Here is a 110,560-nt window from a genome sequence, read left to right on the forward strand (position 1 = left end):
AATCGCGGGAGGAATCATGAAGAGCATTGCATGGGGCACCTTGGCCCTGCTGGCCGTCCCGACCCTGGCCGGAGCCGGAGCGCTCGACCGCACGGGCCAACCCGTGAGCATCCTGTTCGCCGAGGGCACCTATGCCGAGCTGAGCTTCGGCTGGACCGACCCGGACGTGCAGGGAGCAGTGGTGGGCCTGAGCTCGGGCGACGTTGCGCCGGGCTATGCGCAGGCGGCGCTGTCCTTCAAGACCGACCTCGGCCCGCGCTTGTCGGCGGCGCTGATCCTCGAGGCGCCGTTCGGCGCGGACGTGGATTACGACGAGACCGATCCGGGTTATCCGATCGCGGGGTCCTCGGCCAAGATCGACACCTCGGGGATCACCGCGATCGGGCGCTACCGGATCAACGACGCCTTCAGCGTCCATGCCGGGCTGCGGCGGGTCACGGTGTCCCCCGATCTGTCCGCCAGCGTGACGATCCCTGGCTCGGGCGGGATCATCGGCTCCTACGACGGCGACTTCGAGAGCGATTCGGACACGGGGTATGTCGTGGGCGCGGCCTACGAGCGGCCGCAGATCGGGTTGCGCGTGGCGCTCACCTATTCGAGCGAGACCTCCTTCTCCAACGAGACCGCCTATCGCGTCGTCAACCTGCCGGGTCCCGCCGAGGCCGAGGGACTCTCGACGGACTACACCCTGCCGCAGTCGGTGAACCTCGACGTGCAGACCGGCATCGCGGCGAACACGCTGCTGTTCGGCTCGATCCGCTGGGCCGACTGGTCCGAGACCGAGGTCGTGGTGCCCGGTCCCTACCCGTCGAACCCGGTGGTCAGCTACGAAGAGGACATCGTGACCTACACGCTGGGAATCGGACGGCGGATCTCGGACCGGCTGTCGGGCTCGGCCTCGGTGATCTACGAGCCCGAGACGGGGAGCGACTTCGACCCGGCGGTCGCGGGAAGCGGCGTGTCGAACCTCGCGCCGACGACGGGGCAGCTCGGGCTGCAACTGGCGGCGAGCTATGCCGTGACCGAGAGGATCGAGGTCGGGGGCGGCATCCGCTACACCCGGCTGGGCGACACCACGACGCGCGGCATCGGTGCGGAGTTCGAGGACAACGACGCGCTGTCGCTGGGCCTGCGGGTGGGCGTCCGCTTCTGAGGCGCGGGGTCCGGGCTTGCGCCGCCCGCCGCTTTGCGGTGATTGGGCGGCGCGAGCGGCTGAAGGGGACCCCCGCGCGATGATCTTCAAGACGGCGGAAGACTGGCTGAACGCGCCGGAGCGGCATGTGGTCCTGTTCGGGATGTCGGGGCTGGGCAAGACCCATGTCGCCAAGGCTCTGCGCGAGGCGGGCGGGTGGTTCCACTATTCCATCGACTACCGCATCGGCACCCGCCACATGGGCGAGCTCATCGCCGACAACGCCAAGCGCGAGGCGATGAAGGTCCCCTTCCTGCGCGAGCTGCTGCTCAGCGATTCGATCTACATCGGTTCGAACATCACCTTCGATAACCTCGACCCGGTCTCGACCTACCTGGGCAAGCCGGGCGACCCGGCCAAGGGCGGCCTGCCCTTCGCGGAATACCAGCGCCGGCAGGACGAGTTCCGCGAGGCCGAGGTCGCGGCGCTCCTGGACACCGGGCGCTTCATCGAGCGGGCGCGGGCGCTGTATGGCTACCCGAATTTCGTCTGCGACACAGGCGGGTCGATCTGCGAATGGGTGAACCCCGACGATCCCCGCGACCCGGTGCTGACGGCGCTGGCCGCGCGCTGCCTGATGATCTGGATCGAGGGGACCGAGGCCCACACGGCCGAGCTGGTGCGCCGCTTCGACAAGGCGCCCAAGCCCATGGCCTACCGGCCGGACTTCCTGCTGCGGATGTGGGGCGACTACCTGGCGCAGCGAGGGGTGGCCGAGGACGAGGTGGACCCCGACGACTTCATCCGCTTCACCTACGCCAAGGCGCTGGCGCACCGGCAGCCGCTCTATGCGGCGATGGCCCGGAATTGGGGCGTTCGCGTCCGGGCCGAGGACATGGCCCGCGTCAACGGCGAGGCCGCGTTCGTGGAGGTGGTGGCGGAGGCGCTGCGGGAGCGAATGCGCGGCGCGGCATAGCCGACCTGCCAGGGGCGCGCCTTGCGCCCCGGCCTGCCTTCGCCTAAATCCCCGGCCTTCCCGAGGTTTCCGCCATGCCGATCAAGCTGCCCGCCGACCTGCCCGCCTTCGACATCCTGACCCGCGAAGGAGTCATGGTCATGTCCGATACGCGCGCGGCCCGGCAGGACATCCGGCCGCTGCGGATCGGCCTCCTGAACCTCATGCCTCGCAAGATCCAGACCGAGACGCAGTTCGCGCGACTCGTCGCCTCCACGCCATTGCAGATCGAGCTGTCGCTCATCCGCATGACCGAGCACGAGACCAAGAACACCGCCGCCGAGCACATGGCGCAATTCTACCGCCCCTTCGCCGAGGTGGCGGAGTCCGGCGAGAAGATCGATGGCCTGATCGTGACCGGCGCGCCCATCGAGCACCTGCCCTTCGAGGAGGTGACCTACTGGGACGAGCTGCGCCGGGTCTTCGACTGGACTCAGGGGCACGTCCATTCCACCTTCGGCGTCTGCTGGGGCGGCATGGCCATGGCCTACCACTTCCACGGGGTTCAGAAGCACCCCTTGGAGGAGAAGGCCTTCGGGCTCTTCAAGCATCGCGCCCTTGCCCCGGCCTCGCCCTTCCTTCGCGGCTTCTCGGACGAGTTCGTGGTCCCCGTGAGCCGCTGGACCGAGATGCGACGCGAGGAGACCGAGGCGGCGGGCCTCCGGACGCTCCTGCACTCCGATGAGGTCGGGCCGTGCCTCGTGGAGGACGGGGGCCGGCGCGCGCTCTACATCTTCAACCATCTTGAATACGACAGCGACACGCTCAAGCAGGAATACGACCGCGACGTGGCGGCGGGGGCGCGCATCCTGCTGCCGCGCGACTACTTCCCCGAGGACGACCCGAAGAAGGCGCCGCCGAACCGCTGGCGGAGCCACGCGCATCTTCTCTACGGCAACTGGATCAACGAGATCTACCAGACCACGCCCTACGATCTCGCCGCCATCGGGACGGCCGAGTCGGCATGATCGGCTGGGCCGCCCTCGGCCTCGCGCTGGGCGGCCTCGCCATGACGGAGATCCGCGCGGCCCGGCGCGAGCGGGCGGCGCTCGCGGCCTTCCCGCCCGACGGGCGCATCCTGGAGGTCGGAGGACGGCGCGTCCATGCGGTGACGCGGGGGGTCGGACCGGACGTAGTGCTGCTCCACGGCGCGTCGGGGAACACGCGCGACATGACCTTCGGCCTCGTCGGCCAGCTCGCCGGGCGCTACCGCGTCACTGCCTTCGACCGCCCCGGCCTCGGCCACACCGGCCGCGTCCGCGACGGGCTCGATGGCCCATTCCGCAAGGACTGCGAGAGCCCCGCCGAGCAGGCGGCGCTCCTGCGCGACGCCGCCCGGCTCCTTGGGATCGAGCGACCGATCGTGCTGGGCCACTCGCTGGGCGGCGCGGTGGCGCTGGCCTGGGCGCTGGACGACCCCAGGGGAACGGCGGCCGTCGTGGACGTGTCCGGCGTGACGATGCCCTGGCCCGAGCCGCTCGACCTTCTTTACCGCCTGAACGGCCGGCTGGTGGGCGGGGCCGCGCTGCCGCCCCTCATGGCCGCCTATGCAGGCGACGGCCTCCTGCGCCGCGCCTTGGCGGCGATATTCGAGCCCGACCCGGTGCCGCCCGGCTATGCCGAGCACATCGGCCTTCCCCTCGTGCTCCGCCGCGCCTCTCTCCGCGCCAACGCCCGCCAGATCGGCACCCTGCGCCGCCACGTCGCCGAAATGTCCCGTCGTCACGGGGAGCTGCGGCTCCCCCTGGAGATCGTCCACGGCGAAGCCGACATCATCGTGCCGCCCGGCATTCATTCCCTGCCGCTGTCGCGGATCGTCCCCGACGCGAACTTGGTGATGCTGCCCGGCACCGGCCACATGGCCCATCACGCCCATCCCGAGGCGGTGGTCGCCGCCGTGGACCGCGCCCATGTCCGCGCGACCTCGGGTGGTTGAACCCGCCTGCCCCGCCTCCATAGTATGTCGGAGGAGGATGCGACCATGGACCTGCCGCTCGACGGGGCGATCTCCCGATACTACCGCGAGGAGGCCCCGCCCGACGTGCGCCGCCTCCTCGACTCGGCGGACAAGGACGACATCGCCAACCCGCGCTTTCCCTATCCCGAGCAGATGAAACGCCACGCCTACGAGGAGGAGATGGCCCGCCTCCAGGCCGAGCTCGTGCGCTTCCAGGCCTGGGTCAAGGACGCCCGCGCCCGCGTCCTCGTCGTTTTCGAGGGCCGCGACGCCGCCGGCAAGGGTGGCTCGATCAAGGCCTTCAGCGAGAACCTGAACCCGCGCGGCGCCCGCGTCGTGGCGCTGGCCAAGCCGACCGAGATCGAGGCGGGCCAGTGGTACTTCCAGCGCTACATCGCCGAGCTGCCCACGGCGGGGGAGATCGTGCTGTTCGACCGGTCCTGGTACAACCGGGGGATCGTGGAGCACGTCTTCGGCTTCTGCACCCCCGAGGAGCGGACCCACTGGTTCGAGCAGGTCGGCCCTTTCGAGGATATGCTGGTCAACGAGGGCATCCATCTCTTCAAATTCTGGCTGAACGTCGGGCGGGCCACTCAACTCGAGCGCTTCCTTGACCGCGAGCGCGACCCCCTGAAACAGTGGAAGCTGTCCTGGATCGACGCCGAGGGGCTGGCGAAGTGGGACGACTACTCGGCCGCCATCGCCGAGACGCTGATCCGCACCCATTCCGCCCGCGCGCCCTGGCGGGTCCTGCGCGCCGACGACAAGCGGCGGACGCGGCTGAACCTCATCCGCTCGGTGCTGACGCCCATCGACTACGCCCACAAGGACGCCCGCGCCATCGGCGCGCTCGACCCCAAGATCGTCGGCGGCCCCGAGGTCGTGACCGTCGGTGGGGGCGCGTGACCGTGCTGAAGCGCGGCTACCACCATGGCAACCTTCGCGAGGCACTGGTGGAGGCCTGCCTGCGGCTCATCGCCGAGAAGGGACCGACCGGCTTCACGCTGTCCGAGGCGGCGCGGGTGGCGGGCGTGACCCCGGCCGCCGTCTACCGCCACTTCGAAGGGCGCGAGGACCTGATCGCCGAGGCGGCGCGGCAGGGCTATGAGATGTTCGCGGACCTGCTGGAGCACGCCTGGGGCAAGGGACAGCCCTCGGCGCTTGCCTCCTTCGAGGCGACGGGACGGGCCTACCTCGCCTTCGCGCGAAAGTTTCCGGGGCATTACGTGGCGATGTTCGAGTCGGGCATCAACGTCCAGCGCACGCCCGAGCTGATGATGGCGGCCCGCCGCTCGCGCGAGATCATGGAGCGGGCGGCGCGGGACCTCAGCGAGCACATCCCGCCCGAGAAGCGCCCGCCGCCCGCGATGTTCTGGGCGCATATCTGGGCGCTGTCGCACGGTGTCGTGGAACTCTTCGCGCGGGGGACGCCCGGCACCCGCAGCCCGTTCCCGCCCGAGGACCTGCTGGAGACGGGGATCGGCGTCTATCTGCGCGGCCTGGGGCTCATCCCACCGGACGAGTGACGGCGCGCGGGAGCCTGTCCCGCGCGCCCCGGAACGCTTACTGGCTTGCCGTGCCGCCGCTCATGTCGATGCCGAGACCTTCCGCCCGCGCCTGGTCGATCTGGCAGACCGCGAGGGCGAGCATCGGGTCGCCGCCCGCAGCCGAGGTGTCGGCGGCGGTCGGCTGCGCATTCTCGATAGTGCCGGTCATGTCCGAGCCCGAGGCATCGGCCGTGGCCATGTCCGTGGACCCTGCCGCGCCTGCCGCGTCCGAGGCAGCCGCCGCGCCGGCATCTGCGGTGGAAGTCGCGCCGGTGTCGGCTGCCATGCCGGACATGTCGCTACCGGCGGCTCCCGCGTCGGCGGAGGCCATGTCACCGGACGCGCCGGTGTCCGCCGCCATTCCCGAAGTGTCGCTGCCCGTCGCCGTCCCGGCGTCGGCGGCGGCCATGTCTCCGGCCTGCCCCATCTCGTCCGCCATGCCGGCGCTGCCCGCCGCCGCGCCAGCGGTGCCCGCGTCCGCCGTCGCCCCGCCGGTCGCGCCGGTGGTGTCCATCGCGCCACCCGTGGCCGCCGCCGCCGCGTTGTTCATGGCGCCCACGGCCCCCGCGACCGGCGAGCCTTCGGCGCTGGCCGAGTCGGTGCCCGTGCCGGAAGCCATGTCGGTCGCGCCCGCCATCTCGCTGTCGGCCATGCCGGCGTCACCGGTCGCCTCCGCCGAGGCTGTCTCGTTGCCCAGGCCATGGACCACGGCCGGGTCCATGCCGCTCTCCGCCAGCTTGGCCGAGGCCACCTGCTGGACGGTCGCCTCGTCCATGGAGCAGGCCTCGGCGGCTTGGGCGGCCGAGACCTGGACGGCCATGCCGTCCACGTCGAGGTAGACGTTCTGGAGGTTCTGGTCCGTGCCGCTCTCCTGCGCCACCAATGCGGTCGAGGAAAGCAGGAGAGCCGCCGTCGAGGCAGTCAGGTGCAGGAATTTCATGTCATCTCCTCCGGGTTGGCGGGGCGGATCGTCGTCCGCGCCTTGCGCCAGGCCGCCCGCGGGACGCGGGGACCCACTTTCGAAGAACCTCGGTCGGGGAAAAACGTTCCGCAGCGGAGGGCCGCTCCGGCAAATCGCCGCGACGCCCCTGTCAGCGGCTCAGCACCACCAGCGACCTTTCGTCCCAGACGACCTGCGTCGGCGTGCCGACGTCCAGCACCGGCTGACCGATCAGGTTCTTCATGGAGATGGTGAGCGGACGCTCGATCCCGGGCACGCGCACGTCGTAGTAGGTCATGTCGCCGTAGTAGACGACCTCGTCCACCACCCCGTCGGCGAGGCGGCGGCTCGTGGTCTCGCCCGGGAAGAGAAGGCCCAGCGTCTCGGGCCGCACTCCCACGGTGGTCGCCCCCGGCACGACGCCGCCCGGCGCCTGCTCGGCCTCCACCGCACCGCGCCCCAGGCCCGCCACGTCCACGATGATGCGGTTGCCCTCCATCGCGACCTGTCCGGGCAGGAGGTTCATCTTCCCGATGAACTCGGCCACCCGGCGCGAGGTCGGGCGACGGTAGAGCGTCTCGGGATCGGCCATCTGCTCGATGTCGCCCTCGAACATCACGGCGATGCGGTCGGACATGATGAGCGCCTCCTCCTGATCGTGCGTGACCAGGATGAAGGTAATGCCGACATTGCGCTGCAGCTTGATGAGCTCCACCTGCATCGTCTCGCGCATCTTCTTGTCGAGAGCCGAGAGGGGCTCGTCCAGCAGCAGCACCTTGGGCTTGAGGATCAGCGCGCGGGCCAAGGCCACCCGCTGCCGCTGCCCGCCCGAGAGTGCGTGCGCGGCCCGGCCCCCGTAGCCGCCCAGGCCCACCATCTCCAGCGCCTCGGCGACCGCGCGGGCCTTCTGGTCGCGCGACATCGACTCGCGCCGCAACCCGAAGCCCACGTTCTGCGCCACCGAGAGGTGCGGGAAGATGGCGTAGCTCTGGAAGACCATGTTGGTCGGACGATGGTTGGCGGGCACTGCCGCCATGTCGCGCCCGTCGATGGCGAGAATTCCCGAGGACAGCCCCTCGAACCCGGCGATGGTCCGCAGGAGCGTGGTCTTGCCGCAGCCCGAGGGGCCCAGGAGTGAGAAGAACTCCCCTTGCCGGATCTCCAGGTCGATGCCGCGCAACGCGTGGTAGTCGCCGTAATACTTGTGCACGCCCCGAAGCTGGATCAGCGGGGCCTTCGAGGGGGTGATCACAGGAATCCTCCGCTGTCCTTGAGGCCGGCGCGGGCCACGCCGCGGCGCCGGAAGTATTCGGCGATGACGAGGAGAAGGACCGAAATCGTCACGAGGATGGTCCCCAGCGCCATGATGAGCGGCAGCGCGTCCACGAAGCGCGTCAGCCCGTAGATGTAGACCGGCATCGTCGGATTCGCCCCCGTCAGGAACTGCGCGATCACGAAGTCGTCGAGCGAGATGATGAAGCAGATCAGCAGCGACGAGACGATCCCCGGCAACACCAGTGGCAGGATCACCAGCCGGAAGGCACCCCAGCGCGTTTCCCCGAGATCCATCGCCGCTTCCTCGAAGGAGGGGTCGAGGTTCTGGAAGGCGCCGTTCAGGATGGCGATGGAGAAGGGGATGCAGATCACCGTGTGCGCCGCGATGACCGTCCAGTTCGACAGGTTGAGGTCAAGAACCTGCCGCACGACGATGAGGAGCGCCACCGCGATCACGATCTCGGGCAGCACCAGCGGCAGCATGACGAAGCCCAGCGCGCCCCGCTTCCCGGGGAAGTTCGGCAGGGTTCCTGCCCGCGCCGCGCAGACGCCCAGCGTCGTCGCCAGCAGAGCCGTCACCGTCGCGATGACCAGCGAGTTCCGCAGCGCGTCATGGAGCGCCTGCGTCGTCCAGAGCTGCTCGAACCAGCGGGTCGAGAATCCCGAGAGCGGGAAGGCGATGATCGCCGCGTCGTTGAAGGCGAAGAGCGGCAGCAGCAGGATCGGTGCATAAAGGAACGCGAGATAGATCACCGCGTAGGCGCGGAGGCCCCAGTGCTTCCTCATGCCCGCCCCCGCAGCCAGCGGCGATTCAGCAGGATGAACACGAGGCTCACGATCCCCACGGCCAGCATGGTGATGATCGACAGCGCAGCCCCCAGCGGCCAGTTGTTGAGCTGGAGGAACTGCGTCTGGATGATGTTCGACATGAGCCGCCCGCCCGAGCCCAGCATCAGCTCGGGCGTCACGTAGTCGCCGATGGTGGGGATGAAGACGATCAGCACCGCGCCGACGATGCCGGGCACCGACAGCGGCAGCGTCACCCGCAGGAAGGTTGTCAGCCGGTTCTCGCCCAGGTCCTGCGACGCTTCCAGCAGGCTGCGGTCGATCTTCTCCAGCGCCACGTAGATCGGCAGGATCGCGAAGACCGCGTAGGCATGGGACAGCGTGACGATGACCGAGCTGAGGTTGTAGAGCAGGACCTCCAACGGCTCCTGGATGATCCCTAGCGATTGCAGGCCGGTGTTCACCACGCCGTTGAAGCCCAGGATCACCTTCCACAGGAACACGCGGATCAGGTAGCTGGTCCAGAACGGGATGGTGATGAGGAAGAGCCAGAGCGACTTGCGTTCGGGCGCGGCGACGAAGGACACGAAGTAGGCGATGGGATAGGCCAGCGCCACCGTGATGAGCGTGACCGTCGCCGACACGAACAGCGACAAGGGCAGCACGCCCCAGCGATTCGCGTTGCCCCAGATGTAGATCGGGCCCGTGAAGATCTCGCGGTAGTTGGCCAGGGTGAAGGTCCGTTCGAGGGTCAGCCCGCTCTGGGTCCAGAACGAGATGACGACGATGGCGACGAGGGGGAAGGCGAGCAGCAGGAGGGCGTAGATCAGCGGAGGCGCGACCAGCGCGGCCGCGCGCGCGCCCGGTGACGAGTCGAGAAGTCCCATCTTGTCCGGCCGTCCCCCGTCGCGGTGTCCCCGGGATGTTCACCGAGTGGCGGGGAAGGTCAAGGCTGCTGTCCGGCGCGACGCCCCGTCCCGGACACCGCGCCGCGAAAAAGAGCGGCGTCGGGATCGCCCCAACGGCCCATTGGGGCGTCGCTCACTCGAAGTGCTTCGCGAAGGCGGTTCCCGGCAGCGCCTTGGCGCCGAGATGGATCGCGCCGAAGCGGGTCAGGTGCAGCCGGTCGGGCGTGAGGAGCCGTCCCTCCTCGTCGGTGATCGGGATGAGCCCTTCCGGCGCGATCGCCGCCAGGAGCGAGATGTAGTGACCGGGCGGGATGGCCTGGGCCATCCACGCCTCGCGCGCCAGGGCGTCCGCCGGCACGTCGTTGAGCCGGTTCCCCCTCGCCTCCGGGCCGAGCCGGGCGATCCAGTTGAGGTTGTAGCCGAAGTTCTTGGTGCCGACGTAGAAGAGCGCCTTCCCGTCCCGATCCGTCCGCGCGAGGTCCTTGGCCACGCAGTCCCCGGTGGCCTTGCCCGAGCCGAGCACGATCACCTCGGCGGCCTCGTAAAGGCGGCGGAACACGGGGTCGGAGGACCGATCGAGGCAATCGTAGCGGTCGTCCCTGTAGACGATCTCGACCGCATCCAGCGGCAGGGTCTCCCGCGTGGCGTTGACGAAGTCCCGGGCGAAGCTGTCGCCCAGCACCAGGATGTTCACCCGTTCGGGCTGCGCGAAGGCGTCGGCCTTCAGATCGAAAACCCGCTCGTTGTAGGAGATGTGGAGATCGGCCGACACGGCCCGCCCGTCGGAGTAGAGCCTTCCCGGGAACCCGCGCGTGGCGTTCGCGGCCATCCCGGCCCCGACCAGCAGGACCGCCGCTGCCGCGGCGCAGCCGACGAACCACCCCGTCGAAACCCGGGCAGGGTCGCGGAACGGCCGCTCCACCCAGCGCCAGCTCAGCACGGCGAGCGCGAGCGTGAGGAGGACCGCGCCCGCAAGCGCGACCGGGGCCGGCTCGCGGGCGGCATGGACGCGGAGCAGGGCCAGCACGGGCTGGTGCCAGAGATAGGCGCTGTAGCTGACAAGGCCGAGGCCCACGAGCGGCGCGCGGGACAGGAGCCACCCCGCCCCGGCCTCCGCGCGCGCGAAGGCGAGGATCAGCGCCGCCCCTGCCGTCGGGACCAGCGTCCAGCCGCTCGGCGTCGGAAAGGTCGGGTCGAAGCCCAGGATCGCCGCCGCGACCAACCCCAGCCCCAGTGCCGCGAGGAGGTCGCGCGTCCGTCCCGGCACCTCGCGCCGAGGCACCCCCAACGCGACCAAGGCCCCGAGCAGCAACTCCCAGGCGCGGGTGGGGAGGAGATAGAAGACGCCGGCTGCCATCCGGTCCGACAGGGTCGCGCCCTGCGCGGCCACCGCCAGCGCCAAACTCGCGAGCGCCAGGAGGCCCAGGACCGCCCGGATCCGCCCCGGCCCCCGAGGCCAGAGCAGGGCCAAGAGCGGTGGGAACAGGATGTAGAACTGCTCCTCGACGCCCAGGCTCCAGGTATGGAGCAGCGCCTTGAACTCGGCCGCGAGCGACCAGTAACCCGAGGTCAGCGTCAGGAGCACGTTGTTCGAGAACAGCACCGTCGCCACGACCGATTGCCCGAAATTCTCGAGGTCGTCCGGCAGCATCCAGAGCCAGGCGAAGGGCAGGCAGCTCAGGATCACGGCGAACAGCGCCGGCAGGATTCGCCGGGCGCGGCGCTCGTAGAAGCGGCGCAGGTTCCAGGTTCCCTGCCCGATCTCTCCCGCGATGATCGAGGCGATCAGGAACCCGCTGATGACGAAGAAGACATCGACGCCCGCATGGCCGCCCGGAACGGCGGCGACACCCGCGTGGTGCAGGATCACAGGGACGACCGCGACCGCGCGCAGGCCGTCGATCTCTGGTCTGTAGGTCAGCATCGCATCCGGCACCGGGAAGGCGGGACGTGGCGGCCTGCCGCCTTGTCGACGCGGCCGAGCGGCCCTCACCCGCAGAAGAAAGGGCGCGACCCGCAGGCCGCGCCCCTGGATTCCAATGGACTTGGACGGCCCGGGATCAACGCTTGGAGAACTGGAAGCTCCGGCGCGCCTTGGCCTTGCCGTACTTCTTCCGCTCGACCACGCGGGCGTCGCGGGTCAGGAACCCGGCCGCCTTGAGCGAGGGGCGCAGCGCGGGGTCGTAGAGTTGGAGCGCCTTGGACACGCCATGCTTGACCGCGCCGGCCTGGCCCGACAGGCCGCCGCCGGTGACGGTCGCCATCACGTCGAACTGGTCGGTGACGCCGGCGACCGAGAAGGGCTGGCGCAGGATCATCTGCAGCACGGGGCGGGCAAAATAGACTGCCATCTCCTTGCCGTTGACGACCACCTTGCCGGTGCCCGGCTTGATCCAGACGCGGGCGATGGCGTTCTTGCGCTTGCCGGTGGCATAGGCGCGGCCCAAGGCGTCGCGCACGGGCTCGCGAGGGGCCGGGGCGGGCGCGACCTCGACGGGCGCGGCGACGCCGGCGGCGGAGAGCTGGTCGAAGGACCTGATCTGATCGGCCATGGTTACGCGGTCCTCGTGTTCTTCTTGTTCATGGACTTGACGTCCAGGACTTCGGGCTGCTGGGCGTTCATGCCGTGCTCGATGCCGGCGAAGACCCGCAGATGCGAGAGCTGCTGGCGCGACAGGCGGTTGCGGGGCAGCATCCGGCGGATCGCGTTCTCGACCACGCGCTCGGGGTGGTTGCCATCAAGGATCTGGGCCTTGGTGCGGGACTTGATGCCGCCCGGGTGGCCGGTGTGCCAGTAGAAGCGCTCGTTCCGCTTGTCGCCGGTCAGCTGGACCTTCTCGGCGTTGATGATGATGACGTTGTCGCCCATGTCCATGTGCGGCGTGAACGTCGGCTTGTGCTTGCCACGGAGGCGCATCGCGACGATCGAGGCGAGGCGGCCCAGAACGACGCCTTCGGCGTCGATCAGGATCCACTTCTTCTCGATGTCCGCGGGGGTCGCGGTGAAGGTTTTCATCGGGGTGTCCCAGGATTGAAGGGCGGGGAGGACCCCGCGTCGGAATGGGGGGTTTATACGCATCCCGCTGCCCACGTCAACACGCGCCAGGAACTTAGTTTCCTTACCTATCAGAGCCTTACAGTATTAGGTATCAGGATACCCCATCCGGTGGGATCGAGTAGGTGAAGTTCGCCCGTGCCACCGCCGCCACGTCGCCGTCGCTGCGGAACCGCGCGTCCACGACGGCCAGCGTCCGGCCCAGCTTCAGGACCTCGGCGCGGCAGAGCAGGTCGCGCCCGGCCTCGGGCCTGCGGAGGAAGTCGATGCCGGCGTTGGTCGTCACCGTGAGCCGCCGGGGCCCGATCCGCGACAGGATCGCGCAATAGGCCGCCACGTCCCCCAGCAGGAAGATCGAGGGGCCACCGACCGTGCCGCCCGGCCGCAGGTGCCTCTCCGAGACGCGCAGCCGCAGGGTGATCCCCGCCTCGTCCAGCGCCTCGACCGCGAGCTCCCCGGCGACCTGGGGAAACTCACGCGCGAGGAAGTCGTGCAGGGCCGATCCGTCCATGTGCGGCATGACGCTCAGAGCCCGTAGAGTGCGCCGAACTTCGCTTCGAGATAGCCGAGGAGCGGCTCCTCCGACGGCTCGCCGCCGATGGCGTGGACGACGGTCTCGCGCGGCTCGCGCAGGCCGCCATGGCGCTGGAGCCGTTCGCGCAGCCAATCCACCGCCGCGCCGGCATCGCCCCGCGCCAGTCGCGCGTCGAGGCCGGGCACCGCCTCGCGCAGCGCCCGGTGCAGGCAGCCGGCATAGACGTTGCCGAGCGTGTAGGTCGGGAAGTAGCCGAACAGGCCGGCCGACCAGTGCACGTCCTGCAGCATCCCGTTCGAGGGCCGGTCCACCGCATAGCCGAAATCCGCGAGGAACCGGTCGTTCCATGCCGCCTCCAGATCCTCCGCCATCAGGTCGCCGCGCATGAGGGCCTGCTCCAGGTCGAAGCGAAGCAGCACGTGGAGGTTGTATTGCACCTCGTCGGCCTCGGTGCGGATGAAGCCCTCGTGGACCCGGTTCGCGGCCCGGTAGAAGGTCTCCTCGTCGGCGATGCCGAAGTCGCCGAACAGGTCGCGCATCCGCCCGAAGAGCCAGTGGCAGAAGGCCTGGGACCGGCCGAGCTGGTTCTCGTAGATGCGGCTCTGGCTTTCGTGGACGCCCATGGAGGCGCCCTGCCCCAGCGGCGTGAGCGCGTGGATCGGATCGATCCCCTGCTCGTAGGTGGCGTGGCCGACCTCGTGGATGGTCGAATACAGGCAGTTGAACGGGTCCTCGGGGTTCGTGCGCGTCGTGATCCGCACGTCCGATCCCGACCCGGAGGAGAAGGGATGGACCGCCCTGTCGATCCGCCCGCGCGCGAGGTCGTAGCCGAAGGCCAGGGCGCATTCGCGGGACAGGGCGAGCTGCTTCTCCTCGTCGAACAGGCCGTCCAGCTTCGGGCCTTTCGGCGCCTCGCGGATGGCGTCGCGCAGGGCCACGAGGCGCGGCCGGAGCGCGCCGAACATCGCCGACAGCTCGGCGGACGATGTTCCGGGCTCGTAGTCGTGAAGCAGCGCGTCGTAGGGGTCGCCGCCCTGCGCGACGGCTTGCCCCTCCTCGCGCTTGAGGCTCACGACCTCGCGCAGGGTCGGCAGGAAGGCCGCGACGTCCTCCGCCTTGCGGGCCTCGGCCCAGATTCCCTGCGCGCGCGAGGTCTCCCGCGCCAGCGCGGCGGCAAGCCGCCCCGGCACGCGGGCGTTGCGTTCATAGCTGCGACGGATGTGGCGGAGGTTGGCGCCGGCCACCTCATCCGGCGCCTCGGCCGCCGCCAGCCACTCGCCCAGGCGCGGATCGGTGCGGCGTGCGTGGAGCACGCCCTCCAGCGCCGCCATCTCGTCGGCCCGCTGCTCGGCCGCGCCCGGCGGCATCACCGTTTCCTGGTCCCAGCCGAGCCGTCCCATCACCTGGCCCAGCGCCTCGGTCTCGCGCTGGAAAACCATCAGGTCGTCGTAGGCGGTCATGGCAGGCTCCTTCGGTCGAGGGTCAGCCGCGGATCGTCGCGGCGACCGGATGGCGGGCGAGGAAGCGGCCCCGGATCGCCAGCGTCCAGAGCAGGATCGCCATCGCCTGGTGCGTGATCGCGACATGGAGCTGCGCCATCGAGAGCACCGCCCAGACGCCCAGCGCCACCTGCGCCGCCATGGCGAGCAGGACGAAGTGGAACGCCCGCCGGGTGCTCGCATGGGGCGAGCGGCGCGCGCGGAGCCAGACGATCACCGCGAGGATCGCGAACAGGTAGCCGGTCGTCCGGTGGATGAACTGCACGAGCCCCGGGTTCTCGAAGAAGTTGCGCCAGACCGGGCTCAGGTCCAGCGGCCCCGGCGGCAGGACCCCGCCCGCCATGTCCGGCCATGTCGGATAGGCCCGCCCCGCGTCGATCCCCGCCACCAGCGCGCCCAGCACGATCTGGATAAACAGAAGGTGTACCAGCCCCGTCGCCATCGAGAAGAGCCGCCCCTCGCCCTGCCGCCGCGCCGTCATCAGCTCGGTCTCGCGCCGCGACAGCAGCAGCGCATGCCAGACGATCAGCCCCAGGATCACGAAGGCGAGGCCCAGGTGGACGGCCAGCCGGTAGGACGCGACCGAGGTCATGCCGTCCTGCAACCCCGAATGCACCATCCACCAGCCCACGACGCCTTGGAGACCGATCAGCGCGCCCAGCGCCAGGAGCCGCGGCACCCAGCCCGACGCCAGCCGCCGCGCCACCCAGAAGCCCAGGAAGCCGGCGATGAACACCGCCCCGATCACCCGCCCCAGCAGGCGGTGCGCCCATTCCCACCAGTAGATGACCTGGAACTCCGCCAACGTCATGCCCCGGTTCATCAGCTCGTATTGCGGGCTCTGGCGGTAGAGGTCGAACTCCGCCTGCCAGTCGGCCGCGTTCAGCGGCGGGACCGTCCCGGTGACGAGGTTCCACTCGGTGATCGACAGCCCGGAATCGGTCAGCCGGGTCAGCCCGCCCACGACGATCATCACCACCACCAGCCCGAACAGCGCCAGCAGCCAGAGCCGCACCCACCGGCGGGCGTCGGGCCGCCCCCGGTCGATGACGCCCGCCACCGGGACGGGGCGCTCCGTCGTGGTCACGTCCTCGAAGATCGCGCGCGGCTTGGTCGCCATTTCGGTCCCCCTTGGGTCGGCGCGGGTCTAGACCCCGGGGCGCCGCCCTTCAAGGCCGGGCCCCCGCGCGCCGGCGCACAGATAGGCGTCACTCCGGCCGATGCCGCGCCCAGCGGACCATCTGTCGCAGCACGCCATGCAGCGTCTGCACGTCCTGCACCGTCAGCGGCATCCGGCTCCACAGGTTCCGCAGGCTCATCTTCATGCTCTCGGCCTTGTGGCCGGGGAAGAAGAACCCCGCCTCCTCCAGCCGCTCCTCGTAGTGCCGCGCGAGGTGGTCCACCTCCAGCGCGCTCGCCCGCTCCGTGCCCGCCATCTCCTCGCGCACGGGCGGCGCGGCGTGGGTTGCGCGCCGCCACTCATAGCCGACCAGGAGGACGCACTGCGCGAGGTTGAGCGACGGGAACTCCGGGTTCACGTCCACGCTGACGATGGCGTTCGCCCGCGCCACGTCGGCGTTCTCCAGCCCCGCCCGCTCGGGCCCGAACAGCACGGCGACCCGCTCGCCCTCCGCGATCCGCCGCACCATGTCGCGCGCGGCCTCCTCGGGCGAGAACACGGTCTTGGTCAGGTCGCGCGGCCGCGCGGTGGTCGCGTAGACGAAGGTGCAGTCCCCCACCGCCCCCGCGAGGTCCGCGTGGACCTGCGCCCCGTCCAGCACCCGCCCAGCCCCCGACGCCATGGCGACGGCGCGCGGGTTGGGCCAGCCGTCGCGCGGATCGACCAGCCGCATCCGGCTCAGGCCGAAGTTCCACATGGCGCGGGCGGCGGCGCCCACGTTCTCGCCCATCTGCGGGCGCACGAGGACGAAGGCGGGTTCGAGGGGTCCTTGCATGGCCCGCCCTTTAGGCGCGCGCCGCCCCGGGGGCAAGCCGGCCGAGCCCGCTTGCAAACCCCTGCCCGGCCGCTAGAAGCCCAGGGACCCGCCCGAGAGGACCGCCATGACCGACGCCCGCGACCGGCCGCAGATCACCCTCGTCACGCCGCCCGAGCTGGAGCTGTCCGGCTTCCCGGACGCCCTGGCCCGCTGCCTCGACGCCGCGCCGGTGGCCTGCCTGCGCCTCGCCCTCTCGACCCGCGACGACGATCGCATCGGCCGCGCCGCCGACGCCCTGCGCGAGGTGGCGCACGCCCGCGACATCCCCCTCGTCATCGAGAGCCATGTCCTCCTCGTGCCCCGCCTCGGCCTGGACGGCGTGCACCTCACGGACGCCGCCCGCTCGGTCCGCAAGGTCCGCAAGGACCTGGGCGACGAGGCCATCGTCGGCGCCTTCTGCGGCGCCTCGCGCCATGACGGCATGACCGCCGGGGAGCTGGGCGCCGACTACGTGAGCTTCGGCCCGGTCGGCGCGACCCCCTTGGGCGACGGCCGCCGGGCCGAGCGCGAGCTCTTCGAATGGTGGTCCGAGATGATCGAGGTGCCGGTGATCGCCGAGGGCGCGCTGGACGAGGACCTCGTGCGGAGCCTCGCGCCCGTCACCGACTTCTTCGCCTTCGGGGCCGAAGTCTGGGCCGCCGAGGACCCTGCCGCCCGGCTCGCGGCGCTCGCCGCCGCGATGGGCTAGAGCGCCGCCCGCACGGCGCGTTCCGCCGCCAGCGCCAGGGCCTTGCGGTCCCGCCCCCCGGAGGGGATCGGCGGGTGGTAGGTCACGCGGACCCGCCCGCCGCGCGGCGCGGCCAGCACCGCCAGCCCGTGCGGCCCGAACTCCATGTCGCCATACCAGGCCAGGAAAGGCGCGTCCCGCCCCGGCGGCGCCCCATAGGCGAGCGTCACCGGCTGCACGGCCACCCCAGGCGGCAGGCGCTCCGCGCGGAGGGCCTCGAACAGCGCCGGCCTGAACGGCAGCACCGTGCCGTTGTCGGTCGAGGTGCCCTCCGGGAACAGCGCCAGCCTTTGGCCGAGCCGGAGCCGCTCCGCCACGGCCTCGGCCTGCGCCCCGGCCTCCGCGCGCGCGTCGCGCCGGACGAAGAGCGTCCCCGTCGCGCGCGCCAGCCCTCCGATCCCCGGCCAGCCCGCCACCTCGGCCTTCGACACGAAGACCAGCGGCTGGCCCGCGTTCAGCACGAGGATGTCGAGCCACGACGAATGGTTCGCGGCCAGGAGGCCGGGGCCGGTCGCCGGGACGCCCACCCGCTCCGCCCGCAGGCCGAGCAGCCGCAGCGCCCCCCGGCAGACCAGGACCGTCACCCAGGGCGACACCGGCCGGCGCGGCCCGCGAATCGCCGCCTCGACCACCCGGATCGCCAGCATCGTCAGCAGGCCCATGACCAGCAGCAGGACCAGCGGCAGGCCCCGCGCCACCGCCCGCGCCCAGCCGCCCGGCCCCGGCGGGGGCACCTCGGCGTCCGGCCGCCCCCGCCAGACGAGGCTCACGCCGGCGCGCGTCCGTAGGTCGCCCGTGCCCGCGGCGCGAGCCGCGTGGCATCGAGCACCATGCAAACGTCGATGCAGCGGAAGGCCCGGTCGAGGAAGGCCCCTTCGGCGACCCCGGCCCCCAGTCGCAGGTAGGCCTTGACCAGCGGCGGGATGGCGAGCACCGCCTCGCGCCGGTCGAAGGCGCCCGCCGGCGGAAGCTCCAGGTCCAGCGGAGCCCTCGACCTCGGGCGCAGCTCGGCGGGGGCCGGATGCTCTCCCTCCAGGAAGGCCAGCGCCGGCGCGAGCGGGGCCGGATCGGTCCCGGGGAAGGAGGCGAGCCCGAACAGGACATCGGCGCCCTCCTCGGCCACGACGCCGGCGAGGCCCTGCCACAGATGGTGCAGCGCCGCGCCGCCCCGGTAGTCGGGATGCAGGCAGGTGCGCCCGACCTCGATCGGCCGCCGCCCCGACCCGAGGAGCGGCGCCAGGTCGAACTCCGCCTCGGACGCGAAGCCGCCCGCCGCCGCCGCCCCGGCGCGGGTCAGGACGCGGGTCGTCCCGGCCAGCCTGCCCCCGCGCATGGCATCGACGAGCAGCAGGTGGATGGCGTGAGGGTCGTGCCGGTCGGCCTCGATCCGCCGCGCCGGGTCGGTCAGCCCGCCCCCCGAGCCGCCCAGCTCCTCGACGAAGACCTCGTGGCGCAGCCGCTGCGCCGCGGCCACGTCCGGGCCGCCCGTGGCGAGGCGCAGGGCAAAGCGGGGCGTGGGTCCTGACATGGCCGGGTGCGTGGCGTCCCCTGGGGTCACCCCAGGTTCATAGGTCCGCGTTAACGCTTTTACAACCAAACTGGGGCATGATGGAGGAAAGGGCCTAGTCGGGATTCGGCCCAAGGGAAACGAGGTTGAGGGGAATGCGAGTGCCATCGATGACGATCTTGCCCGTCTCCGGGAAGTTGACGGTGATCCGTTGACCGATCACGGACTGGACCTGCCCCGTGCCCCAGTCGGGGTGGTCGGGATGCGAGACGAGCATCCCGGGCGACAGGATGGAGTTGAGGTCGGACATCGGGGGCCTCGGACCGAAGACGCGCGCCACGGCACGCCGGAACCCAGGGTGCGCCCGACGAGGGGCGAAGTCCACAGCCCCTTCGACGGGGTCGAGCCCGACGGCGAAGCCGGCCTTGCCGCCACGCTGGCCTCGCGCATCTGCCACGACCTCGCCAGTCCCCTCGGCGCCATCGCCAACGGCCTCGAGCTGCTGGCCCTGGCCGGCGTGGAGCCCTCGCCCGAGCTGGACCTCCTCTCGCAGAGCGTCGAGAGCGGCAGCGCCCGGCTTCGGTTCTTCCGCATCGCCTACGGCGCGGCCGGGACCAGGTCGGTCGGACGATCCGAGGTGGCGCGGACCCTGGCCTCCCTGTCCAAGGGGTCTCGGATCGCCCTGGAATGGGAGGTGGCCGGCGACCACCCCCGGCAGGAGGTCAAGGCCGTCTTCCTGCTGATCCAGTGCCTGGAGGCCGCCCTGCCCTCCGGCGGGTGCATCTGCGTCAGCCGGTCGGCCGACGGCTGGACGCTCACTGCCGAGGGCAGCCGCATCCGCTTCGACGCCTCGATCTGGGATACGCTCGGACCGTGTCGCGCGGATCCGCCATCCGGCTCGGCCCAAGTGCAGTTCGGCCTGCTGGCGCACGCCCTGACCAAGCTCGGACGGCGGCTCGACGTGGCCCTCTCGGAAGGCCGCATCCTGGCCCGCTTCTGACGAGTCCACGATCGGCACGGCCGTTCGATCCGGCGAGGAGCGAGTGGATGACAGGTCGCGACGATCCCCAGGCGGTCGCCCAGGCCTTCGACTTCGCCGTGAAGGCCCATGACGGCCAGACCCGCGGCCCTACTTCTGACGAATCCTGCACATCTGGCGCGTCTGATGGCGCGCACCCGCAGGTCGATGCGACGACCCTGATCGCGGCGCTCTGGCACGACGTCATCGGGACGGCCACGCGCAATCTCGCAGGGATCGGCGAGAGGATCGGGACCGCCGTCGCCAGCATCGCGGCCGAACAGGCCGACGACGGGGAACGTCCTGCGCGCGAAGAGCCCGGGTGGAGGGTCGCCAGCCGGCGCCGCTGCTCTTGCTGCAGCAACGAAGGTTCAAGCTCGCTGACTAGGCATCCAATCTCGCCTTGATCACCGAGATGCCGCCTCGATGAGGCGGGCACTGGCGGTCGAGCCGGCGCCAGCTCGACGGTGCCGGCCTTAGCGAGAAGGTTCGTGAAGCCGGCCAAGTGCTCAAGTCGGACTCCGACGAGGAAGTCCGATAGGCACGGGAGGCGCTGGGGCATTGTTCATTGCGGCCACCCCAAGCGCTCGGGGGAGCTTGAGATCCGAAGGCACACGAGACGGCGTCCTTGTCTGATCGCTCCTCGGTCGAAGCGGACAGGTGAGCCGGGGCGCGTCCCGGACTCAGACAGCCTTAACATCATGTGCCCAACGAAGAACGACGGACAGATCTCTGATCGTAAATGATGATCCAGGCGGCTTACGGTCGGATCGTGCCATCTCCGGTCACGAGATACTTGAAGCTCGTGAGCTGCTCGGCCCCGACCGGACCGCGCGCGTGGAGCTTGCCTGTGGCGATGCCGATCTCGGCGCCCATGCCGAACTCGCCGCCGTCGGCGAATTGGGTCGAGGCGTTCCGCATCAGGATGGCGCTGTCGAGCTCGCGGAAGAACCGGTCCGCCGTCGCATCGTTCTCGGTCAGGATCGACTCGGTGTGGCCGGAGCCATGGCGGCGGATGTGACCGATGGCCTCGTCCACGCCGTCCACCAGCCTGGCGGCGATGATCTTGTCCAGGAACTCGCGCCCGAAGTCGTCGGGGGCAGCGCGGACAGTGCCGGGGATCTTGAGCAGCTCGCCCTCGGTCCGCACCTCGACGCCGGCCCTGATCAGGTCCTCGATCAGCACGGGGCCGTGCTGGGTGTAGAAGCGCCAGTCGATCAGCAGGCATTCGGCCGCGCCGCAGATGCCGGTGCGGCGGGTCTTGGCGTTCAGCACGACGCGGCGGGCCTTGTCGAGGTCGGCGTCGCGGTCGGCGTAGACGTGGCAGATGCCTTCGAGATGAGCAAAGACCGGCACCCGCGCCTCGGCCTGCACGAGGCCGACGAGGCCCTTGCCGCCACGGGGCACGATCACGTCGATGTGCCGGACGGCCCCGAGCATCGCCGAGACCATCGCCCGGTCGCGGGTGGGGACGAGCTGGATGCAGCCCTCGGGCAGGCCCGCCTGACGGAGGCCCTGGACGAGGCAGGCGTGGATCGCGGCGGAGGAATGGAGGCTCTCGGAGCCGCCGCGCAGGATCACGGCGTTGCCGGACTGGAGACAGAGCGCGCCGGCGTCGGCGGTGACGTTGGGGCGGCTCTCGTAGACGACGCCGATGACGCCCAAGGGGGTCGCCACGCGCTGGATGTGCAGGCCCGAGGGCACGTCCCATTCTGCCAGCACCCGGCCCACCGGGTCGCGCTGCGCCGCGATGGCTCGCAGGCCGTCGGCCATGGCGCGGACGCGGCGGGTATCGAGGACCAGGCGGTCGATCATCGCAGGCGAGAGGCCACGCGCCTCGGCGAAGGCGAGGTCCTCGCAGTTGGCGTCGAGGATCGCCTGCGTGCTGGCTTCGAGGGCTTCGGCGGCCGAGACCAAGGCGGCGTGCTTGCGCTCGCTGCTCGCGGTGGCGAGAACCCCTGCCGCGGCGCGGGCGCGGGCGCCCATGTCGTCCATGAGGGCGGGAATATCCGTGTGGTCGAGCATCAGAGCACCATGTCGTCGCGATGGATGAGCGTCGCGCGTCCCTTGTAGCCGAGGACGGACTCGATGTCCGCGCTCTTGCGGCCCGTGAGCGCGCGCGCTTCCTCGGCGGTGTAGCGGGTCAGGCCGAGGCCGAGGCGGGCCCCCTCGGGCGAGAGGATCGCCACCGGGTCGCCCCGGCCGAAGCGGCCCTGCACGGCCACGATGCCGGCGGGGAGGAGGCTCTTGCCTTCGGTCAGCGCGCGGGCGGCGCCGGCATCGACGCGCAGCTCGCCCTTGGGCTTCATGGCCGCGATCCAGCGCTTGCGGGCGGCCTGGGGGTCGGTCTGGGCGAGGAACCACGTCGCGTTCGCGCCGTTCTCCAGCGCCGTCAGCGGGTTGGGGGTCGATCCTAGCGTGATCGCCATGGCGCAGCCGGCGTCGGTGGCGACGCGGGCAGCCAGGAGCTTGGTGACCATGCCGCCCTTGGAGAGGCCGGAGACGCCCTCGCCGGCCATGGCCTCGATCTCGGGCGTCAGGCGCTCGACCACCTCGAACCGGCGGGCGGCGGGATCGACATGGGGGTTGCCGGAGTAGAAGCCGTCCACGTCCGACAGGAGCACCAGCGAGTCGGCCCCGACCGTCACCGCCACCTGCGCGGCGAGGCGGTCGTTGTCGCCGTAGCGGATCTCGTCGGTGGCCACGGTGTCGTTCTCGTTGACGATGGGGACGACGCCGAGCGAGAGCAGCGTCTCCAGGGTGGCGCGGGAGTTGAGGTAGCGCCGGCGGTCGGCGGAATCCTCCAGCGTGACAAGCACTTGCCCGGCGATGATGCCGTGGGGCGCGAGGACTTCCTCGTAGGCGCGGGCAAGGCGGATCTGGCCCACGGCGGCGGCGGCCTGGGACTGCTCGAGCGCGAGGTCGCCCCCCGGCAGGCCGAGGACGCCGCGCCCGAGCGCGATGGAGCCGGAGGAGACGAGGATGACCTGCGTGCCGCGCGCGCGCAGGCGGGCCACGTCCTGCGCGAGGCTGCGGAGCCAATCGGCCCGCAGGCCGGTGGCGCGGTCCACGAGAAGCGCGGAGCCGATCTTGACGACGAGGCGACGGGCGCCCGCCAGGGTCGGGGTCAGGGCCGCCACGGCTTGACCTCCTCGGCCTCGGTCTTTTCGGCGGCCCGGGCCTCCTCGATGATGGCGCGCAGCGCGCGCAGGACCTCGGTCACGCCTTCCCTGGTGGCGCCGGACATCAGCATGACCGGGCCTTCGGCCACCTCCTCCAGGGAGGCGCGCCTTTCCTCGCGCTCCTCGTCGTCGAGGGCGTCGATCTTGTTCAGGACGGTGATGCGCGGCTTGTCCGCGAGGTCGCCGCCATACTGCTCCAGCTCGTTGATGATCGTCTCGCAGTCGGCGGCCACGTCCTCGCTGGTCCCGTCGATCAGGTGGAGGAGGACGCGCGAGCGTTCCACGTGGCCAAGGAACTGGTCGCCCAGGCCCCGCCCCTCGGAGGCGCCCTCGATCAGGCCGGGGATGTCGGCCACCACGAACTCCGCGCCGTCGATGCCGACGACGCCGAGGTTGGGGACCAGCGTCGTGAAGGGATAGTCGGCGATCTTGGGCCGGGCGTTGGAGGTGGCGGCGAGGAAGGTGCTCTTGCCGGCGTTGGGCATCCCGAGGAGCCCCGCGTCGGCGATGAGCTTGAGGCGCAGCCAAACCGTGCGCTCGACTCCGGGCTGGCCGGGGTTGGCGCGGGCGGGGGCGCGGTTCGTGGAGGAGGCGAAGCGCATGTTGCCCCAGCCGCCGTTGCCGCCCTGGGCGAGGACGATTTTCTGGCCGGGTTCCGTCAGGTCGGCGATGACGGTTTCCTCGTCCTCGTCGATGATCTCGGTGCCGACGGGGACGCGGAGGATGATGTCGTCGCCGCCCGCGCCGGTGCGCTGGCTGCCCTGCCCGCCCTTGCCGTTCTGCGCGAAGAAGTGCTGCTGATACCGGAAGTCGATCAGGGTGTTCAGCCCTTCCACCGCCTCGGCGATCACGTCGCCGCCCTTGCCGCCGTCGCCGCCGTCGGGGCCGCCGAACTCCACGAACTTCTCGCGCCGGAACGAGACGGAGCCGTTCCCGCCGGAGCCGGAGCGCAGGTAGACCTTGGCGAGATCGAGGAACTTCATGGGTCGGGACCTTTCTTCAAGGGGCAGGGCATAGCGGATGGGCGGGTCCCGCTCAAGCGCGGGCGTCGTGGCTTTGAGAGGGAGAATCGCACGAAAGGATGAACGGAGTCCGACAGCAACGAACGCTCGGGCGCGATCCGCGCAACGCCCCCTTTCGTCCCTCCGAATCACGGGAACGGCCGAGGCCCCCGCGCGTTCCGGGCACATGGGGCGCACGCGCGGATCATCGCGGGGACTTGTCTGGGCCGGGGTGCTGGGCTTTGCCCTGAGCGGCTTCTTCGACGGCATCCTGCTGCACCAGATCCTGCAATGGCATCACCTCCTGAGCCTCGTGCCCGGGGTGGACCTGCGGGAGCAGGTGCTGTGGGACGGGCTGTTCCACGCGTTGATGTATGTCCTTGCGGCGCTGGCGCTGGCGGGGCTGTGGCGGGCGGGACGCGCGGGGGCGATGCCGCTGGGGGCGCGGCTCGGGGGGGCGCTGCTGCTGGGCTTCGGGGGATGGCACCTCGTGGATGCGGTGCTGTCGCATTGGATGCTGGGCATCCATCGCATCCGGGTCGAATCGGAGGTGCCGCTGGCCTGGGACCTGCTGTGGCTCGGGGCCTTCGGGCTGGCGCCGATGGCGCTGGGCTGGGCGCTGCTGCGCCGGGGCGGCGGGCGGCCGGGGCGCGGCGGGGCGGCGCTGGCGGCGCTGGGGCTGCTCGCAGTGGGCCTGGGCGGCTGGGGGCTGCGGCCGGGCGACGGGCCCTACACGGTCGCGGTCTTCGGGCCGGGCCTTGCGCCGGGCCGGATCGCGGCGGACCTGGAGGCGCTGGGGGCGACGGTGGTCTGGGCCGGGCCGGAGATGGACGTGGTGGTGCTGGACCTGCCCGCCGACCGGCGCTGGGCGCTTTATGGGCGGGGCGCGTGGCTGGTGGGCGGCGCAGGGCTGCCCGTCGGGTGCGTCGGCTGGAGCCGGGCCTGACGCGCGGCGCGGGTGAGGCGCATCCAGCGGGAGGGCACGTCCTCGCCCCGGGCGAGGCAAAAGCGGGGCTCGATGCCCTCGGGGGCGAAGCCGAGGCGGAGGAGGAGCCGCTCGCTTCGTTCGTTGCCGTCGAAGACATGGGCGATCACGTCCGGGGCCCCCGGGTCGGCGAAGTGGTGGACGAGGAGCGCGGCCACGGCCTCGGAGGCGAGGCGGCGGCCCCAGGCGGGGCGGGCGAGCCAATAGCCCAGCTCGGCCCCCAGGCCGATCAGGCCGAGGAGCCGGGCGGGGTCGTCGCGCCGGGCGACGGCGCGGACGGCCTCGCCCTGCCCCTCCAGATCGCCGCCGGGGCGGGCGCGGTCGAGGAAGTCGGCCGCGTCCCCGGCGGTGTAGGGCGACGGGACGCGGGCCAGCCACCTGGCCACGTCCCAGTCGTTCAGGCCGTCCACCAGCGCCGGCCCGTCCGTGGGCGCGACGCCGCGCAGCACGAGCCGCGCGGTCAGGAGCGGGATCACGGCTTGAGCGTCAGCGCGTAGGTCCAGGTCGGCACGATCAGGCCGCGCGCCACCGAGAAGGATTCGGCGTCGCCCAGGAACTCGAAGCCGTTGTTGGTCAGCACGCGGGCCGAGTTGGGGCTGTCCTGGAACACCTCGGCGAAGAGGGTCTGGTCCCGGTGGGGGTTGGCGGCGACGAGGGCGGCGACCGCCTCGCTCGCAAGCCCGGTGTTCCAGAAGGGCGGCGCGATCCAGAAGCTCACCTCGCCCTGCCGGCGGTCCATGCGGGCGAGATGGACGAGGCCCAGCACCTCGCCCAAGCCCCCGGCGGTGCCGTCGAGGACCCAGACATCCTCGCCCCGCGCGGGGCTGGCGGCGCGGGCGACCATGGCCTCGGCGGCGCCGGGGGGGAAGGGATGCGGGATCGAGCGGGTGTTGCAGGCCACCCGCCGGTCGCCGGCGTAATGGGCGATGAGGCCGGCGTCGGACCTGCGGGGCGGGCGCAGGACGAAGCGGTCGGCCGGGATGACGGGCTGCGACGCGGCGGCGTCGGGCGTGGTCGGCGCGATGGTTTCGAGCATCATGGGTGTCCTCCCCGACACCAAGGACGCGGGATCTCGGGCCATGCTATCCGCGACAAGCTGCGGAATGATGAACGCGTTGGGGGATGAGCGGGCCCCCTGCCCCCGTCCTTCGGTCGAGGGTTCGCAAAAAGGACGAAGGGGAACCGGCTGGCCCGCCGGTCCCCCCATGGATCCTGGCCTGGGGCCTTCGCCTATTCGGCGGCCTGGGCAACCGGGGCGACGGACACGAAGGTCCGGCCCTTGAGGCCCTTGCGGAAGGCCACCTGGCCCTCGGCGGTGGCGAAGATCGTGTGGTCGGTCCCCATGCCGACGCCGGTGCCGGGCCAGATCTTGGTCCCGCGCTGGCGCACGATGATGTTGCCGGGGATCACGGCCTCGCCGCCGTACTTCTTGACGCCGAGGCGGCGGCCGGCGCTGTCGCGCCCGTTGCGGGAGGACCCGCCAGCTTTCTTGTGTGCCATGGATCGGTCTCCTTAGGCTTGCTCGGCCGAGTCGTCGGCCCGGGTGGCGGCGAAGGCGGCGGCGGCCACGGCCGCGACGCCCACGGCGGCGGCGCCCACGAGCGCCGCGGTCCTGCCCCGGCGGGCCTTGGGCTGCGGGGCGGGAACGGGCGCGTCGGCGGGACGGGTCGAGGCGCCGAGGGCGGCCTTGACGCCGGTGGAGTCCGCGCCCGAGGCGAGGATGTCGGTCACGCGGACGAGCGTGAGCTGCTGCCGGTGGCCCTTGGTCCGCTTGGACGAGTGCTTGCGGCGGCGGCGGACGAAGTGGATGACCTTGTCGCCCTTGATCTGGTCGATCACGGTGGCCTGCACGGCCGCGCCGGCCACGAGGGGCGCGCCGATCTGGTCGCCGACGACCAGGACCTCGTTGAACTGGATGGTCTCGCCGGCTTCGGCGGACAGCTTCTCGACCCGCAGGACGTCGCCCTGCTGGACCCGGTATTGCTTGCCGCCGGTCTTGAGAACCGCGAACATATGGTCTTCCTTTCGGTTTCCGCGCCCTGCGGCCCCCCTTCTTCAGGGGCGTTGCGGGACCTGGGGTCCCTTGCCTCGGGCTGCGCGCCCCCTGCGGGGCGGTCGGTTGATCTGGAGCGCGGCGTGACGCGGCGCACCCCGCACGCGAATCCGCTTGCCGGGATGGCGGCTTATCTGCGCCTATGTGCGCCAAGTCAAGCCTGCGGAGGGAGGACGCCATGCGGCGACGCGCGGTCCTGGGATTGCTGCTCGCGGGAGCCTGCGGGCCGGGGGTGGATGTCCGATCGGCCTTCGACCCGGCCGAGCGGCAGCGGCGCGCCGCGGTGGAGGTGGCGGTGAAGTCGGCCTTTCCCGGCATCCTGGACGAGATCGAGGCCGGGGGCGGGCCGGGGCTGGCGGCGGCCCTGGACGCGGCGGGCGTGGCCCCGGAGGAGCGGGCGGCGCGGGTGACGCAGCTCCGGGGCGACCTGGGCTTGTATCAGGGCAACCCTGGCGCGCTGGCGGCGGCGCTGGCGCTTTACGGGGGCTAGATCTCCTCGGTGGTGAGGACGCGCGCGGCGGCGAGGCCGAGGTCGCGCGACAGGTCGGCCATGGCTGCGTCGAAGGCGCGGAAGACCGCCTGGTTGAGGGTGCGGCCCGGCGGGGATTCCAGGAAGGCGACGAGGGATTCGATCTCGGAGTCCGAGGCGGGCGCGTAGGCCCGCAGCAGGAAGGCGTAGAGCCATTCCGTCGTCTCGGCGCGGAGCCGCGGCTCCTGCTCCCAGACGTCGGCGATGGCGTCGGCCTCGGTCGCGTCGGCCCCCAGGCCGCCGCCGGCCCGGAGCCCCCCGAGATAGGCGAGGCTGGCGTTCATGGCGGCGGCGACGTTGGAGTCGATCAGGTCCGCCGCCTCGGCGTAGCGGCGCAGCAGGTCGAGGCGGGGGTCCTCCTCGGCCAGGGCGACGGCGGCGGCCTCCCGCGCGGCCTGCTCGGCATCGTCGTCGAGGAGGGCCTCGCGGGCGGCGAGCTCCAGCCCGACCATGGCCTCGCCGGGGGGCGAGCGCAGGAAGGCCAGGATGGCAGCGGTGTCGGCGAGGGCGAGGCCTTCGGAGAGAGCGGCGCGGATCGGGCCGTCCAGGCGCGCGGGGTCGTGGAGCGCCGCCACGCGGTCGGCCCAGGCGGCGGGCGCGCGCCCCTCGCCGAAGAGCGAGGCGCCCAGGGTCCGGCCGTGCTCTTCCCCCTCGCGCGACAGGATCGCCAGGAGCTCGGGGAGGCGGAGCGCGTCCTGGATGGCCTGGATCTCCGCGTCCCGGGCAACGGGAGCCGGCGTGACGGGAGCCGGCACGACGGGGGCTGGCACGACGGGGGCTGGCGCGACGGGGGCTGGCGCCGGCACCTGCCCGAGGGCCGGGCCGGACAGGGCCGCCAGGGCGCAGAGGGTCCGGAGGATCATGGGCGGGCTCCTGGCGCGGGGGTGGGCTTCTGGGACGGGCGGCGGAGGCAAGGGACGCGGGGTGGAAGATAGGCCCCGCCGCCTCCCGCGCCAAGCGCGCGCGCCTTCCCTGACGGGATTGTCAGGGCGGTGCGACGAGGGGGGTTGCGCCCGCTCCCGAGGGCGACTAGATCACGCCTCGGCCGCGGAGAGATGCCGGAGCGGTCGAACGGGGCGGTCTCGAAAACCGTTAGGGGTGCAAGCCTCTCCAGGGTTCGAATCCCTGTCTCTCCGCCATTCCCCATCGACAAAGTCCAGAAGCTTGGTGTTGAAGGGTTTTCATCTTTCTTACGAACCCCTCCCGCACGTGGCTTCCCCACACGTTCGCTCCACACGCCTGATGCGGCAACAGGGACTAGACAGCCTTCTCCGGCTGTCCTCCAGGGTCCGATGCACCGACCGCTCGGACACGTTCAGCCTTTCGGCAACCGCCTTCCTGGCCACGCCATCCGCTGCCAGCTTCGTGATCTGGTCAGCCTGCTTCTTGGCGGTGGGCACACGTCCCTTGTAGCGCTCTTCGGCTTTCGCCCGGGCGATGCCCTACCGCTGTCTCTCCAGCATGGCCGAACCGCCGCTGGTGCTGCGGGCGCCGCCGCCTGCGCTCCTCGTGGTGGCGCGACCCGTCGAGGCGGCGGTGGACGGCACGCGGCTCCTGCGCGAGCGGCTGGGCCCGACCCGGGCCGAGGCGGAGGTCGCGCTCGCTCTGGCCGAGGGGGCGATGCTGACCTAGATCGCCGAGCGGCGCGGCCTGTCGGCGGTCACGGTGCGCGAGGTGCGCGCTGCCATGGCCAAGGCCGAGGTGCGCCGGCAGGGAGGCCTCGTGCGGATGGTGACGAAGCTGAGGCGGTCCGCCCGGACGAAGGCGGGCGGCGACCAGCCTTCCTGTCCTCATCGGGCCCGGACGGCGCTGTCCCGTCCGTCCTCGACGATCCGGCTCGGCAGGCCCATGCGGTCGAGCCGGGCCAGGAACGGCCGCGGCGGCAGGTCCTCGACATGGGCCATGCGGCGGATGTCCCATTCGCCCGAGGCGACCAGCAGCGCGGCGGCCACGGGCGGCACTCCGGCGGTGTAGGAGATGCCCTGCGCGCCGACCTCCTCGTAGGCCTCGCGGTGGTCGGCGACGTTGTAGACGAAGACCTCGCGCTCCTCGCCGTTTCGGGTGCCCCGGACCAGCGTGCCGATGCAGGTCTTGCCCTCGTAGGCCGGGGCGAGCGAGGCGGGGTCGGGGAGCACCGCCTTGACGACCTTGAGCGGAACGACCTCCTGGCCCTCGGCGGTGCGGACCGGCTTCTCGGACAGCAGCCCGAGGTTCTTCAGCACCGTGAAGACGTTGATGTAGTGGTCGCCGAAGCCCATCCAGAAGCGCACGTCGGCATCGGGGAAGCGGCGCGAGAGAGAATGCACCTCGTCGTGGCCCGTCAGGTAGGCCTTCTGCCGGCCGACCACGGGGAGGTCCCAGTCGCGGGCGACCTCGAACATCCGGTTCGATTGCCACGCGCCGCCTTGCCAGGAGTAGACGGTGCCGGTGAACTCGCGGAAGTTGATCTCCGGGTCGAAGTTCGTGGCGAACCAGCGGTCGTGCTTGCCGGCGTTGATGTCCACGATGTCGATGGAGCGCACCTCGTCGAGGTGCTCGTCGGCGGCGAGGCGGGCGTAGGCGTTGACCACGCCGGGGTCGAAGCCCGCGCCGAGGATCGCGGTCACGCCGGCCTGGGCGCAGCGCTCGGCACGTTTCCATTCGTGGTTGCCATACCAGGGCGGCGTCTCGCAGACCTTGGCCGGGTCCTCGTGGATCGCGGTGTCGATGTAGGCGGCCCCGGTCATGAGGCAGGCTTCGAGCACGTGCATGTTCACGAAGGCGGAGGCGACGTTGATGACGATGCGCGCGCCGGTCGTCTCGATGAGACGGGCCACCGCCGAGGAGTCGGTCGCGTCCACGGCGTGGGCGCGCAGACGCGCCGCCGCGTCGGGGCCCGCCTTGTCGCGGACGCTGGCGATGATGGCGTCGCACTTGCCGGTGCGGCGCGAGGCGATGTGCACCTCGCCGAAGGCGTCGAGGTGCTGGGCGCATTTGTGCGCGACCACCTGGGCGACGCCGCCCGCGCCGATGATGAGGAGGTTCGTCATTCCGTCGTCCTGTCCCCTGCCCCGGTCACGACAGCGCCGCGACGAAGTCGGCGTAGCCGAACTCGCGAGCGACGCGGATCGAGCCGTCGAGCTCGCGCACCGCGATGGCGGGCATCCGCACGCCGTTGAACCAGTTCTTCTTGACCATCGTGTAGCCGCCGGCGTTGCCGATCGACAGCCGGTCGCCGGGCGCGAGCGGCGCGGGGAAGCGCGCCTCGCCGAAGATGTCGCCGGCAAGGCAGGACTTGCCGCAGACCATCCAGTCGTGGTCGCCCTCGCCCGGGCCGATGCGCGCTTGTTCCCTGTAGATCAGGAGGTCGAGCATGTGCGCCTCGACCGAGGAGTCGACGATGGCGATGTCCTTGCCGTTCCGCAGGGTGTCGAGGACCGTCACCTCCAGCGTGGTGGAGCCGGTCACGGCGGCCTCGCCGGGCTCCAGGTAGACCTGCACCTCGTGGGTGCCCGCGAAGCGGCGCAGACGCTCGGCCAGCCGGTCGAGCGGGTAGCACTCGCCGGTGAAGTGGATGCCGCCGCCGAGGCTGATCCAGCCCATGCGGCGGATCAGGGGACCGTAGCGGGACTCGATGTGGTCGAGCATCCGGTCGAAGCGGTCGAAGTCGGCGTTCTCGCAGTTGTTGTGGAACATCAGGCCCGAGAGCCGGTCGGCCACGGGCTCGATGGCGGCGGGATCGGCCTCGCCCAGGCGCGAGAAGGGGCGTGCCGGGTCGGCGAGGTCGAAGCCGGAGGTGCTGACGCCGGGGTTCACGCGCAGGCCGAGGGGCCTGGACGCCGCGCGGTCGGCGAAGCGGTGGAGCTGGCCCAGCGAGTTGAAGATCACCTTGTCCGCGCAGGCCAGGACCTCGGGCATCTCGTCCTCGGACCAGGCGACCGAATAGGCGTGGGTCTCGCCGCCGAACTTCTCGCGCCCGAGCTTCACCTCGTAGAGCGAGGAGGAGGTCGTGCCGTCCATGTGGTCGCGCATCAGGTCGAAGACCGACCACGCCGCGAAGCACTTGAGGGCGAGCAGCGCCTTGGCCCCCGAGGCCTCGCGCAGGCGCGAGATGGTTTCGAGGTTCGGCAGGAGCCTGGCCTTGTCGATGAGGTAGTAGGGCGTCTGCAAGTTGGGGCCTCGGTCGGAGTCGCGGATGCGGGCCTTAGCAGCCCCGGTTCCCGGACTCAATCCGGCCGCTCCGGCCCTGGGGAGCCTCACCGGCTCAGGACGCGCCGCACGGCGTCGTCCCAGAGCGCCAGCCGATGGCGGCGCTGCGCCTCGTCCATGGTGGGCTCGAAGCGGCGGTCGAGCGACCAGTCGCGGGCGAAGCCCTCGGGGCCGGGAACGACGCCGGCGGCGTGGCCGGCGAGCCAGGCGGCGCCCAGCGCGGTCGTCTCGCGCACCACGGGGCGGTCCACGGGGGCGCCGAGGAGGTCGGCGAGGCGCTGCATCGTCCAGTCGGAGGCGGTCATGCCGCCGTCCACGCGCAGCACGGTCCGCGCCGCGCCGGGCCAGTCGCGGCGCATGGCGGCCCAAAGGTCGTGGGTCTGGAACGCGACCGATTCCAGCGCGGCGCGGGCGAGCTCGGCGGGGCCGGTGGCGCGGGTCAGGCCGAAGATCGCGCCGCGCGCCTCGGCGTCCCAGTAAGGCGCGCCGAGGCCCGTGAAGGCGGGGACAAGCACCACGTCCTGCTCGGGGTCGGCGGCCTCGGCCAAGGTCTGCGAGGTCTCGGCCCGGTCGATCAGGCGGAGGCCGTCGCGGAGCCATTGCACCACCGCGCCGGCCACGAAGATGGAGCCTTCGAGGGCAAAGGTCGTGCGGCCGTCCAGCCGGTAGGCGATGGTCGTGAGCAGGCGGTTCGTGGAGCGCACGAAGTCCGGCCCGGTGTTGAGGAGCGCGAAGCAGCCGGTGCCGTAGGTGGACTTCATCATGCCGGGCTCGAAGCAGGCCTGGCCGATGGTGGCGGCCTGCTGGTCGCCCGCGACGCCCCGGATGGGGATGGTGCCGCCCAGGAGGGTCGTCACGCCGAAGTCGCCGGCGCAGTCGCGCACCTCGGGCAGCATCGCGAGGGGGATGCCGAGCCGCTCGCAGAGGTCCTCGCGCCAGACGCCCCGGCGGATGTCGTAAAGCATGGTGCGGGCGGCGTTGGTGGCGTCGGTGAGGTGGCAGCGGCCCTCGGTCAACCGCCAGATCAGGAACGAGTCCACCGTGCCGAAGAGGAGGCGGCCCGCACGGGCGGCGTCGCGCGCGCCCTCCACCGTGTCGAGGAGCCAGGCGAGCTTGGTCGCCGAGAAGTAGGGGTCGAGCAGCAGGCCCGTCGCCTCGGCCACCGTCTCGGCCCAGCCCTCGGCGGCCAGATCCTCGCAGAGGGGGCCGGTGCGGCGGTCCTGCCAGACGATGGCGTTGTGGATCGGGCGGCCGGTGGCGCGGTCCCAGACCAGCGTCGTCTCGCGCTGGTTGGTGATGCCCAGGGCGGCCACGTCGCCGGGCCGCACGCCGTCGAGCGCCCGCCGCGCGGTTGAGAGGGTGGTGGACCAGATCGCCTCGGGGTCGTGCTCCACCCAACCGGGATGGGGGAAGAGTTGCGGGAACTCCTCCTGGGCGACGGCAATAGGGCGCAGGCCGCCGTCGAACAGGAGCGCCCGGGACGAGGTGGTGCCTTGGTCGATGGCGAGGATGCGGGTCATGGCGCGGTGTGGTCTCCTTCCGGGGATGAGGACGGCCCGGCGGGTCGCCGCCGGGCCGCGAGGGTCATGGGCCGTGGTCGCGGGTCAGTTGGCCGAGGGCGTCTGCCAGGACTGGATGAGCTCGTCGTAGGCGATGGTCTCGGGGGTGCCGCGCTCGTCGGCCAGCTCGGCCACAGGGGCGCCGGGCTCGTCGATCCAGACCTGCGGGTCCTGCGCCTCGTTCAGCCTGGGCCCGAGGTCGCCCTGCACGCCGGAGCGTTCGAGCCGGGCCAGCACCTCCTCCTGCTGCTCGCAGAGGGCGTCGAGCGCCTCCTGCGCGGTCTTGGCCCCCGAGGAGGCGTCGCCGATGTTCTGCCACCAGAGCTGCGCGAGGCGCGGGTAGTCGGGGATGTTGGTCCCGGTGGGCGACCAGCGCACGCGGTCAGGGCTCCGGTAGAACTCCACGAGGCCGCCGAGGAGCGGGGCGCGCTCGGTGAAGCTCTCGTGCTGGATGGTGGATTCGCGGATGAAGGTGAGGCCCGCGTGGGCCTTCTCCACGTCCACGGTCATGGAGGTCACGAACTGCGCGTAGAGCCAGGCGGCCTGGGCGCGGTCCACGGGGGTCGATTCCATGATCGTCCAGCTTCCGACGTCCTGGTAGCCGACCTTCATGCCCTCCTGCCAGTAGGCGCCGTGCGGCGAGGGGGCGAGGCGCCAGCGGGGGGTGCCGTCCTCGTTCATCACGGGGATGCCGGGCTCCACCAGCGAGGGCACGAAGGTGGTGTACATGAACATCTGCTGCGCGACCTGCCCCTGCGCCGGGATGGGCCCGGACTCGGAGAAGGTCATGCCCGCGGCGGCCGGGGGGGCGTAGGCGCCGAGCCATTCGACGTATTTCTCGATGGCGTAGACGGCGGCGGCGTCGTTGGTCGCGCCGCCCCGCGCCACGCAGGAGCCGACGGGCTGCGACGCCTCGTTGACGCGGATGCCCCATTCATCGACCGGCAATCCGTTGGGCTCGCCAGTGTCGCCCATGCCGGCCATGGACATCCAGGCGTCGGTGAAACGCCAGCCGAGGCTCGGGTCCTTCTTGCCGTAGTCCATGTGGCCGAAGACCTCGCCCTCGACGCCCATGTGGGACAGGTCGCGGCCGGTGAAGAACTTGGCGATGTCCTCGTAGGCGGCCCAGTTGACGGGGACGCCGAGGGGGTAGCCGTACTCGGCCTCGAAGTCGGCCATGTTCTTGGCATCCGAGAACCAGTCCTGGCGGAACCAGTAGAGGTTCGCGAACTGCTGGTCGGGGAGCTGGTAAAGCTCTCCGTCCGGGCCGGTGGTGAACTGGAGGCCGATGAAGTCGTCGAGGTTGAGCGTCGGCGACGTGACCGAGGCCCCCTCGCCCGCCATCCAGTCGGTCAGCGACCGGGCCTGCTGGTAGCGCCAGTGGGTGCCGATCAGGTCCGAGTCGTTCACGTAGGCGTCGTAGATGTTCTCGCCGGACTGCATCTGCGTCTGGAGACGCTCCACCACGTCCCCTTCGCCGATCAGGTCGTGCGTGACCGTGATGCCGGTGATCGCCGTGAAGGCGGGGGCGAGGACCTGCGATTCGTATTCGTGGACGGGGATCGTCTCGGAGACGACCTTGATCTCCAGGCCCTGGAAGGGCTGGGCGGCGTCGACGAACCACTGCATCTCGGCCTCCTGCTCCTCGCGGGTCAGGGCCGAGCGCTGGATCGTCTGGTCGAGGAAGGCGCGGGCGGCCTCCATGTCGGCGAAGGCGGGCGCGCCGCCCAGCGCGGCGAGCGCCAGGGCCAGCGCGGTCGTTCCCTTCAGTCTCAGGTTCATCGTCGGTCTCCTCCCGGTGTGTTGCCCCCGTTCTATCAGGGGCTGATTGATCGTTTCCTACAACATCGAGCGCTCAGGGCCCGATTCGCGCAACACCCCTGCTCAGGCCCAGCGGAACACCCCCGCCGCGAAGATCAGGCACAGGACCAGCGCCCCCCATTGGGCGCGGTCCACGAGCCCCAGCCAGGCCAGGTTCAGGAAGGCCGAGCCCAGGAGCGTGATGAAGAGCCGGTCGCCCCGCGTCGTCTCGATGCCGAGGACGCCCTTGCGGGGCGTCTCGGGGAAGCGGAGGGCGAGGACGAGGAACAGCAGGATCAGCGCCGCGATGATCCAGAAGAACAGCGCGGTGGCGAGCGTCCAGGCCATCCAGCCGCCGGGGATCAGGGGGTCGCCCCAGCTGATGCCCTCGTCGGTGCGCGGCGCGGCCCAGAGGAGGAAGGCCAGGAGCCCGCCCATCAGGATCGCGAGGGTCGCGGCGAGGGGGGCCACGCGGGGCCGCCGGATCGGGGCGGTCGCGTGCTCGTCCACCGGGGGGATCAGGCCGGAGGGGGCGTGCGGGTCGAGGCTCATCACACCCTCCCCAGGGCGAAGCCCTTGGCGATGTAGTTGCGGACGAACCAGATCACCAGCGCGCCGGGGATGATGGTCAGCACCCCCGCCGCTGCCAGCACCCCCCAGTCGAGCCCGGAGGCCGAGACGGTGCGGGTCATGGTCGAGGCGATGGGCTTGGCGTTCACCGAGGTCAGGGTGCGCGAGAGCAGCAGCTCCACCCAGGAGAACATGAAGCAGAAGAAGGCCGCGACGCCGACGCCGCTGGCGATGAGCGGCAGGAAGATGCGGAGGAAGAAGCGCGGGAAGGAGTAGCCGTCGATCCACGCCGTCTCGTCGATCTCGCGGGGGACGCCGCGCATGAAGCCTTCGAGAATCCAGACCGCGAGGGGGACGTTGAAGAGGCAATGCGCCAGCGCCACCGCGATGTGGGTGTCGAAGAGCCCGACCGCCGAGTAGAGCTGGAAGAACGGCAGCGCGAAGACCGCCGGCGGGGCCATGCGGTTGGTGAGCAGCCAGAAGAACAGGTGCTTGTCGCCCAGGAACGAATAGCGCGAGAAGGCGTAGGCCGCCGGCAGCGCCACCGCGACCGAGATGACGGTGTTGAGGACGACGTAGATCAGGCTGTTGACGTAGCCCATGTACCAGCTCGGATCGGTGAGGATCGTCGCGTAGTTGGCGAGCGTGGGATCGACGGGCCAGAGCGAGAAGCCGCCCAGGATCTCGTTGTTGGTCTTCAGGCTCATGTTCACGAGCCAGTAGATCGGCAGGAGCAGGAACAGCAGATACAGGGTCATCACCACGGCGCTGCCCCAGGACCTCTCGGAGCGGGCGCGGGCGGCGCGGGCGGGGACGGCCGTGGCGGCGGAGGAGGCGAGGATGTCGGTCATCGGGGCCCCTCCTCGCGGTCGAGGTTGGTCATCACGGTGTAGAAGGCCCAGGAGACCAGCAGGATGACGAGGAAGTACATGATCGAGAAGGCGGCGGCGGGGCCGAGGTCGAACTGGCCGAGCGCCATCTTCACGAGGTCGATCGACAGGAAGGTGGTCGCGTTGCCGGGGCCGCCGCCGGTGACGACGAAGGGCTCGGTGTAGATCATGAAGCTGTCCATGAAGCGCAGCAGGATCGCGATGACGAGGACGCCGCGCATCTTGGGCAGCTCGATGAAGCGGAACACCGCCCAGCGCGAGGCCTGGTCGATCTCGGCCGCCTGGTAGTAGGCCTGGGGGATGGAGCGCAGGCCGGCGTAGGCCAGCAGCGCGATGAGCGAGGTCCAGTGCCACACGTCCATGACGACGATGGTCACCCAGGCGTCGATGGCGTCGCGGGTGTAGTTGTAGTCGATCCCCAGCGCCGCCACGGCGCGGCCGAGGAGGCCGATGTCCACGCGGCCGAAGATCTGCCAGATGGTGCCGACCACGTTGAACGGGATCAGCAGCGGCAGCGCCATCAGGACGAGGCAGAGGGAGGACCAGAAGCCCTTCCTGGGCATGTGCAGGGCGATGAGGATGCCGAGAGGCACCTCGATCAGCAGGACGATGGCCGAGAAGAGGATCTGGCGGCCGAGCGCGTCCCACATCCGTTCGGAGTGGAGCAGGTCGTCGAACCAGCCGATGCCGTTCCAGAAGAACTCGTTCGAGCCGAAGCTGTCCTGCACCGAGTAGTTGACCACGGTCATCAGCGGCACCACCGCCGAGAAGGCGACGAGGACCAGCACCGGCAGGACCAGCAGCCAGGCGCGGTTGTCGATGGGCTTCAACGGGCGGCCTCCCCTTCCACGCGCCAGCCGTCGGCGAAGACGCCGACATGGGCCGGGTCGAACGTCACCCGCGTCATGTCGGGGCCGAGCGGCCCGCCCTCGGGCAGCACGATGTCGAGCGGGCGGCCCCCGAGGTCGGCGCGCACGATGCGGTGGCGGCCCACGTCCTCGACGCGGCGGATCGCGACGGGGAGGCCCTCCGTGGCCGAGAGGCGCGCGAACTCGGGGCGGATGCCGATCTCGGTGCGACCCGAGAGCGGGGCGTAGCCGCGTCCGAGGGGGATCGCGCCGCCGGGGAGATGGGCGCGGTCGCCCTCCACCCGCGCGGGGAGGACGTTCATGCCGGGCGAGCCGATGAAATAGCCGACGAAGGTGTGGGCGGGCCTCTCGAAGAGGTCCTGCGGCGTGCCGATCTGGACGACGCGGCCCTCGTGCATGACGACGACGCGGCTGGCGAAGGTCAAGGCCTCGGTCTGGTCGTGGGTGACGTAGATCATCGTGTGCCCGAACTCGCGGTGGAGCGCCTTGAGCTGGGTCCGCAGCTCCCACTTCATCTGGGGGTCGATGACGGTCAGCGGCTCGTCGAAGAGGATGGCGTTCACGTCCTGGCGGACCATGCCGCGGCCGAGGCTGATCTTCTGCTTGGCGTCGGCGGTGAGGCCGCGGGCGCGGCGGGGGAGCGACTCCTCCAGGCCCAGCATCCGGGCCACGGCCTGGACGCGGGCGGCGACCTGCGCGGGCGGCAGGCCCCGGTTCCGCAGCGGGAAGGCGAGGTTGTCGCGCACGGTGAGCGTGTCGTAGACCACCGGGAACTGGAACACCTGCGCGATGTTGCGCGCGGCGGTGGGGGCGTCGGTCACGTCATGGCCGTCGAAGAGGATGCGCCCCTGCGAGGGGCGGATCAGCCCGGAGATGATGTTCAGGAGCGTGGTCTTGCCGCAGCCCGAGGCGCCGAGCAGCGCGTAGGCCTCGCCGTCGGCCCAGTCGTGGTCGAGCTCCTTGAGGGCGAACTCCTCCTCTCCGCGCGGCTGGGCGAGGTAGGAATGGGCGAGGTTGCGGAGGGTGATCCGGGCCATGGGTCAGGCCGCCATCGGTTCGGGCGAGGGGCCGATGCGGCGGCCCCCGGCGTCGAAGAGGTGGAGGTGGGCGGCGTCGAGCCAGACGGCGACGGGCGTGCCGGGCGCGAGCGGACGGACGCCGGGCAGGAGCCCGACCCAGCGCGCGCCGGTGTGGTCGAGGTGGAGGAAGGTCTCGGAGCCGGTGATCTCGGCCCCCAGCACGGTGGCCTGGAAGGCAAGCGCCTCGCCCGCCGGGCGGTCGAGCCCGAGATGGTGGGCGCGGAAGCCCGCGCGATACGGCCCGTCGGGGAGCGTCCCAAGACGGGCGGGGACGGCGGCCTCTCCGGCGCCGAACAGGAGGCGGTCGCCGTCCTTGCGGAGGTCGAGGATGTTCATCGGCGGGTTCGAGAACACCCGGGCGGTCACGGCGTCCACGGGCGCGCGGTAGACCTCGGCCGTGGGGCCGAACTGGGTGACGCGGCCCTCCCAGAGGGTCGCGGTGTGGCCGCCGAGGAGGAGGGCCTCCTCGGGCTCGGTGGTGGCGTAGACGAAGACCGCGCCGGATTCCTCGAAGAGGCGGGGGATCTCGGCGCGCAGCTCCTCGCGCAGCTTGTAGTCGAGGTTCGCCAGCGGCTCGTCGAGGAGGACGAGGCCGGCCTCCTTGACCAGCGCGCGGGCGAGCGCGGTGCGCTGCTGCTGCCCGCCCGAGAGTTCGAGCGGCTTGCGCGAGAGGTAGGGCGTGAGGCGCATGAGGTCGGCGGCGCGGCGGACGCGGGACTCGATGTCCGCGCGGGGGAGGCCCTGGAGGCGGAGGGGCGAGGCGATGTTGTCGAAGACGGTCATCGACGGGTAGTTGATGAACTGCTGGTAGACCATGGCCACGCCCCGGTCCTGCACCCGCACGCCGGTCACGTCGCGCCCCTCCCAGAGGACGCGCCCCGCCGTGGGCTGGTCGAGCCCGGCCATCAGCCGCATCAGCGTCGTCTTGCCCGAGAGCGTCGGCCCCAGGAGGACGTTGAGGCTGCCCTTCCGCAGCACGAGATTCGTGGGATGGATGTGGACGCGCGCGCCCACCGCCTTGGCCACGCCTTGCAGCTCCAAGGTCATGCCCGGCCCCCCTGCCCCGCCAGCGCGAGAGCCGCCGCGTCCCGGCCCCCGTCCTGGAACCAGTCGTCGATGCGCCGGGCCGCGCGGGCGTCGAGCCGCAGGCCCAGCTTGGTGCGCCGCCAGAGCACGTCGTCGGCGGTGCGGGCGTATTCCCTGTCGCGGAGCCAGCGCAGCTCGGCCTCGGTCAGCGTCGCGCCGAAGTCCTCGCCCAGGTCGGCGAGGCCGCGCGCGCCGGACAGCAGCGCGCGCGCGTCGGTGCCGTAGGCGCGCACGAGGCGCAGCGCCCAGGGCTCGGTCAGGAAGGGGTGGGCGGCGCGCAGGTCGGCCACGAGGCGCGGAACCCCGTCCACGGGGAAGTCGCCGCCGGGGAGCGGCGCGCGGGCGGTCCAGGGCGGCGCGGCGGTGCCCAGCACGGGGGCGAGCTTCTCCAGCGCGGCCTCGGCGAGGCGGCGGTAGGTGGTGATCTTGCCGCCGAAGACGTGGAGGACGGGCGCGCCCGGCGCGGCGTCGAGCTTGAGCGTGTAGTCGCGCGTCGCGGCGGTGGCGGAGGCCCCGCCTTCGTCGTGGAGGGGACGGACGCCGGAGTAGGTCCAGACGATGTCGGCGCGGGTGACGGGGCGCGCGAAGTAGGTGGAAGCGAAGGCGCAGAGGTAGTCCTGCTCCGCCTCGGTGCAGGTGGCGGGCACGGAGGGGTCGGGGTGATCCACGTCCGTCGTGCCGATCAGGGTGAAGTCGCCCTCGTAGGGGATGGCGAAGATGATGCGGCCGTCGGTGCCCTGGAAGAAGTAGGCGCGGTCGTGGTCGAAGAGCTTGCGCGTGACGATGTGCGAGCCGCGCACGAGGCGGATGCGGTCGCGCGACTGGAGGCCGAGGGCGCGGGACAGCACCTCGCCGGCCCAGGGGCCGGTGGCGTTGACGATGGCGCGGGCGCGCAGCGTGGCGCGGCCTTCGGGGCCTTCGACCTCGGCCTCCCAGAGGCCGGACGCCACGCGGGCCGACAGGACGCGGGTGCGGGAAAGGATGCGGGCGCCGCGCGACTCGGCGTCGCGGGCGTTGAGGACGACGAGGCGCGAGTCCTCCACCCAGCAGTCGGAGTATTCGAAGGCGCGGCGGAACCTGGGCTTGAGGGGCCGCCCGGCCTCGTCGCGGGTGAGGTCGAGGGCTCGGGTGCCGGGCAGGATCTCGCGGCCGCCCAAGTTGTCGTAAAGGCCGAGGCCGAGGCGGATCAGCCAGTCGGGGCGGCGGCCCCTGGCCCAGGGCATCGCCAGCGCCAGGGCGCGCGAGACCGGCGTCGCGCTTTCGAACCGCATGGCGGGGTCGAGGGGAAGGACGAAGCGCAGCGGCCAGGAGATGTGCGGCATGGCGCGCAGCAGCACCTCGCGCTCGCGCAGGGATTCGCGGACGAGGCGGAGCTCGAGGAATTCGAGGTAGCGCAACCCGCCGTGGAAGAGCTTGGTGGAGGCGGAGGACGTGGCCTGCGCGAGGTCGTCCTTCTCGCACAAGGCCACCGACAGGCCGCGCCCGGCGGCGTCGCGGGCGATGCCGCAGCCGTTCACGCCCCCGCCGATGACGAGGAGGTCGAACGGATGAGTCCCGTGATCGCTGGCCACCCCCTGCCCCTCCCCGGCACGACGTGAGGGAAGGCTAGACCCGCCTTCGCGATGCGTCAACGACCATGTTCGTTTCCGTTCGTTCCCGTTCGTTTTGCCGCGATGCGGCATGGGAACCGCTCGCATGGCGCAAGGCGGGCTGCTAGGAAGGCGGCGGACCGCAAGCGAGGACCGATGTCGCAGACCCTTCGGCACCCCGAGATCGTGGAGCTGGCCCGCCGCCAGGGGAAGGTGACGGTCGAGGATCTCGCCCGGCACTTCGACGTGACCTTGCAGACGATCCGCCGTGACCTCGCGGAGCTGGCGCAGGCGGGGCAGCTCGAGCGGGTGCACGGGGGGGCGGTGCTGCCGTCGCGCACGAGTAACATCGGCTACGGGGAGCGGCGGCGGCTGCACGGCGAGGCCAAGGCCGCCATCGGGCGGGCCTGCGCGGCGCTGGTGCCGCACGACTGCGCGCTGTTCCTGTCCATCGGCACGAGCACGGAGGCGGTGGCGCGGGAGCTGCTGGGCCACCGCAACCTGCTGGTCGTCACCAACAACATGAACGTCGCCAACATCCTGGTCGCCAACCCGGACTGCCAGATCGTGCTGGCGGGCGGGACGATCCGCCGGTCGGACGGCGGCGTCGTCGGCACGCTGACCATGCAGACGATCCGGCAGTTCAAGTTCGACCTGGCGGTGATCGGCTGCTCGGCGCTGGACCGGGACGGGGACATCCTCGACTTCGACCTGCAGGAGGTCGGCGTGAACCAGGCGATCCTGGCGCAGTCGCGCCGCCGCATCCTGGTGGCGGACCGGTCGAAGTTCCAAAGGAGCGCGCCGGCGCGGATCGCCTCGCTGGGCGATCTCGACGTGCTGGTGACGGATGCGGGGCTGGAGCCGGACCTCGCCGCGAGGTGCCGGGCCTGGGGCACGGAGGTCGTGCGCGCCGAGGCCGGGGGCGGGGCGGAGGAGGGCTGAGGCGCGGCCGGAGTCGGGGCCGGAGTCGGGGCCCAGGTCGGGTCCCAGGTCGGGGCCCAGGTCGGGTCCGGAATCGGGGCCGCGCGGGGTCGGGTCGTTCGTCATGTCGCGTCCTCCTGTCTCCTGCGGGCCGAGGGCCCTGTTGCGAATCGCCGGGCGGCCTGGGGCGGCCCGTGCGGACAGGATCGCAGGAACAGGTTGACGGAGTCCGACAGCAACGAACGGTCAGGGGCCGATTCGCGCAACGCTCCCGGCGAGGGGGGCGAAGAGGCGAATCAGGGTTGCCTCGGGCGGGGATGGGTAGCGCGCCGAAGCGCATCCTACGGGGGCGGGCCAGGCCCCGGCCGCCGGGGTCGCGGCGGTCAGGCCTGAGAATCCGAGGAGGGAACCCACCGAGCGGCGTCCCAAGACGTTGATCCTATGGATGTGTAATCACGTCCTTGCTGGACCTGCGCGCGATCTGCGCCGGGTTCGGAGGGCAACTTGCGCCCTGGCTCACCTTCACGGCCCTGGCATCGGGAAAGCACCAGCGCCCCGAAGGCAGGCGACAACGGCGGGCTGGTCCTGTCTGTCCTACCGATCCAACCCGGGGGTCTCCGCCGTCCTCCTCCTCCGAAGTTCCGCTACAGCGAAGCGCAACCGCCGAAGGCCGGTGCTTGCAGCAATCCGGACGACGCCCGGCAGGGTTCCGTCCAGGACCCATCGGATGACCTGCCCTGTCGAGAGCCCCGTCGATTTCGTGGCGCCTGTCAGATCGACAGGGCCTTCCGCACCGGCTCGGGACCCGGGGGCGTTGCCTCCATGGCTCGCAGAAGAGCCTCGATGTCCCGGTGCCCGAACACGATCCGCCCCAGATGGTCGTCGGGATCGCGGTCGAGGATGGCGCAGGTGCCCACCTCGCGGTCGTAGCTGCGCCGCCCTTCCAGGTCGCAGGCGAGGGTCTGGCCGTCCGCGGGGTCGAACAGGAACAGCCGGGCGCTTTCGCCGTCGGAGGTGCCGAGCTCGGCGCAGTCGAGGTTGGCGATCCGCACCGGCACGCCCGCCACCTCCAGCGTGTCGCCGTCGCGGACGTGCGTCATGCGGCCCTGGAGCGGGTTGGCCGACCGGGACGGCGGTGCGGCTCGGTCTCGCGCGGCGCCGGGGTCGGAGCCGGGGCGGGATCAGGAGGGGCGCGCGAGGGCGTGGACCCGGGCAGCCACTCGGCGGGGCGGCCCGGCCGCCACCCGTCCCAGCCCTGCGGCAGGCGCGCGGGGTCGAGCCAGCCCAAGGCGACGCGCACGGACGCGAGGGCCGCGAGCCAGGTCCGGGGGGCGCCGGCTGCGGGAGCGGGACGGGGAGCGGCGGCGGGGGCTGCGGCGCGGGCGGCGGGTCGTGGCCGCGCTCCAGCAGGTCCGACGGGCCGGGTCATGGGCCTGACAGGACGAGAAGGCGACGGGCCTGATCCTCGGACGCCCCTTCTCGGCTCGGGCCTCGGCTCAGGACGGCAGAAGGAGCAGGCCCGCCGGCTCGGGCTCCGCCTCCCGTCCCGCCGGGCCTCCGCCCTCCACCTCCGCCCGGATCGCCTGGGCCACGGTCCGGCCCAGCTCCTCGGCGCTGGTGAGGCCCTGGTGGAAGGGGCGCAGGTGCAGCAGGAACGGCAGGGCGAGAAGGTGCAGCCCCCGGTGGAGGGCCAGGCCGTTCACCGGGCGGAACGCCGCGTCGAGATCGACGCCGCCGGTCTCCACGGCCGCGCCCTCCTCGTCCCATGCCGTGCGCACGGCGCGGGCCTCCCGGACGGCGCCCTGGGCCCGGAGCGTGGGAAAGGGCAGGTCGGCGGCGTCGAGCGCCCGCTGCCCGGTGGCGTCGACATAGGCCGTGAGGCGGCGCTCGCCCCCTTCCCAGGCGAGCCGGGCGCCGGGGCCGTCCTCCGCCGGCTCCAGGCGGTAGTCGGCGCCGAGGCGGATCACCTCGATCCGGTCGGCGCGGCGCAGCGCCAGGAGCCGCTCGATCGACTCGTGCGGCACGGTGGCGTAGTCGTCCACGAACACGGCCTTCCAGCCCGCGTGGAAGCGCCCGAGATCGCCGGCCGAGAGGTGCGGCACCGCGCGCGCGATCACCTCGTGCATCCGCAGGATGGCGTAGCGCCACGGCACCACGACCTCCCGTGCGTAGTTGGCCTGGGCCTCGGCCAGGTTCAGCGCCGCCCAGGCGAAGGGGTCGCGCCCCTCCCGCTCGGCGAAGTAGGCGGGAGCGAAGCCGTCGGCGTCGAGGCGGGACAGGCCGATGCGCGCGGCGTAGTCCGGGTCGGCGCGCACGAGCTCCTCGCGGAAGAGCTCGAACGCGGCATCGAGGAGGTCGGGCCGGCCCGACGCGACGAGGGCGTCCACCGCCTCGGGCGTGCAGACGAGGTTGTCCTCGTAGGGGATCGGGAAGAAGAAGTCGGCCTCGGGCAGGAGCCCCTTGCGCGACATGAGCGCGAGCCGCAGCTCCTGCGTGCCGGGCTTGGGGTGGTAGCCGAGCACGCCGGAGGGCTCGCGCAGGAACGCGCCATGCGCCCCGGCCACCGCCACGGCGGCGTCGATGGCCGAAAGCGAGGTGCCCAGGACGCCCACCGGGCCGGGCGCGATGGCCCGCAGCGCCGAGGTGGGATAGGGCGAGGCGAACCAGCCCGGCCGCGTCTCGGTGGCGTCCGAATGGGTGTGGCCCGTGGCCATCACCGCGTGATCGAAGGCAAGGCGCAGCGGCCCGGCCTCGGGGCGCTCCGCCGTGAGCAGGACATCCGCCTCGCGCAGCTCGATGTCGGTGACGTCGTGGGAGGCGAGCACCGTGACCGCGTGGCCGCTGGCGCCCGCCCGTTCCAGGAGCCGGGCGAGCTGGGCGCGGAAGTACTCGCCCAGCACCACGCGGGGGTAGAAGGCGCGCTCGTCGATGCGCTCGCGCGGCACGCCCAGGCGCTGGAGCTCCGCGTCGGGCTGGCGGACGAGCCACGCGACCAGGGTCTCGGTCAGGGGCGGGATCTCGACGCTGGCGATGTTGGCGAGCATCGCATGGCCGTTGAGCTCGGGCGAGTAGGGCATCCCCCAGCCCGCCTCGGGCTGCGCCTCCAGAAGGGTCACGTCGAGGGGCCGGGACGACGCCAGGAGATGCTGGAGCGTGTAGAGCCCGGTCGGCCCCGAGCCCACGACGGCGATCCGCGGCCTCACGGGCGCGGCCCGGATGGGAGGGCTCGCGACGGGGCGGCTGCGGGGCGGGCGGCTGGCGAGGGGGGAGCGGCTGTCATGGCCCGCTTGAGGTAACCGGCGCACGGCCCGCTTCAAGGACGGCTCGTCTCGTGGCAGCGCGACGGCTGCCGCAGGGCGGCGCGGCGCTGTCGGCCCCGGCCCTGGGTCCGGTCGTCGAACCGGAGCGGACGCAGGGCACGGCCCCGCTCGTGGACATCGGGGACAGTCAGCGCCCAGGCGCGGCCGACAGGCTGGGCGGGCCGGGCCACGGTGGCGGTCGTGGAGACATCGGTCCGATGCGACTCGGCGCCTGCATCGGTCCGCTGGCCACCGGTCACCTCATGCCGGGGATGATGGACTACCGCGCCATCGTGGAGACCGCGCGGGACTACGCCATCTTCACCACCGACGCCGAGGACCGGATCGAGACCTGACCGCCGGGAGCCGAGGCGGTCTTCGGCTGGACGGCCGCCGAGGCGATCGGGCAGCCTTACGCGATCACCTTCACGCCCGAGGACCGCGCCGCCGGCGTGCCCAAGGCGGAGTTGCGCACCGCTCGCGAGACAGGCCAAGCGCCGAACGTGCGCTGGCACATGAGGAAGGACGGCTCGCGCGTGTTCATCGAGGGCATCGTGCGGCCGCTCACCGGACCGGATGGCGCCGTCACAGGCTATGTCAAGGTGGGCCAGGACGTGACCGAGCGGCGCGCGGCCGTGCAGGCCTTGCACGAGAGCGAGGCGCGGTTCCGCAACATGGCCGACCACGCGCAGGTGATGATGTGGGTCGCCGACGACGCGCGCGAGGCGTGGAAGGACCGGGCGGGCCTGCGTCTCTCTCGGGCTCAGGCTTCGAACAGGCCGGGCAGGTTACGCGCCCCGTGCAGCACACGCACGACCCGCACCTCGTCGCCCACCTCCACGAAGAAGATCAGGTAGCGCCCGTGCTAGGCCATCCGCTGCCCCTCGTGCAGCTCGTCGCGCGCCGGGAAGCTCCCGGGCCGCTCCGCCGCCTCGCGCATCCTCGTCTCGATCTCGGCCACGAAGGACATGGCCCGTCCGGGGCTGTCGAGCGCGATGACGTCGCCGACCTCGATGAGGTCCGCCCGCGCGGCCGGAAGGATGACCAGGCGCGCCACGATCACGCCTTGGCGGCGTAGCGCGCCCGCAGCTCGGCGAAGACCTTCTCGGCCGGCAACCCCGGCCCGCTGTCGAGCCCGGTCTTGATCGCCGCCCGCAGGGCCTCAAGGTCGCGCCGCTCGGTGTCGTGGGCGCGCGCCCACGCGATGGAAATGTTCCGCCAATCGCCCATTGGATCCCTCCGCGCAAGCGGGCAAATGTCACCCGCCGGCTCCGGTTTCACGTGGATGAAGGTCAGGGGTCACAGCAGCCGGGGGCCGGTACATTCAGCACAACCCGAACGTTCCGAACGGAGCGGAGGCCTTCTACGGCGACTTCGAAGGCTTCTTCAAACAGAACTCTGAGTCGCATGTCATGATTCATCACGCAATTGCCGAAGGCGATCTGGTGGTGCTTCACCTGAATTCCAAGCTCAGCGAGCAGGATCGCGGGCGAGCGATCGTGGACATCTTTCGCGTTGAGGACGGGAAGATCGTGGAGCACTTCGACGTGATCAGGACGTTCCTGAGAGGACCGTCAACGGGAACACGATGTTCGACGGGAACAACGACAAATAGGACTTGGCGGCCCTGCCCTGGAACCTTCCATCGCGTGAGGACCGCAACGGCAACCCTTGAGGGGACGAAGGAATGACTCACTCGCATGACCTGGTTTCGAAAGGCGAGTTCGTGGCGGCAGGGCACGTCTATGACGTGGACTTCGGAGGTGATCTCAGGTTTCGCCTGGACTTCACGTCAGAGACCGAGGCTACGTACACGTCGCTTCTCGATCCACAGGTCCAGGAGACCGTAAGCCTGTCCGTCACTAGGCTCCGACCGGGTCTCTTCCTGGTCACGTGGACCGAGAAGGCTGGAAACACCGTCGTGCACATCGAGGATTTCGAGAACCGGGTGATCTACACGAACATCACGGCAAAGGACGGAACCTTCATCCGCAAGAAGGGGCCGATCACCCAGGTGCGATGAGCGTCCCTATCGCCGGGTGAAGGCACGCAGATGGAGGTCGTTGCGGTCGCGCTCCGGAGTCATTCAGACATCCTCCGGAGACCGCGCTCACCTCTTGCTCCCCGCCTGCTGTCGCAGCGCCTCGACCAGCAGCCGGAACGCCGGCGAGGCCTGCCGGCGGCTGGAGTAGTAGAGATGATACCCGGCGAAGAGCGGACACCAGTCCTGAAGCACCTGGATCAAACGGCCGCTGGCGACGTGGGCCTCGGCATAGGGCTCGGGCAGGTAGGCCAGCCCCAGGCCGTCCAGCGCCGCGCTGAGACGCAAGGCCAGGCTGTTGTAGGTGAGCTGGCCCTCCACCCGGACCTTCACCTCGCGCCCGTCCTTCTCGAACTCCCAGGCGAACAGGCTGTCGTGCGTGGGCATCCGCATGTTGATGCAGCGATGCTGCGTCAGGTCCTGCGGCACCAAGGGAGGATCACGACCGGAGAGGTAGCCCGGCGAGACCACGACCGCCATGCGCATGTCGGGCCCGATCCGGACGGCGATCATGTCGCGCGCGACCTGCTCCCCGAGCCGCACGCCGGCGTCGAACTGGTCCGCCACGATGTTGGTCAGGCCCTGGTCGATGATGAGCTCGACATGGATGTCGGGGTAGCTGGGCAGGAAGCGGGCCAGCGCCGGCTGCAGGACCGACACCGCCGGATGTTCGCCGGCGGTGATGCGGATGGTCCCGGCCGGCTTGTCCCGCAGCTCGCTCAGGGCGTCCAGCGCGGCCTCCATCTCCGCGAACTGGGGCCCGATGGAGCGCAGGAGCCGCTCGCCCGCCTCGGTGGGAGCCACGCTGCGGGTCGAGCGCGTGAGCAGGCGGATGCCCAACTCCTCCTCCAGCTCGCGGACGGTCTGGCTCAGGGACGACTGCGCGAGGCCCAGCCGCGCGGCCGCGCGGGTGAAGCTACGCTCGGTCGCGACGGCGACGAAGGCGTGGAGCCGGTCAAAGGGACGACGAGCCATTGATCGATCCAGCCTATAGGTCCTTGCGTGTCCGTTAGTCTAATCGAGGAGATGCGCCAGGGCTATCTCACGTTCATCCGTCATGGAGCCAGCCGCGGCGCGGCGGCTCCGCCTCACCAGGAGAGCGACATGACCTCTGAGCCCCAGGACGATCCCGTGCCGATGAACCGCCGCAGCCTGCTTGGGCTCGGCCTCGGAGTGACTGCGGCGGCCTCGCTTCTCCCCGCCGTCGCAGGTGCGCAAGGTCAGGAGGCGGCGCCAGCCGCGCCGACGTCCGCAGCCCCCGCGCTTGCCCGCCGCCGGCTGGGGACGCTGGAGGTGTCCTCCGTCGGCCTTGGCGTGCAGAACATGCACCGGAGATATGAGACGACCGTCCCCTACCGCCCCGAGATGCTCGCCATCATCCGCACGGCCTTCGACCAGGGCGTCACTTTCTTCGACTGCGCCGAGGCCTACGGCCCCTTCGAGAACGAGCGCATCCTGGGCGAGGCCATCGAGGGCTTCCGCGACGAGGTCGTCATCACCTCGAAGTTCGGCTGGAACATCGACCCGGAGACCGGCGTGCGGTCCCCCGGACTCAACAGCCGGCCCGAGCACGTCAAGCGGGCCGTCGAGGGCTCGCTCCAGCGCCTGCGGACCGACCGCATCGACCTTCTCTACCAGCACCGCGTCGACCCGGCCGTGCCGATCGAGGACGTGGCCGGCGCGATCCAGGACCTGATGACCGAGGGCAAGGTGCTGCACTGGGGCCTCTCGGAGATGGGGCTCGGCACGCTGCGCCGCGCTCATGCCGCGCTGCCCCTCACCGCCGTGCAGAGCGAATATTCCATGCTCTGGCGCGGACCGGAGGCGGAGGTCATCCCCACCTGCGAGGAGCTGGGCATCGGCTTCGTGCCCTGGAGTCCGCTCGGGGTGGGGTTCCTCACGGGGGCCATCGACGAGCAGACCCGCTTCGCCGAGGGCGACATCCGGGCCGTCGAGACCCGCTTCGCGCCCGAGAACCTGCCCCACAATCTCCAGCTCGTGGAGGTGGCGCGGACCTGGGCCGAGCGGAAGGGGGCCACGCCCGGCCAGATCGCGCTCGCGTGGCTCATGGTGCAGAAGCCGTGGATCGTGCCCATCCCCGGCACCACGCAGAGGGCGCACCTGCTCGACAACATCGGCGCGGCGGCCGTCACGTTCACGCCCGACGAGTTGGCCGACTTGGACGGGGCCGTGCGGGCCATCGAGGTCCTGGGCCAGCGCCTGCCCGACCAGGTGCTGGCCTATTCGGGAGTCGAGGCGCCGGAACGGGGCTGAGAGGAGGGGCGGCCAGCGACGCGATGCCGCCGGCCTTGGAAGGAGTCATCATGCAGCTTGACGGCAAGATCGCCCTCGTGACCGGGGGCAACTCCGGCATCGGGCTCGGCACCGCGCGCCGCCTTATCGAGGAAGGCGCCTTCGTCCACATCACCGGACGGCGGCAGGAGGCGCTCGACCGGGCGCAGGCGGCCCTCGGCCCGAGCGCCCGCGCCATCCAGGCCGACGTGACGCGCAAGGCCGACATGCAGCGCGTGGCCGATGCCATCCGCGACGGGAAGGGCCGGCTCGACATCGTCTTCGCCAACGCGGGCGGGGGCGGGTTCATCCTCCTTGAGGACATCACCGAGGCGGACTTCGACCGCAGCTTCGACGTGGACGTGAAGGGCGTGCTCTTCACCGTCCAGACGGCGCTGCCGCTGATGGGCCAGGGCGGGTCGATCGTGCTCAACACCTCGATCACCGCCTTCATGGGCCTGCCCGCCTTCAGCCTCTACGCGGCCGGCAAGGCGGCGCTGGTGTCCTTCACCAAGACCTGGGCCAACGAGCTGCGCAAGCGCGGCATCCGCGTGAACGCGGTCGCCCCGGGCGTGGTGCCGACCGAGGGCTACGGCAAGGACATGGGCCGGGACGAGGACCAGGTTCGGCGCTACGTCGAGCGGGTGAGCCGGGAGATCCTCGTGGGCCGCGTGGGCACCGTCGAGGACATCGGCAACGCTGTCGTCTACCTGTCCTCGGACGCGGGCCGCTTCGTCAACGGCATCGAGATCACCTCGATGGCGGCATGACGCAGGTCTACCAAGGCAGGAATGGTGCCGAGTAAAGGGAGACATTCAGGACGCCCCCCATCGCTCCTCCATCCCCGTCCAACACCGGTACTGAGAACCGATCGATCACCCTCGGCACTGGCCTGTCGAGCAACTGGAAAGACGACGCATGAGAACCATCGGCTACGCCGCCCAGTCCCCTGACGCCCCCCTCGCGCCCTTCGCCTTCGAGCGGCGCGAGCTGCGGCCCAACGATGTCGCCATGGACATCCTTTATTGCGGGGTCTGCCATTCGGACCTGCACACCGCGCGCAACGACTGGGGCTGGACCATCTACCCCGCCGTGCCCGGCCACGAGATCGTGGGCCGCGTCACCGCCGTAGGGTCTGAGGTCACCCGCTACACGGTGGGCGACACCGTGGCCGTGGGCTGCATGGTGGACAGCTGCCAGCACTGCGACCAGTGCCGCAAGGGCGAGGAGCAGCTCTGCCGGGAGGGGAACACCGGCACCTACAGCAGCCGCGACCGGCTTACCGGGGATGTGACCCATGGCGGCTACTCCCGGCATCTGGTGGTGCGCGAGGAGTTCGTCCTGCGCGTGCCCGAGGGCCTCGACCTCGCGCGCGCGGCGCCGCTCCTGTGCGCGGGGATCACCACCTACTCGCCACTGCGCACCTGGAACGTGGGCCCGGGCAGCCGCGTGGGCGTGATCGGGCTCGGAGGGCTCGGGCACATGGCCGTCAAGCTCGCCTCGGGCCTGGGCGCGCATGTCACCGTGCTGAGCCGCACGCCCGACAAGGAGGCCGACGCCCTGGAGCTCGGGGCCGACGCCTTCCTTGTGTCCTCGGATGCCGACGCCATGGCGCAAGCCGCCTCGGGGTTCGACCTCATCATCGACACGGTGCCCGTGCGTCACGACCTCAAGCCCTACCTGCCGCTTCTGGACGTCGACGGCACCCTCGTCCTCGTGGGGCAGGTCGGGCCCATGGACGAGATGAACACCGTGCCCCTCCTGCTGGGCCGCCGGCGCGTCGCGGGTTCCCCCATCGGTGGCATCCGCGAGACCCAGGAGATGCTCGACTTCTGCGCCCGCAAGGGCATCCTGCCCGACTGCGAGATGATCCGCATGGACCAGATCAACGAGGCCTACGAGCGCATGGAACGATCCGACGTCCGCTACCGCTTCGTCATCGACATGGCCTCGCTGACCGAGGCTGCGGCCTGACGGGCTGCCTGCCGCTCCCTGCTCCCACCTGGCCGCCGCGCGAGGGCGGCGGCCAGCCCGTCCCAGCACTTCGGATCCGATGATCCAGAGAGCCGGCCAGGTCTCGTCCGAAGAAGCACGTGGTCGCGTCCAGGCCATGCCGCGGTCATCGGACCGCAAGCGCGGCGGAGCTATTCTTCGGCCCCTCCTATAGCTCCAATCAGATTTCGCACCCTAATCCCATGATCTGCCGAGCACTACCTCGGTGCAACGCCGCGCAGACCGGTCTTGAGCCTGTCGCGCTCCGATCGGCATCCCCCAAGAGGTCGGTTCCCATGATCCTGCCGGACTCCGCTGCCCTGACGCCCGTTCGCAAGCAGGCCATTCTCGCCATCGTCCTGCTCAGCTACGTGCTGATCGTGCTCGACATCTCCATCGTCATCACCGGTCTGGAGAAGCTCCAGGCCGAGCTCGGCTTCTCGGAGGTCGGGCTCTCGTGGGTGTCGAGCATCTATACGCTGGCCTTCGGGAGCGTCCTGCTGCTGGGAGCCCGGGCCGGGGACATGCATGGCCGGCGGCGCATGTTCCTCCTGGGTCTGGGCCTCTTCACCCTCGCCTCGCTGGCGATCGGCCTGGCCGCCTCTCCGGAGTGGGTCATCGCCGGGCGAGCGATCCAGGGCCTGGGAGCCGCCGTTCTCGCGCCGTCGACGCTGGCGCTTCTTCAGACCACCTTCGCTCCCGGTCCGGAACGCACGAAGGCGCTGGCCTATTACGCCGCCGCCGCCGGTGTGTCCGCCAGCGTGGGCCTCGTCCTGGGCGGGATCCTGGCGGACTGGGTCTCCTGGCGGGCGGGGTTCCTGATGAACGTGCCCCTGGGGCTGGGCCTTCTGATCGCGGCCCGCCGCTGCATCGACGAGTCGGCGCGGCTTGGGGGGCGCATGGACTGGGCCGGCGTCGTGATGTCGACCCTGGGCATGGGGGCGCTCGTCCATGGGGTCGTGCGCTCGGCCACGGCCGGCTGGTCCGACCCGCTCACGCTCGCCAGCCTCGTGATCGGGGTGACGGCCCTGGCGCTGTTCGTTCGGATCGAACGCCGCGCCGCGCCGCCCCTCATGCCGCTGCGCCTCTTCGCCAGCCGCGAGCGGAGCGGAGCCTATGCGGCCCGGCTCCTGTTCCTGGGCGCGAACGTGGGCTTCTACTTCTTCATCTCGCAGTTCTTCCAGCAGGTGATGGGGCTCAGTGCCGCCGGGGCGGGTCTCGCCTTCCTGCCTGCGACGCTCGTCAACTTCGCCGCCGCGCTCGCCGTGCCCCGTCTGGCGTCCCGCTTCGGCAGCGGCCCGGTCCTGATCGCGAGCCTTGGGGCCAGCGCTCTGGGCTTCCTGGGCCTCGCCCGGGGTGTGTCGAGCCAGGCTGACCTGTTCGGCCTGGCCGTGCCCATGATGCTGGTGGGTCTGGGCCAAGGCGGCGCGCTGGCGCCGCTCACCCAGTCGGGCGTGGCCGGCGTGACGCCCGATGAGACCGGAGCGGCCTCGGGCGTGGTCAACGCCGCGCATCAACTGGGCAGTTCGCTCGGGCTCGCCGTTCTCGTCGCCGTGGCGGCGGCGGCCGGAACCGGTCCGGCGGCAGGCGCACTGCAGTCCGGCCAGATCTCCGCCGCCCTTTGGGCGGGACTGGGCCTGGTCGTGGCGGCCCTGGTCCTGTCCTGGGCCCTGATCCTTCCGGCGGCACCCAAGGCTCGCCCGGCTCCCTTTCCCGCATCCTGACATCCCAAGGAGGATCACGATGGAACACCGCACACTCGGCCAGAACGGCCCGGAGGTCTCGGCCCTGGGCCTGGGCTGCATGAGCATGACCTCGGCCTATGGACCGGCGGGGGATCGGGGCGAGATGATCGCGCTGATCCGCGCCGCCGTGGACCGGGGCGTGACCCTCTTCGACACCGCAGAGGCCTACGGCCCCTTTGCCAACGAGGAGCTGGTCGGCGAGGCGCTGGAGCCGGTCCGCGACCGCGTGGCGGTCGCCACCAAGTTCGGCTTCGACATCGACCTCGCGACCGGCGAGCGCCGGAGCGGCGGCACCAACAGCCGGCCCGAGCACGTCAGGGCCGTGGCCGAGGCGGCGCTGAGGCGGCTGCGGACCGATCGCATCGACCTCTTCTACCAGCACCGGGTGGACCCGAACGTGCCAATCGAGGACGTGGCGGGGGCCATCGCGGAGCTCGTGGCCGAGGGCAAGGTCCGGCACTGGGGCCTGTCGGAGGCCGGGCCGCAGACGATCCGGCGCGCCCATGCCACCCATCCGCTGGCCGCCGTCCAGAGCGAGTACTCGCTGTTCTACCGCGGCCCCGAGGCCGAGATCCTGCCGCTCCTGGAGGAGCTGGGCGTGGGCTTCGTGCCGTTCAGCCCGCTCGGCGCAGGCTTCCTGACCGGACAGATCGACGCGACCACGACCTTTGCTCCCGACGACTTCCGCAACTTTGTGCCCCGTTTCTCGGCGCAGGCGCGGGCCGCCAACATGGCGCTGGTGGATCTCGTGCGCGCGGTCGCGACCGAGAAGGAGGCCACGCCCGCGCAGGTCGCGCTGGCTTGGCTCCTCGCGCAGAAGCCCTGGATCGTGCCCATCCCCGGCACGACGAAGCTGCACCGGCTGGAGGAGAACCTGGGCGCGGTCGCACTGACCCTCACGCCCGAGGAGCTGGCCCGCATCGATGCCGAGGCTGCGAAGATCCCGGTCGAAGGCGAGCGCCTGCCCGAGGCGGCGTTGGCGATGACGGGGCTCTGAGACCTGGGCCGGCCATTGCGCCGGCCCACCCTCGCGTCCTTTCGGCCGACCGAAGGACGGGACGAGCCACACTAGGTCGCGCCTCGCGGGCGCCGGCCTCCAGCCGAGAGGAGAAGCACAGATGACCGACACGTGCGACAACGGCCGCCGCGACGCGCTGAAGGTGGCTCTGGCCGCCGCGGCGTTCGTCGCCGCTCCCCAGGCCGCCCTGGCCCAAGACGGAATGGCCGGGCAGCGGCTGGTCTCCTGTCGCGCTCAGGCAACACGTGGGTGCTGGCGGGGGCGCTGGCCCGCCGCTACGACGCGGATCTGTTCGAGCTGCGCCCGCGCGATCCCTGGCCCGAGGACTACGAGCAGATGGTCACCTGGGCGCACGAGTGGCGCGACAGCGACGGCGACGTGCCCCTGGCCGAGACCCTGTCCGGGATCGACAGCTACCGGACGGTGTTCCTCGGCTTCCCCATCTGGGGCAACGAGCTCCCCGCGGTCGCGCGCAGCTTCCTGCGCAGCCATGACCTGTCAGGCAAGACGGTCGTGCCCTTCATCACCTACGGCAGCTCCGGCCCTGGCAACTCGATGGAGACCGTTCGGGCGCTGGCCCCGAACGCGCGCGTCCTGGACCCGTTCGTGCTGCAATGCGACCAGGAACGCAGCACGCTGGACAGCCTGGAGGGCTGGCTGGGGAGCGTGGGAGAGCCGCTCTGAGGCACCCCGACCCATGAGCCAGGATCACGAGGCCATCATGACGACGAACCGATCCCGCCTGCGGACGCGCGCCCTCGCGTCGGTCGCCGCCAGCGTCCTCGCCGCGAGCGCGGCCGCGGAGGCCCCCACCACCCAGGCCCCGCATCTCCGGGTAGGCGACACGATCGGTGACCTGCTGGCTCATCCGGCGCTGGCCGGCTTCGCCGACCGGACGTTGCCCTGGGCGGGCCGACGCTACGACGGCACGATGCCTCTGGGCGACATCGCCGCGCTGCTGCCCTACCACAGCCACGTCGATCCCGGGAGCGTCGTGGACGGTCTGAACCGGATGATCGACGACGTGAACGCCGGTCGTCGGGTGTTCTTTGACATCTACCCGGAGGCACAGCGGCGGGCCGATCCCGGCCTGGCCGCCACCGGGCTGTTCTTCTTCCGCGGCGAGCCGGGAGCCCCCTTCGCGGTCGTCGCACCGGGCGGTGGCTTCTCCTATGTGGGCTCCGTGCATGAGGGCTTCCCCTATGCCGCCGAGATCAGCCGGCACGGCTACAACGCCTTCGTCCTGACTTACCGAACCGGACGGGGCGGCGCGGCGGCGACGCGCGACCTGGCCGCCGCGCTGACGTTCCTCTTCGAGAACGCCGAGGTTCTGGGGATCGGCACCCAGGACTACTCGCTGTGGGGCAGCTCGGCGGGGGCCCGCATGGCTGCGACGATCGGCTCGCACGGCGCCGCCGGGTTCGGAGGCGGGGACCTTCCGAGGCCCGCCGCCGTCGTGATGGCCTACACCGGGCACTTGGACGCCTCGTCCGACGAGCCGCCCACCTTCGTCGTCGTGGGCGCGCGGGACGGGATCGCTCCGCCCGCCACGATGGAGCGACGCGTGGACGCGCTGCGACGGGCCGGCACCGAGGTGGAGTACCACAGGTACGAGACCCTGGGTCATGGCTTCGGGCCGGGGATCGGCACCGAGGCCGAGGGATGGATCGCCGGCGCCGTCCGGTTCTGGGAGCGTTTCATCTACAGGCACAACGGGCCATGAGGAGACCTGGTCATGGATGAAGGGAAACGCACGCTGTTGGCCGTTGGCGCGACCGGCAGCGTCGGCCGCTATGTGGTCGCCTCCGCCTTGAACCACGGATGGACCGTGCGCGCCTTGGTCCGCGACGCGGGTCGGGCGGGATCGTTCCCGGCGGGCGTCGAGGTCGTCGTGGGAGACCTGACCCGCGCCGACACGCTGGCCCAGGCGGTCGCTGGCGTCGACGCGATGGTGTTCACCCACGGCACCTACGGCGATCCGGCGGCGGCGGAGATGGTCGACTACGGGGGCGTGCGCAACGTGCTGTCCGCCCTTGGGCCTCGCGCGGCGCGTCTCGCGCTCATGTCGACGATCGGGGCGACCGACCGCAAGGGCTCGCACGACTGGAAGCGGCGAGGCGAGCGTCTGGTCCGCGCGAGCGGCCGGCCCTACACGATCGTGCGTCCGGCCTGGCTCGACTGCAATCAGCCGGATCAGCACCGGTTGGTGATGCTTCAGGGCGACAAGCCGCTGTCCGGCAATCCGAGCGACGGCGCGATCGCGCGACGCCAGGTGGCGGAGGTCCTGGTCCGCAGCCTCAGCTCGGAGGCGGCGCTCCGCAAGACCTTCGAGCTGCACAGCGCACGAGGACCGGAGCAGGACGACTTCGATCCCGTCTTTGGCCTGCTGGAGACCGATGCCGCGGGCGCCCTGGACGGAGCCCGCGACAAGGCGAACATGCCGCTCGGGACGGAGCCGCCGCACGTGGTCGCGGACCTGGACCGCATCACGGTCTCGTAGCCCACCTGTGGGCTACCTCAGACGGCAGCTCGCCACGCCAGGACTCGAAGCGCGCGAGTGATGCCGTGCGTGACGAATGCGAAAAGCGTGATCATTGCTAGCCAATGGCCAATGAAATGCAGCCCCTGCGCGCAGAAATCCCACATGACGAGGCTGTAGTCGAAGCGCAGGCGCGTCCAGAGATCCATCACGGCAGCGCTGCGCAGTCCTTGAACCGAGATGGCCGCTCCGACCAGCAGCCCACTCCAACGCCAGACAGGACCGCTCATGCCGAGCCTGTTGCTTGGAAGGACAAATGTGGCCGACTATCGCGCCGCCCGCCGCAGGATCATCCCGACGCTCCCGTGGCCGACTTTCTCCCCGTCGGTCTCAGTGTCGTCGCCGGCCAAGCCGTAGAGCACGTCCGCGCCGCTCGTGGCCACGATCGTGTCCCTGCCGCTTGTCCCATACACAGCGGCCATCGCCCTTGCTCCCGAAGAACAACGTCCCAGACGTCGATGTTGTGCGGATCAGGTCCGATCTCGAGGTGGACCGACATCTCCCCGACCGGCTCTCACCTAAGTTTATGCAATCCCGACGGTTAACGACAAGAGGAATGTTGCCGATCGGGAAACGATGAGGGTGGCCGACCTTGGACTCGCGGACGACGGCTCGGAACTCGTGGTCGGCAGCAGCTCTGCCCGGTCAGCGGCCCGGATCCTGCGCGGTCGTCCCGTGCTGCCTGGCCCTCAGCCCTTCGTAGAGCTGGACCGGCCCGAGCAGCACCTGCTTGAGCCCCTGCCGCACCTCCGCCGAGTCCAGCGCCTGCCGGCTCATGGAAGTGTGCGCCTCGAAGGCGTCCATGATCGCATCGAGGATGGCGTCGCCCAGCGCGGGGGAGCTTGCGGACTGCTCCTTGGTGTTGCTGGCCGCCTGCTGCGCCAGCATCTCGTTCTCCAGAAGCTTTCCCTTGAGCACGCTGTTCACGTAGATCAGTCGGTCGTCGTCGGTGACCTCGCCGTGTGACAGGTCGTTGAGCTTGTCGACGATCTCGGCCAGGCGCGCCTTCTCTTTCTCGGGCAGCCCGCCTGAGCCGGTCTCCGCCATGGGCTTGAGCGCCTCGCTTTCCCCACCCAGCGCGAGCGTCCTGGTGCCCTGCCTGAGCAGCTTGTGATGGGTCAGCACGATCTTCGAGGTGTCGACGGTCTCGCGCTCACGCCCAAACTCCAGGAGCGGCAGAAGCCTGCGATAGAAGAGACCGCGCCCCGAGCGCCGTGTTCCCGTAGTCGAAGATCTGGGCCAGGAAGCTGTACACGAGGGCTCCGATGCCGATTGGCTGCACGACGAGTTGGGGAGTCGAGGCCTGCGCGTCTGCACCCCAGGTCGACGTGGTCGCAACCGCCCGGCCCGGTACAACCATCGGCCTCGCATGCAACGGTGCCGGACCGAGAACGCCCATGTCCGCTTAAGGGTCTAGCCGGCCGTCTCCGTCATCTCTGGCGGCTGTCGTAAGGCTGAACCTTGGTTAACGCGAGGAGGATGCTAGCTATTCTGAACCGAGTTGGCCGGCGGCGCAACCTTTCCCCAAAGTTCCGGTCAAAGGTTGCGCCGTTGGTGGATCTTATCCCCCGATTCATAGCCGCGCCACGATCGCCTCAGCTGCAGCCGCTCGTGCCGCCGCAGGTGTTGCACTTCATGCAGGTGCCGTTCCTCACCAGCGTATAGTTGCCGCACTCACCGCAGGGGTCGCCCTCGTAGCCCTGGATGCGGGCCTTGTCGCGGGCGCTGATCGGGCCGGTGGCGAGCGCGGTCGCGGAGGTCGAGGGGTCGTGGGCGGCCGGGGTCTCGGCCACGGCGGAGGCGGCGGCGGCCAGGAGGTCCTGCGGCAGGCGCTTGCGGAGGTAGCCCGTGGAGCTGATCTCCTTGAGAAGGCGGATCGACTGCGTGGCCACGCTGTCGCCCGAGGCCACGACGTTGCGCTCGGCCTCGCCCTGTCCCAGTTCGTCGAAGCTCGGCCCCTTGGGGGCGACGTGCGCGAGGTCGGTGCGGTCGAGGTAGGAGATCGCCAGCTCGCGGAAGATGTAGTCGAGGATCGAGGTCGCCGACTTGATCGAGTCGTTGCCCTGCACCATGCCCGCGGGCTCGAAGCGGGTGAAGGTGAAGGCGTCCACGAACTCCTCCAGGGGCACGCCGTATTGGAGGCCCACCGAGACGGCGATGGCGAAGTTGTTCATCATCGCCCGGAAGCCCGCGCCTTCCTTGTGCATGTCGAGGAAGATCTCGCCCAGGCGGCCGTCGGCGTATTCGCCGGTGCGGAGATAGACCTTGTGGCCACCGATGATCGCCTTCTGGGTGTAGCCCTTGCGGCGGGCGGGGAGCTTGTCGCGCTCGCGGGTGCGGACCTCGCGGACGATGATCTTCTCGACGATCTTCTCGGCCAGCACCGCCACCTTCTCGGGGACGGAGCCGGTGGCCAGCACCTCCTCGGCCTCCTCGTCGCCATCGATGAGGGCGGAGGCGAGGGGCTGCGACAGCTTGGAGCCGTCGCGGTAGAGGGCGTTTGCCTTCACGCCGAGCGACCACGACAGGGTGTAGGCGTCCTGGCAGTCGGCGATAGTGGCGCCGTTCGGCATGTTGATGGTCTTGGAGATGGCCCCGGAGATGAAGCTCTGGGCGGCGGCCATCATGGTGATGTGCGATTCGACCGACAGGTAGCGCCGGCCGGTCTTGCCGCAGGGGTTGGCGCAGTCGAAAACGGACAGGTGCTCCTCGCGCAGGTGGGGGGCGCCCTCCAGCGTCATGGTCCCGCAGACGTGGTCGTTGGCGGCGTCGATCTGCGCGCGGGTGAAGCCCAGGTGGCGCAGGAGGTCGAAGCCGGGGTCGTTCAGCCTGGCGGCAGGGATGCCGAGGGTGCGGGTGCAGAACTCCTCGCCCAGCGTCCACTGGTTGAAGACGAAGCGCACGTCGAAGGCCTGCGGCAGCGCGGCCTCGATCTTCTCCAGTTCCTCGGGGCCGAAGCCGTGGCCGAGGAGAGCGGTGTGGTTGAGGCCCGGCGCGTTGCCGAGCGTGCGGTGCCCGACGGCGTAGGCGATGATCTCCTCGATCTCGGCCGGGGAGTAGCCCAGCTTGTCGAGCGCGGCGGGGACCGACTGGTTGATGATCTTGAAGTAGCCGCCGCCGGCGAGCTTCTTGAACTTCACCAGGGCGAAGTCGGGCTCGATGCCGGTCGTGTCGCAGTCCATCACGAGGCCGATCGTGCCGGTGGGCGCGATCACGGTGGTCTGGGCGTTGCGGTAGCCGTGCGCCTCGCCCAGCGTCAGGGCGTCGTCCCAGGCCTGCATGGCGAGTTCCGAGAGCCGGGCGTCGGGCACGTTGGCATGGTCGAGGGGGACGGGCTTGACGGCGAGGTTCTCGTAGCCCCCCGCCTGGCCATGGGCGGCGCGGCGGTGGTTGCGGATGACGCGGAGCATGGATTCGCGGTTGCGGTCGTAGCCGGCGAAGGCGCCGAGTTCGGACGCGATCTCGGCGGAGGTGGCGTAGGCGGTGCCGGTCATGATCGCGGTCAGCGCGCCGCAGAGCGCCCGGCCCTCGTCCGAGTCGTAGCCGAGGCCCATGTTCATCAGGAGGCCGCCGATGTTGGCATAGCCCAAGCCCAGGGTGCGGAAGTCGTGCGACAGTTGCGCGATCTCCTTGGACGGGAACTGCGCCATCAGGACGCTGATCTCCAGCGTCAGGGTCCAGAGCTTGACGGCGTGGACGTAAGCCGCGGCGTCGAACTCCTCGCCGTCCCAGAAGGTCAGGAGGTTGAGCGAAGCGAGGTTGCAGGCCGTGTCATCGAGGAACATGTATTCCGAGCAGGGGTTCGAGCCCCGGATCGGGCCGTCGGCCGGGCAGGTGTGCCAGGCGTTGACGGTGTCGTGGAACTGGATGCCGGGGTCGGCACAGGCCCAGGCGGCGTGGCCGATCTGGTCCCACAGGCCGCGGGCGCGGAGGGTCTTGACGGCCTTGCCGCCGACGCGGGCCTTGAGGGTCCATTCCCCGTCGGCCTCGACGGCGCGGAGGAAGGCGTCGGTGACGCGGATCGAGTTGTTGGAGTTCTGGCCCGAGACGGAGGCGTAGGCCTCGGAGTCCCAGTCGGTGTCGTAGGTCGGGAACTCGATGGAGTCGAAGCCCTGGCGGGCGTAGTCGAGCACGCGCTTGATGTAGGTCTCGGGTATGGCCGAGCCCTTGGCTGCGCGGATGGCCGCCTTGAGGGCGGCGTTGGCGGCCGGATCGTAGGCATCGGAGGCCGCACCGTCCCATTCGCGGATCGCCGCGAAGATGGCGTTCAGGCGCTTCTCGTGCATCTTGGAGCCGGCGACGAGAGAGGCGACCTTCTGCTCCTCGATGACCTTCCAGTTGATGAAGGCCTCGATGTCGGGGTGGTCGGCGTCCACGATCACCATCTTGGCGGCCCGCCGCGTGGTGCCGCCCGACTTGATGGCCCCCGCCGCGCGGTCGCCGATCTTGAGGAAGCCCATGAGGCCCGAGGACTTGCCGCCGCCCGAGAGCTTCTCGCCCTCGCCGCGGAGCGACGAGAAGTTGGTGCCCGTGCCGGAGCCATACTTGAAGAGCCGCGCCTCGCGGACCCAGAGGTCCATGATGCCGCCCTCGTTCACGAGGTCGTCCTTGACGGACTGGATGAAGCAGGCGTGCGGCTGGGGATGCTCGTAGGCGCTCTCGGAGCGGGTCAGTTCCTTGGTCTGGTAGTCCACGTAGTAGTGGCCCTGAGCCGGGCCGTCGATGCCATAGGCCCAGTGGAGGCCGGTGTTGAACCACTGCGGCGAGTTCGGCGCGCCCATCTGCCGGGCGAGCATGTGCCGCATCTCGTCGTAGTAGGCGCGGGCGTCGGACTGGTCCGTGAAGTAGCCGCCCTTCCAGCCCCAGTAGGTCCAGGCGCCCGCGAGGCGGTCGAAGACCTGCTTGGCCGAGGTCTCGCCCAGCAGGGTCGCGGCCTTGGCCGGCACGGAGCGGCGGAGCCAGGCGGGCACCCCCTCCTCCCTGACCGGGGTCGTGGCCGAGGGCACGCCCGCCTTGCGGAAATACTTCTGGGCGATCACGTCGGCGGCGACCTGGGACCACGCTTCGGGCACCTCGAGGGTGTCGAGCTTGAAGACGGTGGTGCCGTCGGGGTTGCGGATCTCGGAGGCGGTGGTGCGGAAGGAAATGCCTTCGTACGCATCCCGCCCTTCGGTGGTGAATGCCCGCGCTATTTTCATGTCCACGTCCTCCTGACGCCGGTCGAATTTGATTTCCAGAAACAATGACTACCCCGCCGCCCCGATTGAAGGGCGTCGCGGCCCGAATAGGGCCGTCGTGGGCGGGGCGTCACTGCCTGTCGGGGCCACCATATGTTGTGGGTGGCTGCTGCTCCAACACATCCTGTCGCAGGACGTTCCTCGCGGCAACGTGAATCTTGCTGTGGATAACGCGATTTTCGGATTTGACAGGCGGCGAATTGGCGGAGTTGGGGATCCCATCCGATTCTACAGCGGTGGCCCCCAAGCTTATCCACAGGCCTGTGGCGGGCGGGCGACAATCGGGCGCGAACTCGGCGGTCCGGAGGGGCGCGCGGCGGCGAAGGAAACCCTTCGTTCAGGGATCGTCGGGGCGGAATCGGGCGGGCGGAGGTCGGGCGCGATTCGCCGGGGCGGCGGGAGGGGGATGGTGCCGGCCGCCCGCGACCGCCACCGCCGCAGATCGCGGCGTCGCCCCGCACGGCCCAGGAGGGCGGCGCCCACGCGGCCGAGAGCAACGCCCTCGCGGGCCTGTCCAGGCAGGAGATCGTGGAGGCCGGCGCGAGGGCCGGGACGCCGGTCCTCAGCGACCGCACCGTGAACCGCTGTCCGTCCAGCCCGAGCGCCGCCTGCGCCTCGGCGATCGTGGACAGGCACCGGAAGCGGACCCCCGTGGCCGGCCTGACGCTCGAAGCCGCCGGCGAGGTCCCGATTCAGCTCGGACGCCGGCCCGCACGACACGACGGACGGCCCGTCCGGGAGGCTCCCCGAGGACGACGGGTTTGCCCGCGCCCATCCCTGGCGTGGCCCTCACAGCGCGCGGACGATGCGGTCCCGGCCGACCATGATGACGTGGCGCATGGCTTCCTCGGCGGCCGGGGCGTCGCGGATGGCGATGGCTTCCACGATCCGGCCATGGTCCGCGGCGACCTCGGCCTGGGTGAGCGGGGCCTGGGCGGGGGAGCTGATCCAGAACGAGGACAGCAGCGCGGCCTCGATCAGCGCCGTGACCGACTGCATGAAGGCGTTGCCCGAGGCCCGGGTGATCTGCCGGTGCAGATCGAAGTCGGCCAGGGCGAAGGAGCGGCGGTCGGGGGCGTCCGCCATGGCGGCGACCGTCCGGCGCATGGCGGAGACGGCCCCCTCGTCCGCGCGACGGGCGGCGAGGCCGGCGGCGAAGGGCTCGATGGCGAGGCGCATCTCGGACAGGTCGGCGAGGAAGGTCCGGCCGGTGCCCCCTTCGATGTGCCAGCGCAGCACGTCGGCGTCGAACATGTTCCAGTCGTCGCGCGGGCGGACCTTGGTGCCGACCCGGCTCCGGGCCACGAGGAGGCCTTTGGCGGTCAGGGTCTTGACCGCCTCGCGCAGGACCGTGCGCGAGACGCCGAAGCGAAGGGCCAGATCCTCGTCGCGCGGGAGCGTCGATCCGGCGGGCTGGCGGCCCTGGATGATGGCGGCGCCGAGGCCGTCCACCACCTGGGCGTGGCTGTTGCGGGTGAGCTGGGCGTCGAGCGTGCCGAGGAGCCGGTTCGTCATCGGCCTCACGCCGCCCGCCGCGATCGGCCGAGCCGCAGCAGGCCCTTCTGCAGCACGATGAACAGGAACAGGAGAAGGCCGATGACGATCTTGGTCCACCAGCTCGACAGGGTGCCGTCGAAGACGATGTAGGTCTGGATCAGGCCCATGGTGAGCACCCCGAACAGCGTGCCCAGCACCGTGCCGCTGCCGCCCGACAGGAGCGTGCCGCCGATCACCACGGCGGCGATGGCGTTGAGCTCCACGCCCACGGTCGCGAGCGGATAGCCCGCCGCGGTGTAGATGGCGAAGGCGATGCCCGAGAGGCCCGCCATGAAGCCCGAGAAGGCGTAGACCAGCACCGTCGTCCGCCCGATGGGCACGCCCATCATGCGCGCCGTCGCCTCGCCTCCGCCGAGCGCGACGACATCGGTGCCGAAGCGGGTGCGGTGCGCGAGGACCATGCCGCCCGCGACCGACAGCAGCATCATGGCCCCGAGCAGCGTGAAGCGCCCCTTGCCGGGCATGAGCCAGTAGGCGCGTTGCAGCGTCTCGAAGAAGGGGTGGTCGATGGGGATGGAGTCGAGCGTCAGGAGGTAGGCCGCGCCGCGCGCCAGGAACATCCCCGCCAGCGTCACGATGAAGGCGGGCATGGCGAGCCCGTGGATCAGCGCCCCCTGGCCCGCGCCGAAGGCGGTGGTGAGGAGGAGCAGGAACGCGAAAGCCGCCAGCGGGTGCAGGCCGGTGTCGCGCAGCAGCACGGCGATGAACACGCCCGAGAAGGCGATGACCGAGCCCACCGACAGGTCGATGCCCCCCGACAGGATCACGACCGTCATGCCGACGGCGGCGATGCCGAGATAGGCGTTGTCGGTGAGCAGGTTCCCCACGACGCGGGTGGACAGGATGTTGGGGAACTGGAGCCAGCAGAGCAGGTAGGCCAGCAGGAAGATCGCGATGGTGGCATAGAGCGGCAGGCGGCGGGCGTTCATCGGCGGGCCTCCGGCAGGATGCGGGGCGAGGCGGCGGCCTCGTCGGCGTGGCGGCGGCGCGAGGCCAGCCCGCGCGCGAGGTCCGAGAGGCGCGGCGACTGGAGCATCAGGATCAGCAGCACGAGCGCGGCCTTGATGACGAGGTTGAACTCGGGCGGGAAGCCCGCGAGCAGGATGCCGGTGTTGATCGACTGGATGATGAGGGCCCCGATCAGCGAGGCCAGGATCGAGAAGCGCCCGCCCAGGAGCGAGGTGCCGCCGATGGCGACGGCGAGGATGGCGTCGAGCTCCAGCCAGAGGCCGGCGTTGTTGGCGTCCGCGCCCCGGATGTCGCCGGTGACGATCAGCCCCGCGAGCGCGGCGCAGAGGCCCGAGATCATGTAGACGGCCAGCAGGAGCACGGTGGCGCTCACGCCCGCGAGGCGACTCGCGCGGAGGTTGATGCCGACGGACTCGATCAGGAGGCCCAGGGCGGTGCGGCGCACGAGGAGGGCCGAGACGATGCCCGCGCCGATCCAGAGCCAGGCGGGCACGGGCAGGCCCAGGAGAGCGCCGGAGCCGAGGAAGGCGAGGCCGGGGTCGCTGAAGGTCAGGATCTGGCCCTCGGTGATGAGTTGGGCGATGCCGCGTCCGGCGACCATCAGGATCAGCGTGGCGACGATGGGCTGGATGCCGAGGACCGCCACGAGGAAGCCGTTCCAAAGGCCGCACAGGAGCCCCGCCGCCAGCGCGAGCGGGACGGCGGCCCCGAGACCCCAGCCCCGGTCCACCGCGAAGGCGGCCGAGGCCCCGCAGATCGCCATGACCGCGCCCACCGACAGGTCGATGCCGCGCGTGGCGATCACCAGGGTCATGCCGATGGCGAGGAGCGCGACCGGCGCGCCGCGCTTGAGCACGTCGATGGGGCTGCCTACCAGCCGGTCGCCGCTGACGCCGACCGATAGGAAGCTCGGGAAGACGACGCTGACCAGCGCCAGCACCGCCAGGAGGGTGAGGAGCTGGGGCGCGATGCGACGGAGGAGCGCGATCATCGGGCGGCCTCCAGCGTCGTCTCGGGCGCGGCGATGGCGCGGACGATGGCGTCGGTGGTGATGTCGGCCCCGGTCAGCTCGGCGACGTGCTGGCGGTCGCGGACCACGATCACGCGGTCGGAGACGGCGACCAGCTCCTCCAGCTCGGAGGAGATGACGAGGACGGACATCCCGCCGGCCACCATCTCGTTGACGAGGCGCAGCACCTCGGCGTGGGCACCCACGTCGATGCCGCGCGTGGGCTCGTCGAGGATGAGGACGCGCGGGTTCATGGCGAGCCAGCGGGCGAGGATCACCTTCTGCTGGTTGCCGCCCGAGAGGAGGCCCACCGGCTTTTCCGGGCCGGGCGTGCGGATGTCGAGGCGGCGGATGAAATCCTCGGCCAGCCGCCGCTGCTCGGCGCGGGGCAAGGGACGCGCCCAGCCGCGATGGGCCTGGAGGGCGAGGGCGATGTTCTCGCGCACCGACAGGTCGGCGATGAGGCCGGAGGTCTTGCGGTCCTCGGGGGCGAAGCCGAAGCCGGCGGCGATGGCGCGGGCGGGGGTGGAGACGTCCACGGGGCCGCCCGCGTCGCGGACCGTGCCGCTGTCGGCGGGGGTCGCGCCGAACAGGACCTCGGCGGTCTCGGTCCGGCCCGAGCCGAGGAGGCCCGCCATGCCCACGACCTCGCCCTTGCGGAAGCTCAGGTCGAAGGGCGCGATGCGGCCGCGCTTGCCCAGGCCCTCGGCGCGCAGCAGCTCCTCGCCGGTGGCGTGGGCGGCGCGGCCGTGGGCGGTGGCCTGCTCCAGCTCGCGGCCGAGCATCAGGTTGACGAGGCGGACGCGGTCGAGGGTCGCGGCCTCGGTGGTGGCGATGTGGCGGCCGTTCCGCAGGACGGTGACGCGGTCCGAGATGGCGAAGACCTGATCGAGGAAGTGGGACACGAAGACGATGCCCAGGCCCCGGTCCCTGAGCCGCCGCACCACGTCGAACAGCATCGCCACCTCGCGGGCGTCGAGGCTCGCGGTGGGCTCGTCGAGGATGAGGACCTTGCCGGACAGGTGGACGGCGCGGGCGATGGCGACGATCTGCTGGACGGCGACGGAATAGGCCCCGAGGTCGCGGTCCACGTCGATGTCGAGGCCGTAGCCCGACAGCATCCCGCGCGCGAGCGCCCGCATCCCGCGCGGGCTGACGAGGCCCCAGCGGCGGGGCTGGCGGCCGAGCGTCAGGTTCTCGGCGACCGTGAGGTTGGGCAAGAGGTTCACCTCCTGGTAGACGGTGCCGATGCCCAGCGCCTGCGCGTGGGCGGTGCCCTGCGGGTCCACGGGCTGGCCGTCGAGGAGGATGTCGCCGCCGTCGCGGCGGTAGGCGCCGGTCAGGCACTTGATGAGCGTGGACTTGCCCGCCCCGTTCTCGCCCAGCAGGGCATGGACCTCGCCCGCCGCGAGGTCGAAGCCGACGCCGTCGAGCGCGACGGTGCCGGGGAATCGCTTGGTCAGGGCTTGGGCTTGCAGGCGCATGGCGGGCGAATCTCCTTTCGCGTTCGGGTGGCGTTGGCGTCCATCCTGACGGAGCGGGGTTGACGAAGCGTGACAGCATCGAACGCCCGGTCGCGTTTCGCGCAACACCCTTGACGATCCTGCGGCCCGGTGGACGGCCCCCGCGAATCGGCGCCGGCGGGGAGCCCCTCGCCGGCGCCGGTCCCGGCGATCAGTAGCCGAGGCCCTTGCGGCGGTCGTATTCGGCCTGCGGGTCGTCCGCCTGGGTGTAGAGCCTGGACTCGGTCTGGATGAACTTGGGCGGCTCGGTGCCCGCGTCCCAGTAGGCCTGGAGCGCATCGAAGGCCGGGCCGGCCATGTTGGGCGTCAGCTCGACGGTGGCGTTGGCCTCTCCCGCCGCCATGGCCTGGAAGATGTCGGGCACGGCGTCGATGGAGACCACGAGGATGTCCTCGCCGGGCTTGAGGCCCGCCTCCTTGATGGCCTGGATCGCGCCCACGGCCATGTCGTCGTTGTGGGCGTAGAGCGCGCAGATGTCCGCGCCGCCGTTCTCGGCCTGGAGGAACGCCTCCATGACGGTCTTGCCCTGCGCGCGGGTGAAGTCGCCGGTCTGGGACTGGACGATCTCGATGTTGGCGTGGCCCTCGATGCCGTCGCGGAAGCCCTGGGCGCGGTCGATGGCGGGCGAGGAGCCCGTCGTGCCCTGCAGCTCCACGACGCGGCAGGGCTGGTCGCCGACCTGCCCGGCGAGCCATTCGCCCGCGACCTCGCCCTCGTGCACGAGGTCCGAGCCCACGGCGGTCAGGTAGAGCGAGGGGTCGCTGTCCACCATCCGGTCGAGCAGGACGACGGGGATCTCGGCCTCGGCGGCCTCCTCCAGCACGGCGTCCCAGCCGGTCGCCACCACGGGGGCGAGGAGGATGGCGTCCACGCCCTGCGCGATGAAGGAGCGGACGGCGGCGATCTGGTTCTCCTGCTTCTGCTGGGCGTCCGAGAACTGGAGCTGGAGGCCCCGCGCCTCGGCCTCCTGCTGGGTCACGGTGGTCTCGGCCGCGCGCCAGCCCGATTCCGAGCCGATCTGCGAGAAGCCTACGACCTGCGCGGACGCGGCCGTTCCCAGCGCCAGCGCCGCCGCGCTGGCGAGAAGTGTGGTCCTCATTGTGGGTCTCCTCCCTTGAGCCTTTCGGCTGAAGGTAGATTAGTAATACTATATTTCCGATCAAGCGATAATTCGGGCGGCGCGTCGCGAGCCGGGGTCGAGGGAGGGCGCGACCGCCGCCTCCTGGGCGATGTCGCGCGATGGGGGCTCGCCGCCCGGCCGGGTTCGGGCCACGCGGGGCCTCAGTCCCCGATCGCGACCCCTTCGCGCCGGCTGTCGGCCCCGCCGGCCAGCCCTTCGGGCGTGACGACGATGGCCTGGATGCCGGAGGTCATCTCGGCCACGCTGACCTCGTGGCCCAGGGCTTCGAGCGCCGCCGCCCAGCCCTCGGCCTCGGTCCCGGCTTCCAGCTCGGTCGGGCCGTTGCGCGAGCCGAAGTTGGGCAGGTCCACCGCCGCCTGCGGGTCGAGCCCCCAGTCGAGGATGCCGACCAGCGTCTTGGCCACGAAGCCGATGATCTGGCTGCCGCCGGGCGAGCCCGCGACGACGTAAAGGCGGCCATGGGCGTCGAAGACGAGGGTGGGCGCCATGGAGCTGCGCGGCCGCTTGCCGGGCTCCACCCGGTTGGCGACCGGTTGGCCCTCCTCCTCGGGCAGGAAGGCGAAGTCGGTCAGCTCGTTGTTGAGCAGGAACCCGCCGGCGGTCATCAGCCGCGCGCCGAAGCCCGCCTCGATGGTCGTGGTCATCGACACCGCGTTGCCGTCGCGGTCCACCACCGAGATGTGGCTGGTGCCGTTCTCGGGGCCGTCGGACGGCGCGAACCGCCCGCCCTGCCGGAACGGCGGCTCGCCCGCCTCGGCCTCGCCCATCGAGCGGGCGGGGTCGATCAGGGCGGCGCGGCCCGCGAGGTAGCCCTCGTCCAGGAGGCCGCGCAGGGGGACGGCGACGAAGTCGGGGTCGCCCAGGTAGCGCGCGCGGTCGGCGAAGGCGAGGCGCCCGGCCTCGGCGAACCGGTGGACGGCTTCGGGCCCCGGGCCCAGGGCGGCCATGTCGGCGGGCTCGATCACGCCCAGGATCTGCTGGATGGCGACGGCTCCCGAGGAGGGCGGGCCCATGCCGCAGACCCGGTAGGCGCGGTAGTCGCCGCAGACCGGCTCGCGCTCCACGACGCGGTAGCCCCCCAGGTCGGCCAGCGTCATGTCGCCGGGGTTGGTCGGGTGGCCGGCGACGGTGCTCACGATGTCCCGCGCGATCGCGCCGGCATAGAAGGCGTCGGCCCCCTCGGCCGCGAGCCGGCGCAGCGTCGCGGCGAAGGCGGGGTTGGTCAGGCGCGCGCCCGCCGCCTTGGGCGTGCCGTCGGCCGTGTAGAACAGGGCGCGCGCCCGCGGGTCGTCGGCGAGGACCTCCTCCTGGGCGAGGCTTCCCGCCAGGCGCGGCGAGATCGCGAAGCCCTCCTCGGCGAGGCGGATGGCCGGATCGAACAGCCGCGCCCAGGGCAGCCGCCCCCAGCGCCGGTGGGCCTCCTCCAGGAGGCGCGGGGTGCCCGGCACGCCGACCGAGCGGCCGCCCACGACGGCGGCCATGAACTCCATGGGCGCCCCGTCCGGGCCGAGGAAGCGGTCCGGGGTGGCGGCCGTCGGCGCGGTCTCGCGGCCGTCGAGGCTGACGAGCGCGCGCCGGCCCTCGTCCCAGTGCAGCAGGAAGGCGCCGCCGCCCAGGCCGGAGCTTTGCGGCTCCACGAGGTTAAGCACGAGCTGGACGGCGATGGCCGCGTCCACCGCGCTGCCGCCCGCCCGCAGGATGTCGAGGCCGGCCTGCGCGGCGAGCGGGTTGGCGGCGGCGACCATCTGCTCCGTCGCTTCGCCTCCCGCGCGCGGGCTGCGGCCGGTCGCGACCTCGGGCGCGAGGTCGGCGGCGGCACCTTGCGCGAGGGGTCCCGTCGCGGCCAGGGGTGACAAGGCGATCAGCGCGGCACAGGCCAGCGCGCGCCATGGAGGGATCGGGTGAGGCATGGGTCGCGTCCTCTGCTGCGCCAGCGGCGGCTCCCGGCTGGCCGCTCGGAGCGTAGCACGATCCGGCTCGGCCTGTCGGCATCGCCGTGGGCGCGAGGGCCTGGCCGTCTCCGCAGCCCGGCCCGCGTCCGATCCGGAATCATTCGCGATGTTGGTCGGGGCGGAGAGATTCGAACTCCCGACCCTCTGCTCCCAAAGCAGATGCGCTACCAGACTGCGCTACGCCCCGAACCGACCGCACACATACGGCAGCCGCGCCGGAATGCAATGCGTCCCGGCGGCGGGAGCGGCGAGCGGGGGCGGGCTCAGGGGCAGGGCCGCGCCGCGCCCTCGCCGAGGCTGGGGTGCTGGAGCACGTCGCCGGGCGCGATGCCGAGGCGGGCGGCGAGGCCGCCGTTGATCTCCAGCACGAACTGGACGCCCTCGCCGCCGGGGATGGGGGTGCGGTCCAGGGGAACGGCGTTCCCGTGCACCCGCGTCACCACGCCGTCCGGCCCCGCGAAGATCATGTCGAGCGGGATGAGGGTGTTCTCCATCCAGAAGGACACGGGCTGCGGCCGGTCGTAGACGAAGAGCATCCCCGACAGGGTGTCCATCCGCTCCACGTGCATGAGGCCCCGCGCCCGCTCCTCCGGGTCGTCGGCGACCTCGACGGCGAAACGCGCCTCGCCGAAGCCGCCCGAGACGGTCACGAGGTCCGGGCGGCAGTCCGCGCCCAGCGCCGGGCCCGCCACGAGGGCGAGCAGCGCGGCGGCCCGGATCGCGCGCGGGCCCATCATGCGGCGCCCCGCGTCGCCGCGCCGCGTCCCGCCGCGTCCCAGGCCAGCACCTCGACCGCGAGGCGGCCGCGCTTGCCCTCGATGACGCGGAGGCCCACCGCCTCGCCGGGGACGAGGTCGGCGAAGCCCGAGCGGCGGAGAACCTCGATGTGCAGGAACACGTCCTCCTCCGATCCCCAGACGTTGGCGAAGCCGAAGCCCTTGGCCTTATCGAACCACTTCACGCGCGCCGGTTCAACCGGCTGGCTGGCCAGGAGGGACACGTCCATGTCCGCGAGGTCGGCGAGCCCCGCGCCCGGCGGCACCTCGGGCGGCTGGATCGACACGACGGCGGTGGCCTGCATCCCCCTGTCGGTCTGCGCCACCTCGACGGCGATGGCCGAGCCGTCGGCGACGGTGCTCTGGCCGAAGCTGCGGAGCACGTTGGCATGAAGGAGGATGTCGGGGCCGCCCTCGTCGGACACGACGAAGCCGAAGCCCTTTCCGGGATCGAACCACTTGACGTGACCGCGGACGGCGGGACGTCCACTCGGGTCTTCAGGCATTTCTGGAGATCTCGCTTACCGGGCCCTGGGGAGCCCGGCCTTGGGTTGGGTCGGGAAGTCGGGTCGGGGTCGAAGCGCAACGCGCCGCCGCGGATCGGCTATCCCAGAAGGCCGGGCGCGGCACGATGCACAAAGGTCACGTGACGGATGGTCACATCGGGGGGAACGGGGCTGGGGCGCCATGGACCGGGCCGGGCCCCCCGGCCGGGGAGGGCCGGGGATAGAAGGTCGAGGGTCGGGGCGCGGAGGCGGCGGGACGGTCATGGGTTGAGGCGGCGCACCTCCCATTCGGATCGGGGATCGGGCCGCGACCAGCGGAAGCGGTCGTGCAGGCGGAAGGGGCCGTCCGCCCAGAACTCGATCTCGACCGGCTCCAGCCGGTAGCCGCCCCAGAAGGGCGGGCGGGGCGGGCTGGCCCCGAAGCGGGCGGTGACCCTGGCCACCTCGGCCAGGAGGGCGGCGCGCGACTCGAGGGGGCGGGACTGGCGCGAGGCCCAGGCGCCGAGCCGGCTGCGAAGCGAGCGCGAGGCGAAGTAGGCGTCGGCCTGCGGCCCCTCGACCCGGACCACCGGGCCGCGCACCCGCACCTGCCGGCGCAGCGTCTTCCAGTGCATCACGAAAGCGGCGCGGCCGGCGGATTCGATCTCCTCGGCCTTGCGGCTCTCGTAGTTGGTGTAGAAGACGAAGGCCGCGTCCTCGATCTCCTTGAGGAGCACCATTCGGGCGTTGGGCAGGCCCGAGGCGTCCACGGTGGCGAGCGCGATGGCGTTGGGGTCGTTGGGCTCGGTCGCCTCGGCCTCGCGGAGCCAGGCGCGCGCCAGCGCGAACGGGTCGTCGCCCTCGAATGGTCCGGTCCGGTCAGCCACGTCGCGCTCCCTTTCAGATGGCGGCGATAGACGCTAGCGCGGGCGGGACGCAAGTTCGATTGTCTTATGACGTAGCGGAGCGAATCGGGCGGGGCCGGGGTCCGGGGCCCTCGGCGCGCCGCGGCTCGGGGGCTGGGACCTGGGGGCTGGGCCTTGATGCAGGGAACCCGTTCGCCTACACGCTTGCGAAACGCCGCAGGGAAAGGATGGCCCATGCAGACGGAGCTGCTGAAGGGCAAGCGCGGCCTCATCATGGGGCTGGCCAACGACAAGTCGATCGCCTGGGGCATCGCCAAGGCCTGCCGCGAGGCGGGGGCGGAGCTGGCCTTCTCCTACCAGGGCGAGGCGCTGCGGAAGCGCGTGGCGCCCCTCGCGGCGGAGGTCGGCTCGGATATCGTGCTGCCCTGCGACGTGGGCGACATGGCGTCGGTGGACGCGCTGTTCGCGGCGCTGGAGGCGCGCTGGGGGCGGCTCGACTTCCTGGTCCACGCGATCGGCTTCTCGGACAAGGAGCAGCTGCGCGGGCGCTACGTGGACACGACGCGCGACAACTTCCTGCTGACGATGGACATCTCGGTGTTCTCGTTCACCGCCGTCGTGAACCGCGCCTCGCGGATGATGGCGGATGGAGGGGCCTGCCTCACGCTCACCTATTACGGGGCGGAGCGGGTGATGCCGCACTACAACGTCATGGGCGTGGCCAAGGCGGCGCTGGAGGCGAGCGTGCGCTACCTCGCCGAAGACCTGGGCAAGGACGGCATCCGCGTCAACGCCATCAGCGCCGGGCCGATCAAGACGCTGGCCGCCTCCGGGATCGGCGATTTCCGCTACATCCTGAAGTGGAACGAGCTGAACTCGCCGCTGCGCCGGAACGTCACGCAGGAGGAGGTGGGCAAGTCGGCGCTGTTCCTGCTGTCGGACCTCGGGTCCGGGACCACGGGCGAGGTGCTGCACGTGGACGCGGGCTATCACGTCGTCGGCATGAAGGCCGTGGACGCGCCCGACATCGACGCCGGCCGGAAGGCCGAGGCGGCGTCGTGACCCTGGCCGCCTTCGCCGCCGCCTGGCTCATCCACCTCCTCGCCGCCGCGAGCCCCGGCCCCGCCATCCTGATGTCGGCGCGGACGGGCGTGACCGAGGGGTTCCGCACCGGCGCGTGGCTGGCGCTGGGGATCGGGTTCGGCGCGGTGGTCTGGGCGATGGCGGCGCTGTTCGGGCTGGCCGCGGTGTTCCACGTCGCGCCGGCGCTGTTCCGGGGCTTCAAGGTCATGGGCGCGCTGGTCCTGATCTGGATGGCGGTCCAGATGTGGCGGCACGCGCCCGAGCGGCTGGACATGGAATCGAGAGGACGGCCGCCGCGCGGCGCGGGGTCGGCGTTGCGCCTTGGCCTCGTGACTCAGCTCGCCAATCCCAAGCCGGCGGTGTTCTTCGGGGCCGTGTTCGTCGGCACCGTGCCGCCCGGCACCTCGCTGCCCTGGGTCGGGGCGCTGATGGCGATGGTGCTGGCGAACGAGGTGTTCTGCAACCTGGTGGTGGCGCGCGTCTTTTCGTTCGAGGGGCCGCGCCGCGCCTATGCCCGGCTCAAGACCGGCGTGGACCGCGCCTTCGGCGGGGTGCTGGCGCTGCTCGGCCTCAAGATCGCCCTGACCTGAAAGAGTTTGCCATGACCGACCGGCTGCCCCACGAAAAGGGGTTCCACATCTCCTGGGACCAGATCCACCGCGACAGCCGCGCTCTGGCGTGGCGGCTGGACGGCCAGGGGCCGGACAACGGCGCGTGGAAGGCCGTGGTGGCGATCACGCGGGGCGGGATGGCCCCGGCGATGATCGTGAGCCGCGAGCTGGGCATCCGCACCGTCGATACGATCAGCGTCCAGAGCTACAACCACCAGAGCCAGAGCGAGGCGCAGGTGCTCAAGGCGCCGGACGCGGGGCTGATGGGCGACGGGACCGGCATCCTGATCGTCGATGACCTCGTGGATTCGGGGCGCACGCTGGAGCTGGTGCGGCAGATGTACCCGAGGGCGCATTTCGCCACCGTCTACGCCAAGCCCAAGGGGCGGGCGCAGGTCGATACCTTCATCACCGAGGTGAGCCAGGACACCTGGATCTTCTTCCCCTGGGACATGGCGCTGCAATACGTCGAGCCCTATCGCGGTCGTGATTGATCGTCCTCCCTTTCCGTTGATTCGCGTTCTGGAAAGACCCTAGCACGCCCCTCCTTGCGATCCGGTTAACGCCGGACGGATCCTCCCGAGGCCCGCGCCGATGACCCTGCCCCGCACCGCCACGACCTTCGCGCCGCCCGTCATGGAGGCGCGGCGCTGGCTGGAGGGCGTGGCGTTCCCGGCGAACCGGCCGCTGCTCAACGTGAGCCAGGCGGCGCCGGTCGATCCGCCGCCCGCGCCGCTGCGCGAGGCCATGTCCGAACTCGTGCTGAACGACCCCGCCGTGCACCTCTACGGGCCGGTGCTGGGGCTGCCCGCCCTGCGCGAGGAGATCGCGGGACAGTGGTCGGCGGCCTACGGGGGCGAGGTGCGCGCGGATCGGGTCGCCATCACGGCAGGCTGCAACCAGGCCTATTGCGCCGCCCTCGCCGCCCTCTGCGGCGAGGGGGACGAGGTGATCCTGCCGGTGCCCTATTACTTCAATCATCGGATGTGGAACGACATGGCGGGGGTGCGGACGATCCCCCTGCCCTGCGGCCCCGGCCTGATCCCCGACCCGGAGGCGGCGGCCGCCCGGATCACGCCGCGCACGCGGGCCATCGTGCTGGTGACGCCGAACAACCCCGGCGGGGCGGAGTATCCGGCCGCCGTGGTCCGCGCCTTCTTCGACCTCGCGCGCGCGCGAGGGCTTGCGCTGGTGCTGGACGAGACCTACCGCGACTTCGATTCGCGCGAGGGGGCGCCGCACGACCTGTTCCGCGAGCCCGACTGGGACCGGACGCTGGTCCATCTGTATTCCTTCTCGAAGGCTTACCGGCTCACGGGGCATCGGGTGGGGGCGGTCCTGTCGTCGCCCGCCCGGCTGGCCGAGGTGGAGAAGTTCCTCGACACGGTGGCGATCTGCGCGCCGCAACTGGGGCAGCACGCGGCGCTCTGGGGGATGCGGCACCTGGGCGAATGGGTCGCGGGCGAGCGGCGCGAGATCCTCGACCGCCGCGCGGCGGTGCTGGAGGGGTTCCCCCGGCTGGCGGCCAAGGGCTGGGAGCTGCGGGGCTGCGGGGCCTACTTCGCCTATGCGACGCACCCCTTCGCGGAAGGATCGGACGCGCTGGCGAAGCGGCTGGTGCGGGAGGCGGGCGTGCTGCTGCTGCCGGGGACAATGTTCTTCCCCGAGGGCGCGGCCGAGGCCGGGCGGGGCCTGCGGATCGCCTTCGCCAACGTGGACCGGCCGGGGATCGGCGCGCTGATCGACCGGCTGGACGGCGTGACGCCCTGACGCCGGCGACCCCGAGGCTCGCGGGCCCCTGACGCTTGCAGGCATCGGCCCGCCCGGCTAGGCAGGGCCCGCCCCGGCAGAGGGCGCAGCGGGGGGACCGGCATGGCGGCGCGCAGGAACAGCAAGTGGATCTACTGGCTCATGGTGGGCGGGATCCTCCTGGGCTTCGGGGGCTGGTTCACCGGCGGCGGCGGCGCGCGATCGACCGCCGTGGGGACCGTGGGCGGCCTGGAGATCAGCGCCCAGAGCTACGCCAACGCCTTGCAGAACCAGCTTCGCCAGATCGAGGAGCAGTCCGGCCAGCGGCTGACCCTGGAGCAGGCGCAGGCGCTGGGGCTCGACCGCGCGGTGCTGGCGCACGTGGTGACGCGGCGGGTGCTGGACGCCGAGGCGCGCAGGCTCGGCCTGTCGGCGGGCGACGCGCGGGTGGCCGAGGCCGTCCTGGCGACGCCGGGTTTCCAGGGGCTCGACGGGCAGTTCGATCGCGAGGTCTACCGCGAGCAGCTCCGCCGCAACGGGCTGACCGAGGCCGCCTTCGAGACGGCGCTGCGCGAGGACACGGCGAGGACGATCCTGCAGGCCGCGATCCTGGGCGGCGTGGCGCGGCCCGAGACCTATGCCGAGGTGCTGTCGGCCTGGACCAACGAGACGCGGGCCGTCACCTGGGCCCCGGTCGGGGCCGAGGGGGTGACGCTGCCGGAGCCCACCGCCGAGCAGCTCCGGGCCTACTACGACGCCCATCCCGGGGACTTCACCGCGCCGGAGGTGCGGCAGGTCGGCTATGCCTGGATCACGCCCGAGATGATCCAGGCCGAGCTGCCGGTCGATGACGCCGCCGTGCGGGAGCTTTACGAGAGCCGGCGGGACGAGTTCGTGCAGGAGGAGCGCCGGCTGGTGGAGCGGCTGGTCTATCCCGACGAGGCGCAGGCGCAGGCGGCGCGCGCCCGGGTCGATGCGGGCGAGGCGGGGTTCGAGGACCTCGTGGCAGAGCGGGGGCTGCTGCTGGCGGATGCCGACCTGGGCGACGTGTCGCGGGCCGAGCTGGGCGCGGCGGGCGAGGCGGTGTTCGCGGCCGGGACGGGGAGCGTCGTCGGGCCCCTTCCCTCGGACCTCGGGCCGGCGCTCTACCGCGTCAACGCGGTGCTGGCGGCGCAGGAGACCAGCCTGGAGGAGGCCGCGCCCGGCCTGCGGACGGAGATCGCCAACGAGGCGGCGCGCGAGGTGATCGCCGGGATCGAGCCGCAGGTGCAGGACCTCCTGGCCGGGGGCGCGACGGTCGAGGACATCGCCCGGCGGACCGACCTGGAGGCCGGGCAGGTCGCCTGGTCGGAGGGCGCGACCGAGGGGCCGGCGGCCTATCAGGAGTTCCGCGACGCCGCCGCCGCCGCGCGGGAGGGCGCGTCGCCCGAGATCGTGCCGCTGGCGGACGGGGGGCTTCTGGTCCTGCGGCTCGATGGCGTGACGCCGCCCGCCCTGCGTCCCTTCGAGGAGGTCGAGGCCGAGGCGCGCGCCGGCTGGGAGGCGCAGGCCCGCCGCGAGGCCGTGCTGGCCCGGGCCGAGGCCGGGGCGGAGGCCATCGCCGGGGGCGCGAGCTTCGAGGACCAGGGCCTTGCGCCCGTCACCGAGCCCGCGCTGGCGCGGCGCGGCGCCATCGAGGGCACCCCGCCCGGCTTCGTGGAGGCGGCCTTCGGGATGCAGCGCGGCGCGACTCGGGCCCTGCCCTCGGGCGAGGGCGCGGTGGTGCTGCGGCTCGATTCGGTGACGCCGGCCCAGGCGGACGACCCGGCCGTGATCGCCGAGCGGGCGGCCGTGGAGTCGCAGGTCTCGGGCAGCCTTTCGCAGGATCTCATCGACGCCGTCGCCCAGGCGCTCCAGGCGGGGACCGAGATCCGCATCGACGACCAGGCCATCGCGGCCGTGAACGCGCAGATCAACTGATGGCACTCCTTCCCGATTACGAGACGTTCCGCGCGGGCTACGAGGCTGGGCGCAACCAGGTGGTCTGGACGCGGCTGGCGGCGGACCTCGACACGCCGGTGTCGCTGATGCTGAAGCTCGCCGGGGCGGCCAAGCATTCGTTCATGCTGGAGAGCGTGACGGGGGGCGAGGTGCGGGGGCGCTACTCCATCGTCGGGATGAACCCGGACCTCGTGTGGGAATGCCGGGGGACCGGGAGCCGGCTGAACCGGGCGGCGCGCTATGACGAGGAGGCGTTCGAGGCGCTGCCCGGATCGCCGGTGGAGACGCTGCGGGCGCTGCTGGCGGAGTGCCGGGTCGAGTTGCCGGAGGGGTTGCCGGCGGCGTCGGCGGGGCTGTTCGGGTATCTGGGCTACGACATGATCCGGCTGATCGAGGATCTGCCGGATTCGCGGCCCGACCCGCTGGGCCTGCCGGACGCGGTGATGCTGCGGCCGTCGGTGGTGGCGGTGCTGGACGGGGTGAAGGGCGACGTGATCCTGGTGGCGCCGGCCTGGACGGGATCGGGGCTGCCGGCGAAGGCGGCCCATGCCCAGGCGGCCGAGCGGGTGATGGACGCGCAGCGGGCGCTGGAGCGGGGGATGCCGATGGCGCCCCGCGCGCTGGGGCAGCCGCGCGAAGCGTCGCCGCCGGTGTCGAACTTCACGAAGGCGGGCTACATGGCGGCCGTGGAGAAGGCCAAGGACTACATCCGCGCGGGCGACATCTTCCAGGTGGTACCGGCGCAGCGCTGGACGCAGACCTTCGCGGAGCCGCCCTTCGCGTTGTATCGGAGCCTGCGCCGGACCAACCCGTCGCCCTTCATGTTCTTCTTCAACTTCGGCGGCTATCAGGTGATCGGCGCGAGCCCCGAGATCCTGGTGCGGGTCTTCGGGAGCGAGGTGACGATCCGCCCGATCGCCGGGACGCGGCCGCGTGGGCAGACGCCCGAGCAGGATCGGGCCCACGAGGAGTCGCTGCTGGCCGACCAGAAGGAACGGGCGGAGCACCTGATGCTGCTCGACTTGGGTCGCAACGACGTGGGGCGAGTGGCGAAGCCGGGCACGGTGCGGCCGACCGAGTCCTTCGTGATCGAGCGGTATTCCCACGTCATGCACATCGTGTCGAACGTGGTGGGCGAACTGGCCGAGGGGCAGGACGCGCTGTCGGCCTTCTTCGCGGGAATGCCGGCAGGGACGGTCTCGGGCGCCCCCAAGGTGCGGGCGATGCAGATCATCGACGAGCTGGAGCCCGAGAAGCGCGGCGTCTACGGCGGCGGCGTCGGCTACTTCAGCGCGAACGGCGACATGGACATGTGCATCGCGCTGCGGACGGCGGTGCTGAAGGGCGACCAGCTCTACATCCAGTCGGGCGGCGGCGTCGTCTACGACAGCGACCCCGAGGCGGAATACATGGAAACGGTCCACAAGTCGCAGGCCATCCGCAAGGCGGCCGAGGACGCGGCGATGTTCCGGCCCGAGGGGAACGGCTAGGACTCTTCGTCGAAGAATTCTGGCCCGTCAGGCCGCGCGCCGGCCTTCCTCCTCGACCGCCGCGAGCGCCTTGAGAAGCACCCCGACCCCCGCGCCGGGGCGGTTCGCCTCCTCGGACAGGATGCGCCGCCAGCCCCGCGCGCCGGGCCGCCCGACGAAGAGGCCGAGCATGTGGCGTGTCACCTGATGGAGCCGCCCGCCTTGCGCGAGATGCGCCTCGATCTGGGGGATCATGGCGCGGGCGGCCTCCTCCGGCCCCGCGAGCGGCGGCGTCCCGGACCAGAGCCGGTCGGCCTCGCCCAGGATGTCCCAGGGCTGGTGGTAGGCCGCGCGCCCGATCATCACGCCGTCGAGGCCCTGCGCCAGCAGCGATTCCGCCTGCGCGAGCGTCTGCACCCCGCCGTTGAGCGAGACGTGAAGCTCGGGGAACCGCGCCTTCATCCGAAGGACGAGGGGGTAGTCGAGCGGCGGCACCTCGCGGTTCTCCTTGGGGCTGAGGCCCTGGAGCCACGCCTTGCGGGCGTGGATGGTGACGCGGCGCACCCCGACCCCGGCCACCGCGTCGAGGAAGCGCGGCAGCGCCGATTCGGGGTCTTGGTCGTCCACGCCGATGCGGCACTTGACGGTGATCTCGGCGTCGGTCGCCTCGCGCATGGCCCGAAGGCCCTCGGCCACGAGGTCCGGCTTCTCCATTAGCACCGCGCCAAAGCAACCCGACTGCACCCGGTCCGAGGGGCAGCCGCAGTTCAGGTTCACCTCCGGATAACCCCAGTCGCCCCCAATCCGCGCCGCCTCGGCCAGCTCGCGCGGGTCGGAGCCGCCGATCTGGAGCGCCACCGGCTGCTCGGCAGGCGCGAAGCCGAGGAGGCGCGAGCGGTCGCCGTGGAGGATGGCGGGGGCGGTCACCATCTCGGTGTAAAGAAGCGCGCGGCGGGACAGGACCCGGTGGAAGGCCCGGCAGTGGGTGTCGGTCCAGTCCATCATCGGCGCGACGGACAGGCGAGACGCCTTGCCGTCGTGGAGATTTCGCAGGTTCTGGGCGGTGTCGGTCATGGCGGGGGCCTGCGGATCTGCTCTTGTTCTCGTCGGTTCCGGCGGGTTCCTGCCTCGCGGCGGCTACGGAGTAGCCGGAGCGAGGAGGCGTGCAATCGTCCTGGGCATCATCACGAAGCGGACGGGCCGCGACGGATCGACCGGATATACGGCGCAGGTGAAGGTCTGGCGAGGGGGCAAGGTCGTGCATTCGCAGGCCGCGACCTTCGACCGCGAGTCCCCCGCCCGTGCGTGGATCAGGCGCAAGGATGCCGGGCTGGCGCAGCCCGGCGCGGCGGAGGCGGCGAAGCGGCCCAAGCCGCAGGTCGGCGGAGCCCGTGGCAGGGCCGGCCAGGACCGACGCCGATCAAGGCCAGAGACCAGGCGCGCCTGCCTTCCTTGGCGGAGACGCGGGAAAACCCTTCCGCCTGGGCGCGGCCGATCCCATGACGCTCCTCCCGGAGATCGTATTGACGCTGGGGCAAGTTGGTTCGTAACCTTCCGATGTCGAAGGGGGATCGGACATGGGCGTGCGACTGGTGCTCCCGAGCTGCCTGCTGGCGCTCGGAGTGACGACCGCAGCGGCGGCGGATGACTTGGAGCGCATCCTCGGGCTCGGATTGCGGGCGATCATCGAGACGCAGCGACTCCAGCAGGCCGCGCCTTCGGCTCCGTCCGCCGCATCGCCCGCGCGCCAGACGGCCCCGCGCGCCGCCCGTGCCTCCTCTCCCGCCATCGCACTTGCCCAGGAGCGGCTCAACGCGCTGGGTTACGACGCGGGCCCGCCCGACGGGCAGGCCGGACAGCGCACCCAGGCGGCGATCGCCCGCTGGCAAGCCGACCAGGGGCTCCCCGCCACGGGCATGCTGACCGACGTGGAAATGGCCCGGCTCGCCGGCGGCGTCGGGGGAGCCGCGCCCGCGCCTCCCGCCGAGGTGCTGCCTCGGGACGAGATGGCGAGGCTCCAGCTCGCCTTGCGGTCGCTGGGCTACGACGCCGGGACGGCCGATGGCGTGGCGGGGCGGCGGACCGGGCAGGCGATCGCGCGGTTCCTGACGGACCGGGGCCTCGACCCCTACCAGACGCCGATCCGTCAGGCGCAGTCGCTGATCGTCGCGGCGGCCGGCGAAGGCTCCACGGCGCCACAGGCCGGCAACGCCCGGCCAGGGTCACGGACTGCGGGAAGCATCCCCGTGAACCTCCCGCCCATGCTCGAGGTCGGGCAGGACCCCGCCTCGGGCGCGGCCATGGCGGGCGGGGCGGTGGTGGTGAGCCAGGATCCCTGGATCTTCGATGGCAGCCCTGGCGACGACGACGGCACTGAGGCGCAGCGCGGGGCGCTATCGCGCCTGGTCCTCCTCTACGCGCTGAAGGGCAACCCCGGCCTTCTCGACGATCCGTCCTCGACCCTCGACTTCGCGCGCCTGCTGCCGCGCGCCGAGATCGAGCCCTTCGTCTCCTCCGGCCCCCTCGGCGGGCAGGGCGGAGCCTTCGACTGGAGCGGCGCCGGGTGGCGCGGAGCCACGCAGTTCGCGGCCGAGGACAGTCGGCAGGCCTTCCTTGCGGCCTTCCGCGACGATCTCATGAGCCGGGCCGCAGCCGCGCCGATGACCCTCCTGGACGTGAGCGAGATCGGGTTCGGGCCCTATGACGTGGCCAACGAGGTCCTGGCCCTGGAGGTGAGCCGGGTGCCGGGCGGCTGGTGGGAGCAGGGCGGAGCGGAGGTCGATTTCGACCTGTCCACCACCGGCGCCCTTCCGACGCAGTGGCATCTACCCCCGGCCGAGGCGCGTCGCGCGATCGAGGCCGCCGTGGCGGGGTTCCAGGCGGACAAGTCGCTTCGGAAAGTCTGGGAGCATCCTGACTTCGATCCGAACGGAAGCGAGCAGCCCGCGCGCGGAATCGTCCTGACCCGGCTGGAGGTGCGCGGGCTCCGCCCGATCGACGGCGGTATCCTCCTTGAGCTGGAGGCCACCGAGGCGGTGGTCCACGACGGCCTGAGCTCCTGGAACGAGATCGGGCGGCTGCCGATCGAAAGGGCGGCCTCGGTCTTCGATGGGCCGCCGGTCCTCGACGCCTTGTGGCCCCGGTTGTGGCGGGCCGGCGCGGACCCGGCCCTTCTCGACGACACGTCCTTCGTGTCCGAGACCTTCGCCATCCGCCGCGACCAGGAGACGGCGCTGGCCACGAGGTCGGACGCGCCGCTCACCAGCTTCCCCCTGGTCGTCTCGCCGGCGCTTCTCGGCTCGTATCTCGACCCCACGGCCGGGGACCTCGCCCGGATGCGGGACTGGATCGCCGCGCAGTCGCAGAGCCTGCCGAACCGGGTGACCGTTCCCGGCCTGTCCATGCACGCCGCGCAGGAGGTGGCCGAGTTCGACCCGATGGAGTCGCTGCGGCTCAGCGGCGCGCCGGAGGCCGGACGGCAAGGCTGGGAGAGCGCCCCCTTGGCCGCGGCGCAGGCGATCCTCCCCGACAGCCTCGGCTTCGTGCCGATGGGCTCGGGCCGCCATGCGACGGCCGTGGTGGCGATGCATCCCCATCCAGCCTGGTATGGCATCCCCCTTCCCTTCGTGCCGACCCAGGACCGGGGCGACCTGACGCTCGACGTGCTGGCGGCCACGCTGGAGACCGATGCCACCGGCGCGCCCTTTGTCCTGCTGGACGTCGCCCCGGCGTCGCTGGCGTGGCAGCGACGGGACGAGTCCGGCGCGGTGGCGGAAACCGGCGTGATCGAGATCGCGGCCCCCGCCCCCATGTCGGTCCCGGCCGAGGACCCCGCCTGGGACGTGGCCGGCGTGCGGCTCGGGATGCCGCTGGCCGAGGCCGAGGCCGCGGCGCTGGCCTTCATCGGCGGGACGGCGGATCGTCATGTCAGCGATGGCGAGGACCCGGCCCTGGGCCATCGCGTCCAGTTGACCGCGACAGGGGGCGGCGAGATCGTCGTCCTGTTCCACGATCCGGCCAGCGCCGGCTCTCCGGTCACGGCGGTCGGCCGCCGGGTCTTTCCGCCGTCGGCCGGTGGCCTGGAGGCTGCGGTCGCTCAGGTCCGCCCCTCCCTGGAGGCCAAGTACGGCCTGGCCTCCGGCACCGGCCGGAACGAGCCCTTCGTCCTCTTCTGGGCAGTCGATCCCCTGGTGCTCCTGCGGCTGACCGAAGGGCTCGATCACGATGACCCCTGCTCGCTCCGGCGCACGCTCGTCAACTACCTTGACTGGGGCATTGTCTCGCTCGAAACGGCGCCCGACGGACCCGACTGCGGTCCGATGCTCGGGGTCATGATCTCGGACGGCGCGGTGGACCAGTTCCTGACCGACACCGGGCTTTTCGCACCCCTCCACGCCCGCGCCGCCGCCGAGGCGGAGCCCCCCGCACCCGCCATCAAGTTCTGAACCCGAGATCCCCACGCCCGCCACCCCGTCTGCTGGCCCCTTGGGCGGCCAAGATCGCGGCTTTGCGCGACGGCATCGCATTTCGCGAACCATCCCGGACGGCGATTCGGGACGGGGCCGTCGTCGGCCTGCCTCGAAGGCAGGCCATGGCACGAACGACCTACGTCTGTTACCGATGCGGTGCACGACCCCATCCGTCATCAAGCAGGCGGCGTTCGCCCCGGAGGCGGCTGGCGTGACATCGACGTTGCGCCCTGCGGCCGGAGCGCAGATCCCGGGCCGGTCGCAGGGCCGGTCTCCGCCCGGACCACGGGCTTCAGCACGTCCCGCCCGCAACCCAGGCCGGCGCCACGTTTACGAAATCTTAGCTTCGATGCGCTATCGCCTGATTCGAAGCGGTTCGGGGTTCTCGCGATGGCGCAGGTTATCGATCTCACGACGTGCCGGGCCTGGCATCTCGCCCAGGCCTTCCGGTCGGCCTACGAAAGGCAGGCGGCCTTGATGGGCCAGATGGGCCTGCCCTGCCAGAGTCTGACACCCTCCCGCTCGGGAGACTACATCCTGGCCGACCTCGCAGCCTGCAGGACCGTAGCCACCTCCCTCCCCCGCCTCGGCCTGTCCGGACCCGTCCTCCAGCGGCTGCGGCAGGAGGACGCGCAGACCTTCTCCCTGCTGAGCGAGGCGACGCGCGCCTACGACCTGTCGCCCGCCCTGCGGGCGGAGCTGGGACGCATCGCCGTCGAGTCCTTCGACCAGCTCCGGGCGGTCCTGGTCGAGGCCGCCTGATTCCCAGGCGGCGCCGGGACCTTGCAGAAGCCAACCAGGGTCGGTCCTATACGGCGCGCGCCGAGCCGCGGGTTAACTTTTCCTAAAAGCGGAAGAAGAAAGCGGGCGCTAGGCGAGCGGTAACCAAAGACCTCGGCCCGCGCATCGCATAGCTGGGAAGGCAGAGGAACACACGAGGTCCCGATGAGCCATCCCTCCTCGACGCATCCGGCCGCCTTCGCCGCGCCTCGTCCCCCGGGCCCGCTCCGTTCCGGGGCGCGTCGGTCGGGTCCGTCCGTGGCGATCGGGCTCACGCTGGCCGGCCTGGGGCTGCTCGCCTGGGTCGCCAGCGGCGCGCCCAATCCCTTCGACGGTCGCCCGCCCCCGGTGCCGGAGGTCCGGCTGATCCTCGACCGCGCCGCCGAGGACGGCATCTACGCCTACGACGGCGTCAGCGCCGCCGCGAGCCTGCCCGCGCGCGAGCTCCTCGAGGGGCATTACGTGATGACGACCACCGAGCCCAGGCTCGATGCCAGGCCGGATTTCCTGGTCAAGCTGCCCTCGGCCGGGGAATGCGTCCGCTACGCGCGCGTCCTGGCCGACCTGAACGCCGACGTGGGCTTCTGCGAGCCTTTGTTCTGATCGCGGCGCGCGGCCTCAGCCAAGGGCGAAGTCCGACAGCAGCTTGACGTTGAGCCCGATGATGAGCGCGGCGATGAGGGCGCAGACGGCGGTCAGCCAGCGCGGGGCCACCAGCTCGCCCATCTTGGCGCGGGACGCCGTGAACATCACCAGCGGCACGATGGCGAAGGGGAGCTGGAAGCTCAGGACCACCTGACTGAGGATCAGGAGCCGCCCGAGCTCGCCGCTCCCGTACCAGAGGATCACCGCCACGGCCGGCACGATGGCGATGAGTCGCGTCGCCAGCCGCCGCGCCCAGGGCGCGATGCGCCATCGGAGGAACCCTTCCATCACGATCTGCCCCGCCATCGTCGCGGTGACGGTCGAGCTGAACCCGCAGCAGACCAGCGCCACCCCGAACAGGACCGGCGCGAGCGAGGAGCCCAGGAGAGGCTCTAGCAGGACATGGGCGCGGTCGATCTCGGCCACGTCCGAAAGGCCGTTCGCGTGGAAGGTGGAGGCCGCGAGGATCAGGATCGAGGCATTGATGGTGAGGGCGAACATCAGCGCCACGGTGGAATCGGTCGTGGCGAGCCGCAGCGCCTCGCGCCGGCCCGCCGGGTCCTGCGTCCAGGCGCGGGTCTGCACGATGCCGGAATGCAGATAGAGGTTGTGGGGCATCACCGTGGCCCCGATGATGCCGAGCGCGAGGTAGAGCATCTGGTCGTTGAGCACGATCTCGCGCGTGGGGGCGAAGCCCGCGATGACCTGCGACCATTCCGGGTCGGCGAGCGCGATCTGGATGGCGAAGCAGGCGGCGATCACGCCCAGGAGGCCGATGATGATGGCCTCGACGTAGCGGAAGCCGCGGCTCTGGAGCCAGAGAATGAGGAACACGTCGCCGGCGGTGATGAAGACCCCGATCTCGAGCGGGATGCCGAACAGGAGGTTGAGGCCGATGGCCGTCCCGATCACCTCGGCGAGGTCGGTGGCGATGATGGCGAGCTCGGCCAGGATCCACAGAGGGGCCGAGACCCAGCGGGGGAAGGCGTCGCGGCAGGCCTGCGCGAGATCGCGGCCCGAGGCGACGGCGAGGCGGGCGCAGAGCGACTGGAGCAGGATCGCCATGATGTTGGACAGCAGCGCGACGAACAGGAGCGCATAGCCGAAGGCCGCCCCCCCGGCGAGCGAGGTCGCCCAGTTGCCCGGGTCCATGTAGCCGACCGCCACGAGGTAGCCCGGCCCGGCGAAGGCCAGGACGCGGCGCAGGGGCGTGCCGCCCAGGCCGACGGCGACCGATCGGTAGACCTCGGACAGCGGGGGGGCCGAGCGCTCCTGGCGCCAGCCGTTCATCAGGGACATGGGGCGGCCTTTGCGAATGACTTGCATGTGCAAGGATGTCGGGCACGGGGACGGGATGTCAACCGCCTGCCCACCCGCGCGAGCCGTCGCCCGGCCGGGGCGCGATGGTGCGAAGGTCGCCGGGTTGGGGTCTTCCGGTCCCCACGCGACAGTCAACGGGACGACGCCCGCAGGCCCCCTGGGCGGGATGGACGTTCTCCCTTCCGGTCGGCGCGTGCTGACGGGCGCGCATGGCGGTGCCGTCGATCATCGGGCCTGGTTGCGGCGATCGATGGTGAGCGCCACGAGCACGCGCTCCCCTGCGCCGGCATGGCCCCGCCGGCCGAAGCGGCTATGCGCCGTCGGCCATCGACCATGGCGCCCCGACCGCAGCACCCACAGGCAGCCGTCAACAAGTCAGCGGTCGGCCAATCCCGTGTGGCCCGGGTCCCCGGCCTTGCCCGGCCGCATCAGGCTCGATTCGCCCCGCACGACCGCCATTCATCCGCCCCGCGCCCCACCACGGAGCCGCATCGCCAGCTCTCCACCGAACCGGCAGGCCCGGCTGTCGACCCCGCCTAGCCGTTGGCCAGGACGCCGGTCACAGCTTCGGTCGGCACGTCGTCGGCGACGAACGCCCGGCCGATGCCGCGCGCCAGGATGAAGCGGAGCCGGCCGCCCACCGCCTTCTTGTCCTGGGCCATGAGCCGGAGCAGGCCCTCGGGGCCGGGCAGGTCGCCCGGCACGTCCCGCAGCGCCGCCTTCATGCCCATCGCCCGCAGGTGCGCGCGCACCCGCGACGGCTCCTCCTGCGGGCAGAGGCCGAGGTGGGAGGAGAGGTCGAAGGCGAGGCCGAGGCCGATCGCCACCGCCTCGCCATGCAGGAGGCGGTCCCCGTAGCCGGTCGCGGCCTCCAGCGCGTGGGCGAAGGTGTGGCCGAGGTTCAGGAGGGCACGGTCGCCCTCCTCGGTCTCGTCGCGCATGACGATCTCGGCCTTCATCTCGCAGGAGCGGCACACGACGCGGTCGAGCGCGGCGGCCTCGCCCGCGAGGATTCCGGGGCCGTGCGATTCCAGCCAGTCGAAGAAGGCGGCGTCGCCGAGGAGGCCATACTTCACCACCTCGCCGTAGCCCGACAGGAAGTCCCGGCGCGGCAGCGTCGCGAGGAGGCCGGTGTCGGCCAGGACCAGCACCGGCTGGTGGAAGGCGCCGACGAGGTTCTTGCCGTGCCGGGTGTTGATGCCGGTCTTGCCGCCCACCGACGAATCGACCTGCGCGAGGAGCGTCGTCGGAACCTGCGCGAAGCGCACCCCGCGCCGCAGGATCGCCGCAGCGAAGCCCGCGAGGTCGCCGATGACCCCGCCGCCCAGCGCCAGCACGAGGTCGCCCCGCTCGACCTTCCGCTCCAGGAGCCAGTCCACCGTGCGCGACAGGTGCTCCCAGTCCTTGGTGCCCTCGCCGGGCGGCAGCGCCAGCGCCTCGGCGTCGATCCCGTCGCGGGCCAGCGCGTCCCGGAGCCGCGGCCAGTGCAGCTCCGCCACGCGGGCGTCGGTGACGATGGCGACGCGGGGACGGCGCAGGAACGGGCGCAGGTGGACGGCGGCGCGGTCGAGGAGGCCGGCGCCGATCTCAATGTCATAGGCCCGGCCGGGCAGGTCCACGCGGACGGTCATGTGGTCTCCAGGATGTCGGGACGGGTGGCGAGGACGGCAAGCGCGCGGTCGGCGGTCTGCTCGATGGAGAAGCCCGGCTCGGTGCGGACGCGCAGCTCGGCCAACTGGTAGACCGGGACGCGCTGGCGATAGATCTGCGCGAGCGTCCCGCGCGGATCGGGGGTCCGCAGCAGGGGCCGCGAGTCCTTCTGGCGCACCCGGTCCCAGAGGAGGTCGAGGTCGGCGTCGAGCCAGAGCGCCGCCCCCGCCCGGGCGATGGCCGCGCGGTTGCGCTCGGCCATGAAGGCGCCACCACCGGTGGACAGGACCGCCGGCGGCCCGGCCAGCAGGCGGGCGATCACCTCGGCCTCGCGGTCGCGGAAGAAGGGCTCGCCGTCGCGGGCGAAGATCTCGGGGATGGTGGCCTGCGCCGCCTCCTCGATGGCGGCGTCGCTGTCGAGGAACGGCACGGCCAGCCGGGCGGCGAGCGCCTTGCCCACGGCGGTCTTGCCCGATCCCATCATCCCCACGAGCGCCACGGACCGGCGGAGGCGCGGCCCCGCAGGCTCCCGCGCCGGCGGCTCGGGCGCGCGTCGGCGCGCCGGGTTCCTGATCGTCTCGCTCCCTGGCATCCGTCGGGCCGTCCTGTGGCGCGCGACCCCGGAGCCGTTCGCCGATTTCGCTCTCGTCCTGCCCTAATGGGGTGTAGTCCGGAAAAAGGCCATATATAACCCGACCGGCGGCGAAGGATCGTCGCTGGGGGAACGGACGGGACGATGTGGCGACTGATCAAGGTTCTGCTGGTCCTGGCGATGCTCGCCGGGATCGCGCTGATAGGCTATGCCTATCTGGGGCCGCTGGTCCTGCCGGGCGACTTCGCGCCGCCGCTGCGCGAGGTCACGCAGCCGCTCGACCTGGACCTCGACTGAGGATGCGCCGCGCCGCGCCGGCCGCCCTGGCAGCCCTTGTCGCGCTGGCCACGCCTGCCCAGGCGCAAGACAGGAGCGAGCCTCTCTCGGCCATCGACTGGCTGTCGCGCAGCGTCGAGGACACGCCTGCCCCGATCGTCGCGCCACGGCCCGCCGAGCCGCCGGTGGCGTCCCGGGCGGAGCCGCCGGGCGTCACCGTCGCGCCTCTGGACGGCGCCCAGCCCGCCACCGGCATCCTGCCGCCCGACGTGACGGGCCTGCCGGCCGACCTGTGGTCGCGGAGCGATCCGGTGACGCTGATCCAGCTCATCCGCGCCGAGCAGGTCGAAACGCTGCCCGCGCTGCAGGATCTCCTCGTGACCCTGATGCTGGCCGAGGCCGCGCCGCCCGCCGGCGACGGGGGCGGCGCGCTCTTCCTCGCCCGGGTGGACAAGCTTCTCGACATGGGGGCGCTGGAGGGCGCCCAGTCGCTGCTCGAGTCGGGCGACCTTCTCGACCCGCAGGTGTTTCGGCGCTGGTTCGACGCCTCGCTCCTGCGCGGCACCGAGGCCGAGGCCTGCGAGCTGCTGCGGGAACATTCGTCGCTGGCGCCGACCCTGCCCGCGCGGGTCTTCTGCCTGGCGAGGAACGGCGATTGGAACGCCGCCGTCCTGACGCTGAACGGCGCGCGGGCGCTGGGCGACGTGACGCCGGACGACGACGCGCTGCTGACCCGCTTCCTCGATCCCGAGCTCGCCGAGCCCGACGGCCTGCCGCCGCCATCCCGCCCGAGCCCGCTCGTCTACCGCCTGCGGGAGGCGGTGGGGGATCTCATGCCGACGACCGGACTGCCGCTGGCCTTCTCGCACGCCGACCTGCGCGACACCGTGGCCTGGCGCGCGCAGATCGAGGCGGCCGAGCGGCTGGCGCGGCATGATGCGCTGTCCGAGAACGTGCTGCTGGGCATCTACACCGCCCGCGCCCCGGCCGCGTCCGGCGGGGTCTGGGACCGGGCCGCGGCGGTGCAGGCGCTCGACGCGGCGATCCTGTCGGGCGACCGGGCGGCGGTGGCGGCGGCGCTCGGGCCCGCCTGGGCGGCGCTCGGGCCCGTCGCGCTGGAGGTGCCCCTCGCCCGGCTGTTCGGCGGGGACCTCCTGAAGCTGCGGCTCGACGGCCCGGCGGGGGCGCTGGCCCATCGCGTGGCGCTGCTGTCCCCGGCCTACGAGGCGGCGGCTCGGACGCGCGAGCCGGCCAGCGCCCAGGAGAGGATATGGCGGGCCGTCGCCACCGGAGAAACGGAGGGCGTCGAGGGTGTCGATGCCCGCAGCTCCGCGGTCCTGGCCGGGTTCGGCGGCGCCGCGCCCTCCTCCGCCCTGGCCGAGACGCTGGCCGGCGGGCGGGTGGGCGAGGCCCTGCTCCGCGCCATCGCCGCGTTCCAGCAGGGGCTCGACGGGGACCACCAGGCCGCCGCCGAGGCCATCGCCGCGCTGCGCGCGGCGGGTCTGGAGGACTACGCCCGCCGGGCGGCGCTCCAGTTCCTGCTGCTGGAGGACCGGGCGTGAGCTCGGCCCGCTGGGTCGGGGCCTTTCTCGACTCGCTCTCTGCCGAACGCGACGCCGCGCTCAACACGCGGCTGGCCTATGCCCGGGATCTCGCGGCCTTTTCGGACTGGCTCGGGCGGCAGGGGCGCGACCTTGCCACGGCAGGCGCCCCCGAGGTGGACGCCTATCTCGTGGCCTGCGAGGCCGAGGGCCTGTCCAGGGCCACGCGGGCGCGCCGGCTGTCCGCGATCCGGCAGCTCTTCCGGTTCGCACAAGAGGAGGGCTTCCGCGCCGACAACCCCGTCCTGCGGCTGGCCGGCCCGGGACGCGAGCGCCGCCTGCCCGGTACGCTCGATCTGCGCGAGATCGAATCGCTCATCGCCGCCGCCCGCGCGACCCCGCGCGACGCGGTTCGGAACGCCTGCCTGCTGGAGCTGCTCTATGCGACGGGGATGCGGGTCAGCGAGCTGGTGTCGCTGCCCGTCGCGGCGGCGCGGGGCGACCCCAAGGTGGTGCTCGTGCGGGGCAAGGGTGGGAAGGAGCGGCTCGTCCCCCTGTCGCCACCGGCGCGCGAGGCGCTGCGGGACTGGCTCGGGGCGCGCGACGCCGCCGAGGCGGAGCGCCCGGAGGGCCGCCCGGCGTCGCGGTTCCTGTTCCCGTCGCGCGGGGCGGCGGGGCACCTGACTCGTCAGGGCTTCTTCGCCCTGCTCAAGGACCTGGCGCTCCGGGCCGGGGTGCCGGCCGACAGGGTCGCGCCCCACCGGCTCCGGCACGCCTTTGCGACCCACCTGCTGGCGGGCGGGGCGGACCTGCGGTCGATTCAGGCCATGCTTGGCCATGCCGACATCGCCACGACCGAGATCTACACCCATGTCCTCGACGAGCGGCTGTCGGAGCTGGTGCTGACCCGCCACCCGCTGGCGGACGATCCGAAATCGTCGCCCGACGCGGATCGCTCAACCGATCCTTAACCTCCGTCTGCGATGGTGGATGCATCCGATGCCAGGGCTTGGGCGCCCAGGGGTCGGCTCTCCTCCCTGTCGGACTGGCCGCGTCCTTGGACGCGGCCTTTTTTCCGGTCGGGCCCGAACGCGGCTCGGGCGCCCGCGCCCCATCCGGCACGCCCCCTGGCCGGGAGCCGCCGATTCGGATCTGCGCGACTTGGAGGCTCCCGCTCGAAAGCCGTTGACGGGTTTTTGGCCTTGCCCTAACGTTCCGTCGAAAGCTGGCCAAGTCCGGCAGGGAGAGAACGGGAAAGGGGTGCGACCGCGCGCCCCTTTTTCATGTGATAGCCCCATTGCGCGGATTCGGGCGAGGGCCCCTGACACCGCGCCCGCCCCGTGCTAATCGGCCGCGACGCCACATCTCGGAACGGACACGGCACGATGTCGATCACGCTCAAGTCACTGCCCCTTCTCGCTCTCCTCGCTTGGGCGGCCCCACTCGCCGCGCAGGAGGCTCCCGCTGACGCGCCGGCCCAGGTGCCGGCCGCCGAAGGCGCCGCCCCCGCCGCCGGCCTCGACATGGGCGAGCCGGCCGCCCCGGGCGAGCCCCGCGTCGGCGAGGCCTATACCCGCGAGACCTTCGGGGAGTGGGCGCTGCGCTGCCTCAAGGCCGAGGAAGGCCCCGATCCCTGCCAACTCTATCAGCTCCTCAAGGACGAGGACGGCAACAACGTCGCCGAGATCAGCATGTTCCCGCTGCCCGAGGGCCAGCGCGCCGCCGCCGGCGCGACCATCGTGGCCCCGCTTGAGACGCTGCTGACCGAGGAGCTGACCCTGTCGGTGGATGGCAATGCCGCCCGTCGCTACCCCTTCACCTTCTGCAACCGCGCCGGCTGCGTGGCGCGCGTGGGCTTCACGCAGGAGGAGCTCGACCAGTTCAAGGCGGGCAACGCGGCCCAGCTCTCCATCGTGCCGGCCGCCGCGCCGGACCAGACGGTGAACCTCGCGATTTCGCTCTCGGGCTTCACGGCCGGTTTCGACAGCAGCTCGGTCCCGGCTCCGGCGCAGGAATGACGGCCCCGGAGCGGGAGCCGGCCTCGGCGGGCTTCCGCTCCGATCAGGCGGCCCTGAGCGCCAGCACGGCGTTCAGACCGCCGAAGGCAAAGGCGTTGGACAGGCAGGCCGAGATCCTGGCCTGGCGCGCCGCGTTCGGCACCACGTCCAGCGGGCAATCCGGGTCGGGCGCTTCGTAGCCGATGGTGGGCGGCACCACGCCGTCGCGCAGCGCCGACAGGCAGGCCAGCAGCTCGATCGCGCCGGTGCCGCCGATGACGTGGCCATGCATCGCCTTGGTCGAGGACACCATCAGCCGCCCGGCGTGGTTGCCGAAGGCTCCGGCAATGGCCTCGCACTCCGTCCGGTCGTTGGCCGCCGTCCCGGTGCCATGGGCGTTGACGTAGCCGACCTGATCGGCGTCGAGGCCTGCGTCGGCCAAAGCCAAGCGCATCGCCCGCTCCGCCCCTTCGACGGACGGGAGGACGATGTCACGGGCGTCCGCCGTCATGCCGAAGCCCGCCACCTCGGCCAGGATCTCGGCCCCACGGGCCGCTGCCCGGTCCCAGTCCTCGAACACGAAGACCGCCGCGCCCTCGCCCTGCACCATGCCGCTGCGGGTCGCGCTGAACGGGCGGCAGGCGTCGGGCGACATGACTCGCAGTCCTTCCCAGGCCTTGAGCCCGCCGAAGCAGAGCATCGCCTCGGACCCGCCGGCCAGCATCACGTCGGCCATCCCCGACCGCACCATCTGGAAGGCGAGACCCATCGCGTGGTTCGAGGAGGCGCAGGCCGAGGCCACGGTGAAGGTTGGCCCCCGCAATCCGTGCGCCATGCTCACGGCGCTGGAGGCGGCGTTGCCCATAAGGCGCGGCACCACGAAGGGATGGACGCGGCTCCTCCCCTCCTCGTAGACGGCGCGATAGCTGTCGTCGATGGTTCCCAGCCCGCCGCCGCTGTTGCCCAGGATCACGCCGGCCTGCAGCCCAAGCTCGCCTTCGAAGCACAGGCCCGAGGTCGCGACAGCCTCCTCGGCGGCGATCAGGGCGAACTGCGTGAAGCGGTCGTAGAGCGCAGCCTGCTGCCGTCCGAACCGCGTGCTTTCGTCGTGGTCGCGGACCTGCGCGCCGATGCGTATAGACAGCCGCTCCACGTCGCGGATGTCGAGCGAGCCGATCCCGCAGACTCCCTCGCGCATCGCGGCGAGAGTGGACGGCACGTCGTGGCCCAGGGCGTTGATCGTCCCTGCGCCGGTGATGGCGACGCGGCGCATCAGGCCCGCTCCGCCACCAGCCGCTCGACCGCGCCCAGGATGCGGCCCACCGAGGAGATGTCGAACTCGCTCGCCTGCGGGTCGTTGGCGTTGAAGGGGATGCGGATGTCGAGCGCCTCCTCGATGGCGAAGATGCTCTCGACGACGCCCAGGGAGTCGATGCCGAGGTCGCCCAGCGTCATGTCCTCGCGCACGTCGGAGGGCTGGAGGAAAGCCTGCTCGGCGATGATCGCGATGACGCGCTCGCGCGTGTCCATGGAAGTCCCCGATGCCTGACGGCGCCTGACTTAGCCGTCCTTGGGTTGCTTTGAAACCCCTGCGGCAAGGTCGCGCAGGATGCGGGGCAAGCGGCGGAGCGCCTTGTAGCTCTCGATCTGCTGGTCGATCCGGGTCGCCGGATAGCCCATCATCACCCGGCCGGAGGGCACGTTCGACAGGACGCCAGTGTTGCCGGTCAGCACCACGTCGTCGCCCACGGTAAGGTTGTCCCCCACCCCGGCGCGACCGCCCATCACCACGCGATCGCCGATCACGCTCGACCCAGCGACGGCGGCTTGCCCGCAGAGAAGGCAGTGCTGCCCAATGACGACGTTGTGGGCCACCATCACCAAGTTGTCGATCTTGGTGCCGTCGCCCACCCGCGTCGGCCGGATCGTCCCGGCATCGATGGTGGAGCAGGCCCCCACCTCCACGTCGTCGCCGATCACCACCCCGCCCAGCGAGTGGATGCGGTGCCAGCTCGGGTCCTCAGGGACCGGGATTGGCCCTTTGCCCAGGGTCTCGCGTGCGATCTCCACATAGGCGGGCTCACGGGTCACGAAGGAGAAGCCGTCGCCGCCGATCACCGCGTTGGGCTGGAGGATGGCGCGAGCGCCGATGGTGACGCGGCGGTTCAGCCGGACGCCGGCGTGGACGACACCCTGCGAGCCGATGCGGACCCCCTCCGCGACCGTCACCTGCGGACCGATGCAGGTGCCATCGCCGATCTCTGCTCCCGCGGCGATGATCGTGAGAGGACCGATCCCGACGCCCTCGCCCAGCCGGGCGGTCGGGTCCACGAAGGCCGACGGATGGATGCCGGGAGGGAACGGCGGCTCGTCGAGGAGTTGCGTGAGGCCCGCCATGGCGAGCCGCCCGCGCGGCGCGAAGACCGCCGCCTCCAGCCCCAGCGCGCGCCAGTCCGCGCCGGGCCAGACCAGTGCCGCCCGGGCGCGTCCCTGCCCCAGCGCCTCGCCCCACCTGGGCGACAGGGCCATCGCCAAGTCGCGGGATCCGGCCGCTGCCGGCTCGGCGGCGCCATCCACCTCGATGCGAAGGTCGCCCTCGGCCTCGGCCCCCAGGGCCTCGGCGATCTGCGCGATGGTCGGCATGGGCGGCCCTCCTGGCGTGGTCGTCGGGGTTCTAGCCCCGGAGCGGCGCGGCCTCCACCCCTTCCACCTCCAGGGCCGCCCAGATCCGGCCGTCGCGGCCGTAGACGTCGCGCCGGAACTGGAGCCCGCCCCGCACATTCGTGAACGCCGTCCGGTACTCGAGGTGGACCGGCACCGGCTGGTCGAGGTTCACCCGGGTCTCCGCGCCGCTCCGCAGCTTCTCGTCGAACAGGGCCTCGGGGTCCCGGACCTGCCGCGCGAGGAGGTGGCGGGCGAAGCCGCGCGGGTCGGCGAGGCGGATGCAGCCGTGGCTGAAGGCCCGCGTCTCGCGCCCGAACAGGTCCTTGGCGGGCGTGTCGTGCAGGTAGATGTTCCAGGGGTTGGGGAACATGAACTTGACGACGCCCAAGGCGTTCGACGGCCCGGGCGGCTGGCTCATGGCGTAGGGGAAGCTCGAAGCCGAGTAGGCCGAGAAATCCACCGATCCCCGGTCGATGACACGGCCCGACGAATCGGTGATCCGCAGGTGCCCCGCCGCGTTCGGGTTGCCGCGAAGCTGCGGCAGGTATTCGTTCACGATGATCGACCGGGGCACGAACCAGCTCGGGTTCACGACCATGAATTGCATGAGGTCCGAGAACTCGGGCGTCTGCCGGTCGTCGGCGGTGGCACCGATCACCGCGCGGGTGCGGAAGGTCGGCACGTCGTCATCCATGATGGCCGCCGTGAAGTCGGTCAGGTTCACCCAGACATGGCGCGATCCGCGCGGCGCGGCGTTCCACCGCTCCCGCTCCAGCGCCACGAGGACGCTGCGGAGGCGGTCGGTCGGGGAGGCGTTGACCTCCCGGAGCGTCCCCTCGCCCGCCACGCCGTCGGGGGCGAGGCCATGGTCGGCCTGGAATTGCCGGACGGCGGCCGTCAGGCCCGCGTCGTAGCGCGCGCCCGCCGTCGGCCGGAGCCTGCCCATGTCGATCAGCCGGTCGCGCAGCGTCCGGACCGCCGCGCCGCTCGCGCCGGGCTCCAACTTGCCGATCGGCACCTCGGGCCCCCAGCCGCCTGCCGCGATCCGTTCCTCCAGGGCCGCCTTCTCGCGAAGGAGGCGCGCGTATTCCGCCGTGGTGGGCGCGAGGCCGCGAAGGAAGGCCACCGGCTCCTCCTCGGGGAAGACGGTGATGACGGCCAGCGGATCGGCGGCCAGCACCTCGCGCTTGATGTGATCCTCTACCTTGGATGGCACCAGCATCCCTGCATTGAGGTCTCCCGCGAGCCGCAGGAAGGCGCGGCTCATCTCCACCTCGGCATGGCCCTGCTCGCGCGGGGTCGCGGCGGCGCGCAGGGTCCTCACCAGCGCCTCGGGATCGTGGCGCCGGACCCCCAGGCCGTGGACCGGCGCCTCGGCCATGGCAGCCAGCAGCGCGTTGCGGCGGGCCACGTCGCGGCCGTCGCTGCCCGTCCAGATCCCGTCCAGCCCACGGGCGCGGTAGAAGGCGGCCAGGACCTCGTCCCGGGCCGCGGCCTCGGCCACGCCCTGCTGGAACCCCGTCGCGAGGGCCAGCGCCGAGGCCGGCGCGGCCGGGAGGATGGCGGCCAGCGCCCCGGAGGAGAGCCCGGCGAGGAATCGGCGTCGGGAGGGGACGAGCATCGGGGCCTCGTTCGTTCGGGAGGGTCGCAACCGGAGAATAGTCCGGGACGCCCCGTCCCGCCACAACGTCCCGGCGACCCGGAGCCGGAAGGGTCGGCCAATCTGCAACAGGTGTGGCTCTCCTGCTAGTTGAGCAAATTCCTGCCGAATGGGGATTTCGTTAAGGATCTTGTGGCAGTCTCTCCTTGGTCGCCCGGGCGACTCATGCCATAGTCGTGAGGCATCTGAAACAAGATGACCAAGAATGCCCAAGAAACATGGGCTTATAACATAGGCGACGGGACAGGCGCTGGCGGTATGGACAACATCGGCTCTTCGGGCATCTCTCGGCGTGCGCTCCTGGGCGTGTTCGCCGCCACGGCGGTTACGGCCGCCCCGACCCTCTCCAAAGCGGCGGGCCTCGTGCGCGGGGCGGGGGACGTGCGGCGCATCCGCATGTATTCCGGCCGCACGGGCGAGAGGATCGACACCATCTACTGGATCGATGGCGACTACATCGCCGAGTCGGTGCGCGAGATCAGCATGTTCATGCGCGACTGGCGCAACGGGCAGGCGGTCGCCATCGACACCCGCACGATCGACATCATGGCCGCCTCGCACAACCTCCTCGACGTGGGCGAGCCCTACATGCTCCTCTCGGGCTACCGCTCGCCACAGACCAATTCGATGCTGCGCTCCAACTCCTCGGGCGTGGCGCGCAACTCCTTGCACATGCGGGGCCAGGCGGCCGACCTCCACCTCGACTCGCGGTCGGTGAATCAGATCGCCCGGGCTGCCATGGCCTGCCAGGCGGGCGGCGTCGGGCGCTACAGCGGCTCGGGCTTCGTCCACATGGACTGCGGCGACGTGCGCCACTGGGGAAGCTGAGCGCCCGTTTCCTTCCAGACCCACCACGATCTCCAGCCCGGCCCCGCGCGGCCGGGCCTGTCCCAGCGGCGGCCCGCCTCCCGGATGCAACCGATCCGGCCCAGACCCGTTGTCTCCCGTCCAAGCCGCCCCGGGCCCATACCCGCCGCGCGCCAACGAGGAGATCGACCATGGCCGACGACCGCCTGCGGATGCAGGACCCCCGCGAGCAGTATCCCAAGCCCCCCTTCCCCGAGCAGCCGCAGCCCGTTCCCGGCCTCGCGCGCGAGATGACACCCAAGCCCGACCACGGCGAGACGAGCTACAAGGGCTCGGGCAAGCTCGTGGGTCGCAAGGCCCTCATCACTGGCGGTGATTCAGGGATCGGCCGCGCGGTGGCCATCGCCTATGCCCGCGAGGGCGCGGACGTCGCCCTTTCCTACCTCCCCGACGAGCAGCCCGACGCGGACGAGGTGATCCGCCTGATCGAGGCAGAGGGTCGCAAGGCCGTGGCGCTGCCGGGCGACGTGACCGACGAGGCCTATGCGAGGGGCGTGGTGCGGGAGGCGGCCGAGAGGCTCGGCGGCCTCGACGTCCTCGTGATCAACGCCGGGCACCAGCAGGCCTACGAATCGCTCGACAAGATTACGACCGAGGACTTCGACGAGACGCTCAGGACCAACCTTTACGCGCTGTTCTGGATGGCACAGGAGGGGGCGAGGCTGCTGCCTCCCGGCGGCGCGATCGTCACCACCTCCTCGATCCAGGCCTACGAGCCCTCGACCGCGATCATGCACTACGCCATGACCAAGGCGGGGATCGTCGCCTTCACCAAGGCGCTCGCCACCGAGCTTATCGAGAAGGGCATCCGCGTGAACTCGGTCGCGCCGGGGCCATTCTGGACCGCGCTCCAGCCTAGTGGTGGCCAGATGCAGGAGAAGATCCCGCAGTTCGGCGCCCAGTCCAAGTTCGGCCGCCCCGGCCAGCCGGTGGAGATCGCGCCGGTCTATGTCCTGCTCGCCTCGCAGGAAGGCAGCTACATCACCGGCGAGGTCTATGGCGTGACAGGGGGAGAGGGGATCGCCTGAGGGGACCGATTGGAGCCGACGCGGCGTCCGGCATCGCGGACGCCGCCCCCTTCCGAGGCTCCGAAGGGGATCAGCCGATGTGAAGGTCGCGGGCCGGATCGACTCGGGCGACTGGACCCCGAGATGCGTGGCGAGGCTGATCCCCGCCGCCCGCACGATGGCGTCGAGCGGCAAGGCGTCAGCCCCTCCCAGCGGGGCTGGCATCGCCGCTCCGAGACTTCGGCGAGGCCCAGGAACACCGGAGCAGCGATGCCAACGAGGATTGGCGTGGGCCATCCCGCCGGCCGGGCCAGCGCGAGCGGCGGCAGGGATGGGCCGTGCGAGTGGCCCGGCGATGGGCGGCACCACCGACCCGCGCACGACGAACAGGAGCTTTCAGGGGCGGGGCCCGTTACGGACGATCATGGCGTTTCCCCCCTTGCAGCGGATCGGGGCGGGGGTTCCGTAGCGGCGCCCGGCGGCAGTCAAGCTATCGGCGCAAGCCATCGGCGCAAGGATACCCTGTCCGGCCGCGTCATGCCTTGACGCCGCCTTCCGTCCCGGGCGAGGTCGCCGGAGGCCCGGCCCCGGCCGGCCGGGCAACGCAGCGGGACCAGGATGCGACTCGAGCCACGACCGGACGGAGGCTTCGTCATCGACGCCGAGGACCTCGGCCCCCTTCTGGGCCTGGACCCGTCCCGGGTGCCCGGGCTCATGCGCGAGGGCCGGATCGTCCACCGGTTCGAGACGGGCGAGGCCGAGGACCGGGGCCGCTTCCGGCTCACTTTCGTCCATGGCGCGACGACCCTCCGGCTCGTCCTCGCCACCGACGGCACGGTGCTGGAGCAGAGCCGCATCCTTGGGGCGCCAGCGCCATGACTCCGATGCGCCTCCTCTGGACCGCCCTGGGCTATGTGGCGCTGACGCTCGGGATCATCGGAGTGGCGCTGCCCGTCGTGCCGACGACGCCCTTCATGATCCTGGCGGCCTTCGCCTTCGGCAAGGGTTCGCCCCGGATGCGCCGATGGCTGGAGCGGAACCGCCACTTCGGCCCGGCCATCCGGGACTGGGAGACGCGCGGCGCGATCCGGCCCCGGCACAAGGCTGTGGCCTGCCTCCTGATGAGCGGCTCGCTGATCGGCGCCGTCCTTCTGGCTCTGCCGCCGGCGGTTCTGGCGGTGCAGGCGGTGGCCCTGGCGGGGGCCGCCGCCTTCATGCTGACCCGCCCCTCGGCCTGACCCTACTCGGCCGGCTGCGGCGCGGCGACCGCCCGGCCCCCCGTCACCCGTCGCAGGACGACGTAGAAGGCCGGGACGAGGAAGATGCCGATGAAGGTCGCCGCCAGCGTCCCGCCCAGCACGCCGATGCCGATGGCGTTTTGGGCCCCTGCCCCCGCCCCGGTGGCGAGCGCCAGCGGCGTCACCCCCAGCATGAAGGCGATGGAGGTCATCAGGATCGGCCGCAGCCGCAGCCGCGCCGCCTCGATGGCCGCCTGCGCCGCGGTCCGCCCCGCCGCCTCCAGGTCGCGGGCGAACTCCACGATCAGGATGGCGTTCTTGGCCGCGAGGCCGATGGTCGTGAGCAGGCCCACCTTGAAGTAGACGTCGTTCGACTGCCCGAACGCCCATGCGGCGACCAGCGCGCCCAGCACCCCCACCGGAACCGACAGCATCACCGAGAAGGGGATCGACCAGCTTTCATACAGCGCGGCAAGGCAAAGGAACACCACGAGGACCGACAGCGCATAGAGGTACGGCGCCTGGTTGCCTGACTGCCGTTCCTGGTAGCTGAGGCCCGTCCAGGCCACGCCCCAGCCGCCGCCGAGGTCGGCCACCAGCTCCTCCATGACGTCCAGCGCCTCGCCCGAGCTGGTGCCCGGCGCCTCGGAGCCGTCGATGGACAGCGCCGGACGCCCGTCGATGCGCGACAGCGTCGGCGCGACCGGCGCCCAGGACGTGGTGATGAAGGAGGAGAAGGGCACCATCTCGTCGCTGCCGTTGCGGGCGTACCAGCCCTCGATGTCCTCGGGCTGCATCCGCGACCCAGCCTCGCCCTGCACGATCACCGGCCGCAGGCTGGACCCGAGCGTGAAGTCGTTGACGCTCTCGCCCGAGAAGATCACCGACAGCATGGCGTTCACCTGCGGCACCGAAAGGCCGAAGCTCTCGGCCTTCTGCTGGTCGATGTCGATGCGGAGCGCGCTCTCGTCCTCGGTTCCCGAGGCGCGGACGCTCTCGACCCGGCCATCGGCCTCGGCGATCTCCACGAGCCGCTCGGCGGCCTCGCGCAGCGCGACGGTGCCGGCCCCGGTCTGGTCCACCAGATACATCGAGAACCCCGACGAGTTCCCGAGCCCCTGGATCGCCGGCGGCTGGATGAAGAAGACCCGGCCGGCCCGATGCGAGCCGAACCGCGCGTTGGCCCGCTGCGCGACCGCCGCTGCCGACAGCTCGGCGTCGGCCCGCTCCTCGAAGTCCCTCAGCTTCACGAAGACCATGGCGCGGTTCTGCCCCGTGCCCTGGAAGCCGAAGCTGAGCGCGGCGAAGGTCGATTCCACCGCCTCCGCCTCCTCGGTCAGCAGGTAGTCCTCGATTTCCCGCACCACCGCCGCCGTCTGCGCCGTGGTCGCCCCCTCGGTCAGGTTGATCTGCGTCATCAGCACGCCCTGGTCCTCGGACGGCAGGAACGAGCTCTCGATCCGCCCGTAGATCATCCAGGCCCCCGCGCCGATGCCCCCGAGCACGAGGAGCGCCACGACGGGCCAGGCGACGATCCGGCGCACCGCCGCGGCGTAGCCTCCGGTCGTCGCGTCGAAGCCCCGGTTGAACAGCCGCGCGGGCAGGAAGCCCCGGCCGTGCTTGGGCCGCCGCAGGAACGAGGCGCAGAGCGCCGGCGTCAGGATCAGCGCCACCGCCGCCGAGAGCAGCATGGCCGAGATGATCGTGACCGAGAACTGCCGGTAGATCACGCCTGTCGAGCCCGGGAAGAAGGCCATGGGCAGGAACACCGCCGAGAGCACCAGCGCGATGCCGATCAGCGCGCCGGTGATCTGTCCCATGCTCTTCTCGGTCGCGGCCAAGGGGTCCAGCCCGTCCTGCTCCATCACGCGCTCGACGTTCTCGACCACGACGATGGCGTCGTCCACGAGGAGGCCGATGGCCAGCACCATGGCGAACATCGTCAGCGTGTTGATGGAATAGCCCAGCGCCGCCAGGACCGCGAAGGTGCCCAAAAGCACGACGGGCACTGCGATGATGGGGATCAGCGTCGCCCGCCAGTTCTGGAGGAAGACGAGGATCACCAGGAACACCAGCGCGATGGCCTCGATCAGCGTGTGCTCCACCTGCTCGATGGACAGTTCCACGAAAGGCGAGGTGTCGTAGGCGTAGCGCACCTCGACCCCGTCGGGCAGCGCCGCCTGGACGCCCGCGATGGTCTCGCGCACCGCCGCCGCCGTGTCCACGGCGTTGGCCCCGGTGGCGAGGTTCACGCCGAAGCCCGCCGCCGGCAGGCCGTTGAAGCGGGAATCGCCGCCATAGCGCTCCTGCCCGATCTCCACCCGCGCCACGTCGCCCAGGTAGACGGTGCCTGTGTCGTCGCCGGACTTGACCTGGATGCCCTCGAACTCCTCCACGGTCGATAGCTGGCTCTGCGCGGTGATCGTGGCGGTGAACTGCTGCCCCGGCACCACGGGCTGCGTGCCCAGCGCGCCAACCGAGACGGTGGTGTTCTGCGCCTCGACCGCGTCCACGATGTCGGCGGGGGTGAGCTGATATTGCACCAGCCGCAGCGGATCGAGCCAGATCCGCATCGCGTAGCCCGAGCCGAAGACGTTGATCCCGCCCACGCCCTCGGTGCGCGTCACCGGCCCCTCGACCGAGGTGGACAGGATGTCGCCGAGCTGGAGCGTCGTGTAGCGACCGTCCGTGGATACCAGCGACCCCACCAGCAGGATCGAGGAGGTGGAGCGCGAGACGGTGACGCCGTTCTGCTGCACGGCGTCGGGCAACCGCCCCTCCACCTGCTGGACGCGGCTCTGCACCTCGTTCTGCGCGTCCGGCCCGTCGATGCTCTCGTCGAAGGTGAGCGTGATGCTGGCCGACCCCTCGCGCGAGGAGGAGACGGTGTAAAGGAGCCCGTCGAGCCCGGTGAGCCCGTCCTCGATCACCTCGGTCACTGAGTTCTGCACCGCCTCGGCGGTCGCGCCGGGATAGGAGGCCGAGATGCGGATCGTCGTCGGCGCGATGTCGGGATACTGCGACACGGACAGGGTGGTGAGGGCGAATGCCCCCGCCAGCATCGTCACGATGGCCAGCACCCAGGCGAAGACCGGCCGGTGGATGAAGAACAGCGCCATGCCCTCACTCCCGCGAGGTCGAGGAGGAGGTAGTGGCGGCGACCGGCCGGGTCGCACCGGCGGCATCCGCCCGCTCGACGGGCTCGCCCTCGGCGGCGGCCTGCGGCGCCTCCCCGGCGGTCGCGGGCGGCGCGTCGCCGCCCCCCTCGGGCGTCAGCTCCTGCACGACGCCGTCCCCGCCGATGACGACCGGGACGGTCGCGATCTCGGCCCCATCGCGGAGATCCCGCAGGCCGTCCACGATCAGGAGGTCGCCCGGCTCCACCCCCGAGTCGGTCACCCAGGCGTTGCTGTAGGTGCCGCTGGTCGTCAGCACGACCTGCCGCGCCACGCCGTCCTCGGCCAGGAAGGCCGTCAGCTCGCCGCTCGCCGCGCGGGACGTGGCGCGTTGGGGCACGAGGATGCCCTCGCTGGTCCCCAGCGTGACCTCGACCCGGAGGAACTGCCCGGGCAGGATCAGGTGGTCGGGGTTGGGGAACTGGACCCGGTAATCGACCGTCCCCGTGGTGGTGGAGACGGTGGTCCCAGGCGTGACCAGCCGGCCCTCGCCCTCGTAGATGTCGCCCGTCTCCAGCACGAGCCGCATCCCGAGCTCGTCGCCCACCGCGAGGGTGCCCTGCGCGATCTGCTCGCGCACGCGCATCATCCGCGCGCTCGACTCGGTCACGTCCACGTAGATCGGGTCGAGCCGCGTCACCGTGGCCAGCGCCTCGGCCTGGTTCGCCGTGACCAGCTCGCCCACCGAGACGGCGGCCACGCTGGGAATGCCGTCGATGGGGCTGCGGATCTCGGTCCTCTCCAGGTCGAGTTGCGCAGTCTGGAGCGCCGAGCGGGCCGAGGCCAGCGTCGCCTCGGCCTGCGACAGCGCGGCCTCGGCCGTCTCTCGGTCGGCTTGGCTGATGGCGCTGCCCTCCAGCGTCCGGTAGCGCTCCACCGTGGCGCGGGCGGTCTGGACGCCCGCCTCGGCCCCCGCGACCGTCGCCTCGGCGGCGGCGACCTCGGCGAGGTAGCTGTCGTCCTCGATGCGGAACAGCGGATCACCCACGGCCACGGCCACGCCGGGCCGATAGGCGACCTCCTCGATGACGCCGCTCACCCTCGGACGGATGTCGGCGTCCTCGAAGGCCACGGCCCGGCCCGGCAGCGTGACCGAGACCGGCACCTGATCGGACGCGAGCGCGACGACCCCGACCTCGGTCGGCCCGTCCGTCCCTCCGCCGGGCGGACCGCCGCCCTGCTGCGCGCCGGCCGCGCCGGCGGACAGGAGAAGGAACGATGCCAGCGCGGCGCGCAGGACCTGGATTCGACCCATCGGGGACCCTCCTGGGGGTGCGGAACGACGCGCAGCGCGCCGGAACACGAACTTAACGGCTCGCGCACGGGATTCCGTCACCGCTCGCGAAAAATTTGTGGCCTACGCCTCGGCGCGACGCTCTCCGCCCACGCTCCGGGGGCTTCCCACCTGCACGCTTCCGTGGCTTGCTCGCCCCGGGGGGAATGTCGATGAAGATGCTGCTTCGCGGACTTGCCACGCTGGCCCTTTCCGCTGGGCTCGCCGGGGGGGCCGAGGCCCGGCCCGGCCCGGTCGAGCTCATGGACATCAACACGCGCCTCGCGCTGGAGCTGGTCCGGCACACGCCGACGACGTCGCCCCCCGTCGCGAGCCGCGCCTTCGCCTATCTCTACGTCGCCGCCTACGAGGCCGTGGCCGGCGGCTCGCCCGATCTCCTGAGCCTCGCCGGCCAGCTCCGGGATCTCGATGCGCCCCCCTTGCGCGACCCCGCGGCCGCCTACGACGAGGCGGTGGTGCTGGAGGCCGCCCTGTCCACCGTCATCGCCGACCTCTTCGCCAACACCGGCCCCACCGGCCAGCGCGCCATGGCCCGCATGGCCGAGCGGCTGGGCGAGGCCACGGCCGAGGGCCTGCCGCCCGAGGTGGCCGGGAGAAGCCGAGCGCAGGGCGAGGCCGTCGCACGGCACGTCCTCGCCTGGGCCGCCGGCGACGGTGGCGCGGTCGTGGAGAACATGGGCTTTCCCCTGGCCCACGACCTTGCCAAGGGGCCCGGCCTCTGGGTCCCCACGAGCCGCATCGTCCAGCAGCAGCTCCCCCTTCTGCCCGACTGGGGCGGGAACCGCACCTTCGCCATGCCCGACGGGGCCGCCTGTCCCCTGCCCCCGCCGCCGGCCTACAGCGAGGCGGAGGGCTCGGCCTTCATGGCCGAGGCGCGGGAGGTGCTGGAGACGCGCCGGACCCTCACCGAGGAGCAGCGCGCCATCGCCCGATTCTGGTCCGACGACCCCATGCTCTCCCCCACCCCGCCCGGCCACTGGATCGCCATCGCCCAGCAGGCGCTCGACGCCCGGGACGCCGACCTCGACCTCCGCGCCGAGGTCCTGGCGCGGCTCTCGGTGGCCATGGCGGACGCCTTCATCGGCTGCTGGCACGAGAAGTACCGCTGGAACCTGCTCCGCCCCGTGACCTACATCCGCGACCATCTCGACCCCGCCTTCGAGCCGTTGCTCATCACCCCTCCCTTTCCCGAATATCCCTCGGGCCACAGCACGCAGTCCGGCGCGGCGGCCGAGGTGCTCACCGCCCTGCTGGGCGAGGGCTTCGCCTTCGCCGACCGCGCCCACGAGGAGGACGGCCTGCCCGCCCGCCACTTCCCCTCGTTCCGGGCCGCCGCCGAGGAGGCCGCCCTGTCCCGGCTCCACGGCGGCATCCACTTCCGTTCCGCCATCGAGAGGGGGCTCGACCAGGGCCGCTGCGTCGCTGCCCACGCCATCGCGCTGAGGATGCGGCGGTGAGGCGGCTCCTCCTGCTCGCCGCCTTCCTCGCCACCGCCGTCCGAGCCGAGGAGCCGCTGGTCCCCCGCTTCGTCGAGGAGACCGCGACGGCCGGCCTCGCCAGCAGCTACGACGGCGATTGGGAGTACATGGTCGGGGGCGGCGTCGCCGCCCTCGACTGCTCGGGCGATGGCTTCCCCGACCTCGCCTTCGCCGGCGGCGCCTCCCCCGCCTCGCTCTGGCGCAACCGCTCCACCCGAGGCGGCCCGCTCCGCTTCTTGAAGGTCGAATCGGGCATCGAGATCCCCGCAGTCACCGGCGCCTACCCCCTCGACGTGGACGCCGACGGCCGGCCGGACCTCATGCTCCTGCGCCAGGGCGAGAGCCGGCTCCTGCGGGGCCTGGGCGACTGCCGGTTCGAGCCCGCGCCCGAGGGCTGGGGCTTTCGCGCGCCTTCGGCCTGGTCCTCCGCCTTCTCCGCCACCTGGGAGGCCGGGCAGGACTGGCCCACCCTCGCGCTCGGCACCTACATCGACCCCGCCGAGGAGTTCTTCCCCTGGGGCTCCTGCACCGACAACCTCCTGGTCCGCCCCGAGGGCCGGCACTTCGCCGCGCCCCAGCCCCTGAAGCCGAGCTACTGCGCGCTTTCGCTGCTCTTCACCGACTGGGACCGCTCGGGCACCCCGTCGCTGCGGGTCTCCAACGACCGCGAATACTACAAGGGCGGGCAGGAGCAGCTCTGGCGCTTGGCCCCTGCCGCCCCGCCGCGCCTCGCCACCGAGGCCGAGGGCTGGGCCTATCTCCGCATCTGGGGCATGGGCATCGCCTCGCGCGACCTCGACCTCGACGGCTTCCCCGAATACGCGCTGACCAGCATGGCCGACAACAAGCTCCAGACGCTGGTCGAGGTGCCCGCCGACGGCCGCCGGCCGCGCCCGGCCTTCGTCGATGTGGCCTTCCCACGCGGCGCCATCGCCCAGCGCCCCTACACCGGCGGCGACGTGCGCCCCTCGACCGCCTGGCACGCCGAGTTCGCCGACGTGAACAACGACGCCCGCCCCGACCTGTTCATCGCCAAGGGCAACGTGGACGCGATGCCCGATTTCGCTGCGAAGGACCCCAACAACCTCCTCCTCCTGCGCGCGGACGGCACCTTCCGCGAGACCGGGCTGGAGGCCGGGGTGGCGAGCATGGCGACCTCGCGCGGGGCCACCCTCGCCGACCTCAACCTCGACGGCCTCCCCGACCTCGTGGTCACGAACCGCCGCGCCCCGGCGCAGGTCTGGCGCAACGTCACGGCGGGCACGGGTCACTGGCTGCAACTCCGGCTGGAGCAGCCCGGCCCGAACCGCGACGCCATCGGCGCCTGGATCGAGATGCGCCTGCCTGACGGCGTCCACGCGCGCGAGGTGACGGTGGGCGGCGGCCACGCGGGCGGCGCGTTGGGCTGGTGGCACATGGGCCTCGGCCCCGAAGCGGCGGCCGAGGTCCGCATCCTCTGGCCCCACGGCCACGCCGGCCCCTGGGAGCGCCTCCCGGCCGACGGCTTCTTCGTCCTGTCCCCCGACGCCCCGGCCCGCCCCTGGCAACCCGGCTAGGTCGGCCATCGCGTCGCGACGAGGGCCCGCGCCCGAACGGCCTCCGGTGGGAGCCGACCCTTCCCCTTGCCGCGTCCGCGCGCGACAAGGCGGGCGGGACGGGTCGGGGACGGGGCGCGGGATGCTGTATCTGGGGATCGATGGCGGCGGCAGCGGGTGCCGGGCGGCGGTGGCCGACGAGGCGGGCCGGGTGCTCGGGCGTGGCGCGGGCGGGCCGGCCAACATCGCCTCGGACCTGGAGGGCGCGCGCGAGAACCTCCTTCGCGCCGCGCGCGCCGCCTTGGCGGACGCGGGCCTGCCGGAGTCGGAGATGCCGCGCCTGCGGGCCGGGCTCGGACTGGCGGGCGCGAACGGGCGCGGCTTCGCCGAGCGGCTGCGCGCCGCCCTGCCCTTCGCCGAGGCGCGGATCGTGTCGGACGCGGTGGCCGCCGTGAAGGGCGCTCTGGGAGAGCGCGACGGCATCGTGGCGGCGCTGGGCACCGGGTCGGTCTTCGCCCGCCAGCGCGGCGGCGCGGTGCGGCTCATCGGCGGCTGGGGGCTGATCCTCGGCGACGAGGCCAGCGGCGCCTGGATCGGTCGGGCGATCCTGTCCCAGGCCCTGCGGGCGGTGGACGGCTTCGTGCCCCAAACACCGCTGCTGGCGGCCCTGGTGGCCGAGCAGGGCGGGCCCGACGGCGTGGTGAACCTGTCGCTGGCGGCGCGCCCCGCCGACTTCGCCGCCTTCGCGCCACGCGTCGTCGCCTCCGACGACCCGGCGGCGCGCGAGGTCATGGACCGGGCTGTGGCCGAGGTCGCGGCGGCGGTGGACCTGCTGCAGGAGGGGGCGGCGTTGCCGGTGGTGCTGCTGGGCGGGCTGGGGCCGGTCTTCGCGGCGCGGCTGGGGGGGCGGTGGGCCGTTATTCCAGCGCTGGGGACGGCACTCGATGGGGCGCTCCTCCTCGCGCGTGGGGGGTGACGCAGGGACGGCGCCCACCGACCCTGGCCCAGAGGGGCGAGAGGCCTAGATGCCGCGCCAATCTTCGTCGCCGCTCCCCGCGAAAGGACAGACCATGGCAGATCGCCCCTCCCCCGGTCTCACGACCCGCCAGGGCCACCCGGTCTACGACAACCAGAACACCCGCAGCATCGGGCCGCGCGGGCCGCTGGTGCTGGAGGACTACCACTTCCTGGAGAAGATCAGCCATTTCGACCGCGAGCGCATCCCCGAGCGGGTCGTCCACGCGCGCGGCGCGGCGGCGCACGGGACGTTCGTCCCCAGCGGCAAGTTGGGCGACGAGCCCATGGAGAACTACAGCCGCGCCAGGGTGTTCCGCGCCGGGACCGAGACGCCGATCTTCCTGCGCTTCTCCACGGTGATCCACGGCGGGCATTCCCCGGAGACGCTGCGGGACCCGAGGGGCTTCGCCATCAAGTTCTACACCGAGGACGGCAACTGGGACCTCGTGGGGAACAACCTCAAGGTGTTCTTCATCCGCGACCCGCTGAAGTTCCCCGACATGGTGCACGCCTTCAAGCCGGACCCCCTCACCAACCGGCAGTCGATGGAGCGGTTCTTCGACTTCGTGTCGATGTCGCCCGAGGCGACGCACATGGTGACGCACCTGTTCTCGCCCTGGGGCATCCCCGCGACCTACCGCGAGATGCAGGGGTCGGGCGTCAACACCTACAAGCTGGTGAACGCCCAAGGCGTGGCGGTGCTGTGCAAGTTCCACTTCCAGCCGCGGCTGGGGGTGCGGAACCTGACGCAATCGGAGGCCGAGGCGATCCAGGCAAAGGACTTCAACCACGCGACGGGCGACCTTTACGACGCCATCGCGCGGGGGGAGTTCCCGGAATGGGACATGTTCATCCAGGTCATGGAGGACCACGAGCATCCCGATCTGGACTGGGACCCGCTGGACGTGACCAAGCTCTGGCCCGAGGACCAGTTCCCGCTGCGGCACGTGGGCCACATCCAGCTCAACCGGAACCCCTCCGACTACCACAACGAGGTGGAGCAGGTGGCCTTCGGGACGGGGGTGCTGGTGGACGGGATCGACTTCTCGGAGGACAAACTCCTGCAGGGCCGGACCTTCGCCTATTCGGACACGCAGCGGTATCGGGTGGGGCCGAACTACCTGCAACTGCCGATCAACGCGCCGCGCTGCCCCTTCGCCACCAACCAGCGGGGCGGGCAGATGAGCTACCGCGTGGACGGCGAGGGGGCGGGCGCGAACCCGCACGTCAACTACGAGCCGTCGCAGCTCGGCGGGTTGTCGGAGCAGCCGCGTCCGGGGCCGGGGCCGCGCACCCATTGGGCCGGCGAGGTCGGGCGGCAGCGCATCCCGCGCACCAATGACTTCGCCCAGGCGGGAGAGCGGTGGCGGACCTTCTCCGACGCGGAGCGGGAGGAGCTGGTGGCGAACCTCGTGGGGGCGCTGTCCACCTGCGCGGCGTCGATCCAGGAGCGGATGATCCACCACTTCACCCAGGCCGACCCCGAATATGGGGCGCGGGTGGCGCGGGGGCTCGGGCGCGGGGCGGGCGCGCAGGCGGCGGAGTGAGGGCGCGTCACGGCGCGCTTCCCAAGCGGCGGGAATCGGTTAAGCCTTGGGCATGACCGTCCTGCTCCTCCTGCTCGCCCTGCTCCTCGCCGCCGTCACGCTGCTGCCGCTTTCCGGGCGGCAGGACTGGTGGATACGCATGTGGGACTTCCCCCGCATCCAGATCGCCATCGCCCAGGGCGCGGTGGCGGCGCTCGCGCTCTGGGCATTGGACGGCTGGCTGCGCTGGCTGGTGCTGGTGCCGACGCTCCTCGGCATGGCCGTGCATCTGCGCC

The 110,560-nt window shown here is 71.6% G+C and carries 107 protein-coding genes, 2 tRNA genes and 1 pseudogene (1 of these 110 cut by a window edge); 48 read left to right on the top strand and 62 right to left on the bottom strand.

The genetic code is table 11. The annotated features are described in order from the left end of the window. Positions 1 to 16 precede the first annotated feature (16 nt). The 6 genes from J2Z33_RS00805 (at position 17) to J2Z33_RS00830 (ending at position 5,630) form a co-directional block, all read left to right on the top strand. Positions 17 to 1,153 carry an OmpP1/FadL family transporter gene (locus tag J2Z33_RS00805; protein ID WP_209836895.1) on the top strand — a complete coding sequence of 379 codons (1,137 nt, stop codon included), beginning with the start codon at positions 17 to 19 and terminating at the stop codon, positions 1,151 to 1,153. 79 nt (positions 1,154 to 1,232) lie between these two features. Next, positions 1,233 to 2,108, top strand: coding sequence for a P-loop nucleotide/nucleoside kinase family protein (locus tag J2Z33_RS00810; protein ID WP_209836897.1), 876 nt, complete (start codon positions 1,233 to 1,235; stop codon positions 2,106 to 2,108). Between the two features lie 74 nt (positions 2,109 to 2,182). Then, on the top strand, positions 2,183 to 3,115 hold the full coding sequence (locus J2Z33_RS00815; RefSeq protein ID WP_209836899.1) for a homoserine O-succinyltransferase: 933 nt from the start codon (positions 2,183 to 2,185) through the stop codon (positions 3,113 to 3,115). Next, positions 3,112 to 4,083 carry an alpha/beta fold hydrolase gene (locus tag J2Z33_RS00820; protein WP_209836901.1) on the top strand — a complete coding sequence of 324 codons (972 nt, stop codon included), beginning with the start codon at positions 3,112 to 3,114 and terminating at the stop codon, positions 4,081 to 4,083. The genes J2Z33_RS00815 and J2Z33_RS00820 overlap by 4 nt, the downstream gene beginning before the upstream one ends. Positions 4,084 to 4,128: 45 nt before the next feature. Then, complete coding sequence (gene ppk2, locus J2Z33_RS00825) at positions 4,129 to 5,010, top strand: polyphosphate kinase 2 (RefSeq protein ID WP_209836903.1); 882 nt, start codon at positions 4,129 to 4,131, stop codon at positions 5,008 to 5,010. Positions 5,011 to 5,012: 2 nt separating this feature from the next. Then, entirely contained in the window at positions 5,013 to 5,630 is a 618-nt protein-coding gene (locus tag J2Z33_RS00830; RefSeq protein WP_209837469.1) for a TetR/AcrR family transcriptional regulator, read from the top strand. Between the two features lie 37 nt (positions 5,631 to 5,667). Here the strand turns inward: J2Z33_RS00830 and J2Z33_RS00835 are convergent, their stop codons facing one another. The 11 genes from J2Z33_RS00835 to J2Z33_RS00885 all read right to left on the bottom strand — a co-directional run bounded on the left by J2Z33_RS00835 (position 5,668) and on the right by J2Z33_RS00885 (position 16,604). Beyond that, the gene (locus J2Z33_RS00835) at positions 5,668 to 6,591 is read right to left on the bottom strand and encodes a hypothetical protein (RefSeq protein WP_209836905.1); all 924 of its coding nucleotides are present in this window, start codon (positions 6,589 to 6,591) and stop codon (positions 5,668 to 5,670) included. A 151-nt stretch (positions 6,592 to 6,742) separates the two neighbouring features. Continuing rightward, entirely contained in the window at positions 6,743 to 7,843 is a 1,101-nt protein-coding gene (locus J2Z33_RS00840; RefSeq protein ID WP_209836907.1) for an ABC transporter ATP-binding protein, read from the bottom strand. Next, entirely contained in the window at positions 7,840 to 8,652 is an 813-nt protein-coding gene (locus tag J2Z33_RS00845; RefSeq protein ID WP_209836910.1) for an ABC transporter permease, read from the bottom strand. The genes J2Z33_RS00840 and J2Z33_RS00845 overlap by 4 nt, the downstream gene beginning before the upstream one ends. Beyond that, a complete protein-coding gene (locus J2Z33_RS00850) occupies positions 8,649 to 9,539 on the bottom strand; it encodes an ABC transporter permease (RefSeq protein WP_209836912.1) in 891 nt (296 codons plus the stop codon). The genes J2Z33_RS00845 and J2Z33_RS00850 overlap by 4 nt, the downstream gene beginning before the upstream one ends. A gap of 154 nt (positions 9,540 to 9,693) precedes the next feature. Beyond that, positions 9,694 to 11,484: an acyltransferase family protein gene (locus J2Z33_RS00855; RefSeq protein WP_209836914.1), complete on the bottom strand. Its 1,791-nt coding sequence runs from the start codon at positions 11,482 to 11,484 to the stop codon at positions 9,694 to 9,696. Positions 11,485 to 11,620: 136 nt separating this feature from the next. Further along, positions 11,621 to 12,112: a 30S ribosomal protein S9 gene (gene rpsI / locus J2Z33_RS00860; RefSeq protein ID WP_209836916.1), complete on the bottom strand. Its 492-nt coding sequence runs from the start codon at positions 12,110 to 12,112 to the stop codon at positions 11,621 to 11,623. A 2-nt stretch (positions 12,113 to 12,114) separates the two neighbouring features. After that, complete coding sequence (rplM, locus tag J2Z33_RS00865) at positions 12,115 to 12,576, bottom strand: 50S ribosomal protein L13 (RefSeq protein ID WP_209836918.1); 462 nt, start codon at positions 12,574 to 12,576, stop codon at positions 12,115 to 12,117. Between the two features lie 133 nt (positions 12,577 to 12,709). Beyond that, the gene (locus tag J2Z33_RS00870) at positions 12,710 to 13,135 is read right to left on the bottom strand and encodes a PaaI family thioesterase (protein WP_377109543.1); all 426 of its coding nucleotides are present in this window, start codon (positions 13,133 to 13,135) and stop codon (positions 12,710 to 12,712) included. A 5-nt stretch (positions 13,136 to 13,140) separates the two neighbouring features. Then, positions 13,141 to 14,610, bottom strand: coding sequence for a carboxypeptidase M32 (locus tag J2Z33_RS00875; protein ID WP_209836920.1), 1,470 nt, complete (start codon positions 14,608 to 14,610; stop codon positions 13,141 to 13,143). A gap of 22 nt (positions 14,611 to 14,632) precedes the next feature. Further along, the gene (ctaA, locus tag J2Z33_RS00880; RefSeq protein ID WP_209836922.1) at positions 14,633 to 15,769 is read right to left on the bottom strand and encodes a heme A synthase; all 1,137 of its coding nucleotides are present in this window, start codon (positions 15,767 to 15,769) and stop codon (positions 14,633 to 14,635) included. Positions 15,770 to 15,857: 88 nt separating this feature from the next. Beyond that, positions 15,858 to 16,604: an RNA methyltransferase gene (locus J2Z33_RS00885; protein ID WP_209836924.1), complete on the bottom strand. Its 747-nt coding sequence runs from the start codon at positions 16,602 to 16,604 to the stop codon at positions 15,858 to 15,860. Between the two features lie 106 nt (positions 16,605 to 16,710). On the opposite strand from J2Z33_RS00885, the gene J2Z33_RS00890 reads away from it, so the two are divergent. Further along, positions 16,711 to 17,334: a thiamine phosphate synthase gene (locus J2Z33_RS00890; RefSeq protein ID WP_209836926.1), complete on the top strand. Its 624-nt coding sequence runs from the start codon at positions 16,711 to 16,713 to the stop codon at positions 17,332 to 17,334. Here the strand turns inward: J2Z33_RS00890 and olsA are convergent. From olsA to J2Z33_RS00905, 3 genes are all read right to left on the bottom strand, one after another. Then, positions 17,331 to 18,143, bottom strand: a complete 813-nt coding sequence (olsA, locus tag J2Z33_RS00895) for a lyso-ornithine lipid O-acyltransferase (protein ID WP_342454097.1) — start codon at positions 18,141 to 18,143, stop codon at positions 17,331 to 17,333. The two genes, J2Z33_RS00890 and olsA, sit on opposite strands and share 4 nt — an antisense overlap. Continuing rightward, positions 18,140 to 18,901 carry a GNAT family N-acetyltransferase gene (locus tag J2Z33_RS00900; RefSeq protein ID WP_209836928.1) on the bottom strand — a complete coding sequence of 254 codons (762 nt, stop codon included), beginning with the start codon at positions 18,899 to 18,901 and terminating at the stop codon, positions 18,140 to 18,142. Before J2Z33_RS00900 ends, olsA begins: the two co-directional genes overlap by 4 nt. Before the next feature lie 94 nt (positions 18,902 to 18,995). Beyond that, on the bottom strand, positions 18,996 to 19,190 hold the full coding sequence (locus J2Z33_RS00905; protein ID WP_209836931.1) for a DUF3553 domain-containing protein: 195 nt from the start codon (positions 19,188 to 19,190) through the stop codon (positions 18,996 to 18,998). A 48-nt stretch (positions 19,191 to 19,238) separates the two neighbouring features. On the opposite strand from J2Z33_RS00905, the gene J2Z33_RS00910 reads away from it, so the two are divergent. Both J2Z33_RS00910 and J2Z33_RS00915 read left to right on the top strand, forming a co-directional pair. Continuing rightward, positions 19,239 to 19,880 (top strand): histidine phosphotransferase family protein, encoded by a 642-nt coding sequence (locus J2Z33_RS00910; protein ID WP_209836933.1) that lies wholly within the window; start codon positions 19,239 to 19,241, stop codon positions 19,878 to 19,880. Between the two features lie 47 nt (positions 19,881 to 19,927). Continuing rightward, positions 19,928 to 20,305, top strand: coding sequence for a hypothetical protein (locus tag J2Z33_RS00915; protein ID WP_209836935.1), 378 nt, complete (start codon positions 19,928 to 19,930; stop codon positions 20,303 to 20,305). Between the two features lie 352 nt (positions 20,306 to 20,657). Here J2Z33_RS00915 and J2Z33_RS00920 read toward each other — a convergent pair whose 3' ends face one another. The 3 genes from J2Z33_RS00920 to obgE are packed head-to-tail and all read right to left on the bottom strand — an operon-like array spanning position 20,658 to position 24,063. Beyond that, positions 20,658 to 21,923, bottom strand: a complete 1,266-nt coding sequence (locus tag J2Z33_RS00920) for a glutamate-5-semialdehyde dehydrogenase (RefSeq protein WP_209836937.1) — start codon at positions 21,921 to 21,923, stop codon at positions 20,658 to 20,660. Then, entirely contained in the window at positions 21,923 to 23,029 is a 1,107-nt protein-coding gene (gene proB, locus J2Z33_RS00925; protein WP_245218435.1) for a glutamate 5-kinase, read from the bottom strand. Before proB ends, J2Z33_RS00920 begins: the two co-directional genes overlap by 1 nt. Then, positions 23,026 to 24,063 (bottom strand): GTPase ObgE, encoded by a 1,038-nt coding sequence (gene obgE, locus J2Z33_RS00930; protein WP_209836941.1) that lies wholly within the window; start codon positions 24,061 to 24,063, stop codon positions 23,026 to 23,028. The genes proB and obgE overlap by 4 nt, the downstream gene beginning before the upstream one ends. A gap of 205 nt (positions 24,064 to 24,268) precedes the next feature. Here obgE and J2Z33_RS00935 point away from each other — a divergent pair, with 205 nt between their 5' ends. Beyond that, positions 24,269 to 25,027 carry a DUF2243 domain-containing protein gene (locus J2Z33_RS00935; RefSeq protein WP_209836943.1) on the top strand — a complete coding sequence of 253 codons (759 nt, stop codon included), beginning with the start codon at positions 24,269 to 24,271 and terminating at the stop codon, positions 25,025 to 25,027. Here J2Z33_RS00935 and J2Z33_RS00940 read toward each other — a convergent pair. The 4 genes from J2Z33_RS00940 to rplU form a co-directional block, all read right to left on the bottom strand. Then, complete coding sequence (locus J2Z33_RS00940; protein ID WP_209836946.1) at positions 24,955 to 25,542, bottom strand: GNAT family N-acetyltransferase; 588 nt, start codon at positions 25,540 to 25,542, stop codon at positions 24,955 to 24,957. The genes J2Z33_RS00935 and J2Z33_RS00940 overlap by 73 nt on opposite strands. Further along, positions 25,539 to 26,105: a GNAT family N-acetyltransferase gene (locus J2Z33_RS00945; protein ID WP_209836948.1), complete on the bottom strand. Its 567-nt coding sequence runs from the start codon at positions 26,103 to 26,105 to the stop codon at positions 25,539 to 25,541. Before J2Z33_RS00945 ends, J2Z33_RS00940 begins: the two co-directional genes overlap by 4 nt. A gap of 191 nt (positions 26,106 to 26,296) precedes the next feature. Further along, complete coding sequence (rpmA, locus tag J2Z33_RS00950) at positions 26,297 to 26,566, bottom strand: 50S ribosomal protein L27 (protein WP_209836950.1); 270 nt, start codon at positions 26,564 to 26,566, stop codon at positions 26,297 to 26,299. Positions 26,567 to 26,578: 12 nt separating this feature from the next. Continuing rightward, complete coding sequence (gene rplU, locus J2Z33_RS00955) at positions 26,579 to 27,079, bottom strand: 50S ribosomal protein L21 (RefSeq protein WP_209836952.1); 501 nt, start codon at positions 27,077 to 27,079, stop codon at positions 26,579 to 26,581. A 218-nt stretch (positions 27,080 to 27,297) separates the two neighbouring features. On the opposite strand from rplU, the gene J2Z33_RS00960 reads away from it, so the two are divergent. Continuing rightward, positions 27,298 to 27,609 (top strand): hypothetical protein, encoded by a 312-nt coding sequence (locus J2Z33_RS00960; RefSeq protein ID WP_209836954.1) that lies wholly within the window; start codon positions 27,298 to 27,300, stop codon positions 27,607 to 27,609. Here the strand turns inward: J2Z33_RS00960 and J2Z33_RS00965 are convergent. Continuing rightward, positions 27,606 to 28,511, bottom strand: coding sequence for a DUF2059 domain-containing protein (locus J2Z33_RS00965; RefSeq protein WP_209836956.1), 906 nt, complete (start codon positions 28,509 to 28,511; stop codon positions 27,606 to 27,608). The genes J2Z33_RS00960 and J2Z33_RS00965 overlap by 4 nt on opposite strands. A gap of 186 nt (positions 28,512 to 28,697) precedes the next feature. Here J2Z33_RS00965 and J2Z33_RS00970 point away from each other — a divergent pair. Further along, positions 28,698 to 28,787 (top strand) — tRNA-Ser (locus J2Z33_RS00970). 51 nt (positions 28,788 to 28,838) lie between these two features. On the opposite strand, the gene J2Z33_RS18905 is transcribed toward J2Z33_RS00970, so the two are convergent. Beyond that, on the bottom strand, positions 28,839 to 29,048 hold the full coding sequence (locus J2Z33_RS18905; RefSeq protein ID WP_209836958.1) for a helix-turn-helix domain-containing protein: 210 nt from the start codon (positions 29,046 to 29,048) through the stop codon (positions 28,839 to 28,841). A gap of 61 nt (positions 29,049 to 29,109) precedes the next feature. Here J2Z33_RS18905 and J2Z33_RS00980 point away from each other — a divergent pair, with 61 nt between their 5' ends. Continuing rightward, the gene (locus tag J2Z33_RS00980) at positions 29,110 to 29,280 is read left to right on the top strand and encodes a hypothetical protein (RefSeq protein WP_209836959.1); all 171 of its coding nucleotides are present in this window, start codon (positions 29,110 to 29,112) and stop codon (positions 29,278 to 29,280) included. A 158-nt stretch (positions 29,281 to 29,438) separates the two neighbouring features. Here the strand turns inward: J2Z33_RS00980 and J2Z33_RS00985 are convergent, their stop codons facing one another. The 10 genes from J2Z33_RS00985 to glpD all read right to left on the bottom strand — a co-directional run bounded on the left by J2Z33_RS00985 (position 29,439) and on the right by glpD (position 41,260). Then, positions 29,439 to 30,677 (bottom strand): saccharopine dehydrogenase family protein, encoded by a 1,239-nt coding sequence (locus J2Z33_RS00985; protein WP_209836961.1) that lies wholly within the window; start codon positions 30,675 to 30,677, stop codon positions 29,439 to 29,441. A gap of 25 nt (positions 30,678 to 30,702) precedes the next feature. Next, a complete protein-coding gene (locus tag J2Z33_RS00990) occupies positions 30,703 to 31,797 on the bottom strand; it encodes a carboxynorspermidine decarboxylase (RefSeq protein ID WP_209836963.1) in 1,095 nt (364 codons plus the stop codon). 86 nt (positions 31,798 to 31,883) lie between these two features. Further along, a complete protein-coding gene (gene glpK, locus J2Z33_RS00995) occupies positions 31,884 to 33,356 on the bottom strand; it encodes a glycerol kinase GlpK (protein WP_209836965.1) in 1,473 nt (490 codons plus the stop codon). Positions 33,357 to 33,440: 84 nt separating this feature from the next. Beyond that, the gene (locus J2Z33_RS01000; protein WP_209836967.1) at positions 33,441 to 35,177 is read right to left on the bottom strand and encodes an ABC transporter substrate-binding protein; all 1,737 of its coding nucleotides are present in this window, start codon (positions 35,175 to 35,177) and stop codon (positions 33,441 to 33,443) included. A gap of 102 nt (positions 35,178 to 35,279) precedes the next feature. After that, positions 35,280 to 35,543 carry a DUF2160 domain-containing protein gene (locus tag J2Z33_RS01005; RefSeq protein WP_245218439.1) on the bottom strand — a complete coding sequence of 88 codons (264 nt, stop codon included), beginning with the start codon at positions 35,541 to 35,543 and terminating at the stop codon, positions 35,280 to 35,282. A 203-nt stretch (positions 35,544 to 35,746) separates the two neighbouring features. Then, positions 35,747 to 36,616, bottom strand: a complete 870-nt coding sequence (locus J2Z33_RS01010) for a carbohydrate ABC transporter permease (protein ID WP_209836969.1) — start codon at positions 36,614 to 36,616, stop codon at positions 35,747 to 35,749. Then, on the bottom strand, positions 36,613 to 37,485 hold the full coding sequence (locus tag J2Z33_RS01015; RefSeq protein ID WP_209836971.1) for a carbohydrate ABC transporter permease: 873 nt from the start codon (positions 37,483 to 37,485) through the stop codon (positions 36,613 to 36,615). The genes J2Z33_RS01010 and J2Z33_RS01015 overlap by 4 nt, the downstream gene beginning before the upstream one ends. After that, the gene (locus J2Z33_RS01020) at positions 37,482 to 38,561 is read right to left on the bottom strand and encodes an ABC transporter ATP-binding protein (RefSeq protein WP_209836972.1); all 1,080 of its coding nucleotides are present in this window, start codon (positions 38,559 to 38,561) and stop codon (positions 37,482 to 37,484) included. The genes J2Z33_RS01015 and J2Z33_RS01020 overlap by 4 nt, the downstream gene beginning before the upstream one ends. Positions 38,562 to 38,564: 3 nt before the next feature. After that, a complete protein-coding gene (locus J2Z33_RS01025) occupies positions 38,565 to 39,650 on the bottom strand; it encodes an ABC transporter ATP-binding protein (protein ID WP_209836974.1) in 1,086 nt (361 codons plus the stop codon). Continuing rightward, on the bottom strand, positions 39,647 to 41,260 hold the full coding sequence (gene glpD, locus J2Z33_RS01030) for a glycerol-3-phosphate dehydrogenase (protein ID WP_342454098.1): 1,614 nt from the start codon (positions 41,258 to 41,260) through the stop codon (positions 39,647 to 39,649). The genes J2Z33_RS01025 and glpD overlap by 4 nt, the downstream gene beginning before the upstream one ends. Before the next feature lie 174 nt (positions 41,261 to 41,434). On the opposite strand from glpD, the gene J2Z33_RS01035 reads away from it, so the two are divergent. Beyond that, positions 41,435 to 42,220 carry a DeoR/GlpR family DNA-binding transcription regulator gene (locus J2Z33_RS01035; protein ID WP_209836979.1) on the top strand — a complete coding sequence of 262 codons (786 nt, stop codon included), beginning with the start codon at positions 41,435 to 41,437 and terminating at the stop codon, positions 42,218 to 42,220. Between the two features lie 749 nt (positions 42,221 to 42,969). Here J2Z33_RS01035 and J2Z33_RS01040 read toward each other — a convergent pair. Both J2Z33_RS01040 and J2Z33_RS18610 read right to left on the bottom strand, forming a co-directional pair. Continuing rightward, positions 42,970 to 43,299: a hypothetical protein gene (locus J2Z33_RS01040; protein WP_209836981.1), complete on the bottom strand. Its 330-nt coding sequence runs from the start codon at positions 43,297 to 43,299 to the stop codon at positions 42,970 to 42,972. A gap of 396 nt (positions 43,300 to 43,695) precedes the next feature. Beyond that, complete coding sequence (locus J2Z33_RS18610) at positions 43,696 to 45,402, bottom strand: FAD/NAD(P)-binding protein (RefSeq protein WP_209836983.1); 1,707 nt, start codon at positions 45,400 to 45,402, stop codon at positions 43,696 to 43,698. A gap of 314 nt (positions 45,403 to 45,716) precedes the next feature. Between J2Z33_RS18610 and J2Z33_RS01050 the strand changes: the two genes are divergently transcribed. Next, positions 45,717 to 45,854, top strand: coding sequence for a hypothetical protein (locus J2Z33_RS01050; protein ID WP_209836985.1), 138 nt, complete (start codon positions 45,717 to 45,719; stop codon positions 45,852 to 45,854). Positions 45,855 to 45,872: 18 nt separating this feature from the next. Continuing rightward, positions 45,873 to 46,355, top strand: a pseudogene (locus tag J2Z33_RS01055) (PAS domain-containing protein); the annotation flags it as partial. Between the two features lie 8 nt (positions 46,356 to 46,363). Here the strand turns inward: J2Z33_RS01055 and J2Z33_RS18115 are convergent. Continuing rightward, complete coding sequence (locus J2Z33_RS18115; protein WP_245218368.1) at positions 46,364 to 46,555, bottom strand: type II toxin-antitoxin system RelE/ParE family toxin; 192 nt, start codon at positions 46,553 to 46,555, stop codon at positions 46,364 to 46,366. A gap of 2 nt (positions 46,556 to 46,557) precedes the next feature. Further along, positions 46,558 to 46,728: a ribbon-helix-helix domain-containing protein gene (locus J2Z33_RS01065; RefSeq protein ID WP_209836987.1), complete on the bottom strand. Its 171-nt coding sequence runs from the start codon at positions 46,726 to 46,728 to the stop codon at positions 46,558 to 46,560. Positions 46,729 to 46,820: 92 nt separating this feature from the next. Between J2Z33_RS01065 and J2Z33_RS18910 the strand changes: the two genes are divergently transcribed. Together J2Z33_RS18910 and J2Z33_RS01075 are read left to right on the top strand one after the other, a co-directional pair. After that, the gene (locus J2Z33_RS18910; RefSeq protein WP_209837479.1) at positions 46,821 to 47,189 is read left to right on the top strand and encodes a nuclear transport factor 2 family protein; all 369 of its coding nucleotides are present in this window, start codon (positions 46,821 to 46,823) and stop codon (positions 47,187 to 47,189) included. After that, a complete protein-coding gene (locus J2Z33_RS01075; RefSeq protein ID WP_209836989.1) occupies positions 47,186 to 47,521 on the top strand; it encodes a MoaF-related domain-containing protein in 336 nt (111 codons plus the stop codon). Before J2Z33_RS18910 ends, J2Z33_RS01075 begins: the two co-directional genes overlap by 4 nt. Before the next feature lie 87 nt (positions 47,522 to 47,608). Here the strand turns inward: J2Z33_RS01075 and J2Z33_RS01080 are convergent, their stop codons facing one another. Further along, entirely contained in the window at positions 47,609 to 48,514 is a 906-nt protein-coding gene (locus J2Z33_RS01080; protein ID WP_209836991.1) for a LysR family transcriptional regulator, read from the bottom strand. Positions 48,515 to 48,643: 129 nt separating this feature from the next. On the opposite strand from J2Z33_RS01080, the gene J2Z33_RS01085 reads away from it, so the two are divergent. The 8 genes from J2Z33_RS01085 to J2Z33_RS01120 all read left to right on the top strand — a co-directional run bounded on the left by J2Z33_RS01085 (position 48,644) and on the right by J2Z33_RS01120 (position 57,086). Further along, positions 48,644 to 49,813, top strand: a complete 1,170-nt coding sequence (locus J2Z33_RS01085) for an aldo/keto reductase (RefSeq protein WP_209836993.1) — start codon at positions 48,644 to 48,646, stop codon at positions 49,811 to 49,813. A 50-nt stretch (positions 49,814 to 49,863) separates the two neighbouring features. Then, positions 49,864 to 50,601, top strand: a complete 738-nt coding sequence (locus J2Z33_RS01090) for an SDR family oxidoreductase (RefSeq protein ID WP_209836995.1) — start codon at positions 49,864 to 49,866, stop codon at positions 50,599 to 50,601. 148 nt (positions 50,602 to 50,749) lie between these two features. Continuing rightward, positions 50,750 to 51,805 (top strand): NAD(P)-dependent alcohol dehydrogenase, encoded by a 1,056-nt coding sequence (locus J2Z33_RS01095; protein ID WP_209836997.1) that lies wholly within the window; start codon positions 50,750 to 50,752, stop codon positions 51,803 to 51,805. 314 nt (positions 51,806 to 52,119) lie between these two features. Then, positions 52,120 to 53,547: an MFS transporter gene (locus J2Z33_RS01100; RefSeq protein WP_209836999.1), complete on the top strand. Its 1,428-nt coding sequence runs from the start codon at positions 52,120 to 52,122 to the stop codon at positions 53,545 to 53,547. Between the two features lie 19 nt (positions 53,548 to 53,566). Further along, positions 53,567 to 54,565, top strand: a complete 999-nt coding sequence (locus tag J2Z33_RS01105; protein WP_209837001.1) for an aldo/keto reductase — start codon at positions 53,567 to 53,569, stop codon at positions 54,563 to 54,565. Between the two features lie 132 nt (positions 54,566 to 54,697). Then, entirely contained in the window at positions 54,698 to 55,270 is a 573-nt protein-coding gene (locus J2Z33_RS01110) for a flavodoxin (RefSeq protein WP_342454099.1), read from the top strand. A 13-nt stretch (positions 55,271 to 55,283) separates the two neighbouring features. Further along, the gene (locus J2Z33_RS01115; protein ID WP_209837005.1) at positions 55,284 to 56,309 is read left to right on the top strand and encodes an alpha/beta hydrolase; all 1,026 of its coding nucleotides are present in this window, start codon (positions 55,284 to 55,286) and stop codon (positions 56,307 to 56,309) included. Positions 56,310 to 56,321: 12 nt separating this feature from the next. Then, the gene (locus J2Z33_RS01120) at positions 56,322 to 57,086 is read left to right on the top strand and encodes an SDR family oxidoreductase (RefSeq protein WP_209837006.1); all 765 of its coding nucleotides are present in this window, start codon (positions 56,322 to 56,324) and stop codon (positions 57,084 to 57,086) included. Positions 57,087 to 57,103: 17 nt separating this feature from the next. On the opposite strand, the gene J2Z33_RS01125 is transcribed toward J2Z33_RS01120, so the two are convergent. The 14 genes from J2Z33_RS01125 to pdxH form a co-directional block, all read right to left on the bottom strand. After that, positions 57,104 to 57,355 carry a hypothetical protein gene (locus J2Z33_RS01125; protein ID WP_209837008.1) on the bottom strand — a complete coding sequence of 84 codons (252 nt, stop codon included), beginning with the start codon at positions 57,353 to 57,355 and terminating at the stop codon, positions 57,104 to 57,106. A 36-nt stretch (positions 57,356 to 57,391) separates the two neighbouring features. After that, the gene (locus tag J2Z33_RS01130) at positions 57,392 to 57,547 is read right to left on the bottom strand and encodes a hypothetical protein (RefSeq protein ID WP_209837010.1); all 156 of its coding nucleotides are present in this window, start codon (positions 57,545 to 57,547) and stop codon (positions 57,392 to 57,394) included. Positions 57,548 to 57,770: 223 nt separating this feature from the next. Then, positions 57,771 to 58,250, bottom strand: coding sequence for a hypothetical protein (locus J2Z33_RS01135; protein WP_209837012.1), 480 nt, complete (start codon positions 58,248 to 58,250; stop codon positions 57,771 to 57,773). A 470-nt stretch (positions 58,251 to 58,720) separates the two neighbouring features. Beyond that, entirely contained in the window at positions 58,721 to 62,323 is a 3,603-nt protein-coding gene (locus tag J2Z33_RS01140; protein ID WP_209837481.1) for a vitamin B12-dependent ribonucleotide reductase, read from the bottom strand. An 828-nt stretch (positions 62,324 to 63,151) separates the two neighbouring features. After that, positions 63,152 to 63,877, bottom strand: a complete 726-nt coding sequence (locus tag J2Z33_RS01145; protein WP_209837014.1) for a FadR/GntR family transcriptional regulator — start codon at positions 63,875 to 63,877, stop codon at positions 63,152 to 63,154. 5 nt (positions 63,878 to 63,882) lie between these two features. Further along, positions 63,883 to 64,848 (bottom strand): galactofuranose ABC transporter, permease protein YjfF, encoded by a 966-nt coding sequence (gene yjfF / locus J2Z33_RS01150; protein WP_209837016.1) that lies wholly within the window; start codon positions 64,846 to 64,848, stop codon positions 63,883 to 63,885. Beyond that, positions 64,845 to 65,879, bottom strand: a complete 1,035-nt coding sequence (locus tag J2Z33_RS01155; RefSeq protein WP_209837018.1) for an ABC transporter permease — start codon at positions 65,877 to 65,879, stop codon at positions 64,845 to 64,847. Before J2Z33_RS01155 ends, yjfF begins: the two co-directional genes overlap by 4 nt. After that, complete coding sequence (locus tag J2Z33_RS01160; protein WP_209837020.1) at positions 65,876 to 67,381, bottom strand: sugar ABC transporter ATP-binding protein; 1,506 nt, start codon at positions 67,379 to 67,381, stop codon at positions 65,876 to 65,878. Before J2Z33_RS01160 ends, J2Z33_RS01155 begins: the two co-directional genes overlap by 4 nt. A 190-nt stretch (positions 67,382 to 67,571) precedes the next feature. Next, positions 67,572 to 68,519, bottom strand: coding sequence for a galactofuranose ABC transporter, galactofuranose-binding protein YtfQ (ytfQ, locus tag J2Z33_RS01165; protein WP_209837022.1), 948 nt, complete (start codon positions 68,517 to 68,519; stop codon positions 67,572 to 67,574). A 182-nt stretch (positions 68,520 to 68,701) separates the two neighbouring features. Next, positions 68,702 to 70,471, bottom strand: a complete 1,770-nt coding sequence (gene ggt / locus J2Z33_RS01170) for a gamma-glutamyltransferase (RefSeq protein ID WP_209837024.1) — start codon at positions 70,469 to 70,471, stop codon at positions 68,702 to 68,704. A 152-nt stretch (positions 70,472 to 70,623) separates the two neighbouring features. Beyond that, a tRNA-Pro gene (locus J2Z33_RS01175) sits at positions 70,624 to 70,700 on the bottom strand. A 76-nt stretch (positions 70,701 to 70,776) separates the two neighbouring features. Next, on the bottom strand, positions 70,777 to 71,247 hold the full coding sequence (locus tag J2Z33_RS01180; RefSeq protein WP_209837483.1) for a DUF192 domain-containing protein: 471 nt from the start codon (positions 71,245 to 71,247) through the stop codon (positions 70,777 to 70,779). Beyond that, entirely contained in the window at positions 71,247 to 71,795 is a 549-nt protein-coding gene (locus J2Z33_RS01185; RefSeq protein ID WP_209837026.1) for a cold-shock protein, read from the bottom strand. Before J2Z33_RS01185 ends, J2Z33_RS01180 begins: the two co-directional genes overlap by 1 nt. A gap of 260 nt (positions 71,796 to 72,055) precedes the next feature. Beyond that, positions 72,056 to 72,661, bottom strand: a complete 606-nt coding sequence (gene pdxH, locus J2Z33_RS01190) for a pyridoxamine 5'-phosphate oxidase (protein WP_209837028.1) — start codon at positions 72,659 to 72,661, stop codon at positions 72,056 to 72,058. Positions 72,662 to 72,874: 213 nt separating this feature from the next. Here pdxH and fabI point away from each other — a divergent pair, with 213 nt between their 5' ends. From fabI to trpE, 6 genes are all read left to right on the top strand, one after another. After that, positions 72,875 to 73,702 carry an enoyl-ACP reductase FabI gene (gene fabI / locus J2Z33_RS01195; RefSeq protein WP_209837030.1) on the top strand — a complete coding sequence of 276 codons (828 nt, stop codon included), beginning with the start codon at positions 72,875 to 72,877 and terminating at the stop codon, positions 73,700 to 73,702. Then, positions 73,699 to 74,313 (top strand): LysE family translocator, encoded by a 615-nt coding sequence (locus tag J2Z33_RS01200; RefSeq protein ID WP_209837032.1) that lies wholly within the window; start codon positions 73,699 to 73,701, stop codon positions 74,311 to 74,313. Before fabI ends, J2Z33_RS01200 begins: the two co-directional genes overlap by 4 nt. Before the next feature lie 11 nt (positions 74,314 to 74,324). Next, on the top strand, positions 74,325 to 74,828 hold the full coding sequence (gpt, locus tag J2Z33_RS01205; RefSeq protein ID WP_209837034.1) for a xanthine phosphoribosyltransferase: 504 nt from the start codon (positions 74,325 to 74,327) through the stop codon (positions 74,826 to 74,828). Between the two features lie 100 nt (positions 74,829 to 74,928). Then, positions 74,929 to 76,104: an aminotransferase gene (locus J2Z33_RS01210; protein ID WP_209837036.1), complete on the top strand. Its 1,176-nt coding sequence runs from the start codon at positions 74,929 to 74,931 to the stop codon at positions 76,102 to 76,104. 102 nt (positions 76,105 to 76,206) lie between these two features. Continuing rightward, positions 76,207 to 78,042 (top strand): peptidylprolyl isomerase, encoded by a 1,836-nt coding sequence (locus tag J2Z33_RS18615; protein ID WP_209837038.1) that lies wholly within the window; start codon positions 76,207 to 76,209, stop codon positions 78,040 to 78,042. Beyond that, positions 78,042 to 79,553 (top strand): anthranilate synthase component I, encoded by a 1,512-nt coding sequence (gene trpE / locus J2Z33_RS01220; RefSeq protein ID WP_209837040.1) that lies wholly within the window; start codon positions 78,042 to 78,044, stop codon positions 79,551 to 79,553. Before J2Z33_RS18615 ends, trpE begins: the two co-directional genes overlap by 1 nt. A 27-nt stretch (positions 79,554 to 79,580) precedes the next feature. Here trpE and dusA read toward each other — a convergent pair whose 3' ends face one another. Then, positions 79,581 to 80,606, bottom strand: coding sequence for a tRNA dihydrouridine(20/20a) synthase DusA (dusA, locus tag J2Z33_RS01225; RefSeq protein WP_209837042.1), 1,026 nt, complete (start codon positions 80,604 to 80,606; stop codon positions 79,581 to 79,583). A gap of 503 nt (positions 80,607 to 81,109) precedes the next feature. Here dusA and J2Z33_RS01230 point away from each other — a divergent pair. The 3 genes from J2Z33_RS01230 (at position 81,110) to J2Z33_RS01240 (ending at position 85,384) form a co-directional block, all read left to right on the top strand. Beyond that, on the top strand, positions 81,110 to 83,977 hold the full coding sequence (locus J2Z33_RS01230) for a peptidoglycan-binding domain-containing protein (RefSeq protein WP_209837044.1): 2,868 nt from the start codon (positions 81,110 to 81,112) through the stop codon (positions 83,975 to 83,977). A 414-nt stretch (positions 83,978 to 84,391) separates the two neighbouring features. Beyond that, positions 84,392 to 84,763, top strand: coding sequence for a hypothetical protein (locus J2Z33_RS01235; RefSeq protein WP_209837046.1), 372 nt, complete (start codon positions 84,392 to 84,394; stop codon positions 84,761 to 84,763). Between the two features lie 276 nt (positions 84,764 to 85,039). Beyond that, positions 85,040 to 85,384: a hypothetical protein gene (locus J2Z33_RS01240; protein ID WP_209837048.1), complete on the top strand. Its 345-nt coding sequence runs from the start codon at positions 85,040 to 85,042 to the stop codon at positions 85,382 to 85,384. A gap of 15 nt (positions 85,385 to 85,399) precedes the next feature. Here the strand turns inward: J2Z33_RS01240 and J2Z33_RS01245 are convergent, their stop codons facing one another. The 3 genes from J2Z33_RS01245 to J2Z33_RS01255 form a co-directional block, all read right to left on the bottom strand. Next, positions 85,400 to 86,725: an Nramp family divalent metal transporter gene (locus tag J2Z33_RS01245; protein ID WP_245218379.1), complete on the bottom strand. Its 1,326-nt coding sequence runs from the start codon at positions 86,723 to 86,725 to the stop codon at positions 85,400 to 85,402. A gap of 557 nt (positions 86,726 to 87,282) precedes the next feature. Next, positions 87,283 to 88,377: a 3-dehydroquinate synthase gene (gene aroB / locus J2Z33_RS01250; protein ID WP_209837050.1), complete on the bottom strand. Its 1,095-nt coding sequence runs from the start codon at positions 88,375 to 88,377 to the stop codon at positions 87,283 to 87,285. Further along, positions 88,374 to 88,988 carry a shikimate kinase gene (locus tag J2Z33_RS01255; RefSeq protein WP_209837052.1) on the bottom strand — a complete coding sequence of 205 codons (615 nt, stop codon included), beginning with the start codon at positions 88,986 to 88,988 and terminating at the stop codon, positions 88,374 to 88,376. Before J2Z33_RS01255 ends, aroB begins: the two co-directional genes overlap by 4 nt. A 144-nt stretch (positions 88,989 to 89,132) precedes the next feature. Here J2Z33_RS01255 and J2Z33_RS01260 point away from each other — a divergent pair, with 144 nt between their 5' ends. The 4 genes from J2Z33_RS01260 to J2Z33_RS01270 all read left to right on the top strand — a co-directional run bounded on the left by J2Z33_RS01260 (position 89,133) and on the right by J2Z33_RS01270 (position 92,823). After that, positions 89,133 to 89,285: a hypothetical protein gene (locus J2Z33_RS01260; protein WP_209837054.1), complete on the top strand. Its 153-nt coding sequence runs from the start codon at positions 89,133 to 89,135 to the stop codon at positions 89,283 to 89,285. Between the two features lie 2 nt (positions 89,286 to 89,287). Beyond that, positions 89,288 to 90,826, top strand: a complete 1,539-nt coding sequence (locus J2Z33_RS18135; RefSeq protein ID WP_245218381.1) for a hypothetical protein — start codon at positions 89,288 to 89,290, stop codon at positions 90,824 to 90,826. Further along, on the top strand, positions 90,823 to 91,776 hold the full coding sequence (locus J2Z33_RS01265) for a site-specific tyrosine recombinase XerD (RefSeq protein WP_342454100.1): 954 nt from the start codon (positions 90,823 to 90,825) through the stop codon (positions 91,774 to 91,776). The genes J2Z33_RS18135 and J2Z33_RS01265 overlap by 4 nt, the downstream gene beginning before the upstream one ends. 414 nt (positions 91,777 to 92,190) lie before the next feature. After that, complete coding sequence (locus J2Z33_RS01270; protein WP_209837058.1) at positions 92,191 to 92,823, top strand: invasion associated locus B family protein; 633 nt, start codon at positions 92,191 to 92,193, stop codon at positions 92,821 to 92,823. Positions 92,824 to 92,866: 43 nt separating this feature from the next. On the opposite strand, the gene J2Z33_RS01275 is transcribed toward J2Z33_RS01270, so the two are convergent. Genes J2Z33_RS01275 through J2Z33_RS01290 form a run of 4 tightly spaced genes read right to left on the bottom strand, consistent with a single transcriptional unit; the run spans position 92,867 to position 97,087 of the window. Continuing rightward, a complete protein-coding gene (locus tag J2Z33_RS01275; RefSeq protein WP_209837060.1) occupies positions 92,867 to 94,075 on the bottom strand; it encodes a beta-ketoacyl-[acyl-carrier-protein] synthase family protein in 1,209 nt (402 codons plus the stop codon). Further along, on the bottom strand, positions 94,075 to 94,332 hold the full coding sequence (locus J2Z33_RS01280; RefSeq protein ID WP_209837062.1) for an acyl carrier protein: 258 nt from the start codon (positions 94,330 to 94,332) through the stop codon (positions 94,075 to 94,077). Before J2Z33_RS01280 ends, J2Z33_RS01275 begins: the two co-directional genes overlap by 1 nt. A gap of 30 nt (positions 94,333 to 94,362) precedes the next feature. Beyond that, a complete protein-coding gene (locus J2Z33_RS01285; protein ID WP_209837063.1) occupies positions 94,363 to 95,445 on the bottom strand; it encodes a UDP-3-O-(3-hydroxymyristoyl)glucosamine N-acyltransferase in 1,083 nt (360 codons plus the stop codon). A 31-nt stretch (positions 95,446 to 95,476) separates the two neighbouring features. Beyond that, positions 95,477 to 97,087 carry a L,D-transpeptidase family protein gene (locus J2Z33_RS01290; protein WP_209837065.1) on the bottom strand — a complete coding sequence of 537 codons (1,611 nt, stop codon included), beginning with the start codon at positions 97,085 to 97,087 and terminating at the stop codon, positions 95,477 to 95,479. Between the two features lie 297 nt (positions 97,088 to 97,384). Here J2Z33_RS01290 and mepK point away from each other — a divergent pair, with 297 nt between their 5' ends. The 4 genes from mepK to J2Z33_RS01310 all read left to right on the top strand — a co-directional run bounded on the left by mepK (position 97,385) and on the right by J2Z33_RS01310 (position 100,238). Continuing rightward, complete coding sequence (mepK, locus tag J2Z33_RS01295; protein WP_209837067.1) at positions 97,385 to 97,954, top strand: peptidoglycan L,D-endopeptidase MepK; 570 nt, start codon at positions 97,385 to 97,387, stop codon at positions 97,952 to 97,954. A 170-nt stretch (positions 97,955 to 98,124) separates the two neighbouring features. After that, positions 98,125 to 99,021 carry an SDR family oxidoreductase gene (locus tag J2Z33_RS01300; RefSeq protein WP_209837069.1) on the top strand — a complete coding sequence of 299 codons (897 nt, stop codon included), beginning with the start codon at positions 98,125 to 98,127 and terminating at the stop codon, positions 99,019 to 99,021. 597 nt (positions 99,022 to 99,618) lie between these two features. Beyond that, on the top strand, positions 99,619 to 99,879 hold the full coding sequence (locus J2Z33_RS01305; protein ID WP_209837071.1) for a DUF6522 family protein: 261 nt from the start codon (positions 99,619 to 99,621) through the stop codon (positions 99,877 to 99,879). After that, a complete protein-coding gene (locus J2Z33_RS01310; protein ID WP_245218383.1) occupies positions 99,876 to 100,238 on the top strand; it encodes a YbaN family protein in 363 nt (120 codons plus the stop codon). Before J2Z33_RS01305 ends, J2Z33_RS01310 begins: the two co-directional genes overlap by 4 nt. A 2-nt stretch (positions 100,239 to 100,240) precedes the next feature. Here J2Z33_RS01310 and J2Z33_RS01315 read toward each other — a convergent pair whose 3' ends face one another. Beyond that, positions 100,241 to 103,357 (bottom strand): efflux RND transporter permease subunit, encoded by a 3,117-nt coding sequence (locus J2Z33_RS01315; RefSeq protein WP_209837073.1) that lies wholly within the window; start codon positions 103,355 to 103,357, stop codon positions 100,241 to 100,243. Between the two features lie 4 nt (positions 103,358 to 103,361). Beyond that, positions 103,362 to 104,669, bottom strand: a complete 1,308-nt coding sequence (locus J2Z33_RS01320; RefSeq protein ID WP_209837075.1) for an efflux RND transporter periplasmic adaptor subunit — start codon at positions 104,667 to 104,669, stop codon at positions 103,362 to 103,364. A gap of 191 nt (positions 104,670 to 104,860) precedes the next feature. Here J2Z33_RS01320 and J2Z33_RS01325 point away from each other — a divergent pair, with 191 nt between their 5' ends. The 5 genes from J2Z33_RS01325 to J2Z33_RS01345 all read left to right on the top strand — a co-directional run. Then, complete coding sequence (locus J2Z33_RS01325) at positions 104,861 to 106,165, top strand: vanadium-dependent haloperoxidase (RefSeq protein ID WP_209837077.1); 1,305 nt, start codon at positions 104,861 to 104,863, stop codon at positions 106,163 to 106,165. Beyond that, on the top strand, positions 106,162 to 107,742 hold the full coding sequence (locus tag J2Z33_RS01330; protein WP_209837079.1) for an FG-GAP repeat domain-containing protein: 1,581 nt from the start codon (positions 106,162 to 106,164) through the stop codon (positions 107,740 to 107,742). Before J2Z33_RS01325 ends, J2Z33_RS01330 begins: the two co-directional genes overlap by 4 nt. A 121-nt stretch (positions 107,743 to 107,863) precedes the next feature. Next, complete coding sequence (locus tag J2Z33_RS01335; RefSeq protein WP_209837081.1) at positions 107,864 to 108,697, top strand: glucosamine kinase nucleotide-binding domain-containing protein; 834 nt, start codon at positions 107,864 to 107,866, stop codon at positions 108,695 to 108,697. A gap of 94 nt (positions 108,698 to 108,791) precedes the next feature. Continuing rightward, positions 108,792 to 110,285: a catalase gene (locus J2Z33_RS01340; RefSeq protein WP_245218385.1), complete on the top strand. Its 1,494-nt coding sequence runs from the start codon at positions 108,792 to 108,794 to the stop codon at positions 110,283 to 110,285. A 52-nt stretch (positions 110,286 to 110,337) separates the two neighbouring features. Beyond that, positions 110,338 to 110,560, top strand: the 5' portion of a protein-coding gene (locus tag J2Z33_RS01345; RefSeq protein WP_209837085.1) for an endonuclease/exonuclease/phosphatase family protein. 872 nt of this gene lie beyond the right edge of the window; the window shows 223 of its 1,095 coding nt (coding positions 1-223); its start codon is at positions 110,338 to 110,340; its stop codon lies off the right edge, out of view.

The organism is Rubellimicrobium aerolatum (genome assembly GCF_017872975.1).
Taxonomy (GTDB): domain Bacteria; phylum Pseudomonadota; class Alphaproteobacteria; order Rhodobacterales; family Rhodobacteraceae; genus Rubellimicrobium; species Rubellimicrobium aerolatum.

Coding starts and splice junctions, on each gene's coding strand:
- ggt (WP_209837024.1), bottom strand. CDS start 70,471: ATGCCTCACCCGATCCCTCCATGGCGCGCGCTGGCCTGTGCCGCGCTG.
- J2Z33_RS01280 (WP_209837062.1), bottom strand. CDS start 94,332: ATGGACACGCGCGAGCGCGTCATCGCGATCATCGCCGAGCAGGCTTTC.
- J2Z33_RS00900 (WP_209836928.1), bottom strand. CDS start 18,901: ATGTCAGGACCCACGCCCCGCTTTGCCCTGCGCCTCGCCACGGGCGGC.
- J2Z33_RS00920 (WP_209836937.1), bottom strand. CDS start 21,923: ATGCTCGACCACACGGATATTCCCGCCCTCATGGACGACATGGGCGCC.
- J2Z33_RS01100 (WP_209836999.1), top strand. CDS start 52,120: ATGATCCTGCCGGACTCCGCTGCCCTGACGCCCGTTCGCAAGCAGGCC.
- J2Z33_RS01130 (WP_209837010.1), bottom strand. CDS start 57,547: ATGGCCGCTGTGTATGGGACAAGCGGCAGGGACACGATCGTGGCCACG.
- J2Z33_RS01230 (WP_209837044.1), top strand. CDS start 81,110: ATGGGCGTGCGACTGGTGCTCCCGAGCTGCCTGCTGGCGCTCGGAGTG.
- J2Z33_RS00845 (WP_209836910.1), bottom strand. CDS start 8,652: ATGAGGAAGCACTGGGGCCTCCGCGCCTACGCGGTGATCTATCTCGCG.
- J2Z33_RS01000 (WP_209836967.1), bottom strand. CDS start 35,177: ATGAACCTGAGACTGAAGGGAACGACCGCGCTGGCCCTGGCGCTCGCC.
- J2Z33_RS00850 (WP_209836912.1), bottom strand. CDS start 9,539: ATGGGACTTCTCGACTCGTCACCGGGCGCGCGCGCGGCCGCGCTGGTC.
- J2Z33_RS18135 (WP_245218381.1), top strand. CDS start 89,288: ATGCGCCGCGCCGCGCCGGCCGCCCTGGCAGCCCTTGTCGCGCTGGCC.
- J2Z33_RS01140 (WP_209837481.1), bottom strand. CDS start 62,323: ATGAAAATAGCGCGGGCATTCACCACCGAAGGGCGGGATGCGTACGAA.
- J2Z33_RS01005 (WP_245218439.1), bottom strand. CDS start 35,543: ATGGCCTGGACGCTCGCCACCGCGCTGTTCTTCTGGATCATCGCGGCG.
- J2Z33_RS01315 (WP_209837073.1), bottom strand. CDS start 103,357: ATGGCGCTGTTCTTCATCCACCGGCCGGTCTTCGCCTGGGTGCTGGCC.
- J2Z33_RS00820 (WP_209836901.1), top strand. CDS start 3,112: ATGATCGGCTGGGCCGCCCTCGGCCTCGCGCTGGGCGGCCTCGCCATG.
- J2Z33_RS18615 (WP_209837038.1), top strand. CDS start 76,207: ATGGCGGCGCGCAGGAACAGCAAGTGGATCTACTGGCTCATGGTGGGC.
- J2Z33_RS01340 (WP_245218385.1), top strand. CDS start 108,792: ATGGCAGATCGCCCCTCCCCCGGTCTCACGACCCGCCAGGGCCACCCG.
- J2Z33_RS00985 (WP_209836961.1), bottom strand. CDS start 30,677: ATGACGAACCTCCTCATCATCGGCGCGGGCGGCGTCGCCCAGGTGGTC.
- J2Z33_RS01095 (WP_209836997.1), top strand. CDS start 50,750: ATGAGAACCATCGGCTACGCCGCCCAGTCCCCTGACGCCCCCCTCGCG.
- J2Z33_RS00855 (WP_209836914.1), bottom strand. CDS start 11,484: ATGCTGACCTACAGACCAGAGATCGACGGCCTGCGCGCGGTCGCGGTC.
- J2Z33_RS00980 (WP_209836959.1), top strand. CDS start 29,110: ATGGCCGAACCGCCGCTGGTGCTGCGGGCGCCGCCGCCTGCGCTCCTC.
- J2Z33_RS00915 (WP_209836935.1), top strand. CDS start 19,928: ATGACAGGTCGCGACGATCCCCAGGCGGTCGCCCAGGCCTTCGACTTC.
- J2Z33_RS01160 (WP_209837020.1), bottom strand. CDS start 67,381: ATGCGCCTGCAAGCCCAAGCCCTGACCAAGCGATTCCCCGGCACCGTC.
- J2Z33_RS00935 (WP_209836943.1), top strand. CDS start 24,269: ATGGGGCGCACGCGCGGATCATCGCGGGGACTTGTCTGGGCCGGGGTG.
- ytfQ (WP_209837022.1), bottom strand. CDS start 68,519: ATGAGGACCACACTTCTCGCCAGCGCGGCGGCGCTGGCGCTGGGAACG.
- J2Z33_RS01025 (WP_209836974.1), bottom strand. CDS start 39,650: ATGACCTTGGAGCTGCAAGGCGTGGCCAAGGCGGTGGGCGCGCGCGTC.
- J2Z33_RS01255 (WP_209837052.1), bottom strand. CDS start 88,988: ATGCCAGGGAGCGAGACGATCAGGAACCCGGCGCGCCGACGCGCGCCC.
- J2Z33_RS00960 (WP_209836954.1), top strand. CDS start 27,298: ATGCGGCGACGCGCGGTCCTGGGATTGCTGCTCGCGGGAGCCTGCGGG.
- trpE (WP_209837040.1), top strand. CDS start 78,042: ATGGCACTCCTTCCCGATTACGAGACGTTCCGCGCGGGCTACGAGGCT.
- J2Z33_RS01285 (WP_209837063.1), bottom strand. CDS start 95,445: ATGCCGACCATCGCGCAGATCGCCGAGGCCCTGGGGGCCGAGGCCGAG.
- J2Z33_RS01310 (WP_245218383.1), top strand. CDS start 99,876: ATGACTCCGATGCGCCTCCTCTGGACCGCCCTGGGCTATGTGGCGCTG.
- J2Z33_RS01325 (WP_209837077.1), top strand. CDS start 104,861: ATGAAGATGCTGCTTCGCGGACTTGCCACGCTGGCCCTTTCCGCTGGG.
- yjfF (WP_209837016.1), bottom strand. CDS start 64,848: ATGAACGCCCGCCGCCTGCCGCTCTATGCCACCATCGCGATCTTCCTG.
- mepK (WP_209837067.1), top strand. CDS start 97,385: ATGGACAACATCGGCTCTTCGGGCATCTCTCGGCGTGCGCTCCTGGGC.
- J2Z33_RS00835 (WP_209836905.1), bottom strand. CDS start 6,591: ATGAAATTCCTGCACCTGACTGCCTCGACGGCGGCTCTCCTGCTTTCC.
- J2Z33_RS01050 (WP_209836985.1), top strand. CDS start 45,717: ATGCGACTCGGCGCCTGCATCGGTCCGCTGGCCACCGGTCACCTCATG.
- dusA (WP_209837042.1), bottom strand. CDS start 80,606: ATGACCGACACCGCCCAGAACCTGCGAAATCTCCACGACGGCAAGGCG.
- J2Z33_RS01300 (WP_209837069.1), top strand. CDS start 98,125: ATGGCCGACGACCGCCTGCGGATGCAGGACCCCCGCGAGCAGTATCCC.
- aroB (WP_209837050.1), bottom strand. CDS start 88,377: ATGACCGTCCGCGTGGACCTGCCCGGCCGGGCCTATGACATTGAGATC.
- J2Z33_RS01305 (WP_209837071.1), top strand. CDS start 99,619: ATGCGACTCGAGCCACGACCGGACGGAGGCTTCGTCATCGACGCCGAG.
- J2Z33_RS01120 (WP_209837006.1), top strand. CDS start 56,322: ATGGATGAAGGGAAACGCACGCTGTTGGCCGTTGGCGCGACCGGCAGC.
- J2Z33_RS01105 (WP_209837001.1), top strand. CDS start 53,567: ATGGAACACCGCACACTCGGCCAGAACGGCCCGGAGGTCTCGGCCCTG.
- rplM (WP_209836918.1), bottom strand. CDS start 12,576: ATGAAAACCTTCACCGCGACCCCCGCGGACATCGAGAAGAAGTGGATC.
- J2Z33_RS00870 (WP_377109543.1), bottom strand. CDS start 13,135: ATGCCGCACATGGACGGATCGGCCCTGCACGACTTCCTCGCGCGTGAG.
- gpt (WP_209837034.1), top strand. CDS start 74,325: ATGACCGACCGGCTGCCCCACGAAAAGGGGTTCCACATCTCCTGGGAC.
- J2Z33_RS01090 (WP_209836995.1), top strand. CDS start 49,864: ATGCAGCTTGACGGCAAGATCGCCCTCGTGACCGGGGGCAACTCCGGC.
- J2Z33_RS00875 (WP_209836920.1), bottom strand. CDS start 14,610: ATGACCGCCTACGACGACCTGATGGTTTTCCAGCGCGAGACCGAGGCG.
- ctaA (WP_209836922.1), bottom strand. CDS start 15,769: ATGGCGACCAAGCCGCGCGCGATCTTCGAGGACGTGACCACGACGGAG.
- J2Z33_RS01075 (WP_209836989.1), top strand. CDS start 47,186: ATGACTCACTCGCATGACCTGGTTTCGAAAGGCGAGTTCGTGGCGGCA.
- rpsI (WP_209836916.1), bottom strand. CDS start 12,112: ATGGCCGATCAGATCAGGTCCTTCGACCAGCTCTCCGCCGCCGGCGTC.
- J2Z33_RS01275 (WP_209837060.1), bottom strand. CDS start 94,075: ATGCGCCGCGTCGCCATCACCGGCGCAGGGACGATCAACGCCCTGGGC.
- J2Z33_RS01145 (WP_209837014.1), bottom strand. CDS start 63,877: ATGACGAACCGGCTCCTCGGCACGCTCGACGCCCAGCTCACCCGCAAC.
- J2Z33_RS00810 (WP_209836897.1), top strand. CDS start 1,233: ATGATCTTCAAGACGGCGGAAGACTGGCTGAACGCGCCGGAGCGGCAT.
- J2Z33_RS00815 (WP_209836899.1), top strand. CDS start 2,183: ATGCCGATCAAGCTGCCCGCCGACCTGCCCGCCTTCGACATCCTGACC.
- J2Z33_RS01115 (WP_209837005.1), top strand. CDS start 55,284: ATGAGCCAGGATCACGAGGCCATCATGACGACGAACCGATCCCGCCTG.
- J2Z33_RS00965 (WP_209836956.1), bottom strand. CDS start 28,511: ATGATCCTCCGGACCCTCTGCGCCCTGGCGGCCCTGTCCGGCCCGGCC.
- J2Z33_RS01155 (WP_209837018.1), bottom strand. CDS start 65,879: ATGATCGCGCTCCTCCGTCGCATCGCGCCCCAGCTCCTCACCCTCCTG.
- J2Z33_RS01035 (WP_209836979.1), top strand. CDS start 41,435: ATGTCGCAGACCCTTCGGCACCCCGAGATCGTGGAGCTGGCCCGCCGC.
- J2Z33_RS01125 (WP_209837008.1), bottom strand. CDS start 57,355: ATGAGCGGTCCTGTCTGGCGTTGGAGTGGGCTGCTGGTCGGAGCGGCC.
- J2Z33_RS01320 (WP_209837075.1), bottom strand. CDS start 104,669: ATGGGTCGAATCCAGGTCCTGCGCGCCGCGCTGGCATCGTTCCTTCTC.
- J2Z33_RS01290 (WP_209837065.1), bottom strand. CDS start 97,087: ATGCTCGTCCCCTCCCGACGCCGATTCCTCGCCGGGCTCTCCTCCGGG.
- J2Z33_RS01080 (WP_209836991.1), bottom strand. CDS start 48,514: ATGGCTCGTCGTCCCTTTGACCGGCTCCACGCCTTCGTCGCCGTCGCG.
- J2Z33_RS01185 (WP_209837026.1), bottom strand. CDS start 71,795: ATGCCTGAAGACCCGAGTGGACGTCCCGCCGTCCGCGGTCACGTCAAG.
- rplU (WP_209836952.1), bottom strand. CDS start 27,079: ATGTTCGCGGTTCTCAAGACCGGCGGCAAGCAATACCGGGTCCAGCAG.
- rpmA (WP_209836950.1), bottom strand. CDS start 26,566: ATGGCACACAAGAAAGCTGGCGGGTCCTCCCGCAACGGGCGCGACAGC.
- J2Z33_RS01180 (WP_209837483.1), bottom strand. CDS start 71,247: ATGGGCCCGCGCGCGATCCGGGCCGCCGCGCTGCTCGCCCTCGTGGCG.
- J2Z33_RS00885 (WP_209836924.1), bottom strand. CDS start 16,604: ATGCAAGGACCCCTCGAACCCGCCTTCGTCCTCGTGCGCCCGCAGATG.
- J2Z33_RS01020 (WP_209836972.1), bottom strand. CDS start 38,561: ATGGCCCGGATCACCCTCCGCAACCTCGCCCATTCCTACCTCGCCCAG.
- J2Z33_RS01260 (WP_209837054.1), top strand. CDS start 89,133: ATGTGGCGACTGATCAAGGTTCTGCTGGTCCTGGCGATGCTCGCCGGG.
- J2Z33_RS01085 (WP_209836993.1), top strand. CDS start 48,644: ATGACCTCTGAGCCCCAGGACGATCCCGTGCCGATGAACCGCCGCAGC.
- J2Z33_RS00890 (WP_209836926.1), top strand. CDS start 16,711: ATGACCGACGCCCGCGACCGGCCGCAGATCACCCTCGTCACGCCGCCC.
- ppk2 (WP_209836903.1), top strand. CDS start 4,129: ATGGACCTGCCGCTCGACGGGGCGATCTCCCGATACTACCGCGAGGAG.
- obgE (WP_209836941.1), bottom strand. CDS start 24,063: ATGAAGTTCCTCGATCTCGCCAAGGTCTACCTGCGCTCCGGCTCCGGC.
- J2Z33_RS01065 (WP_209836987.1), bottom strand. CDS start 46,728: ATGGGCGATTGGCGGAACATTTCCATCGCGTGGGCGCGCGCCCACGAC.
- J2Z33_RS01245 (WP_245218379.1), bottom strand. CDS start 86,725: ATGTCCCTGATGAACGGCTGGCGCCAGGAGCGCTCGGCCCCCCCGCTG.
- J2Z33_RS00945 (WP_209836948.1), bottom strand. CDS start 26,105: ATGATGCTCGAAACCATCGCGCCGACCACGCCCGACGCCGCCGCGTCG.
- J2Z33_RS00805 (WP_209836895.1), top strand. CDS start 17: ATGAAGAGCATTGCATGGGGCACCTTGGCCCTGCTGGCCGTCCCGACC.
- J2Z33_RS01335 (WP_209837081.1), top strand. CDS start 107,864: ATGCTGTATCTGGGGATCGATGGCGGCGGCAGCGGGTGCCGGGCGGCG.
- glpK (WP_209836965.1), bottom strand. CDS start 33,356: ATGACCCGCATCCTCGCCATCGACCAAGGCACCACCTCGTCCCGGGCG.
- J2Z33_RS01010 (WP_209836969.1), bottom strand. CDS start 36,616: ATGACCGACATCCTCGCCTCCTCCGCCGCCACGGCCGTCCCCGCCCGC.
- J2Z33_RS01210 (WP_209837036.1), top strand. CDS start 74,929: ATGACCCTGCCCCGCACCGCCACGACCTTCGCGCCGCCCGTCATGGAG.
- fabI (WP_209837030.1), top strand. CDS start 72,875: ATGCAGACGGAGCTGCTGAAGGGCAAGCGCGGCCTCATCATGGGGCTG.
- J2Z33_RS00905 (WP_209836931.1), bottom strand. CDS start 19,190: ATGTCCGACCTCAACTCCATCCTGTCGCCCGGGATGCTCGTCTCGCAT.
- J2Z33_RS01270 (WP_209837058.1), top strand. CDS start 92,191: ATGTCGATCACGCTCAAGTCACTGCCCCTTCTCGCTCTCCTCGCTTGG.
- J2Z33_RS01235 (WP_209837046.1), top strand. CDS start 84,392: ATGGCGCAGGTTATCGATCTCACGACGTGCCGGGCCTGGCATCTCGCC.
- J2Z33_RS01040 (WP_209836981.1), bottom strand. CDS start 43,299: ATGACGCACGTCCGCGACGGCGACACGCTGGAGGTGGCGGGCGTGCCG.